The organism is Posidoniimonas corsicana (assembly GCF_007859765.1).
Classification (GTDB): domain Bacteria; phylum Planctomycetota; class Planctomycetia; order Pirellulales; family Lacipirellulaceae; genus Posidoniimonas; species Posidoniimonas corsicana.
Genome location: NZ_SIHJ01000001.1, coordinates 3,712,986 through 3,828,328, shown reverse-complemented (window position 1 = coordinate 3,828,328; position 115,343 = coordinate 3,712,986). Strand labels below are relative to the sequence as shown.

The following is a 115,343-nucleotide window of genomic DNA, read 5'->3' as shown; positions in this document are numbered from 1 at the left end:
GGTGCCCCGCACGCCGGAGGGACGCGACGCGCTCGCCTACGGCGGCCGCGGCCAGGCCTACGACGTCACGGCCGTGGTGTTCAACCGCCGCCCACTCAACGCCTACAACCCAAGCGACGGTTTCGGCGGCGTCGAGACCCTCGCCCGCGCCGAGCGCACGTGCCTGGGGTCGGTGGTGTCGGGCGGCCCCAGCGGCGGCGAGCTGCGGCTGTTCACCCGCAGACAGACGCAGATCGACCAGTTCAGCAACACCCTCGCGGACAACCTGCCGTGGAAGGACCTCAAGGCCGGGCAGTACGTGATGGTGTACGGCCCAGACCCGAACTCAACGCCCGCGCGGCCGCTGCTGTACGCCCAGTGGTACCGCGTGGTCGCGCTCAACGACGACGACGCCAAGAAGGTCAGCGGGACGGTCTACCTCGGCCCGACGCTCGCGCTACGCGGGCCGGACTGGCCCTGGGCGGCCTCGACGCGCTCGCAGGTCGAGCCCGGCTTATCCGCAGACTACGGCGGCGATCCGTCGGTTGTGCAGGACGACCTCCGCGTCTTGATCCTTGACGGCGCAGTCGGCGCCTACACGCGCACCATGCGGCTCGAGGCCGGCACGGCCTGGGCCGACTGAGCGAACACGACCCCCGCCGCCCGGCCCGGAACCCGGGCGGCGCCCAGCGAACCATCCCTCTTGCGAGCGGGCCAGACGCTCCTGAGGAGAGAACCGATATGAGTACCCGAGAAGAACGCGACCGACAGATCCTCCGCCGCCGCAACGCGACCCGGCGGGCCCGTGGCCGGCGGGGCGTGCTGCTCTTGATCGTGCTGAGCATCCTCGTGATGTTCATGCTGGTCGGCACCGCCTTCGTGCTGACCGGCAGCCGCGTCAGCGACGCGGCGCGCGCCGGCGCCAAGGCCAACGTGGCGGCGCCCCAGCAGGCCGACCTCCTGGACCGCGCGCTGCGCCAGGTGCTGCGCGACACCAACGACCGCAACTCCGCCATCCGCTACCACAGCCTGCTGCGCGACGCCTACGGGACGGACGGGTTTGTGGCGAACGTGTTTGCGGGAGTGACCCCGTACAACGCCACGCGGCTGGATCAGGGATTCAATGGCCTCAATGTGCAGTACGTGTCGCGCTTCTCCGAAGACACCGCGGGCAATGGCGGCCCGACGCTGGGGCAGCTCATCGACATCTACGTCCGCGACGACATCAACGGCACGCCGGCGGACACCCAGGCCGCAGCGCAGACGCAGGCGCTCACGCCCGACTTCGTGGTGGGGCTCGAGCCGAGCGCCGACGGCGTCCCGGTTGACCACACGCTCTCGCGGATCGACGGCTACTACAACGGCTGCCTGCTGACGATGCTGAGCGGCCCGGCCAAGGGGCAGTCGACGCGGATTATCGACTACAAGCGGCTCGACCTTGAAACCCCCAACGACCCTTCGGACGACGTCTACCGCCTCCGCGTGATGGCGTTCCCCCGCGCCGACGGCGGCCTGCTGCGTCTGCCCGCCGGCGTGCCGGCGGTCAACGGCGCGCAGCACGACCTGATCGACGCCACGAGCACCGGCCTGGTCGGCCACACGTTCATGGTCAACGGCCGCCCGTTCAACGGTTCGGGCGTGGGCCTCGACCTGCTGAGCAACCCGGCCGCCGCGCGGCTCACGACGATGGAGCGGCTGCAGCTCGTCTCCGGTCAGCACGTCGGCATGGAGACCGCCCTCGCCCCGCACTCGCGGTACTTCACGCCGGCGTTGGCGTCGCACTTCGCCTTGAATCAGGGTGGGCGGCGCGCGGGTGTCGCGTCGGCGCCGCTCACCAACGAGGACCCCTTCTTCGGCCACAACCAGAACTCGTTCACGGCGCTCAACTCGCTCTACCAGCACTTCGTCGGCCCCGGTGACGCCGACGAGTCCTACGACGCGCCCGACTTCCAGAACATGTTCCTGGCCAGCAACCCGCAGCGTCCGCGTTGGCGCGGGCGGGTGGTTACTTTGAATTCAACTGTCGGTCCCATTGAGTGCGATCGATTCTTTCGAGAATCGCGTCGTGGCGTTATTGAGCGCCTCGACCTCGAAGGCCTGCCGATCCCGTCCTACCACCGGCCGGCGCTGGTGAACTACTGGCTGCACAAGCTCTGGAACTCGCCTTGGTTGATGGCGGCGGTCTCGGACAACAACCTACGCGTAAAGGCGATTCTCCAGCCTTACGGGCCGGACCTTCTTCCTGGAACCGGCGACGAGTGGGGCAGCATCACGACCAACGTGGCCGCGCAGATTGTGGCCTTCAAGCGCAAGTACATCCTCCGTCCGCTGCCGGAGGACCACCCCGGCTTCACCGGGGGCAACGTGTTCGCCACGTACACGGCAAGCAATGTCGATCTCAACTCGACCAACTCGATGGTCTATGGCGACTCGATCACCTTCCCGTCGTTCGAGGTCGCCGGGCCGTGGGACGTGGACAACAACGGCGACGGCATCCCCGACAGCATCTGGGTCGACCTCGGCATGCCGGTCCAGCGGACCGAGGACGGGCGGCTCTACCGGCCGCTGTTCGCCATCCTGGTGCAGGACCTCGACGGGCGGCTGAACCTCAACGCGCACGGCTCGACCGACCACATGGCCAGCGAGACGCTGGACAACTCACGCAACCGGGACAACGGCCGCCGGCTGCAACGCACGCCAACCGGCCGCGCGGGCGGCAACCTGGCCGGCGACGCCACCCCCGACCCCAACGGTGTTGTCTCCGCGATTCTCAGCTCCGACATCCTGCCGCACGGCAGCGGCTGGGGCCCGGGCGACATCACGCTCCGCCCGGTGCTCTCGCCCGAGCTGCCCCGCAGCTACCCAGGCCGGGTGGGCAACTACGGCTACGACGACCTTGCGCGGCTGTTCGCCGGCCGCCCCGGCCTGAACACGGGCGCCAGCTCGGCCGCCACCAGCAGCCCGGTGGTGTGGGGCCGCTACGGCTCGCAGGCGTCTGTGTTGATGAACAACCAGATGACCGTGGCGCCCGGAACGCCGTACAACCCGGCGCTGACGCCGGCGACCCTCGACGTGCTGGCGGCGCTCGAGAAGCACGACTACCCCGAGTACACGCCCGCCCACCCGCGGGCCACGCGCAGCGGCTTCGCGAGCATGCCGGACCTGCGGTCCAAGTTCGCCGTGGGGATCGACTACACCGGCCAGCCGATCTTCGAGCCGCAGTACGAGGTGTACGCCGGCGGCTCGACCCAGCTCAAGACCGACTCGCCGTACGAGCTGGACCTGATGAACCACTCGCGGCGTGACCACGTGGCGGACCTGCTGGACGTGACCAACGCGTACGGCGGCGTCGGCACGATCGACGACGACGCGCCCTTCTCGCCGGGCGAGCTGGAGCGGATCCTCCGCTCGTTCGACGCCGACGCCGCGCGGCTGCCCGACCGGCTCTGGAACCTGGTCGACGCGTTCGACCCCCAGAAGCTGACCGTGCAGGGCTACCAGCTCACCGCCGCCAACCCGGACGCCACCAGCGGCGTGCAGCCCTCGCCCGCGCAGCTGCTGCAGGCCCAGATCGAGGCCGCCACCAACAGCCGCTCGGTCACGACCGAGAGCTTCGACATCCCCTCGACTAATGAGGACTGGACCGCGCGGCTGGTCGCCGGCGCCGACGGCCTGCCCGGCATCCCAACCAACGACTCCGACCTGCCGTACGTGGACCCCACCGTCGACCGCCAGGCTGCGTGGGACGCCGACGTGGACGATTACGCGGTGGTCATGGGCGAGCCGGTCCCCGCCGGCGCGCGGCTGGTGGACTACCTGCGGTACCGCATCGTGCTCGAGCTGAAGCGGCAGGGCGTCGTAAACGTTCTCGCCCTGGCGTCCGACCCCGAGGTCGCCGAGGCCGTCAGCCGCATTATCGACGGCGGCGCCCGCACCACCGACGAGATCCTCAGCATGCGTCTTGGCGGGGTACAGAACTACGAGCGGCGGGCGTCGTTCGGCGGCCTGTTAGCCCCGGAAGTGATGGCCGGCCTGAAGATGGACCTCAACCGCCCCTTCGGCGACGGCCGCGACAACAACAACAATGGCGTCGTGGACGAGCCGCTGGAAGCCGGCGAGCCCTGGATCGCGGACGACAACGGCAATTTCTCGAGGCACCTCGAACAGAACGGCGCCAACGCTTTCCAAGGCAGCATGGACCGTCTGCCCCACCAGTCGTTGGACCCGACGCTCTCGTACCCCTTCGACTACACCTTCGGCAAGGACGCCAACGGCCGTGGCGCCACCCTGCCGGGAGGCGAAGTCATCCACGACGACGCCAACATGGCCCGCCAGCTCTACGCCCGCCACCTGTACTGCATGGCGCTATTGCTGATGGAAGAGCAGTACCTGGCGCCGTTCGACAAGCGCGACGCGCAGGTGCTGGAGTACCTCGACCCGGACGCCGGGCTGAACGCGAACTCGCAGCGCGAGCCGAGCATGGCCTGGAAGATCGCCCAGTCGCTCGCCGGCGACGCCGAACTGGACGGCACGCCCACCGCGTCGGCCGCCCAGAAGCAGGAGGGCCGCCGGCTTGCGTGGCGGAAGCTCACCTGCCGGCGGATCGCGCAGTGGGCCATCAACTGCGCCGACATGCGCGACGCGGACGCCGTCTGCACCCCGTTCGAGTACGACGAGAACCCGTGGGACGGCTGGAACGTAGTCGGCTCGGTGGGGCGACGCGGCGGCACGACCAACCCCCAGATCCACCCCATCGACGGCGACCCCAGCACCAACGAGAACCTCGGCCAGTACCGCGTGGTCTCCGCCGGCGGCTGGGGCAACCAGAGTGGTAATTCCGCCCTGGCCCACAACGCCACCCGCGGCCTGGTGTGGGGCATGGAGCGGCCCGAGTTGCTCCTGACCGAGACCTTCGCCACCCACGACCGCCGCACCGAGGACCTGGAGGGCTTCACCCCCAACGACGGCCCCAACCCGGGCCAGGAGAACGAGCTCATCGCTCCGACCGGCGGGAACGCCAACCCCAACACCAACCCCGACCCCAACATGGACCAGCGGCTCCGCCCGCTCGGCACGCTGTTTGTTGAGGTCTACAACCCCAACAGCCCCGACTCGCCGCAGCCGGCCGAGCTGTCGCGCACCGTGACCATGAACACGGCGACCGGCCAGACCGGCATCGCGCTGGACCGGATGAGCGACGCCGCCGACGCCGACGGCAAGTTCTCGCCGGTCTGGCGGATGATCGTCGTTGAGGAGGACCCGCGGCTCCGCAACGACCAGCTCACCTTCGACAACGGCAGCTACGGCGACTACGAGGCCTTCGGCAATATCCCCTCGCTGAACGGGCTGGCCAGCGCCGTCGCGCAGGGCGAGGTGCGGCCGCTGGCGTCCGACCCCGACTTCCCGTCGTTCGACCCGCTGAAGGTCCCCTCCTACCGGGCCGACGCCAACGGCTCGCTGCGGGCCGACAAGCAGAAGCAGGGCGCGTACATCGATCGGGCGATCTACTTCAGCGCCGGCAACAACGAGGACCGACCCGCCGAAGAACGCGACCCCGAGGACCTGCGGGTGCGGATCCCGCTGCGGTGGTACGACGTGCCGCTCACCGGCCGCATGCTGCCCCGCCGCAACGCGGGCCTGCCCGCCGGCACGCTCCGCAACAATGTGAACGAGTGGCTGCTGTGGCCCGAGGGCAACAAGATTGTCACCGAGAACGGCCAGACCGTGCTGCGGGTGTTCGACCACCACTTCCCGCCCGCCGACATCGACGGCGACGGCGACTACGACGACTACGAGCCGTTTGCGCCGATCCTGCCGGGCCGGTACGCGGTGATCGGCACCGCCGGCTACCAGTACAACGCGCGTTGGAACCCGCCGACCAAGCAGCAGGAGTTCCCGGGCCGGTACATCACGCCGTTCGGGCGGGCGTTCGCCTCGACCCAGAACACCGGCGCGGTTCAGAACCAGTCGCCCGGCCAGCGGCGCGACGAGATGCACCACGACAGCCTGCTGCGGCTGACCCGCCGGTTCGACATGATGCCGCACCCCAACCCGGAGATCCACCAGTTCGCGGTGCTGAACAACGGCGGCCCGGAGAGCCGGATGATCGACGCCAACGGCGACGGCACGTTCGACCGCAACCTGACGAACCCGCCGATCGACGACGGTTCCGACCCAACGACACTCGCTGAAACGGTAGGGGACCTTGGATTCGATCCCACTCCGCTCAATCGGACTCCGCTCTCGCCGAACAACGCCAACCGCCAGATCCAGCCGGTGGTGTCGATCCCGATCGAGGGGCTGGCGGTCTCGACGCCGCTGGACGGCTACCTGCTGAAGATGCTGAACCTCGACAACGAGGCGCCCGCCCGCTGGTGGCCCAACGCCGCCTACGGCGAGGGCGCGCTGGTGGGCAACGTGCAGGTCGGACCGCTCGACACGCCGCTGGACGACCCGGACACCGAGCCGCACCTGACGCAGAGCGTCACCACGCCCAACTTCCGCTCGGTGCACCTGCAGCGGCTGGCCGACCCGACCCTTCCCTGGAACCCGGTCGACACCAACCACGCGCAGCACGACACCGATCTGCCGGTCAACCCGTACGTGACTGTGGACACCGAGTCGGTCGACCTGACCGCGTTCAACGGCGTCGACCCGGCGGCCGACCCGGACGACCCCAACAACCCCGCCACCCTCCGCAGCGGCGTGCCGCAGGCGCAGGGCGGCGCCCGCACCGGCCTGGTGTTCATGAACATGGCCAGCCTACAGCGGGGCGGCTACGAGGCGGCGGTCGCCGACCCCACGGCCATCCCCGCCGCGGCCGACCCATCGGCGGTGGCGGTCCCCCCGGCCCGCTCGCCCTGGAGCCGCGAGCCCACCCATATCAGCAAGGACATCGCGGTCGGGAACCAGGGCGTGTCATCCCTGGCCGAGGCGCCGGGCCAGTTCGCCTACCAGTGGTACGACCCGGTCGGCCAGACGCCGCAGCGAAGCAACGGTTTTGCCGGCTTCATGAACCTGACGACCGAGCTAGAACCGGAGCGGCCGATGGTGTTCAACTCGCCCATCCGGCACTCGCTGGGCTACGCCAACAGCTTCTACCCGGCCGTGAACGGCGCGCGTAACATCGCCGAGCCGCACACGCCGTTCTACACGAGCAACGCGTTTATCGACTCCGACAACGACGGAAGCCCCGACCTCGACACGTCCGCCTACCACGAGGTCGACACCAACGCCGACGGCGTGCCGGGCGACCTCATCGGCGCGCCGATGACCCGCCCCCACAGCGGCAGCGGCCCGCAGGATGACCACACCTACCCGTGGGTCACGTGGAACAACCGCCCGTTCGCCAGCGCGCTGGAGCTGCTGCAGGTTCCCGCCACCACGGCGGCCGGCCTGGGGAACGAGTTCTCGGTGTTCTCGGCGGACCGGAGCGTCGTGCCGAACGACTACAACGGCGCGGTGGTCGACCTGAGCGACGACGCCGCCAACAACGACGCCCGCCAGGCGTTCCAGCACGGCTCGTTCGGCCACCTGCTGAATATGCTCAGCACCTCGAGCATCCCGGCCCTGGCCTACAGCGACGACGGCAACAACGGCGTGGCGCTGCGTCCCCAGGGCGCGCCCAACCTGCACCGGCTGACCAGCTACGTGCGTGTCCCGTCACGGTTTGTGGCATCGCAAACCACGCTCAACCCCGAAGGCTTCAACCTGACTTCGACCCTCGGGGCCCCGCTCGACCCGCGGGCCGGCCTGCTGGCGCCGTTCAACCGGGTCGACCAGTACCGCGAGCCGGGACGCGTCAACCTGAACACGATCACCGGCGTGCGGCCGGACCCGCTGTCGCCGCTGGTGACCTGGTCGCCCACGTACGACGGCATGATGCACCGCTACCGGGACGGCAACCTGGTCGACACCGGCGGCGTGCTGCAGCGGCTCGGCCACCGCGGCCCCGCGTGGCGTGACGTGGTGCTGAGCCGCCGGGGCTACGTCGACACGGCGTTTAGCTCCGAACGCCAGGACACCTCGGAGATGTCGCTCAACCCGCTGGTGCCGACCTTCTTCGGCAACCCCTTCCGCGAGCCGGACGAGGGGCAGCTCGTGCCGATCGCCGACCTGGTCCACGCCGGCGCCGAGGCGTCGGTGCTCCGCTCGCACCCGTTCAGCCCGATAACTGCGGCTGGGTCGGCCGACGCCCATTGGGGCGTGATCAAACAGGACGACAACAACGACGGCGTCACCGACGACGCCGGCGAGGCCGGGCTGGCGGGCGACACGGCGTTGTTCGACACCAACACCGGCCTGGCCCAGGGGTACGCCTTGGAGCCTGACCAGTACCAGGGCGCCGCCCGCGTGCCGCTGTTCTCGGCCGGTGTGACCGAAGCCGGCCTGAACGGCCAGCGCAACTCCGCGCTGCGGTACATGCCGCTGACGCGGGTGTCGAGCATGGCCACCACCCGCAGCGGCGTGTTCGCCATCTGGGTGACGGTCGGGTTCTTCGAGGTCACGCCGGCCGCCCCGTGGACCCTGCCCGATGGGTCGGCGAATGTGCCGGTGCAGGCGCGGTTCAACAACAACCGCGACCTGTACGACCGCGTCTACCCCGACGGCTACCAGCTCGGCAAGGAGATGGGCAGCGACACCGGCGACACCCGCCGCCACCGCGGCTTCTGGATTGTCGACCGCACGCTGCCGGTCGCCTTCCGCCCGGGCGAGGACGTCAACCTGGAAAAGATGATCCTGCTTCGGCGGGAGATTGAGTAGTTGGCGGCTGGCTAGCGGCTACTAGCCGTCGGCCGCGGGAGCGGTCGCCCTCCCAACGCGGCCCGCCGGGTGTGTGCGTTGGCGTACGCGTGGCCTGGTTTTTCTTGTTGAAGATCACCGCCCTCGTGATCTAATGGACAGACGCCCCCGCTGCGGCCGGCGCTCGCTGCAGCGTCGGCTTAGTGAGGGGCGAGTTTTGTCCCCTTTTTGTCCGAAGTGCGCGCCGAAATGGACAAAACTCGGACCCCGCCGACGCTGTGCTAAGGACGCAAGTCGTTCCTCAGTAGCGGCTTGGGGCGATTCTCTTCGGCGGCCGGAGGGGACTTTTGACCATAAGGATGCGTTTCGCGGCAACTAGGGACAATAGTCCTGCCGGGCCGCCGGGCGCCAAACGCGGGCGGAGAGCATGGACCCGGAACCCAAGGCCCCACAGCCGTCGTCGTCGAATCTGGTTCCCATCCTGCTGATCGGCGGGCTGCTGGTCGCCGGCGTGCTGCTGCGGCCCGGCCGGTTTGGCGGCGCTAGCGAGCCGCACACGCCGCAGCCGTTGCCGCCGCTGGACGCGGCCGGCTGGCTGAACGCCGACGCCGCCCCCGCGACCGAGGGCAAGATTGTCGTGCTGGACGCCTGGTTTACCACCTGCGGGCCGTGTCTGGCGTCGCTGCCGAAGCTGGCCAGGCTGCACGAGCGGTACGGCGCCAACGGGCGCGTGCAGTTCGTCGGGCTGACCTTTGAGGAAGAGGACCTGCGTCCTCAGGTGGAGGCCGTGATCAACCGCGTCGACGGGTTCAACTGGCCGGTCGGCTACGGGGCGGGGCTGCCGCTCGAGATGCTCGACATCCACATGTTCCCGACGCTCATGGTGTTCGACGCCAGCGGCACGTCCGTCTGGCGGGGGCACGACATCGGCGCCCTGGAGCGGCAGCTCGAAAAGATGCTGTAAAGCCCAGCCGCCGGCCGCAAGAAACCAAGCCGCCGGCGGCAATAACTACGGCGCGGCGCGCGAATCCAACCGACGAACCGGTCCGCCTGTGCGGCGGGCCACCACCTCTACCACCAATCGGGGGACACGTCATGGCGACGCGGGCATGGGGCAGCGGGGCACTACTGACGACGGCGCTGCTAGTAGCGGGCGGGGTGATGGCCACCGCCGACGAGAGCGCCGACCCATTCGGCGGCAGCGCCGGGCAGGACCCGTTCGCAGGAAATGGAGAAGACCCGTTTGCCAGCGAAGGGCAGGACCCATTCGGCAGCGGCGCCGGCGACCCCTTCGGACCGGGCGAGCTCCAAGACCAACGCCAGCAGGAATTCCGAGACCGTCAGCGTGAAATGCAGCGAGAGCAACAGCACCTGCAAGAGCAAGAACGCCGGCGGGAGGTCGTGCCCCGGCAGCGCGACGCGCAGCCGGACGCCGACCCGCACCGGCAGCAGGTCTACTGGGCGGAGCCCCACAGCGATTCGAGCAACCGAATCCGCCGGGCGCTCGACCGGAGGCTGAGCTCGTCCGGCCTGGACTTCCTCGACACGCCGCTGGAAGAGGTGGTCGACTTCCTGCGGAACGAGTATGAGATTGGAATCCAACTCGATGAGACTGCGTTGGACGATCTCGGGATCGGAACCGATGAGCATGTGACCGTCAACCTACGCAACATCTCGTTGAAGTCTGCGCTGCGGCTCATGCTCAAGCAGCTCGAGCTGACCTACGTGGTTGCTGACGAGGTGCTGCTGATCACCACCGAGGACGAAGCCGAGACGCGTCTCACCGTGGGCATCTACCCAGTGTCCGACGTGGCGTCCGACAAGAACAGTTTGTCCGAGTTGGCGGAGGTGATCACCTCCGCCATCGTTCCGGAGACTTGGGCCATCAATAAAGGCGGCGACGCGGAACTCAAGCCGCTTGCCGCCGGCTTCTTGGTGATCAGCCAAACTCGCGCGGTGCACGAGGAGCTCATCGAGTTCCTGTCCGCGCTGCGACGGGCCAAAGCGGCAGCGAATTCATCGCAAGATCCTGGTCCAGTGGGCTTCTAGGCTGCTGAGTCCCCAGCCACTACCGGTGGAAGCCGGCTGCCGCAGTGGTTCGCCGATCGCATTTGCCGCGCCACGTAGCCGCTTGTGCGCCGGATTGCGGCCCGCGATGATGGGGCGATGAAGATCGGCCCCACGGAGATCGTCGACACCTTCGCCGAAGCGTTCCGCATGCGGTACACGCGGCTGCTGGTGACGGCGCTCGACGCGCACTGGCTCGACGCGGCCACGCGCGAGCTGTGCGGGTACGGGTCGAGCGTGATCGCCTGCGACGCGGAGATCGCGGTCGAACGGCCGCTTCCTCCCGACCAGACCCCCGACCAGCGGCCCGGCGCGCTGGTCATGGCGTTCGGCTTCTCGACTGACGCGCTCGCCAAGGCGTTGCCGAAGCGGGTGGGCCAGTGCGTGATGACCTGCCCCACGACCGCCGTGTACAACGCGCTGCCGGACGCCGAGGAGCAGATCCCGCTCGGCAGCCAGCTGCGGTACTTCGGCGACGGCTACCAGAAGAGCAAGGTGCTCGACGGCTGCCGGTACTGGCGCATCCCGGTGATGGACGGCGAGTTCGTGTGCGAGGAGCAGCTGGGCGCCGCCAAGGGGGTGGCCGGCGGCAACATCATCCTGCAGGGCGAGTCCCAGCGGGCCGCGCTGGACGCCGCCCGGCGGGTGAGCGAGGCGCTCGCGCCGCTGCCGGGAGTCATCACGCCGTTCCCCGGCGGCGTGGTCCGCAGCGGCAGCAAGGTGGGCGCCAAGTACAAGGGGATGGTCGCCTCGACGAACGACGCCTTCTGCCCCACGCTCCGCGGCCGGGTGGAGAGCCAGATTGTCGACGGCGCCGAGTGCGCCTACGAGATCGTGTTCAACGGCGAGAGCGAGGAGGCGGTTGGCGAGGCTACCCGCGTTGCGCTGGCGGCCGCGGCGGGCGAGGGGATCCCCGCCGTCAGCGCCGGAAACTACGGCGGCAAGCTCGGCAAGTTCCACTTCCGCCTGCGGGACTACTGCTGAGCGGGCTTCGTTGACAACCCGCGGCCCGCACTGGAAGATGGGCCGTTTCCGCAGGATCCACGCAGGAAACCCGTAAGATGGCCAACGCCGACAAGCCCCTGGTGGGCGTGATCATGGGCTCGCACAGCGATTGGGAGACCATGCGCCCGGCGGTCGACATGCTGGAGGACTTCGGCGTGGCCTGCGAGCGGCGGATCGTCTCGGCGCACCGCACGCCGGAGTTGATGGTCGAGTACGCCCAACAGGCCGAGGGCCGCGGGCTGGAGGTGATCATCGCCGGGGCAGGGGGGGCCGCCCACCTGCCGGGCATGGTCGCCTCGCTCACGGTGCTGCCGGTGCTCGGCGTGCCGGTGAAGAGCCGGGCGCTGAGCGGCGTCGACTCGCTGCTCTCCATCGCCCAGATGCCGGGCGGTGTGCCGGTGGGGACGCTCGCCATCGGCGACGCCGGCGCCAAGAACGCCGGGCTGCTGGCGGTGCGGATCCTGGCCAACTCGCGGCCGGAGCTGCGTGAGAAGCTGGCCGAGTACCGAAAGAACCAGGCCCAATCGGCGCTGGAAAAGGAGCTGGAATGAGTCGGCAGGAGCCGTTGGACGAGGGCGCCACGCTAGGGGTTTTCGGCGGTGGGCAGCTCGGCAGGATGTTCTGTGAGGCGGCCCGCGGGCTGGGCTTCCGCACGCACGTGTTCTCGCCCGACTCGGGCGGCCCGGCGGCGCAGGTCGCCGACGAGCACACCTCGGCCGACTACCACGACTTCGCGGAGGTCGACCGGTTTGCGCGCTCGGTCGACGCGGTAACGCTGGAGTTCGAGAACGTGCCGGTGGCCGCGGTCGAGGCCGCCGGGCGGCACACGCGGGTCCGCCCCTCCGGCGAGGTGCTGTTCACCGTGCAGGACCGGCTGCGCGAGAAGCGGTTCCTGTCCGGCGCCGGCGTGCCGGTGGCGCCGTACGCCCCGGTGCGGACCGACGGGCAGTGCCACGTGGCAGCCGACAAGGTCGGCACGCCCGCGGTGCTCAAGACCACCAAGTTCGGCTACGACGGCAAGGGCCAGTCGATCATCCAATCGCCCGACGAGGCGATCGGCGCGTGGACCTACCTCGGCCGTCACGCGTGCGTGATGGAGGGCTTCGTCGACTTCGTCCGCGAGGTGTCGGTGATCGTCGCCCGCGGCGCCGACGGCCAGACGTCGCTCTGCGGCCCGATCGAGAACGACCACCAGAACCACATCCTCGACCTGTCGGTGCTGCCTGCGGCGTGCTCGGCCGCAACCGCCGACAAGGCCCGCGAGATCGCCGGACGCGTGGCCACCGAGCTCGACCTGGTGGGCGTGATGTGCGTGGAGTTTTTCGAGACCGCCGACGGCGAGGTGCTGGTCAACGAGATCGCGCCCCGGCCCCACAACTCCGGCCACCTGACGATCGAGGGCTGCGAGGCGTCGCAGTTCGAGCAGCAGGCCCGGGCGATGGCGGGCCTTCCGCTGGCGTCGATGGACAACCCGCGGCCCGTAGCGATGGCCAACCTGCTGGGCGACCTGTGGGCCGATGGCGAGCCCAACTGGCGGGCCGCCGAGGCCGTGCCCGGTGTCCGGCTGCACTTGTACGGCAAGGGCGAGGCCCGGCCGGGCCGCAAAATGGGACACCTGACCGCCGTGGCCGATACGGTCGATGCCGCCCGCGACGCGGTGCTCACCGCTCGGCGGGCGCTGACGAGCGGCTAGACGCAGGTTGCTGCCGAGCCAACGGCGTGCTCTTCGGAGGCCAGCTGTTACCTGTGGTACAACATCATCATGATGCGGTAGCCATGGCCATCGGACTCTTCTGGGGGTGCTCCGTTGAAGTTGCACGTCGCGGCGGCGGTTCTGTGTGCGTACTCGGTCTTGGGAAGCACGAACAGTGCTTCGCAGCCGGCACGGCGTATTCCTGGGGTAGACGCGATTGCTGTCGGCGAAGACGTTGGCCGGTCGACCTTCGTTTCGCCGCCAACGGACTACCTGATTGACGCGACTCCGTACGTCGCGGAGGCGCGGCGGGACCAGGCGGGCAGGACTATCTCGCTGAGCAACGGGCTGATCCGCCGTTCGTGGCGGGTGGCGCCCAACGGCGCGTGCGTGGCGTTCGACAACCTGATGACCGGGCAGTCGATGCTTCGCGCTGTGCGTCCCGAAGCGAGGGTGACGATCAATGGGGTGGCGACCCCGGTTGGTGGGCTGGTGGGGCAACCCAACCAGGCGTTCCTCAGCAACGAGTGGCTCGACTCTCTAACGTCCGACCCGGCAGCCCTGCGGTTGGTGGTGGTCCGCGTCGGCGAGCCCGACGAGCGGGTTGACTGGGGCCGGCGGAGGAGTCACGCCCCAGACGCTGTTTGGCCCCCCCGAGGCGTGAGCCTCACGATGGACTACCGACCGGCCAAGGATACTGGGGCCGACTACCTGGTGACCGTCCACTACGAGATGTACGACGGCCTGCCGGCGATGTGCAAGCGGATCTCGGTAACCAACGAGTCCGCATCCGACCTGACGGTCGATCGGTTCCGGGGCGAGGAACTGGCGGTCGTCGAGCACGCGAACTGGGTCGAGACGCGCGGCGACCTACGCATTCCGACTCCCGACTGCCTGCACGCGGAAACGGACTTCGCGTTCGGAGGGTTCACCCACGCCAACGCCAACCGGCACGCGATCCACTGGAGGCCCGACCCGGACTTCAAGACGCAGGTCAACTACAACCTGCAGACTCCTTGCCTGCTGGTGGCTGAGCCGACGCTTGGCCCGGCCCAGGTGGTCAAGCCGGGGGAGACCTTTACCGGCTTCCACACCTTTGAGCTCGTCTACGATGACGGGAACCGTGAGCGCCGCGGGATGGCGCTCCGGAAGATGTACCGCGTGCTGGCGCCCTGGGTCACGGAGAACCCAATCACGCACCACCTGCTCAGCTCGGACCTGGGCCAGGTGCGTCGAGCGATCGATCAGGCGAAGGAGGTCGGTTTCGAGGCGGTCATCATGTCGTTCGGCAGCGGCTTCAACATGGAGAACATGGCGCCCGAGCACCTGGAGAAGTGGAAGGCCGTGGCGGACTACGCCGAGTCCCAGGGGATCGAACTCGGCTCCTATTCGCTGTTCTCGTCGCGAAGCGTCGGCGGCGGGAACGACGTGGTGAGCCCCGAGGGCCAGCGGCCCGCTTTCGGTCGGGCGCCTGCCGCGACCTCTGACTGGGGCGTCAACTACTTCAAGAACCTGCAGAGCTTCTTCGAGGCAACCGGCTTCGACCAGTTCGAGAATGACGGGCCGTACCCGGGCGACGTCGATGTGACGCCCCGCCCGCCGTACCAGCAGGGCGAGCAGGACTCCCGCTGGGCCCAGTGGCGAATCGTGGCCGACCTGTACCGGGCCCTCAGGGCCAGTGGGATCTATATCAATCAGCCCGACTACTACTTCTTGGTGGGCGGCAACAAGACCGGGATGGGATACCGCGAGACCAACTGGTCGCTGCCGCGGTCGCAGCAGGTCATCCACACCCGGCAGAACATCTACGACGGCACGTGGACGAAGTCGCCGAGCATGGGGTGGATGCACGTGCCGCTGGCTCAGTACCACGGCGGCGGAGCCGAGGCGACCATCGAGCCCCTCGAAGAGCACCTGGACCACTACGAGCGGATCATGCTGTCCAACCTGGGCCTGGGGGTGCAGGCCCACTACCGGGGACCTCGGCTGTTTGACACGGACCGCACCAAGCAGAAGGTGAAGGAGACGGTCGCCTGGTTCAAGCGATACCGCGACATCTTGGAATCGGACCTGATTCACTGCCGCCGCGCCGACGGGCGGGGCCTGGACTGGATGCTGCACGTGAACCCGGAGCTCGAGCACAAGGGGATGCTCTGCGTCTACAACCCCTTGGACAAAGCTGTCAGCCGGCAGACCTTGGTCGACCTGTACTACACCGGGCTGACCGATTCCGCGCACGTGCGCGACGCCAGCGGGAATGTGTCCGATGTTGAGCTCGATCGACGTTCCCGAGCCCGCATGGTGGTGGCAGCGCCGGCCCAGGGCATGGCCTGGTACCTGTTCTGGTGATACGAACTCCACCTTGAGGAGACGGAAGTCGTCGTCAGATCTACTCCTGGTTCACCTAGAATCCGCCCGGATTTCGCTCGAAAACATGCCACGCGTGCTCTCTAATGAAGGGGCGTTGGGAGGCCGCTTAGTGGAACGTCGGAACGGGTTCGGATACACCCTCGCGCCCCGTGGCGTCAGACGCGGTCCACGCTCGCCGGGTCGGTCGGCGCAAGCCATTAAGCCCCCAGTGCTTACGGTGGGCGATGCCGGGCGGGCCGCGCACAGGGTGTCGTGGCCGTTGTTGTTGGCCGAAACAGGCAGAATTGACAATTCGCCGTCAGCCCTCGGGCCGCCTAGAATACGGGACCTCACCCAACTCACCCCACACACGCTCGGAGCCTTGTGATGATCATCCGCTCGCTTGCCGCGTTGCTCGCCCTGTCCCTGTTTATCCCCGCCGTTGTGGCCGCCGCTGAGTCGGGTGACAAGAAGGCCGAAGCGGGTGAGAAGAAGCTGCCCGAGGCGCTCGACTTCGAGATGTCCAAGCTCGGCAAGAAAGAGAAGATCAATCTGGCCAAGGAGTACGACGGCCGCGTCGTGCTGCTGGTGAACGTGGCCAGCCGGTGCGGACTGACCCCGCAGTACGAGGCGCTGCAGGCATTGCACGAGAAGTACGCCGACAAGGGGCTGGCGATCGTCGGCGTGCCGTGCAACCAGTTCGGCGGCCAGGAGCCGGGCACGGCGCTCGAGATCGCGACCTTCTGCAAGACCAACTACAACGTCGGTTTCGACCTGCTCGAAAAGAGCAACGTCAAGATCAAGGGCAAGGACCAGGTGCCGCTCTACAAGTACCTGACCTCCGAGAAGACCAACCCCAAGTTCGCCGGCGAGATCGGCTGGAACTTCACCAAGTTCCTGTTCAACCGTGACGGCGAGGTGGTCGCCCGGTTCGACTCGCGCGTGAAGCCGGAATCGCCCGAGGTGGTTGAGGCGATCGAGAAGGCCTTGAACGCGAAGGGCTGACGGCGGCGGCCCGCCCCACCCCCGGCTGGGTCAGTCCCAGCGGGAGTAGCGGACGATGCACCACAGGGCGCGGAGGCCGTCGCGGACGCCGATCTTCTTGCCCTCGTCGTAGCCCCGGCTGTTGTAGCCGATGGGCGCCTCGACGACGCGGCACTTGCGGCGTGCCAGCTTGGCGGTGATCTCCGGCTCGAAGCCGAATCGGTCCTCGCGGAGCATCATGCCCCGCAGCGTGTCGCGGCGGAAGACCTTGTAGCAGGTCTCCATGTCGGTGAGTCGCAAACCGGTCGTGACGTTGCTAGCCCAGGTCAGCGCCCGGTTGCCAAACCGGTGCATGAACGACGGGTCCTGGTGCGCGTTCTCCAGGAAACGCGAGCCGTAGACCACGTCGGCCTCGCCGCGCTCGATCGGCTCCAGCAGCCGCTGGTAGTCGGTCGGGTTGTACTCGAGGTCGGCGTCCTGGATCAGCAGCACGTCGCCCTTGGCCTGGGCCATGGCGGTGCGCAGCGCGGCGCCCTTGCCGCGGTTGTACCCGTGCATCACGACGCGGATATCGTCCTGGCGGTCGAGCTCGATCAGGATGTCGCGTGTGCCGTCGGTGCTGCAGTCGTCGACGATCACGATCTCCTGGTGGACGCCGACCCGCTGGACCTGCGCCACAATCTCGCGGATGGTGTCGCGCTCGTTGAACACCGGCATCAGGATCGACACCGCCAGCGCCACGCGCTGCGGGGCCTCGGGCTCATCGAGCCGCGCAGCGTCCGCCAGGCTGGCCTCGGCCTGCTCGAGCGTCGACATCGCCCGGTCGAGGTAGCTGTTGTCCGATGTCGGCGCGGAGGTTGCGCCGGCCGTCGGCTGCGCGGTTTGCTGGTCTTCGAGGAGTTCGTGAGAAGTAGCCACGGGGTCTTAGGCTCCTGGGCTCGGAGGGATTGTACGCTCGTCGGCGCGACGGGTCATCTGCAGTTTTTCCGGCTGCGGCCGGCTCGCCACTCCGCCGCGGCGTTGCGGGAAGGCGGGCCACTGCACCAGCCTGGTTGACTCTTGGTCGCCGATCGAACGGCTGTCGGGCGCCACGTAGTCGGGGCTCGTGGGCTGGTCGTACCGGTTGGCCAGGCCCCACAGCTGCGAGATGGCGTCCTGGTACAGCAGGGACCATCGCCCCCCCTGATCGGCGGACTGCTGCCGCATCACCTCCACCGCGTGGGGGTAGGTGCGGTCGACCAGCACCAGATTGGGGTCGCCATAGCTGAGCACCCGGGCGCCGTCGATCGGCCCCGAGTTGGGGCTGCGGTGCCGTGCGCCGCCGTGCTCGCCGAGCAGGAAGTCGAAATTCATGTCGACGACCTCCTGTGGGTAGCACGTGCGGAACCGCCCGTCGAACGAGACCGTGGTGTCCGGCGCCAGGGCGGCCAGCGCGTACTGGGCCCAATTGAAGGACACAACCAACCGACCGGACAGTTCGTGGTCCTCGATGTATTGGAGCGCGTCGACCGGGTACTGGTTCGAGGCGACCGGCAGCACGAGCAGCCGGCTTGCTAGGCTGCGTGTCTGCACGTAGGTGGTGAACAGGATCGCCGCGACCGCGGCCCACTTCATCAGCGGCGCGGGCCGGACAATCTCCAGGCCGTTGGCCGCCTTGCTGCGCATCGCCGAGAGCACGCTCTGCACGTGAGGCGGCGTCCAGAATCCCGAGAGCAACGCGAAGAACGCGATGTGCCGCAGGTGGCTGACCGCCTGCCAGGCGACAAGCATCAGGATCACGATCTTCACCCAGTCACGCTGCTTTTTGGTGAAGCCCCAGGCGATGGCGTTGGCGACCCCCAACGCGACCAGCTGCCAGAAGATCGGGTCCGAGGGCTTCGGCCCGGCCCACTCGGTGATCTCGGGCCGTGGGCTCCCGAGCGACTCCGCCATCCACGCGACCAGGCCGGTTCCGTAGGGGTTGGCGAACACCGCCAGCACACAGGCCGCCGCGACGGCCGCCAGGCCGGCGATCTTCGGCAGGTCGCCGGGGCGGCGGTCGATCAACATCTCGACGCCGCGCCCGAACAGGTAGGCGCAAGCGATGCAGACGCCGGCCGCGAACCCGCCGTGCGAGTTGACCCAGACCACCAGCACCACCGGCACGAAGGCTAGCGGACGCCAATCGATGGCGGGGCGGGCCGGCAGCTGGGCCGGCTCGTGGGTCCGGAAGGGCCGCCGCCAGTGCAGGAAGGCGGCCTCCAACAGGGTCAGCATCGCCGCGCAGCACAGGAAGCTGAGCAGCTGCGGGCGCATCGGGAAGAAGGCTTTCAGGTTCACCGCCACCAGCAGGAGGAACGCGCACGCGGTGAGCGGGCGGACGCCCCGCCAGCCGGCGACCATCAGCATCAGGCCGATGATCAGCATCCCGGCAAGGCACTTAGCGATCAGCATCCCCCCCACGCCCAGGTGGTCGAATCCCCAGGCGAACGCCAGCTCGGCGAGGTTCTCGTGGTTGACCCAGCGGTAGCCCTCGGCCGTGAACGTGTGGGTAGCGGTGCGGTGCATCTGGCCCGCCTCGATCCACTCCTGCCCGTAGCGGACGTGCCCCCACAGGTCGGGGTCGACCATGTTAAAGGCGAAGCAGCCGGCGCAGCCCAGCATCAGCGAGGCGATCATCAGCCGCCTTAGCAGGCGGTACTCGGCCCGGGCGGCGTCGGCGTATGCGGCGCTGGGCGGGGCGTCGGCGTGGGTATCGGCGGGCATGCGGCTGGAAGGGGGCTCCGTGGTGCGCGACCTGGGCGCGCGGTGGGTCACGGAAGCCTACCTCGCACAACCACCCCAGGCGGGAGCCCTTGCGGGAAAGCTGGCGTCGCCGCAACGGTCGCCCGCCGCACATCCGGTAGGGTCGTCAATACCGCGTCGCACCAAGATACGGGAGCTGCTAGCAGGGCCCTGTTGGGGGCGGCTATTCTGACTTGGCATCCCCTTATCCTTCTGATACTTTGCCCCCCACGCCGATCAACAACTACTGACTCCCGGACGCAATGCACGCTGCTCGGGGGGCGGCCGACACGGAGGAAGGCCAGGTATGAAAGTGCAAGGTAACCCGCAGCTCCGCGTTCACATCCGCTGGATGATCCGCCGAGATATGCCCGAGGTGCTCGAGATCGAGCGCCGCAGCTTCGAGTTCCCCTGGTTCGAAGAAGACTTTGTCCGCTGCCTGCGTCAGCGCAACTGCATCGGCATGGTGGCCGAGCAGGGCGAGCGGGTCGTGGCCTTCATGATCTACGAGCTGCACAAGACGCGGCTGCACATCCTCAACTTCGCCGTGGCGCCGGACGTTCGCCGCCACGGGGTGGGGCGGCAGATGGTGGAGAAGCTGATCAGCAAGCTCTCCAGCCAGCGTCGGACACGGATCTCGCTCGAGGTCCGCGAGACCAACCTCGAGGCGCAGCTCTTCTTCAAGCAGAGCAACTTCCGCGCGACCTCCGTGCTGCGTGACTTCTACGACGACTCGACCGAGGACGCGTACCTGATGCAGTACTACTTCGAGGAAGCCGAGGTGGGCCAGGCGGCCACCAACCGCGTTCGCCGATTGGCCGGTTAGCCGTCCGCCGCGCTGCCGCTACAGCGGGACGATGGTCGCCGACAGTGGGCTCAGCTCCACCACCGCCACCGAGGGCCTGCTAGCGCGGTACACCGCGCCCGGGTTGAGCACCATCACGGGCCCGGTTTCGTCGATGGCCGCCACGTGGGTGTGGCCGTAGCACACCAATTCGTGCTCGCCCGCCTGGATGGTCTGCTTGAACCGCTTGCGGTCGTGGCTGTGGAGCAGCGCGACCCGCACGCCGTCGAATGCCAAATCGGCGAACTGGCCGTGCCAGTGCTGGCCCTCGGCATCAACCGCCGCGCCGAGCGAGTCGAGGTCGTAGTCGCAATTGCCAGCCACAAAGTGGGTGGGCCACTGATGGAATTGGCGGACCACATCCGCGCCGCCGACGTCGCCACAGTGCAGCACGGCCTCGACCTCCAGGCTCTCCAGCATCCTCACCGCGTCCTGCGTCAGGTCGACGTGGCCGTGGGTGTCGCTGATCACGCCAATTCTCACGCCGCCGCTCCTCTATTCTGGTGTAGGGGTTGCCCCGTACAGCCGCGACTCGGTCTCGGCGACGAAGCGAGCAAATGCACTGGATTCCGCCAGGCCGCCGCGCGCGATTACCGTCAGGATGGGATCACCCGGTTCGAACCGCTGACCGCCCGCAGGCAGGTCCGCAAGCCAGGCGGCGTTCTCCCCCATTCCGGGCGACGCGGCCCCTAACTGTACGGAGTCCGGGACATACAGGGCCCTGCGGGCGTAGAGAATCTGCTTTTTTGCGGGCGCCCGAGCCGGCTGGGATGCAGGCAGAGCGTTGGCCGGGGCCTCGTTTGCGAACGCCAAGCTGTGCAGCCCCAGCACCGGCGTCGCGCCGGACAGCTCCAACACCTCAACCGAGGCGGTGTAGCGTGGGTTTACCTCGAGAACCCAGAACTCATCGTCAGACAGCCACAGATCAACGCCCACAACGCCCCGCAGCTCAAAGTCGTGCCGAAGTGTCTCGCGGAGCCTCTTGAGCTGACGCTCCACCGCGCGGCCAACCTCTAGCGGACCAACCGAACCGGCGTACTGGAACGGCGCCGCCCCGTGACGGGGGCCGATGAGCTGCTCGGTGACGCCGACGGTGCGGGCCCAGGTGTCCCCGAGTACAAACACCACCGACGCGGGCCGGCCCTGCTGCTCAGTAAGCCGCCGCTGGTAGACGGCGCCCCGCTCCAGACCGGCAGCTGCTGCGTTTGGTCTATCGAGCTCCCACACGCGGTCCGCCTTGCAGAGCCAACTCCCGTCCAGCGGTAGGCTGGCAGACGAGGGTCGTGTCTCGGGGAATCCAATGCCGGCCTCGGCCAACGCCGCATGTAGTATCTGGAGGTCTCGTGCGGAGCGCAGCGGTGCTCCACACACGCCCCAGAGCGGCTTGAGACGCGCCATCCGGTCGATCAGCGCCGGCCACCGCTCCAGCCCGCCGGTGTACATCCAGGCGTCCGCTTCGACGCCCTCGAGCCAACTGCAGAACCCGCTCGGGTAGTCTTCAATCTGGGTCGCCGGGCCTACTTCTCGGAGATCGGCGTCCGCAAAGAGATCCGCCGCGACCACGTCCAGGCCCGCCCGCGAGGCCGACTGCGCCGCGGCCCGAACGCTGGCGCCAACGATCGCCAGACGCGGGCGGCTACCCAACAGGTTTGCCATCCTGCCCGAGCTCGTGCCGCCCCTGGAACTGCTCGGCAGGGTACTTTTGGGCGTTCTTGACCATTTTGGCGCGGATAGTCTGGCTGAGGTCGATGCCCAGCTCGTTGGCGATTGCGAACGAGTACCCAACCACGTCCGCGATCTCCTCGGCGACGGCCGCCAGCTTCTCGGCGTCCGCGTCGATGTGCCGGGACTCCTCGGAGTCCATCCACTGGAAATGCTCGAGCAGCTCGGCGGCCTCAACCGCCAACGCCATCGAGATGTTCTTGGGCGAGTGGAAGTGGCGCCACTGCCGCTCCTCCACGAACGCCGCCATGTTGCGCCGCAGCTCGGCGACCGTGGTATCTGCGTCTCCAGGAAAGGCTTCGGGCATAGCTCTTCAGGCGGGGGCGTGCGGGGGAAAACCCGATGATAGCCCGCCGGAGGCGGCACGGCACGGGGCGCCCAGCCACGTGGCGCTGAGCCTGCGGACACGCCGCAGTTAGGCGGGGTGCTCGAACGCTGGTGGTTCGCTACGCGGGCCGATCCACTCGAACCCAGGCAGCATAAGCTGCTCGGGCGGGGCTTCAACGTCGCGGTACCGGCGGCGGTACCCGTCGGCCAGGTGGATCATCAGCTCGAGGATCAGCAGATCGGCCCGGTTCATCACGTGACGGGTGCTGCGGGCCCCCAACCCGCGGACCAGCTGTTCGAGCACGTCCAGGTGAAGCTGAACAGCCCGGTGCGCGGCTACGCCCGCGGCGGCGAGCAGCTCGGCCAGCTTGGACATCTCGACTGTCAGGTTCCCGACGCCCATGATCACGTACGCCCGGAGCACGTCGCGGTAGTTGGCGACCAACGCTTCCGGCAGGTCGCTGGTCCGCCCTTGCCGGCCGTCGGTTGGGGCGGCGGGCTCAGAGAACCCGCCTTGAGCGTCGTCGGCCGAACGCATGGCGTTCAGCTCGACGAGGAGGCCGCGCTGCTCGGCCAGCAGGCGTTCTGCCTCCTGGTGCTCGATGGTCAGCCGCTGCTGCTCGGCCTCGTACAGGCGGCGGTTCTGGCGTTCCAGCTCGCACCGCCGGATCGCGCTGCGGAGTTCGCACAGGAGCACGCGCGGCGTCGTCTGGCGGATGCAGCAGTACGCGTCGGCGCCGGCCGAGTAGCAGTCGGCCGTGCAGGCCGCCGGCTCGCCCTCGCCCAGCACGACAACGGGCTCGTCGTGCCCGCCGCCACGCATCGCCTCAACAAACCCGGGCGCGTCGAGCATGCCGGGCTCGTGAAGCACCATCACCGCGTCGAAGACCTCCTCGCGCAACCGCGCGAGCGCGGAAGTCGCGCCGATGGCTTCCTCCAGGTTGGCCCGCGTCGCGCCCTCGCTGGCGAGCGCCTGCGTGATCCAGCCCGCGGCGTTGTGCAGAGTGGTCACGCACAGCAGCTTCAGCCGGGCCGGGAGCGCAACGGCGGCCACGGTCTTGTCGGCGCTAGGATCGAGGACTGCCGAGGGCATTGCAAGGCGGCTGCGGGCAAGCGGAATGAAGCGGCCGGATCGTATCCGCCCGCTCGATCCGAGGCAACACCGCAGCTGCCCGCCGTGCTAGCGCTGACGGCGCCGGCGAGCGGCTGGCATCGCCGAAGCAGCTACTTCGGCGCGAACGTCACAACGATCCGGCGCCCCTGCATGGAGGGCGCCTGCTCGACCTTCGAGACCTCTTCCAGCTCTTTAATCAGACGCTCCACGAGCTTGAAGCCCTCGTCGACGTGGGCGTTCTCGCGGCCGCGGAAGATGACGCTGAAGACGACCTTGTCCTTCTTCTCAAGAAACCCCTTCGCGCGGTTCACCTTGGTCATGAAGTCGTGCTCGCCGATCTTCGGCCGCAGTCGCACTTCTTTGTTCTGGCTGTGGTGAACGTGACCCTTGTGCTGACGCTTCTTCTGCTGGTACTTGAACTTGCCGTAGTCCATGATCCGGCAGACCGGCGGCTTTGCCCCGGGCGCGACCTCAACGAGGTCCAGGCCCGCCTCGCGGGCTTTCGTCAGCGCTTCCTCGGTTTCCATTACCCCGAGCTTCTCACCATCGGAGGTGACAACCATGACGGGGGTGATTCGTATCTGCTCGTTGATACGTTGTTGATTGCGATCGGGGGCCCGTTCAACGGGACGGTTTCGAGACAAGCTAACTCCAATAGATGGGGGATACGTTCGGCCCGGCGACGGGCGAAGGGGTTGGCGTCGCGGGGCTGCTGTTGCGACCGTCCTGGGCCGATCCGGCGGCCACCGGAACGCTCAACCCAGGCCGAAAAGTCGCTACGTCACCAGAAGTATTGGCCATAATGCGGCAGCGCGTCAACAGATGGCCGGCGCGACCCTCCGCTCCGGAGGAGCCGCTCAACCGGCCTCAGCCGTCCAGCCAGCGCAGCCGGCTCAGACCGCCTCGTCGTCGGCTGGACGCTGACGGACCACCTTGCGGGCGATCTCATCCTGCAGCTTCGCGATGGCCTCATCGAGCGGCATGGCACCGATATCGCCATCCTGGCGGTCCCGGACGGTGACGGTGCCGTTGTCGCGGTCCTTCTCGCCCACGACCAGCATGTAGGGGATGAGCTCCAGCTGAGCCTCCCGGATCTTCGCGCCGAGCTTGGCGCCCCGGTAGTCACCCTCGGCCCTCAACCCGGCAGCTAGCAGCTTCTGCTGCACCTCACGCCCGTATTCCTCGGACTTTTCGCTGACGGTCAGCACCCGGCACTGCTCGGGCGCCAGCCACAGGGGGAACGCGCCCGAGAAGTGCTCGATCAGCACCCCGATGAACCGCTCCATCGAGCCCAGCGGGGCTCGGTGGATCATCACGGGCCGGTGGGGCTTGTTGTCCGGGCCGATGTATTCGAGCGCGAACCGGCCCTCGCTCGGTAGGTTGTAGTCCAGCTGCACGGTCCCAAGCTGCCACTCGCGACCGATGCAGTCGGTCACAACAAAATCGATCTTGGGCCCGTAGAAGGCCGCCTCGCCCGGCTCGGGCTCGCAGCCTGGCAGGTTCATCTCCTTGGCCACCCGCTCGATGGCCGCCTCGGCGCGGTCCCAGACCTCCGAGTCGCCTACGTACTTGGTGCTGTCGGGATCGCGGAAACCGAGGCGGACCCGGTAGTTGTCCATCCCCAGCGACTGCAGCACGCCCTGGGTCATCTCCAGGCAGCCGCGCACCTCCTCAGCAACCTGATCCTCCGTGCAGAACAGGTGAGCGTCGTCCTGGGTGAATCCCCGCACGCGGGTCATGCCGCTCAGCTCGCCCGACTGCTCGTACCGGTAGACCGAGCCAAACTCGGCTAGCCGGATCGGCAGGTCGCGGTAGCTGCGCGGCTTGGACTTGTAGATCATGATGTGGTGCGGGCAGTTCATCGGCTTGAGCAGGTACCGCTCGTGCTCGTGGGCCCACGCGTCCAACGCGGCGGCTTTTTCCTCGTTTGTGCCGTCAGCAGGGTAGTCGCCCTCGTAGCCCAACACTCGTGCTGCCTGCAGCAGCTTCTGCTCGTCGGCCGAGTCGAGCCCACCCTTCTTCAGGCGTTCGACGAACACATCGACCAGCTGCCCCGCCTCATGCTCGCAGAGCGGGGGGAACTGCGATTCGCGGTAATAGGGGAAATGGCCCGAGGTCTCGTAGAGCTCAACCCGCCCGATGTGCGGGGTGTAAACCGCCTGATAACCACGTCGCCGAAGCTCATCGCGGATGTATTCCTCAAGGCACTGACGCAGCGTCGCGCCCTTGGGCATCCACAGAATCAGTCCCGAGCCGACCTTGTTGTCGATGGTGAACAGGTCGAGCTGCTTGCCGAGCACCCGGTGGTCGCGTTTCTTGGCTTCCTCCAGACGATGAAGGTGCTCTTTCAGCTCCTTCTTGTCGAAGAACGCCGTGGCGTACAGACGCTGGAGCTGCTGACGGCTCGCGTCGCCCTTCCAGTAGGCGCCGGCCACGCTCAGCAGCTTGAAGGCCTTGCCCAAGTGGGCGGTGCTTGGGACGTGCACCCCGCGGCACAGGTCGACGAATTCGCCCTGCCGGTAGAACGAAACCGACTCTTCGTCGCCTAGCCCGGTTTGCAGGTGTTCTACCTTGAAGCCCTGGCCCATCTCCTCGCAGAGCTGGATGGAGTCGGCCTTGAGCTGCTCGAACCGTTCGAAGGGCAGGTCCTCTTTGATGATCTTCTTCATCTCCGCCTCGATCGCAGCGAAGTCGTCTTCGCTGAGCGCTCGCGGCAGCTGCATGTCGTAGTAGAAGCCGGTGTCGGTAACCGGGCCGAATGCTAGCTGAACGTCGGGGAATAGCCGCATCACGGCCTGGGCCATCACATGGGCGGCCGAGTGCCGCATGATGCTTAGCGCTTCGGGATCCCGCTTGGTGTACAAGCGGAGCTGAACCTCGCCGTCGGCGGGTAACTGGTGGGAGAGATCCCGCTGGACGCCGTCTACCTCGCAGGCAATGGCGGCTTTGGCCAACCCTTCGCCGATATCGAGGGCGACCTCTCGTACGTTTACTTGCTTTTCGAATCGGCGTTGACTGCCGTCCGGAAGGGAGATTGTCAACATCAGAGCCCGCTCAGTGGCGTCGAGGACAGGTCGGAAAGTGCTACCCGCCAGGATCTTACGTCGATTGCCGGAGGAGGGGAAGGGCGGAGGCGACCCCTGTCATCTAGGCGGCGTAAGCCCCTGTAAGGATAGTGGGAAGCTGGGGTGCGCCGGACCGCAGAATAGTTTCGGGGTTTTAGCGAAATTGTTATCGCTATTTCCCGCACGTGCGTTATCATGAGTCCTGAGTTAGGCACTTGGTGGCAGCCCGCATTGCGTGGAATGCCTGCTCAATCGGCCCGAAATGCACGGTCTTGCAGCACTGAACTTGTCCAGCGAGTGCTTAATTCGAGCGGCGTCATGACGACGCCGCTGATGTGAATGTCCTTCGAGGTCCGGGAAGACGAGTTTCCTGGACTGCCAGAGTAAACCTCATTTGAATCTGCAAACGTCGGAGTAGATCTCATGTCCTCGATGATTCGCTCGCTATCCTTCCAAGGGCGCACCCTTGCGCTCTTTGCTGCGTCTCTTCTCGTTGCTCCCACCGCGTTCTCCGCACCGATCAATTACGGTGACTTTAGTGACATCCCGCCGGGTGCGGTGATGTACACGGATGTCACCGAGTCTTCCGGGACCGACGCTCTGCCGCTCTACGGCGCGCCCGATATCACCGGCAACGTCTTGGATTTCGATCCGACTTTCGCCTCGAACTCGGCGGACGGATCCCCCGGCGCCGACACGACCGATGGTCAGTTGAATTTTGACTTCATGACCGCTCCCGGCGCAGGGCTCAACAGCTTCACGATCAACGAGTCCGGCAGCGTGACATTGTTCGGGGCTGGCTCCGCTGCGACTGCCGCAGGCGCAGGTATCTACGCTGAGGTTGAGATCACCCACGTGGACGGTACCGCTCTCGCATCCCCCATCAAGATCACCAGCAGCGTATTCAGTAGCTGGGATCTTGTGACTTCGCCCGGCACTAACGGCTGGACGAATCAGCTCTTTATTGACTTCGGCCCGGCTCTTGCGAACGCTGGCTTCGGTCAGAACTCGTACGCGACTAAGGGTAGCGTTGTCATCGATGACACCTTGGTTACCACGGCGGAAACGAACCCCAACACGACTGCCTTCATCGACAAGAAGGACTTCACGATCATTCCTGGCGGCGACCTGAATCCTGTTCCTGAGCCCGCCGCCGCTGCTCTGGCCGCACTAGGTCTGGCTGTTCTTGGCGCTCGTCGCCGCAGCTAGAGCCTACAAGGCCGCTTAGAGATCTATCCGACAAAGGCACGCCTCGCGGAGCGAGGCGTGCCTTATTTTGTGCGCGAAGGGGAAGGGCGTCACCAGAGTCTTGGGTGACGGAGCTTTTCATTCTCACGCGGCGACATACTGGAGGCCACGCTTCTGTAATCTCGGGCGCCTCTGACTCCAGCGTTGCCGCGGGGGCTTAAGCGGACCGTCCCGCAGAATCTGTTTGTCAGTGGCTGCCCAGAGCGCAGGGAGAGTCGCCGGGAACGCGGCTACAGCTTCGTCCTGGAAAGATGGGCTACCGCTGCTAGGCAGCTATCTCAGCTCGGCTGGTTAGCCGAGTTGGCTCGCCTACCACTTTAGGCCGAACTTCTCGCCGCCCGTGGGGGCGCCAACTCCACCCTTGAGCGTGCCGGTGTGCTTCGTTGGCGCCTTGGGCGCGTCTGTCGGGAGTGGCAGGTCTTCGTCGGCAGGTTTGGCGTCCTTCACAGGTCCAGCTGTTAGTGCTTTGAGCGACAGGCCTATCCGCTGCTTGTCGCGTTCGACGCTCAGCACCTTGACCTCCACCTGCTGACCCTCGCTCACCACGTCAGAGGCCCGCATCACGCGTCCGTGGGCGAGCTCAGAGATATGGATCAGGCCCTCCACGCCCGCCTCGAGTCGGACAAACGCGCCGAAATCCATCAGTTTGGTGACGACCCCGCTTGGCTTGGACCCGATCGGGTACTTGGCGTCGACGCCGTCCCAAGGATTCTCGGCTGACTCGCGGTAGGACAGTCCGATCTTCCCGGACTCTGGGTCGACGCTCTCGACCTTGACCTTGACGTTCTGCCCTTCGCTGAGCACTTCGCTGGGGTGGTTGACCCGTTCCCAGCTCATTTTGCTGACGTGCACAAGGCCGTCCACGCCGCCGAGGTCGACAAAGGCGCCAAAGTCGCGGAGGCTGCGGACCACCCCCTCGCGGATTTGGCCGGGAGCGAGCTCAGCAAGCAGCTTGTCGCGTTTCTCAGCTCGCTCTCGCTCCATCACGGCGCGGTGGCTGAGTACGAGATTCCCCTTGTCGCGGTTGGCCTCGGTAACGACGCAAGCCAGACGCTGACCGACGTAGTCTTCCGGGGTTTCGACACGGTAAAGGGAGATCTGGCCCATCGGCATAAAGCCTTTGATGCCAGCGACTTGGCACTCCAAGCCCCCCTTATTCACGCCCGTCACCGCGACCTCGACGACCTGACCCTCGGAGACGTCGTCCCAGTCGCCTACCTCGACGGCGGCGTTGGGCAGAGAAAGTTCGTACAAGCCATCCACCAGCCGTACCACGACCAGCTCCATCTCGGCGCCGGTTTCTGGGTGGGCGTCTTCTTCGAACTGCTGGAGCTTCACAACGCCTTCGCGGTGCCCGCCAAGATCGAAGAACACGCTGTCGCCGTGCTGCCGCGTGACCCTGCCAGTGACCCGGGTCTCGGACGGAAGCTCCTGCGAGATTTCGCTAGTTGACTCGTCGATCAGCGCGTCGAGCGACTGGCCGCCCAGGGCCGCTTCGAGCTCGGCCTCCAGTTCGGGGGTGAGCTGGGCCCGCACGTTGGGCGGTGGGTACTTTGACGGCGTCGGCTCCGCGGCCTTTTTGGTGACCGGCGTGACCGGCTTGGGCATCGCGGGCTGGCTGTTTTCCGTTCCTTCGCGCTGATTGCCGATCCTGATCCGCTCGCTCGGGCGGTCGGCCGCAGGCTCCGCAGGGGCCTCCGGCTGTGTGGGCTGCACATCGGCGCCGGTGGACTCGTTTGCTTGCGGGGTGGGGGTCTCTTCGGGCATTACGCTATCGAGAGTCGGTGAACGAGGACGGATTGCCGGGCGCAGGCGCCGCAGCTTTGATCGAGGAGTTTACCAGTCTGGGGCGGCCATCGCCAGCGATTCAGGGGAGGGCGAGAGGCTACTCAAGCACTGCCGTGCCGGAGGGATCGGGCTACAATCCAACCCTGTCGGGCCGTTCGAGGCGGCGCCGATTGGCAGACTCCTAGGAGGCGCCCCACGCCCGATGCTCGACGCCGCACGAATCGCGTTCTTGGTAGTGCACCTGCTGACCAACTCGATGGCAGGGGGGGCCCCACTGGCGGCGGCTGTGCTGCCGCTCTCGTCGGACGTGCGACGGCGTCTGGCTGGGATCGGCCTGTTAGCGTTGCTCTTGGGGCTGCTGGCGGGCGGCCTGAGCACGTTGCTCGTGCTGGCTGGGGCTTGGCCTGCGTACGAGTCCGCCGCGGCGCGACTGCCGTCGCGGGCGTACCTGATGCTTGGGGGCGAGTGGGCGTTCTCGGCCATACTGATGCTGGTGTACTGGATGTCCTGGTCGCGTCTTGCGGGGCGCCGGGTGCTGCACGGGTTGATCGGGGTCGTGGCGTCGACCAACCTTCTTTACCACTTCCCGACGATGATGGTTGTGCTGCGGCTTTTAGCGGAAGACCCGGGGCTCGCGGGGCCTGCGGTCGTGTCGCGGGACGTCTTCCTGGACGTGCTTTGGCGGCCGCTGCCGCTCGGGCTAACCGCCCACTTTTGGGGGCTCAGCGCGCTGCTGGCGGGCCTTGTCGTTCGGCGGCTGGCATTGGCGGGGGAGGGGATTCCACGCGACGCGCGGGTGGGCGCCTTGGTAGCCCTGGTCGGGGCGGTGGGATTGTTCCTGTCGGGCGTGTGGTGCCTGCTCAGCGCGGAGGGCTTGACTGCTCGATCGCTGCTGTCGATGGACTCTCTATCGGGGCTGCTTTTTGCCGGCGGCGTTGCCTGCGCCCTCTGGTTGCTGGCCCGCTTGATGGCTGAGGCATGCACCCGCCGCGTGGCGGGCGACGGCCCCCTCACTGGTGCTGTGCTTGCCGCCCTGCTGATGACCGCGGCCGCGCGCATGCTGTAGCCACGTCGCTGACCAGTTTAGATTTGTTCACACTCTGAATCACGAGATCGAGTGCTATGTCCGCCGATATCGCCACCCTCGTTCACACTTCCGGAGCCGAGGCCCGGGTTCTGGTAAGCCAAGGCTTCAACTGTTTCGCCTGGTCCGCAGTCGTCCAAGACGGCGTGCGTCCCATGCTGTACGCGCCGGAGGGGTTTGAGTCGGGCGACCAGCGAGCGTCGTCGGGCGGGACGCCGATCCTGTTTCCATTCCCGGGGCGGATCGAGCAGGGCCGCTACGAGTACGCGGGTAAGCAGTACCAGGTGCCGGCCGGCGATGCGCTTGGAAACGCAATCCACGGCTTCGTGTTCAACCGCCCCTGGCGGGTCGTGGACCAATCGAGCGACCAGGTGACCGCCGAGTTTGTCGGGTCGGTCGACGCGCCCGACACGCTCGACCTGTGGCCTTCCGACTACGCAATCCGTGCGACCTACCGCCTGGAAGGCGACCGCCTGACGCTTGACGTGACGTGCAGCAACCCCGGCGACTCGGAGTTGCCCTACGGACTCGCGACCCACGCGTACTTCCGCCTACCGCTGGGCGGCGGCGATCCGGAGCAAACCGAGGTGCAGGCGCCGGTCGACGCGCAGTGGGAACTCAAGGATATGATCCCCACCGGGGAGCACGGCCCAACCGACGCGTCCCGCGGATTCGCCGCGGGGATGCCGCTAGCGGGCCAGGCTTACGACAGCGCGTTCCGGCTCAACCAATCAGCAAGCGGCGAGGCAACCAGCAGCCTGTCCGGCGACGGTGTGCGGCTCACGCAGACCTGCGGGGACGAGTTCAAGTGCTACGTGATCTACACCCCGGGTCACCGCGAGGCGATCTGCATCGAGCCCTACACGTGCCTGCCTAGCCCGTTCGGGTCCGCGGCCCGCGGGGCGGAAACGAACCTGCTCGTGCTGCAGCCCGGCGAGTCGCGTCAGCATCGCGTGGTGCTGCAGGTTGAGGCCGCGGGCTGAGCCGCGTGAGTTCATCCGGGGGGCGGCCGGTTGGCCCTGCACAGGGTGGCTCCCCTGCCAAGGAAAACACGCAGGCGAGACCGGGGCTCGCCTGCGTGTTTTGTGGTTTCTGCCGCTGCGTAAGGCGAGCTGCTACTTGGCTGCCTTGCTCGGCTCCTTCTTGGCCTCTTCAAGCGTGCCGCCGGGCAGCTTGCCTCCGGCGATGATCTTGTCGTAGGTCGGGCTCGACTTGTCCTTGGCGTCCGAGTGCTTGGCGCCAACGTCCTTGATCGCCTTGGTGATCTTCTCGACGTCCTTCTTGTCCTTCTTGGTCAGCAGTGGGACCAGGTGGATGCCGTAGGGGTTGTGGTTGGACTTCTTCTTGCCCTGGTGGCAGATGAAGCACTTCGCTTCCTTGGCCGCCTCGACGAACTCCTTGTTCGAGCTGTCGTCGACGTAGATCTTCATCCACTCGTCTTGGAACTGTTTGATCGCGCTCGCCGGGCGAACCGAGATTCCTGTCAGCACCGCGGTAGCTACCAGAGCGCACACTAGTCGCGTCATACTAGATCCTCGTCGTGGAGTTGCCTGTGACTTGCCTTGCCTGCGGCTATCACGGGGCCGCGGGGAGCGGCGGGCCGGGCGTGGCGTCGGGTGGGACTCTCAACTCTTGGGAAGCAGTAGGGATGACAGGAGTCGAACCTGCACTCCCGAAGGAACTGGAACCTAAATCCAGCGCGTCTGCCAATTCCGCCACATCCCCACTTCCCAAGGGGGGACCGCTTCCGCGGCGTCACACTACTATATCTGACGCCCCGGCCCTCGGCCAGTTGATTCCGCCCGCCCCGTCAGCCTAGACGACCTGGGTTTTCCCGGGGACCGGCACGGGATACCGCCCCTCGTCGTCCGGCGTGACCGGCGCCGAGGCGTCCCAGCTGTTGAGGTCCCCGGCGAGGCTCATCTCCGAGGCGATGGCGTCGTCCCAGCGGATCTGCTTGCCGCTGTAGGTCACCATCCGGCCGAGGATGGCCGCCATCGTGCTGGTGGCGCCGTACTCGGTCTCGTTCTGAATGACGCCCTTGCGGAGGTTCGCGATCAGGTCGGTCTGCTCCTGCTGGTGGCCCTGCGGGTTGCGGCCCTCAAACTTCCAGGCGATCTGCCCGTTGGGCTTGAAGATCCTCCCGCCGGAGATGTCCGCGGAGCCCGCGGTGCCGTGGGCGTGCTCGCTGACATTCGTGACGCAGCCGGCCTGCTGTCGGCAGGCGCTCAGCATCGTGGCGCCGCCCGGCATGGTGAACTCGACCATGTGGTGGTCGAAGATCTGACCGAACTGCTTGCCGGTCCGCACCTCGCGTCCGCCCATGCCGTAGGCGTACTCGGGCAGCGAGCCGAACAGCCAGTTGCTGACATCGATGTTGTGGATGTGCTGCTCCACAATGTGATCGCCGCACAGCCAGTTGAAGTAGTACCAGTTGTTGACCTGGTACTCCAGCTCGTTGGGCCGACGGCCGAGCAGCTGCCCCAGCTCGTAACGCGAGCGGTTCCAGAGCGGGCTGCCGTTCCAGTAGACCCGGGTCAGGATGATGTCGCCGATCGCGCCGTCGCGCAAACGGTCGATGGTCTCGATGTACTTCGGCTCGTGCCGCCGCTGCAGGCCGACCGCCACCGCCGTGTTGTTCTTCTTGGCGGTTTCGCCCGCCGCCAGCACGCGCCGGACGCCCGGGGCGTCGACCGCCAGCGGCTTCTCGGTGAACACGTGCTTGCCGGCGTTGACCGCGGCCTCGAGCTGCACCGGGCGGAAGCCGGGCGGTGTCGCCAGCACCACCAGGTCGCAGTCGGTTTCCAGCAGGCCCTTGTAGGCGTCGAGCCCGACGAACTGGCGCTCGGCCGGGACGTCCACGATGTCCTGCACGTTGCCGCCGTCCGAGCCGAGCTTGTCCCGTGCGGCCGCGTTGGAGCTGTTGATGGCCTCTTTGATGCGGTACTCAAACGCGTCCGCCAACGCCACGACCTTGATCGGTCCGGGCGTGTTGATGATCTGCTGGACGGCGCTCTTGCCGCGTCCGCCGCACCCAACCAGGCCGACCTTGATGGTGTCGTCGCCGAAGGTGTGCGGCGCTACCGCCATCGCCCGGCTGGCCAGGCTGGCCGTCGCGACAGCGGCGCCAGAGGCAGCCAGGAACCCGCGGCGGCTGGGGGAGTTTGGCGTCGTGGTTTGTTGTTTCTCACCCATTGCGTTGAAAGCCTATAGGAGGAAAGGGGAGCAGGCGCCCGAGGCCCGGGGCCATTGGTATCCCCCTCATGATAGTGGTGCTAGCGCGTCAACACAAATTTGATTGCCTGCTGGCGCCGCGGCGGCGGCCGATCGCACTTTACCCTCTTCGGAGGTTCCGCTAACGTCCGCGCCCCGAACGCCCCCGGCACCCCCTCCAGGTCTCGCCATGCTGTGCCCGATCAAGCCTTTGTCCGCCTTATTCGCCGCGGCGTCCCTGCTGCTGGCGTCCGTGGCGGTGGCCGCCGACCTCCGCATCGAGACCCGCGTCTACGCCCCGGAAGAGGAGGCGCCGGTCTGCCGCAGCGTCACCCTATTCAGCGGCGCAGCCGTGTACGACTTCCGCGAGGACCGGCCGGTGGTCACGATCTTCCGGGCAGCCGCAGCCGGCAAGCCGGAGCGGTTCACGCTGCTCGACACCCAGCGGCAGGTCCGCACCGAAATCGAAGTCAGCAAGATCGACCACGCGATGGTGAGCCTCCGCAAGTGGGCCGCGCAGAGCGGCGACGCGTTTCTCCGCTTCGCCGGCGACCCCGTGTTCACGGAGTCCTTCGACGAGGAAACCGGCGAGCTGCAGCTCATCGGCGACCAGCTCAGCTACCGTCTGGTCACCGTGCCGATGGAGGACGAGATGACGCGCCTGGCCGTCCGCCGCTTCCTCGACAGCTTCACCAAGCTCCAGACCCTGCTCGAAACCAGCCTGCCTCCCGACCCGCGTCTGCGGGTCAACGAGGCGTTGTTCGTTCATGGCGTGATGCCGGTCGAGACCAAGCTCTTCAGCGGTAAGCAGGACAAGCCGAGCCTGCGGGCCGAGCACCTCACCGCGCCGCTGCTGTCTAAGCGTGACCGCGCCCGCATCGATGACGCGATCGACAAGATGGCCAGCTACCGCCAGGTGAGCAACGAAGAGTTCCGCAGCGCCGGCGTGCAGACCGCCGCCAAGTAGCGTCGGCCTGCTAATCGGCGTCCCGCTGGCGGCGCGCCTCGTACAGCAGCACGGCCGCCGTCACCGAGACGTTCAGGCTGTCGCCCACGCCGAGCATCGGGAGCGAGATCGGCCGCACTCCCGGTCCGGCCCACGCGTCTGTCAGGCCTTCGGCCTCGGCGCCAAGCACAATCGCGGCCGCGCCGCTGAGGTCGGCCTGCCAGCAGCTCTCCTGCGCGTCCGGCCGGGTGGCGAACGCCGGGATCCGCCGTTCGCTGAGCCAGTCGATCGCCTCGCGGCTCGTCGCAACGGCAACCTTCGGCTTGAACACCGTCGCGACGCTCGCGCGGATGACGTTCGGGTTGTACAGGTCGATCACCGGGTCCACCACGACCACCCCGTCGACCCCCGCGCCGTCTGCCGTGCGGAGCAGGGCGCCGAGGTTACCCGGCTTTTCAACGCCCTCGATCACCGCGATCAGCGGCGCCTCGGCCGGGACCCGCAGGTCGGCCAGCGGCCGCTCTGTCGTCGCGGCGACGCTCACCACTCCGTCTTGCCGGTCGCCGTAGGCGAGCCGCTCGAACACCTCGGGCGAGACGGCCACCACCTCGACCCCCGCGGCACGCAGCTCGGCCACGGCGGTCTCGCCACTCTCTCCCAATAGGTCGGCGCAGACAAACGACGTCGCCAGCTCTGCGCCGCACGCCCGGGCCCGCACGCTCTCCCGGGCGCCGTACACCAGCGTTTGGCGGAGCTGGTCCCGGTGCTTGCGGTTGCGGAGGGCGGCGGCCTCCTTGATCCGCGGGTTGTGGCGGCTGGTGATCTGGGTGGGCGTCATCGGGCTCGAATTGCGTTATGTTAGGGGGGCCGCGTGGCGCCCCCACCCTTCATCCTACCCCCGCCTCTGATGGACGTCTTTACCTACGGCACGCTGCAGGCCGACGCCATCTGGCGCCGCGTCTCTCAGCAGGAGTGCGAGTCGGTGGCCGGTGAGGCTCACGGGTTCCTCGCCCGCCGGGTCCGATCGGCCGACTACCCCGCGATGGTGGAGCAGGAGGACGGGGTTGTGCCGGGGCTGGTGTATGTGGGCGTTGGTCCGGAGGCGGTGCGGCGGCTCGACGCGTTCGAGGGCGCCGAGTACATCCGCCGCCCGATCGCCGTGCGGTGCGCCGATGGGCGGGAACGCCGCTGCCAGGCCTACCTGCTCGCGCCGAGTTGCCGGGGCCGATTGTCCGACGATCCCTGGACGCTCGACGCGTTCCTCGGCAGCGACGCGTACCACCGTTTCACCCGCACCTACGTCGGCTTCCCCACCGTCGAACAAGACCAGCCATGACGACCCCGCCGCTCGATCCACAGCAGATAATCGACCTGCTCGGCCTGCAGCCGTTGCCCCAGGAGGGCGGCTTCTACCACGAAACGTACCGCGCGCCGCTCACCATCCCCACCGACGCGCTGCCCGACGCCTACGAGGGGGACCGCCACGCGTCCACCGCGATCTACTTCCTCATCGCGCCGCAGGAGTGCTCGGCGATGCACATCCTGCCGACCGATGAGGTGTTCCATTTTTACGCCGGCGACCCGGTCGAGATGCTGCTGCTGTACCCCGACGGCGACGCCGAACAACGTACGATGGGCGTTGACCTCGCGGCGGGCCAGCGGCCGCAGGTGTTGGCCCCCGGCGGCGTGTGGCAGGGGTGCCGCCTCCGCGACGGCGGCCGCTGGGCCCTGTTGGGCTGCACGGTGGCGCCCGGCTTCGACTTCCGAGACTTCCACGTCGCCTCGCACGAAGAGATTGAATCGCTCGCCGAACACTTCCCGTCGCACGCCGACCAGGTCCGACAGCTAGCGCCCAAGCAATAGGTAGCCCCGATGCGAAACTTGCTCCTGATAGTTCTCTGCCTGAATGTGGCGGCAGTGATCGCCCCGACGCCACTGCAGGCAGAGAAGCCGACCTACGTGATCGCGCTGCACGGCGGCGCCGGCGGCTGGCGGAGCCTGACCGACGAGTCCCGCGCCGAGGTCGAAGCCGGCGTCCACCGCGCTCTGCAGGCGGGGAAAGACATCCTGGCGGGAGGAGGCACGAGCCTCGACGCAGTGGAGGCGACCATCCGCGTGCTGGAGGACGCCCCCTGCTTCAACTCCGGCCGCGGCGCCATCTGCAACATCGACGGCGAGCACTGGCTCGACGCCAGCATCATGGACGGCCGCGACCGCTCCGCCGGCGGCGTGACCAACGTCACGAACGTCAAGAACCCGATTTCCCTTGCCCGGCTGGTGATGCAGCGCTCGCCCCATGTGCTGCTCGGCGGCAAGGGCGCCGAGCGGTTCGCCGAGGTGATGGGCGTCGAGATCGTGCCGCAGAGCTACTTCCACACCGCCGGCAGCGAGGAGGACCTCGCGAGTTGGAAGCGTGACAACCCGTCGCCCGAGGCAAAGGCGCCGGCTGCGCCCAAGGCCCTCGTCGAGACCGTGGGCTGCGTCGCGCTCGACCAGCACGGCAACCTGGCGGCCGGCACCAGCACCGGCGGCCGCACCGGCAAGCTGCAGGGCCGCATCGGCGATTCGCCGATTGTGGGCGCCGGCACCTACGCCGACAACGACACCTGCGCCATCAGCGGCACCGGCGTCGGCGAGCTGTACATCCGCCACGCGATCGCCTACGACGTCTCGGCCCGCATGGCCTACAAAGGCGAGAGACTGGAGCAGGCGATGCGGCACAACCTCTTCGACCGGCTCGACGAGGGGACCGGCGGGCTCATCGGCGTTGACCACAATGGCGCCGCCGTGCTCGAATTCAACACCCGGGCGATGCCGCGTGGCGTGGCGGACTCGAGCGGCCGGTTCGAAGTCAAGATCGAGCGGTAGGCCGACTTGCCGGAATACCTCGCACAGCTGGTCGCGCACTACAGCCCCTTCCAGTGGGCGCTGATCGTGGTGGTGCTGTCGCTCGGCAGCGTTATCCAGGGCGCTGTTGGGTTCGCCTCGGGGTTGTTCTCCATCCCGCTCTTGGTGGTGTTCAACATCCCGCTCGAGCAGGCTGCGGCGATCAACTTCCTGCTGACCGCCATGCAAAACTTCTTCGGCGCCTGGAAGCTGCGTGCCGAGCTGCGCCGCGACGAGGTCATACTTCCGATGGTGCTCCGCTGGGTTGGCATCCCGCTGGGAGTCTTTGCGATGCACCGCACCTCTAGCCTGCCGCCGACGGTGGTCAAGCAGGTGATCGGGCTGCTGCTGTTGGTGACCGTCATTTTCATGTGGCTCTGGCGGGTGAAGCACCGCGAGCGGATCCCGCTGCCCGCCACGGTGGTGACCTTCTTGACCTCTGGATTCCTGCTCGGCTTCGCGGCGATCGGCGGCGCGCCGATGGTGCTGTACGTGAACACGCTGACCTGGTCGGCCGCCAAGTGCCGCGCGTTCCTGTTCCTGCTGTCGGCCACCGGCGTGCCGCCAATGGCCGTGCTGCTCGCCTGGACCTTCGGTGCGCAGCTGCTGCCCGCCGTGGCCGCAGCTGCGGTTGCGATGCCGTTCTGCTGGATGGGGGTGCTCCTGGGCATGAGGCTCGGCCGCCTGCTCGACAAGCGGCTGTTCCGCACGCTCACCTACGGCCTGCTGACGGTGATCGCCGTGAGCTCGGTGCTGTCGCCATGGCTGTCGGGCAGGTAGCCCACGATGCTGCGTTGCACTACAGCCCCAGACGCTCCTTCTTAACCCACGCGATCTGCCCGGTGTGGTGCCGGCCGTGCCATTCGTAGTAGGCCAGCGCCGAAGCAAGGCAGACGTCCTCGCCCGATTCTGGGTGGTGGAACCCACGCGAAAAGTCTCCGCGTGGCATTGATCGCAGCAGCTTCCCCCACCTTGCGTGGAGCCCGCCAAGCAGCATCAGCGATGGCTGGATGGTCCCCTCACGCGACTCGGCGAGATCGGACCAGAGCGTCTCGTCGTACGCCTTGATCGTGGGGTGATCCTCGGTCAGCGCCCACTTGAAACGCACGTACGAGTGCACATGACTGTCCGCCAGGTGGTGCACGATTTGGCGGATCGTCCAGTTGCGGTACTTGGTGTCGAGCTGGTCATCCAACAGCCCGTCAACCGTTGCGGCGAGCTGGGACGGCTGGGTCTCGATACCCGCGATGCAAGCCGAAAGGTCGACCTGGTTCTCGGCGGGCGGCGTGAAGGCGCCCACAGGGTTCTGCGGCGGGTCGGGGGGCATGCGTACGTCCTTTGTTCTTGGGCTTCGGCCTGAGGGGGCAGCGGCGACAGCGCACGCCAGACGCGTGGCGCCTAGCCGTGTAGCAATGAGTACTTCCCACAATCCTCGGACCCAAGCCGCACAGTGGCGGTTCATGGCCTATGGTTGTAGTTGGAGTCTCTTCTCTTGCCAAACCTGTCTCTTCGCGTGAGGGCTTATGCTGTCGGTCCGGCCTAGCGGAGTTGGCTACACGGCGTTGAACAACCTCTCCCGGGCAAACGACCGCCTTGGAGACACCACGCTGAAGCTGGCGACGGGCCTGAGGATCAACACGGCGGCCGACGACCCCGCCGGCCTGATCGCTGCCGAGCAACTCCGCGGCGACCTGGTCGACCTCGCCGCCCACCAGCGGTCGATCGGCGCCGAGCGTTCGCAGCTCGCCGTCCAGCAAAGCGGCCGGCAGCTTGCCGCCGGCATCCTGCACGACCTCCGCGGCCTCGTGGTCGAGGCGACCGGTGACACCGTCTCTGCAGAGCAGAAGGCGGCCATCCAGACCGAGATCGATTCTGCGCTCGACGGTCTAGATCGTGTGGCCGACACGACCGGGATCGGTGTGCATGCCGCGCTCCAGGCCCTCCGCACGGGCGGAGAAGGCAACGTGGTGGATGGCGACCCGGCGGTCGCCACCGAGACGATCGACGCCGAGCTGTCCCGCGTCACCCAGGCGGCCGCGGCCGCCGGCGCGTACGAGAAGTACACGCTGGACGTCGACCAGCGCCTGGCCGAAGATCAGGCGGCGATCACGGCCCGCTCGCTGAGCGAGATCGCCGACGCCGACTATGCCGAGGAGGCGTCCAACCTGACCCGCGACCAGATCACGCTGGGCGCCTCGCTCCGCACGGTCGGGCTGCTCAACCAGATCCGCGGCGAGGGCATCCTGACGCTGCTGGGCGTGAAGTAGCCGGGGGCAAGTTGACCGTCAACTAAATACCTACCCGTTCCAGTGCCCCGCTGTTGGTCTGCGCGCTTACGGCCGTTTCTGCGACACTCTGTCGACTTGGTAGGATCGGCGCATCGCAGCACGTAGTCAGTCTTGCGCCGCGCGGTAGTTGATGGCGTCGCCGCCCCGGTGGGATCGGAATAGACGTGGCTCGAACTGCGATTAGTAGGTCGTAGGGGCTCTTGCATGCGTCTCGACGGCGTGGCGAATCTATATTCCTGGCTTGCCAGTGAAGGACCCGCGACACTAACAGTCAGGATGGGCGGTGGCATACCGGATCGAGAACTGCGATTGGGCGTTCGAGTTCCAGTGTCCGTTAGGCTGGGAGCGACTAGTCAAGACAGACAAAAACGGCGTCCGAGTATGCGATGTTTGCTTGAAGGAGGTAATACGCTGCTCCAATGACGCTGAGATTGGGGAACACGCAGCAATGGGCCATTGCGTGGCCATCTCTGTCGGAGAGTCCGACGACGAAGAAACAGGCGAGTACTTTCTCGGTTTGATTCTGCCTGTCGACGATTAGGCTAGCCTCCGCGAACCAACCTGGTCAAGAACTGTCTGCTTGTGTGGATTCTGTCGTTCCGACTCATTAACCACCTGGAGAGTCCCCGCCTTCTTCGATTACGAAAAACTTGCCCACGCGATCGCGACCCGTGAATGGAGCTACCGCCTGCTGCTCTGGATCAGCCGATCGCTCGAGAGCGGCCTCCTCCAGCCGTCGCGGGCGGGGCGGCACTACAGCGGCGCTGAGGCCGCCGCGTTGTGGATCGAGTCAAACCTTCGGTTCATCCCTGCCGAGCTGCGCCCGCCCCCCGACGAACTCGAGGAATTCACAGCCTTCTTCAGCACTTACCTGACATCATCTTTCGATGTGGTGGTGGAGCAGCCCGATCCCTGCGGCGGAATCCGAGTCATCGGCTACTGCGACTGCCAGGTCTGCCGCCGCATCCAGAACGCCTCGCACTTGCGGGCGAAGAGGGTGTACGCCCGGGATAAACGCCGCGCTGCACTGTTGATGGCAGAGTGCCTGACGCTGATGGCCATGGCCCACAAGATCGAGACAACCGATGAGCGGATCGAGAACTTGCTCTCCCATCCGTCAACCCGACAGCAGGCCGCGTTTCTTGCGTTCGGGCACTGGCTAGTCAGGCGCCTGTCTGGCGATTCCGACGGTCCGGCTGTGCTCGCGCTGTGGCGGATGATCGCGTGGGACCCGCGCGGGGGAATGCGACGTGGATTTGTGCTCGGACTTGGACATTTCCGGTCCGCGGAGAGGGCATTGTTGGCGAGCCTACGGAAGGAGTAGGCTTCCAGGAATGACCAACACCGAGAACCCTTACGAATCTCCGGCCGGCGGCGGCACGCTATCGCCTGACGGCGGTCCTCGCAGGACGCTTTCGCTGTCAGGCTGGCATCTGACGTTATGGGTGGCGGTTGCGGCGCTGGCCGCCGCCGTCGCGGTTAGCGCTTGCCTGAGCTACAACCAGGTTGCGGGGACGGACAAGACGCCGCTGCACATCGCGACGGTCGCGATTGCGATGTCGCTGGGGCCAATGGTCGGTCCCGTAGCGAACGGCGGTCTCTCGGGCGGTTGGTTGGGAATGGTCCCGTGGACCGCCGCGTTGTTCGTTGGGGTGGCGGCGTCGCTCGCGCCGTTCGCCTTCGCAAGGCGTCCGGTTCGGCCCACGGCCTACTGGCTCGCGTGGGCCGGGTACCTGATGATGACGCTCTTATGGTTCGCCTCGGCTGTGCTCGCGCTCGCTTTTGCGCTAAGCTAGCCGGTGACTGATTTCGACCTCCTCGTGCGCTCTCAATCGCTCATGGCCAACGACATCAACCCGTTCGAGTCGCCGGGCGTTGTGGATGAACCTCTCGTCGAGGCGGGGCCGCGAAACGTTCGGGATCGGTTCTCGCTAGTTGGGTGGCCGGTGGTTTATATTCTGAATGTGATCCTGCCGCTGATGCTCGCATGGGGCCTGACGGAACAGCACGGACGCTACGGGATGTTCCTCGCGATGCTGCTGGTGCTGTCTGGCGGCTGGTACGTGGCCGTACGCTGGACGCCGCTCGCCCGCCGGGTCATCGTCGGCGCACTGCCGGTGGCGTTGTCCCAGTTCTTTCCCATCCTTCACATCTACCTGGGCATGGCGTCGATCATGCTGGTTGGGATGGCGACCGGCAACAACGTCTACTCCGGCTCCGGCGGACCGCCGATTGCCAGCGAGCCCGCCGGATTTGCCGTAACGATGCTGGTCGGCGGCGGGCTGCTGCTCTGCTCCGCCGTGATCGGTGGCCTACTGAGCGTGGTTGTGGCGCGGCGGTGGTTCTCGGCGACCGGAGGGCAGTAGACAGCGATGACACCCCTGGAGGCGATCGCTGTCGTCTGCGGCCTGGCGTGCGTGTGGTTGACGGTGCGGCAGAACATCTGGTGCTGGCCGCTTGGCCTGGCGCAGGTGTCGATCTACATCGTGATTTTCTACCAGGCGAAGCTCTACTCGGACACGCTGCTGCACATCGTGTACGTGGGCCTGCAGGTTTACGGCTGGCGCCACTGGCTGAAGGGCGGGCTTGGGGGCGGGCCGCTACGCGTTTCCAGTCTATCGGGGGCGGCGGTGTGTGGTTGGGCCGGCGCAACGCTGCTGGTCACGGCCGGTTGGGGCTGGGCAATGGCCACGTGGACCGACGCATCGCTCCCCTACTGGGACGCCTACACCACCGTAGCAAGTCTGGCTGCGCAGTGGCTGATGATCCGCAAACGCGTCGAGTCGTGGTGGTTCTGGATCTCCGTGGACGTCGTGGCCATCGGCGTCTACGCTTACAAGGCGTTGTACCTGACCTCGGGGCTGTACGCGGTGTTCCTGGTGATGGCGACCCTCGGTTTGCTCGCCTGGGGGGCTTCCGCCAGGCAGCAAGACAATGAAGACCGGACTGACACTCGGCAAGTTTGCCCCGCTCCATAAGGGGCACCAGCTGCTGATTGAGCGGGCGCTCGACGAGACCGACCGCGTAGTGGTCGTTGTGTACGACGCGCCCGGCCTCGCGACGCCGCCGCTGCCGGTCCGCGCCAACTGGGTCCGCACGCTCTACCCGTCGGTTGAAGTGCTGGAGGCCTGGGGGGGACCCGCGGAGGTAGGAGACACCCCAAAGATCCGCCGTGTCCAGGAGGAGTTCCTGCTGGGCATACTGGCGGGCCGTGAGATCACCCACTTCTACTCGAGCGAGTTCTATGGCGCGCACATCAGTCGCGCCCTCGGCGCCGTGGACCGACGCGTCGACGAGCCGCGGGCGATGCTCCCCATCTCGGGGACTTCCGCCAGGGCCGATCCGTATGCGAGCCGCAAGTTCATCGCTCCGCAGGTCTACCGCGACCTGATCACTAAGGTGGTGCTGCTTGGCGCACCGTCCACCGGCAAGACGACGCTCGCCGCCAGGCTTGCCGACGATCTACAGACCGTGTGGATGCCCGAGTACGGCCGCGAGTACTGGGAGCGTCATCAGGTCAACCGACGGCTTACCTCTGATCAGCTGCTGGAGATCGCCGAGGGGCACCTGGAACGGGAGGAGACGCTCGTTCAGCAGGCGAACCGCGTGCTCTTTGTCGACACCGACGCCACCACCACCCGTCGGTTCTCCCACTACTACCTGGGCGCCAGTGAACCGCGGCTCGACCGGTTGGCCGCCGCCGCCCGATCACGATACGACCTGTTCTTCCTGTGCGGCGACGACATCCCGTACGACGACACCTGGGACCGCTCCGGACTCGCCAACCGGTCGACCCTGCAGCGGCAGACCCGCGCCGACCTGATCGCCAGCCGAATCCCCTTCATCGACCTCACCGGCAGCCTCGGTGAGCGGGCGTCGAAGGTGCGAGCGATCCTGTCGGGTTACGACAAGTTTGACTCGTTAGCCAATCAGTTGTGGGCGGCGAAGCCCGAACTATGAGTTTGCCACTGGGGTTGCGTGCGATACCCACCCAGCCGGAGTTGAGCGTGATCGGTCCTCTCAGCGAAGTCATTGTGTATGTCGAGCAGATGGACGCCCAGGTGCGGTTCTACCGCGATATGCTCGGGCTGACGGTTACCCACCCGGACAACGCGACCGACTACTCATCCGAGGCCTGGGTCACCTTCGAGACCGGCGCCTGCACCCTTGCGCTGCACGCCGGCGGCCGGCGGCGATTGGGAGCCGACGCCCCCAAGTTTGTGTTCCGGGTTGCCGACGCCGAACGCACGGGCGTCGCGCTGGCGGCCCGCGGCGTCCAGGTGAGTGACACCCGGTCCCCGGCCCCCGGCGTGGTGGTCGTCGATTGCCGCGATCCAGAAGGCAACGCGTTCTCGATCGAGAGCTCCGGTCGCTGAGCGGGCTCCGCCGGCCCCTACGGGCGGGGTTGGCGACCGGGGCCCACGGGGATGTGGTACCATTATGCCCTCCACTTGTCTTACCGTCCGTTTGCTTGGTTCGTCTCCACCGTATGTCGGATCACTCGAACGTCAGCCACTGGATCCGCCTGGTCAAGGACGGTGATTCGGTTGCAGCGAACCGCATCTGGCAGCACTACTTTGACCGGCTCGTGCGGGCCGTGCGGGCCCGGCTGCACGGGCAGAACCGTGCGGTTTCAGACGAGGAGGACATCGTGCTCAGCGTGTTCGACAGCTTCTACGGGGCGGCTGAGGGGGGCCGTTTTCCCGACCTGGCCGATCGGGACGACCTCTGGCGGCTCCTCCTGCGGATGGCGGCCAGGAAGGTGGTCGACAAGCGGAGGCACGACCAGCGGCAGCGGCGCGGCGGCGACGTCCAGCTCCACTCCTTGGACAACGGCGGCGAGGACGAGGCGGTCATCCAGGCTATCGGCAGCGAGCCCTCGCCAGAGATGGTGCTAATGGTTCAGGAATCGATGGAGCAACTTTTTTCTCATTTGGGTGTCGGGCGGCTTGGCGATTTGGCGGTTGCCAAGTTAGAGGGGTACACCAACGCGGAAATCGCCCTGCGTTTGGGCTGCTCCGAACGGACGATCGAGCGACGTCTGCACCTAATTCGCGAGAAATGCCAGCAGGAATTGGTTGATTTTGATGAGCATCCGTCAGGAAAAACTGCCGATCGCGGCCCTGGAACGAATCGATGACCTCTGTGCCGAGTTCGAGCAGAGGTGGCAGAACGACGACCCGCCCGCCATCGAGTCGGTCCTGCCGGGTGACGTCCCGCCGATGGAACGCGACGTGCTGCTGGCGGAACTGATCGCCCTCGACGTGGACTACCGCCGCCGCCGCGGCGAGAGGCCGTCCATACAGGACTACCTCGGGCGGTTTCCGGAGAGCGCAGGCGTCATCAGCGACGCCCTCGACGACGCGCCCCAACGGTCCGGCGCGTTCGAGCCGCCGGCCGTCGACCGGCTGGCCGAGTTGTTCCCCTCGCTGGAGGTCATCGAGTTGATCGGCGCCGGCGGAATGGGCGCCGTGTACAAGGCCCGTCAGCCGGGGCTCGACCGCCTGGTCGCGCTGAAGGTCTTGCCCGGAGAGTTCGACCACGACGTCAAATTCGCCCTGCGGTTTACGCGGGAAGCGCGGACGCTGGCGAAACTGAGCCACGCCAACATTGTGTCCGTGTTCGAGTTCGGCAAGGCCGAGGACACCTACTACTTCCTCATGGAGTATGTCGACGGATCTACGCTCCGCGATGTGGTGCGGGCGGGGCAGCTGTCTCCCGAGCACGCGTTGACCATCGTGCCGCACCTGTGCGATGCGCTGCAGTACGCCCACGACAAGGGCGTCATCCACCGTGACATCAAGCCGGAAAACATCCTCATCTCGGCCGACGGGGTGGTAAAGATCGCCGACTTTGGCTTGTCGCGGATCCTGGGCGCCGAGAGCCACGTCGAGTCGCTCACCGGCACGCACCAGGTGATGGGCACGCCGCGGTACATGGCGCCCGAGCAGTTTGAGGGCTCGCGGGGAGTTGACCACCGTGCGGACATCTACTCGCTGGGCGTGGTCTTCTACGAGATGCTGACCGGGGAGCTGCCGATGGGCCGTTTTTCGGCCCCGTCTACAAAGGTGCAGATCGACGCGCGGCTCGACGAGGTGGTGCTGCGGACGCTCGAGAAGGAGCCGCAACGCCGCTACCAGCACGCCAGCGAGGTGAAGTCCGACGTGCAGACCATCACGTCGTCCACCGCTCCGTCGCCGGAGCGCACCGTCGCCTACCACGCCCCGTCTGCGGACTCCCCGCCGCCGTCCACCCTGGCGGAGCAGGAACTGGCGGGCCGGATGCTGCTGACGCGGCGCCAGCTGCTGGCGCGGGTGGAGAACTCGCTGCGGCCGCTCTTCCGCGGACAAGTGCTGCAGGTGCTGGTCGGCGTCGCGCTGATCGTGCTGGGGGCCCAGTGCTGGGCCCGCAATACGCAGACGCCGCACCGCCTAGCCAGTGGGTTAATGCTGCACGTGTATGGGGTAGTCGTCATCGCCCAGTCGATGCTGGTGTGCACTCGAATCCGACGGATCGATTACTCCAAGCCGGTCGCCGACATCCGCGGCAGGCTCGACAGCCTGCGGTCCGGCTACCTGCGTGCCGCCGTGATCATTGGGTTCGTGTGGTGGTTGATGTGGATCCCGGTGGCGGTCGCCCTGGGCTTCGACGTGGTGCTCCACCCGAACTCGCTCTACCCCTCGTTGGCCATCGGCGTGGTGGGGTTGGGCGCCTCAGTCTGGTTGTTTAGGCGGGCCCTGAAGCCTGGCGGAGAGACTGGGGAAGCCTCCAGGCGGCAGCTCGCGGGCAAGAGCATCGCCAACGCCTACTTGGCGCTCGACGAGATCGAAAGCGCCCAGATCAGCTGACGGGGGCGTCTCAATACGTCGCAGCCCGTGCCTGCGCTCCTGTAACTCGTTGGACATGAGCGGACGCTGGCGTCCGTACGCCTTGCCGGTTGCTAGAGCGTAGCGACCGCATGAACCCGCCTCGGGCCTCGGCGAGACGCCGCTATGCTGGCGAGGGCGAGCAGGGGCAGCCCTGCGGGTTCGGGAACGGCGACCTCGGTCACCACGGGCTCGCCGTCGGTGCAGTCGCCGCCAAATGCTCCGGCGTTGGCTTCGATCGTGGCCAGGTTGCTGAAGCCGCCCCCTTGCTGGTAGACGATCTCAACGCGGCCACCGCCGCCGCAACCGCCAAGGTTGACGCCGCCGCCGCCATCGCCGCCGTTGGCTTGGATCAGCGTACTGGCGTCGAAGTGGATGTCCCGAGCATGCAGCAGGATCCCACCGCCGCTTCCGGCGCCGCCGTCGGCAAACCCCTCGGCGCCATCGCCGCCGTTCGCCAGGATCGAGGCGCCCGCAAACGTGAGCGACATTGTGGCGCCGATCTCCAACGCCCCGCCGCCGGCGCCTCCCCCGCCGCCTAGCCGCGAAACCCCTTGCCCGCCGCCGCCCCCGCCACCGCTGCCCGCGTGCAGCAGGTCGCGGAGGGGCTCTCCGTAGGCCGGGCCCCCCGGTCGAAACGTCACGGCGACGCCGCCCCGCCCGCCCATCGTGCCAAACCCGCCGCCCGATCCGGAGCCCACGCCACTAACTGACGCGCTGTTCGAACCGACCACACCGTGGCCCGGTCCCACCCCGTCCTGGTTGGCGCTGAATGGGCCGCCGTTGCCGCCGCGTCCGCCCCCCGCCACGCCGGCGCCGCCGATACCGGTCACGACGTTCTGCACCGCGTCGACGCCATCGGCGCCGCTGACGTCGATTGTCCCCGCCAGCGTGGCCGATCCGCGGAACAGCAACGCCAACGCGTTCCCGCCGGTGACCGTGACGGCCTCACCGGACGCGAGCGAGCCGCCGCCGTCGAACACGAACACCGCCACGTCCGGCGCGCCGCCGCCTTGGGCGTGGAGCACCCCGCCGGGCGAGCCGGCGAATGTCAATGCGTCTGTGTCGATAACAAACCCGCCCGAAGGCATCCCGCCCAGTGACACGAAGTCGTTGGGGTTCAGCGGCGCCGACCGCACCTTTTCGATCGTGAGGCAGACTCCCAGCAGCATGGTGGCCGTGGCGGCAATGCGTGTCATGGTCCGAGTCTCCGTGATAGGGGGCTGGCGTCGAGGAGAAGGCAACTCCGGGTGGAAGTTGAGGCAGATCCGGAGGCGCGCAACCGGATGCGGGAACGGAGTGTGTCCCGGAAGGCTAGGCGGCGCGACACGAGGGTAGAAGCGATTGAAGAGCAACCGCGTTGTATCGCCTGACGCGTCTCGCGTCGAGTAGTTGCGGCGGCTTGCGCCGGAATATCGTCGCGGGCCGCACCAATCGGAATAGACGCAACCACCTGTAGCTAGGGTGGTTACGGGACGCAGCATTAGGGTGCGTCGGAGAGGCCAGGGGCCCGATGTGGGGTCCCCGACCAAGCAGCGGGGCTATTCCGCCTCACGCTCGTACGGCTGCTGGATCTCTCCGGCGGGGATCTCGTCGAGCCCGGGGAAGGCGCCGTCCGCGATCTGGGCGCCGAGCGTGGTGATCTGCTTGAAGTACTTGTTGCTCGGCCGGGCGCCGGTCAGCTTCTGACGCAGCTTCTGGCACAAGAGGTCGGCCGAGGCCCGTACGACTTCGTCCTCCTGCCGCGCCGCATACATGCTGGCGCAGAGGATGGTGATCAGGTCCTGGCAGCGGCCGCTCAGCTCGGCCATGCGGCACTGGCGGTCGGCCAGCTTGAGCTGGAACTTCTGCATGGCGCCGTCGATCTCCAGCGCCGTGGCCGTTAGCTTCCGCGACGCGTACTCGGCGTGCTCGCGGAGGTTGGTCGGCATCGCCGGCAGACGGGGCGCGGCGCCCCACATCAGCTTCCGACCGATCAACCACTTCAGGTACGGCATCGCGACCGGCGCCAGCTTCATGGCGTGCATGGGGTTCAGCGGATTAGGCCGCTGGATGCCGGCCGCGGCCAGCGCCTTGCCGACCGGCTCGAAGTAGGTCTTGCCGTGGTGCTTCACCAGCGACTTGAAGAACGCCATGCCGAGCATCTCGCCCTCGCCCTCGTAGATGCAGGGCGCGAGGAAGTCGTGCACGTTGTCGCCGAAGGCGTGGCCGTGCAGGAACGAGCGGCCGCCGTGGGTCTTCATGTACAGCTCGACGGCGGCGTGCTTGAGCGCCTCGCTGCCGAAGATCTTGGCGATGATGCACTCCATCTCGCCGCGGTAGCCACGGTCCAGCAGGTCGCTGCACCAGGCCACCAGCGCATCGCAGCCGACGATCAGGCCCGCCATCTCGCCCAGGCGGCGCTGCACCAGCTCGCGCTGAGCGATCGGCTCGCTGTAGGTGACGCGGAAGTGGGCCCAGGGGATCATGTCGGCCATCATCTGCCGCATCGTGCCCGCCGCGTTGGCGCACAGCGCCACCCGGCCCAGGTTCAGCCCGTGGTACGCGATGGTGAGGCCATCGCCCCTGGTGGGGGTCAGCAGGTTCCGCGCGGGCACGCGGAAGCTGTTGAAGATGATGCCGCGGTTGTACAGCCGCGACAGCGCGTGGATGCCGTACTTCTTGAGCTGGAAATTCTCGTTCTCCTCGGTCGGGAGCTCCACCACCAGCACCGCCGGCTTGCCGTCGATCAGGCAAACCAGCCCGATGGTCCGGCCCGGCACCACGTTCGAGATGAACAGCTTTTCGCCGTTAACGACATAGTCGTCGCCGTCGAGCACGGCCGTGGTGCGGAGCGCGGTGAGGTCGCTGCCGGCGCAGGGCTCGGTAAGCGCGAACGCGCTCAGGCGGGATCCGTCGGCCAGGCCGGGCAGGAATTCCTGCTTCTGGGCCGCGTTGCCGAAGGTCTTAACCGGGTCGACCGCGCCGATGCAGCCGTGGATCGAGGCCAGCCCAGCGATGGTGCCGTCGAGGGTCGCCATGCGGGCGAGGAACGCGGCGAAGCTGCTGAATGAGCAGTCGCTGCCGCCGTACTCCTCGCCGACCAGCAGTCCCCAGTAGCCGACCGCGGCCAGTTCTTGCAGCACCTCCTCGCGGGTCTTGCCCTCTTCGTTGTGCAGCGTGCCGGCCTGTTTGTGGCGGCGGACCACGGCGATGGAGTCGTCCATCACCTTCTGCACCTCGGGTGAGGTCTTCGGCGGGGTGCTGAGGAACTCGTCGGTCGGCACGCCCCGGTCCCACACGGCCCGGTGGGCCGGGCTGTTGATGGTCTGGTACTGGGCCGCGAAGAGCTGCTCGACCTGGTCGTCGGCCATGTCGATGGCGCCGGTGCGGCGGGCCTCGTCCTCGGACTTGCCGCCCAGCTTCAGCGCGGTCTCGGCGAAAGACTCGACGCGCTCCGCCGCGTTTGCGTTGTGGTCCGTGCCGTGGTCTTTGAGGTCCGTTGCCATGCCTGTTCCTTCCTAATTCCCCGTGGGACGCGTCTCCCGTTGGGCGCCCACCTCAGCGAACTGCCGTCTGTTAACTATACGCGTCTGCAGCCCTGCGGGGCACGGCAATCGCTGCAAGTCGTTGTGTCGTCACGGAATCGGACAACGGGCGCAGCCCGCACGACGCTCCCAATCCGACGCGGCACGGCGCACCAGCGCACGAAAAAGGGCCCACGCCGCAGCGTGGACCCAGGGGGAGAAAGCTTGTAAGTCGCGCCGCTACCGACGCCGACGCCCGGCCAGCACCGCGACGCCGAGCACGCCGAGGGCCAGCGTGGCCGGTTCGGGAACCACCGAGAACGACACCCTCAGCACCGGCGTGTCGGAGCTCAGCAGGTCGTGGTCGAAGTTGTAGCCGGCGGCGGTTTCCAGCCCGTCGAAGGCGGACAGGCCCGCGAAGTCGAAGCGGACGACGTCGTTCTCGTCGACCCTGTTGGCGTTGGTCCCAACCGCCAGGAAGGCCGCGTTCGCCGGGTCCTGGGTCTCCGAGCCGGCGTCCCAGATGGCGCTGGCGTTCTGGGTGATCTGGTCGAGGATCAGGTTGCCGTTCGTGTCGAACACCTCGTAGGCCATCGGATTGTCATTGCCCAGGAAATGGTCGTTGCTTGGCACCACCATGGTAGCGAACGTGAAGTAGCGGTTCGTCGGATCGATGTCGATTACGGTCGAAGACGACTGGCCGGGCAGGAACGGGTTGATCGCCGGGCCGAGCACGCTGCCGAGGTCGGCGTCGGGTTCGGCGGCCTCAAAGGCGGGGAACCAATTCGACCCCGAACCGCCTTCGGCGATGGTCACGATCGGCGCGTCGGCGATGTCCGACTGGCCGAGGAGGGGCGCGGTTTCCTGGTTGTTGAACGAGTCGAACAGGCCCTGTCCGAAACCGAACCGGAAGGGCGCGAGCGTGACGCTGTTTTCCGGCGAGAGGTTCTCGACCGTGACACGGACGTTCACCGCGGCGGCGTTGGACGCCGCTGCGGCGAGGGCGAGGGCGGCGAGGGTGGTGCGTAGCATGTCGTAAGCTCCTGGGGTTGAGGGCCGCGCGCACCGGCGGCGCGGCCGACATCGGGTGGGGCGGACGCCCAGCGGGACGCGCCCGGCGCGTCTTGGCGTCCGTTGATCAGGCCCGCCGCGGCCGAGTGCCGTCGGCGGATTCGACCGGTTAGTCGCCGGGCGTGCGCGGCTACTACACGAAGATCGGAGAAAAAGTTGGCGGCGGGCCCGAGTGTGGGCTGGCTCACACTATGGCGCACAGCGAAGACGCTCAGGCGTCGTCTGCAGCACCCGGTTTGGCGACCGCGGCCGCGATCCGCCGCCGCATCTCCTCGGGCATCTGCTGCGACTGGGCGACGCGCGTGCGGGCCGCCTGGTCGATCTGCTTGAGCTGGTCCGCCAGCTTGCGGCACGGGCCGCAGCCCACCTGGTGCAGGCGGACCGACCACCGCTCGACCGCGCTCAGCTCGCGGTAGCTAGCGTCCGACAGCAGCCGCGCCGACTCCTGGCAGCGGAGCGTCAGCAGCATCTTGATGGCGCGCAGGTAGCTCACGGCGGTTACTCGTCGAACCAGCGGGAATTCAGCTCGCGGCGCAGCTCCAGCCGAGCGCGGCAGAGCCGTACCGAAAGGTTAGTCGGCGTGATCTCCAGAACACTACACGCTTCTTCGGTAGTCAGGCCGTCCATGACCACCAGGATAAACGTCTGGGCCAGCGCCGGGTTGATGTTTTCCAGGCATTTGGCCAATACCTCGGCGAATTCCTGCGATTCCACCCCGCCTGCGGACGCCCGACGCCAGTCGTGCCGGCCGCCCTCGGCGAGCAGATCCTCGAGGGCGTCGTTGTCGGACCAGCCGGAAGTCATCTCGGGCCGCCGGCCCGCCCGGCGGTAGTGGTCGATGATCTTGTGCCGCAGGATGCCGACCAGCCAGGTGCCACGGGAGGACTCGCCCTTGAATGATTGGTCGGCCTTGAGGGCCGCCAGGAGGGTTTCCTGCACCAGGTCCTCGGCCGTGGCGGCGTCGCCCCCGACGCGTGGCAGCGCGTAGGAATAGAGCAGGTCGCCGTGGTCGCTGAGCCACTGGAGGGCGGCTTGTTCGGGCGGCGGGTCCATGGGGCGGGGCTGGGGCGGACAACCGGGGGCGTGATCGGTGCGGCGCCCCCTTGTCACTGCCGGCGGGCTCCTTGGATGATAACAGCTCCGCCCGGCCGGGCTCTATCCCACTACCGCACACGGAAGCGCCGCAAGTCATGCACGACCCACGAATCACCAAGCTGGCCGACCTGCTCCTGGACCACAGCTGCGAGCTGCAGAGCGGCGAGACCATCCTTATCGAGGCGATCGACCTGCCGGAGCAGAACCTCACCTGCGCCCTGATCGAGGGCGCCGCGGCGCGGGGCGCTACGCCGCTGGTCACCACCAAGGACCTCCACGTGCTCCGCTCGCTGTACCGCACCGCCACGCCCGAGAGCATGAAGCTGGCCGGCGAGCTGGAACGCACGCGGATGGAGAAGGTGCAGGCGTACATCGGCGTGCGCGGGTCGGGCAACAGCAGCCAGCACGCCGATGTGCCTTCGGAGAAGATGGACCTGTACCAGGAGCACTGGCTGCGGCGGGTGAACGACTACCGCGTGCCCAAGACCAAGTGGGTGGTGCTGCGGTACCCGACCGACTCGTTCGCGCAGGCGGCCGGGATGAGCACCGAGGCCTTCACCGACTTCTACTTCGACGTCTGCACGGCCGACTACGCCCAGATGGCCGAGAACCAGAAGCCGCTGATCAAGCGGATGGAGGACGCGGACAAGGTTCGGATCGTCGGGCCGGGGACCGACCTGGAGTTCTCCATCAAGGGCATCCCGGTGCGGCCGTGCGCCGGCCAGCGGAACATCCCGGACGGCGAGGTCTTCACCGCCCCGGTCCGCGACAGCTTGAACGGCGTGATCCAGTACAACACCCAGAGCCGCTACCAGGGCACGGTGTTCAGTGACATCCGCTTCGAGTTCAAGGACGGCAAGATCGTCGACGCCACGGCCAACAACACCGAGCGCATCAACACGCTGCTCGACTCGGACGACGGCGCCCGCTACGTCGGCGAGTTCGCCATCGGCTGCAACAACTACGTCCGCCACCCGATGCTCGACACGCTGTTCGACGAGAAGATCGGCGGCAGCCTGCACCTCACGCCTGGCCAGGCGTACGAGGACGCCGACAACGGCAACCGCAGCCGCATCCACTGGGACCTGGTGCTGATCCAGCGCGAGGACTACTGCGGCGGCGAGATCTACTTCGACGGCGAGCTGATCCGCAAGGACGGCTTCTTCGTCGTCGACGACCTCAAGGGTCTCAACGAGGGGCTGTAGCCCAGTCGAGCGGGGTCGCCGGTCGTGGTGGATCTCGCTCGTTGACACAAGTTCTATGACACGGGGAGAGTCGGTTGGTGGGAACGGTGCGCGCAGCGCTGGCGAGTGACGACTGGGCGGCTGTGGTGATCGGCGGGGGGCTGCTGGCGGCGTCGCTGACGCTGGTCGCGGTGACGCTGCCCACGGGGTTTGCCGCTGCGCACGCTGACGGGGTAGCCGACGCACCGGCCGCCTCAAACCCACTCGACGGCTGGTTCGGCAAGCCGGGCAAGTGGGATAGCAACCCGCTCCACTCGGTCTGGCGATCGGCAACGGAGAACCAGGCCGTCGGCGTGCTGGGCACGCTGACGGCGGGGCTGGTATTGTTTGGAGCGGTTGTGGCCGCCCGGGGAGAATCGGTCGCCGCGTTCGCCAAGGCCTTCGTCGGGTTGTTCGCCCTCGCGCTGTTGGCGTTGGTAGTTACGGCCCAGTCGACCATCAAGGCGTACAACCTGGAGTACGCGCTGTGGGCGCTGGTGATCGGCCTTGCCATCAGCAACACCGTGGGCCTGCCGGGGTGGCTCAAGCCGGCGACCCGCACCGAGCTGTACATCAAGACCGGCCTGGTGCTGTACGGCGCGAAGGTGCTGATCGGCACGCTCTACCAGCTCGGCGGCCCCGGCTTGGCGGTGGCGTGGGTCGTGACACCGGTCGTGCTGGTCTCGACCTACTGGTTTGGGCAGAAGGTGCTGGGCATCGAGTCGCGGACGCTCAACATGGTGATCTCGGCCGACATGTCGGTGTGCGGCGTGTCGGCGGCGATCGCCACCGCCAGCGCGTGCCGCGCCAAGCAGCGCGAGCTGACGCTGGCGATCAGCATCTCGCTGATGTTCACCGTGGTCATGATGATCCTGCTGCCGATGGCCGCCGTGGCGCTCGGCCTCAGCGAGGAGGTCGGCGGCGCCTGGATCGGCGGCACCATCGACTCGACCGGCGCGGTGGTCGCGTCTGGGCAGGCATTGGGCGAGCGGGCCGCGACGGTCGCGATCACGATCAAGCTGATCCAGAATCTGCTGATCGGGGTCACCGCGTTCGGGGTGGCGCTGTACTGGGTTCGGTACGTCGACCGCGACTCCGGCGCGAAGCCCAGCCTGTGGGAGGTCTGGACCCGGTTCCCGAAGTTCGTCATTGGGTTCTTAGGCGCGTCGGTCGTGTTCTCGGCGGTCCAGGCCTGGGCGCCCGGCGGCGAGTTGATGGTCGACGCGGCGCTGAAGCAAGGGACCGAGCCGCTCCGGTCGTGGTTCTTCTGCCTGGCGTTTGTCAGCATCGGGCTGGAGAGCAACTTCCGCGAGCTGGCCGGCGCAATCGAGGGCGGCAAACCCCTGCTGCTGTACGTGTGCGGGCAGTCGCTCAATCTGGCCCTCACGCTAGCGATGGCGAGTCTGGTTTTTTGACGCACGCCGCCCCGCGGGCGGAGGACGAGGAGGCTGTTAGTGGAGGTGCTTGATTCGCTGCCGGTGTGGGCGCTCGCGCTGGTGATCTTCCTGCTGAGGATCTTCGACGTGTCGCTCGGCACGGTGAGGACGATCGCGGTGGTGCAGGGCAGGACCGGCGTGTCGGTCGCGCTGGGGTTTATTGAGGTGCTGGTGTGGGTCACCACGGTGACGCACGTCGTGCAGAAGGCGACCGGCAATCCGCTGCTGCTGCTGGCGTACGCGGGCGGCTTCGCGGCGGGCAATGCGGCAGGCATCCTGGTGGAAAAACGCCTGGCGTTGGGCGCGGTGATCCTGCGGCTGGTGTCGCAGTCGGCGGGCCGCCGGGTGGCCGACGCGCTGAAGGCCCGCTCGCCGAAGGTGTTTCAATTCGAGGGGCGCGAGCACGACTCGCCCGTGACGCTGATCTACGTGCCGGCCCGGCGCCGCGACGCCCGCCGCCTGATCCGGCAGGCGCAGGAGGTCGACCCCGACCTGTACTACGCCGTCGACTCGGTACGCGAGTCCAACTGGGACGTCAACGGGGCGCCGCCGCTGCCGACCGGCTGGCGGAGCGTGGCGAAGAAGAAGTAGCCCGATCGACTCGGTGAGCGTTAGCCGGCTACTCGCCGGCTATCGCACCCGCTCTTTGGGCTGGCTCCATGGCGCCGCTCGGCTCGGTTGGCAGGAAGCCGACCTTGCCGGTGTGCATGTCGTACACGGCGCCGACAATCCGTACGTTCTCAGACCGGACACACCGGTGCAGTGACGGGATCCGCGTCAGCCGGCGGACGGCCAGCTCAATGTTCCTGCGGACCGCGTGCTCGATCCGCTGTTCGTTGGACAGGCCGGCGGGCAGGCCCATGGTGGCGGGCTCGATCTGGAACAGCAGCGACACTACCTCCGCCGGCTCGCCCTCGGCGTCGGTCAGGTGGTCGAGCGTCGCGGTGACGGCGCCGCAGTGGGTGTGGCCAACCACGACAACCAGCTTGGTCTTGAGGTGCGCGACCGCGTACTCAACGCTGGCCGCGACGTCGGTGTCGACCACGTTGCCGGCGACGCGGACCACGAACAGGTCGCCCAGTCCCTGGTCGAAGATCAACTCGGGCGGCACGCGGGAGTCGCTGCAGCCAATCACCACCGCGAACGGGTGCTGGCCCGCTTCGAGCGCCAGGCGGTGGTCCGCCTTCTCGTGCGGGTGCTGCGACTTGCCGGCGACAAACCGGGCGTTGCCCTGCTGGAGCAGCCGGATGGCGTCGTCCGCCGAGGGGGGAGGGTCGGCCGCGCAGGCGGGCGGCAGCAGGCAGGCCGACGCAAACAGCAGCGCGGCCGCGGCGGGGGAGGGGAGGCGGGGCATGGCTCGGGCGGGGGAGGGGAGGCGGGGCAGGACTCTCCTGCAATGTAGCTGATCGGGCGCGCGACGCGAGTGCCCCGCGTAGACGAAACCGTGCAGCGGCCCGGCTGGCCGTCGTGCGGGGCCGATCGAGACATTCGGCTCCGCAACTCCAGAATCCAGCGCCCTGGCCAGCTCCTCCCGCGGTACTGCTAGGGCAGCGTCACCTTGATGACCGAATCCACCTTGTCGGGCGCCTTGGCGGGCAAACGGAGCAGCAAGCCCTCGTCGGACGCCTGCACCTGCACGGGGTCGCCGGTGGCGAGCAGACTCGCAGTGACGGGTCCCTTCCCGAGTGCGACCACGGGCGAGGTTAACTGGCCATCCGCGGGCCAGTCGAACACGTGCAGGTACAGCACGGTCTTCCCGTCTTCCTGTCGCTGGGTGCAGCGTCCCCACTCGACGGGGAATGGGCTGGAGGTCGTCCCGTAGATCGACTCGCCGTTCTTCGCCATCCAGTGGCCGATCTCCTGGAGCCGCTCGAGGCTTGCCTTGGGGATCTCGCCGTCGGCGGTCGGCCCAACGTTCAGCAGGTAGTTGCCGCCCTTGGACGCGATGTCGACGAGGTTCCGGATCAGGGTCTCGGTCGGCTTCCAGTTGTCGTCGTCGCGGCGGAAGCCCCAGCTGTCGTTCATCGTCATGCAGGACTCCCAGTCGACGCCGGGCAGGCCGGTCGCGGGGATCTGCTGCTCGGGGGTGCCGAAGTCGCCGACGTACTCCTGATCGCCCTTGTTGAGCCCCTCCATTCCTTTGCGGCCTTTGCCGACCCGGTTGTTGATGATCAGCGTCGGCTTCAGTTCGCGGAGGTACGCGTACAGGCGGCGGCCGTCGGGCTCGGTCCACCAGTCGGGCCACTCTCCATCAAACCACAAGACCTCCGGGTCGCATGAGTCGAGCAGCTCCGCGAGTTGCTGCTCCATGTACTTGATGTACTCCTGCTTCCGGTCGGGCTTGATGGTTGACGGGTTGTAGCGGCCGCCGTCGCTCTTGCCCTGCGCGGGGTGATGCCAGTCCATGATGGAGTAGTACGTGCAGAACTTCAGCCCCTCGGCGCGGCACGCCGCCGCCAGCGGTTTCAGCAGGTCCCTGCCGTAGGGCGTGGCGTCGACCACGTCCCACTCGGTGGTCTCCGTGTCGAACAGGCAGAAGCCGTCGTGGTGCTTAGAGGTGATCACCACGTACTTCATGCCCGCCTGCTTGGCGGCCTTCGCCCAGGCGGCCGGGGCGTACTTGGCGGGGTTGAAGCGCGACGCCAGCCGCTCGTAGTCGTCCACCGGGATGTCGGCGGAGTTCATGATCCACTCGGCGATGCCGCCGTACTGCTTCCCCTCCCACTCGCCGCCGGGGATCGCGTACACTCCCCAGTGGATGAACATCCCGAACCGGGCGTCACGCCACCACTCCATGCGCGCATCGCGTTGGGCGGGCGTCTCGGGCGGGATCGGCTGCGCGCACAGCGGGGCGCAGGCGGTCAGCAGCAACAGGCAGCAGAGCGCGGCGGGGCGTTTCATGAAGAGGCTCACGGCGGGGAGGAGGGTAGGTGATCCGAACCCCACCGCGGCGCCCTGTGGGGCGGGCTGGCTAGTCGCCCGCCACGTGCTCCAGCACCGCGTAGCAGCCGGGGTTCCAGCCGTAGCATAGCACGTACAGCTTGCCGTCGACCACCACGCCGGCGGCGTTGTGGATGTGGTCGAACTCGGCGATCCCCAGGTCCTGCTTCGGACGCAGTGTCGCGACAACCTCGCCCTCCTTGACGATCTTCACCACGCCCGGCTGCTTGCCGGCGCTCCGCAGGCAGCCCACCACCATCAGCTGCTCGCCCTTCCACTCGACAAAGTCGACGTCGCACGGGTCCGCGTCGCCGACGTCGACCGAGTCGATGAACTTACCCGCGAGGTCGAACCGCTGCGTCCACTGCCGCTCGCGGTCGGCGATCACCAGGGTCCCGTCCTGCGGGTCGAGCGTGACGCCGTGGTTGGTGGAAAACTTGCCGGGCGTGCGACCCTTGCCGGGGACCGGGCCGCCGAACCAGAACGAGCCGTACGACGGCCCCTCCAGCGAAGCGGTCAGCACGTACTTGCCGGGCGAGTACCCGTCGCAGACGTACAGCGTGCCGTTGCCGGCCACCTCAACGTCGGTCGGGCGGTAGGGGTGGGACTCGTCCTCGTAGTACTCGTTGACGTCCGGGCGGCCGAGCCGGCCGGCCTCCTCGCCCTTGACGGTAAGGATGTGGATCTCGGCGTGCTCGTTGTCCGGCAGGACCAGCAGGCCGCCGTCACGGTCGACGTAGGTGGTGTTGTGCAGGCCGCCCGTCCGCACCCCTTCGGACGACGGGATGACGGTCTTGGTCCGCAGGTCGGGCGAGATCCGCACCGGCCCGACGTTCTTGAGACCAAAGTAGACCTCGCCGGCGGGGCCCTTGGCGAATCCGCCGTGCGCCTTCTCGATGTGCTCGGTGATCTCCTTCGGCAGCTTGCTCAGCTCGGCGTTGTAACGGAACCGGAAGGCGCCCGACCCGGTGATCGCGTCGGCCGGCGGCGCGGCTCCGGCCGGCGCCTTGGCGTCGGTCGAGTGTTCGGCGTGGTCGTGCCCTTCGTGGGCGGCGAGCGGTGCGCAAAAGACGAGCAGGAACAGAGCGGCGGCGCGGAACGGCATCGGCAGGACTCTCGAAGCGGTGGGTGCGGGGGCGACTCTGTAGGGAGCCGGTCGGCTGGGTCGCCCCGGGGGATCGCCCCACTTTAGCCGCCACGGTCCGCACGGGATAGGCTGACGGTTGCAGCCCCCGGCTATTCCTTGAGCTGGAACAGCCGGCTGAGCGCGTCCAGCAGCTTGCGGGGCGAGCCGTAGCGGGACTCGTCGCGCAGCGACTCCATCGGAGCGTGCAGCATCTTGTTGACCAGCCGGTCGGCGAACCGCCGGATCTCGTCCTGCGCGGCGCCGTCCAACTGCGGGAGCTTGTTGAACAGCCGCTCCAATTCGGCCTGCTTCGGCTCCTCCAGCCCGCTGCGGAGCTGCGCGATCACCGGCGCCGAGATCCGGTGGCGGGTGTCGACGAAGAACTTCTCGCGCTCCTCGTGGATGATCCGCTCGGCCAGCGGCAGCTCGCGCTCGCGGGCCTGGCGGTTGGCCTCGCACGCCTGCTGCAGGTCGTCGATGGAGTAGAGGTAGGCGCCGATCTCGTCGGCGATGCGGGGGTCGAAGTCGCGCGGCATCGCCAGGTCGAGGATGAACAGCGGCCGCTGGTGCCGCTGCGGCGCGATGCGGTCGCGGAACTGCTCGAGGGTGACGATCGCCTCGGGCGCGCCGGTGGTGCTGATGATCATGTCGGCCCGCGCGGCCTGGGGGAACAGGTCGGCGAAGGACGCCGACTCGCCGTCCCACTGGCTGGCAAGCTGCGCCGCGCGCAGCGGGTCGCGGTTGACGATGGTGATGTGCTTGGCGCCCTGGTCGGTGAGGTAGCGGAGGGTCTCGTCGGCCATCTCGCCGGCGCCGACCACCAGCACCCGCTTGTCGTCGAAACGCTCGAAGATGCTGCCGGCGAAGTCCGCGATCGCCACGCTGGGGATGCTCACGCGGCAGCGGTGCAGGGCGGTCTCGCTGGCGATGCGGCGGCCCACACGCAGGGCGGACTGGAAGCAGCCGTGGGTCATCGGGCCCGCCACGCCGAGCCGCTGCGCGAGGTCGTAGGCCTCTTTCACTTGCGCCAGGATCTGCGGCTCGCCCAGCACCATGCTGTCCAGGCTGGCGGCGACGTGGAACAGGTGGTCCACCACCTCCTCGTCACGCAGCGTGACCAGGTCGGACCGCACCTCGTCCACGGGCACGTTGTGCGCATCGGCCAGGTGCCGCGCCATCAGGCTGGGGCAGGGGGGCAGGTCGTCCTCGCCGGACGCCACGTAGAACTCCACCCGGTTGCAGGTCGAAAGCAGCACCGCCTCGTTGGTCGGCCGGTCGACGCGCCAGCCCTCCAGCGCCAGGGCCGCCTGGTCCGGCGTGAACGCCAGACGCTCGCGCACCGCCACCCCGGAGCGGTGGTGCGAACAGCCTATCATGCGGAGTTTCATAGCGTCTGCCGCGGCGGTTGGGGCGCCTCGCCCTGCGCGGCGTGCGAGCTGCCGGTCCACAGCAGCGAGGCCAGCACGATCAACAGGAACCCGAACGACGCCACGGTCAGGTAGGCGACTTTTCGACCCTGCCGCGCCGAGGGGTACAGCCAGCGGAATAGTTCTGCGGCTATTAGCCACAGCAGCATGACGGTTAGGCTGATTACGAGGGGGTCGGTCCAGATAGATCCGCCGTTGCCAGCGAGCCGCAGCCGCGCCAGCACCAGCCCCGACCCGAAGCCGCCGGCGACCAGCACCGCGCTGACCCCCAGCGCCCGCGCGTTGAGGTGCTCGAGCACCTCGAGCGACGGCAGCCGGAACGCGCCCCGGGACGGCAGGTTGTGCTTCAGCCGCCAGCTCTGGATTAGGTACATCACCCCGGCCAGGAACCCGACAATCACCGCGACGGTCGCGAGCACGAGCAGCAGCCCGTGCGCGCTCCCCCAGAAGTCGGTCGCGCGGTCGGCCGAGATGGGCCGGTCGCTCGCCACGCCGGCCACCCCGATCAGCGCCAGCACCAGCGGCAGCAGGAACAGCCCGATGCTCTGCCGCGGCGCGGTGAACGTTGCGAACAGGTACACGCACGCCAACGCCAACGCCGACACCGAGGCCCAGTCCGAGGGGCTGGAGAGCGGCGTCTCGGCGCCGCGGGACTGAACCGTCAGGTACGTGACGTGTGCGAACACGCCCGCCACGGCGAACCCCAGCAGCACCAGCCGGTGCCAGCCGAACCGTCGGGCCAGGCTAACGACCTCCAGCGACAGCGCGACCGCGTAGCTCGCGACAAAGCAGAAGGTGGTGGTCTCGGAGAGGTTCATGGCGGAAACGCCCGCAGCAGGCGGCCGTCGGAGGAACGGGCTAGGCGGTCTTGTTGCCCGCGGCCGGCTGCTCCAGGCCGTAGTCCTTGATCTTCTTGTGCAGCGTGTTGCGGTTGATCCCCAACCGCTGCGCCGCCTTGATCTGCACGCCCTCGCACTGCCCCAGCACCTGGGAGATCACCTCCCGCTCGACGCGGTCGACAATGCGGCTGTGCAGGTCCTCGCTCTTCTCGTCGGCCTGGCTCAGGCCCTCGACCACGAGCTGCTCGGCCAGCGAGTCGAAGTCGAAGCGGCGGATGGCCATGCTGTGCGGCTCGCTCTCGCCGCGCACGACCGCCGGCAGCAGCTCGAGCGTCAGCTCGTCGCCCGCGGCCATTACCACGGCCCGCTCGACGTAGTTCTGCAGCTCCCGCACGTTGCCGGGCCAGTGGTAGTCCTGCAGCGCCTCGAGCGCCTGCGGCGAGATGTGCGCGACGTAGGTGTCGTTTTCCTCATTGTAGTAGTTGAGGAAGTGTCCGACGAGCGCGGGGATGTCCTCCCGCCGTTCGCGCAGCGACGGCAGGTACACCGGCACCACGTTCAGGCGGTAGTACAGGTCCTCGCGGAACCGGCCCTCGGTGCTCTCCTCCAGCAGGTCGCGGTTGCTGGCGGCGATCACCCGCGTGTCGACGCGGATGGTCTGGGTGTCGCCGACGCGCTCGAACTCCCGCTCCTGCAACACCCGCAGCAGCTTCACCTGCAGGTGCAGCGTGGTGCTGTTGATCTCGTCGAGGAAGATGGTGCCGGTGTGGGCGGCCTCAAAGCGGCCGGTGCGGTTCTCGATGGCGCCGGTGAACGCGCCTCGCACGTGGCCGAACAGCTCGCTCTCCAGCAGGCTCTCGCTCAGGGCGCCGCAGTTCACCCGCACGAAGGGCTTCTTCTTGCGGTCGCTCAGCTCGTGGATGGCGCGGGCGATCAGCTCCTTGCCGGTGCCGGTCTCGCCGAGTAGCAGCACCGACGCCTTGCGCGAGGCCACCTGCCGGGTGATGCGGTACACCTCCTGCATGGCGGCGCTGGCGCCGATGATGCTCGGCAGCGGCGGTTCGGCGATACGCTGTGGGTTCGGGGGGGTCATGACCCTTGTTGCACGGGGTCGTCGCGGAGGGATTCGATCGTGTCCAGCACGGCGCCCAGCACCCGCTGGGTCTGCGCGTCCGACTGCTCGCTGGCGTTGTAGCGGTCGTACTGGTCGACGATTTCCTGACTGGTCAGCAGCAGCCCGTGCTGCTGGACGCTCTTGTCGAAGGCGGCGGCCGCGGCGTCGCGGGTGGCGATCGGCAGCACGTCCTGGCTGGCCAGGTTGGCCAGCGTGCGCTGGCTGTCCGGCGTGCCGACCAGCGCCAGCGAAGGAAGCGTCGACGCGATGTCCGACGAGCGGTTCACGGCCGCGAGCAGCTCGTCCGAGCGGCCCCGCAGGTTGTAGAACGACGGGCCCTCCGACAGGAGGTCCTCGATCCAGCCCGCGGCCACGGCGGCCTGCTCGGCGCGCTCGTCGGCGGACGGCATCCCCCGTGGGGCCGCCGCGCGGGCGGCGGCGGCGATCGACACGGTGTCCTCACTGCTGTGGGGGCGGGGGAACGTGAGCACGCGGTCGTGCTCCCGCGCGACCTGCTTGGCGTGGTCCAACTGGCCGTCGGCCGCCAGCAGCACGACCGGCAGCATCGCGGTGGAGGTCTGCCGCCGTACGCGGAAAAGCGTTTCGCGGAGGACCGGCCGCAGGATGCCCATGTCGAGCACCACGAATTCGATGTCCGGGTGGTCGACCGCCTGGCAGACCACCTGGGCTCCGACGTTGGTGGCGAGGCCCTGGATGCCGGCGCCGGCGAGCCGGCCGCTGAAGGTGGCGGCGTCGACCGTCTTGGGCATCGCAATCACGGCGGCGGACTCGCCGTCGCTGCTGGCGAAGTACATCAGCGCGGCGGCCACGCGGCTGCTCCCGGGGAACGGGCTGGATGGGTTGATCGCCATCACGGCCCGCAGCGCGGCGAAGCGGACCGCCGGGTGGTCGGCCGTCAGGGCGGCGGCGAGCGGGGTCGGTTGGGCGTAAACCGACATCAGCACCGCGGGGTCGCGGCGCTCGCCCATCGCGTCGGACGCCAAGATCGCGGCGCCGGTCAGGCCTTCGCTGAGCGCCAGGTCGAGCGCTGCGATGAGGGTAGTGGCGTCGGCGTCATCGACCGCCGGGCCGGGCAGTGTGACGCGGCCGCCGTCGGACTGCAGCCACTCGGCCTGCAGCCGGTAGGCGAGCGCCCGGGCGTTGCTGGCGGCGTCGCCCTGGTTGAGCCGCCACAGGTCGCTGGTCAGCCGCGCGGTGCGGACCTGGCCGGCCAGCTCGCGGGGCAGGAGGGTTTTGGCCGGGGCGTTGGCCTCGGCGTCCCAGCCCCAGACCGCGATGGCGTCCTGGTTGTCGGCCCGGCGGGCGGGCACGCCGCCGGTGGACTGGTCGATGGCCGCCTCAAGCAGCGGCGCGGCGGCCGCGGGGGAGAAATCGGCGCCGGCGAGCTTCTCGAGCGACCAGCGGGCCGCCTTGCCGAGCGGCTGGTCGTAGTCGGGGCCGCCGGCGATGGCCGCCAGCCGCGGCAGCGAGGGCCGGTCGTCCATCTGGCCGAGCGCCCAGGCGGCCTGCCGGCGGGTGTCGTCGCTCGGTGCGTCGAGCGCGGCGGCCACAATCGGGTTGGCCAGCGGCGTCATCCGCACCAGCGCCTCGCGGAGGCGGTTCTGCCGCGTGGCGTCGTCGCTGGCGGCCAGCGCCCCTAGAGCCGCAACCACGCCCTGCTCGCCGGCGGCGCGCAGGCCGACCAGCCCGGCGCGGCGTGTCGCCGCGTCGTTCGAGCCGAGCTGCTCGATCACGGCGGCAAGCTTCTCGGGAGAGGTAGACGCGGCGCCGGCGGCCGTGACGCACGCCACGACGAACTCGCGGGCCTCGGGGCCCAGCTCGGGCGAGCGGGCCAGCTTGTGGATCTTGGCCGTGCCGACGCGGGCCACCAGCCCGGCACGCTGCTCGTCGGTAAGCTGCAGCCCGGCCAGCTCGTCCATCAGCGGCCTGGCGAACTGCCCCTCGCCCAGGTTGAGCAGCACCAGGATGTCGCGCACGTAGTCCGCAGGCGCCTGGCGGTCGTTCGCCAACACAATCGACGCGACGCGTCCCGGCGCGGCGGGCTCCAGTTCGGCGCCGGCGGGATCGTTGTCGGTAGCGGGAGGAGCGGGCGCGTCTTGGTCGACCTGCGCCCGGGCGGGGACGCACAGGGACGCTGCGAGCAGCGCGGACGCGAGGATAGGAAGCCGGACGTTCATGCGTTGTGACTCGGGATGCGTGCTAATCTCTCAGGCGATCCTTCCAAACGGCAATCTGCTCCTCAACCTTCGCTGGGTTGGTGCTTCCAGTGCTGCAAAACGCTTTCACGGCGTTCTCGACGCCCAGGACGTCGTAGACCGATTCGTCGAGCGACTCGTGCGCAGACGTGAAGAAGTCGACCGGCAGGTCCGACAGCCGCTCGCCGCGCTTCATCGCGGCGCCGACCAGCTTGCCGATCAGCTCGTGGGCGGTCCGCTGCGGAACGCCCTTGTGGATCAGGTGCTCCATCAGCGTGGTGGCGTCGAGGTAGCCGTCCTCGAGGCGGGCCTCGATCGACTCCCGCTTGAGCTCCGCGTCCGCCACCAGCGGCGCCGCCAGCTCCAGGCACGCCCGCACGGTGTCGGCCGAGTCGAACACCCGCTCCTTGTCTTCCTGCAGGTCGCGGTTGTAGGCCAGCGGCAGCGACTTCACCAGCACCAGCAGCGACGTCAGGTTGCCGTCGACGCGGGCGGTCTTGCCGCGGATCAGCTCCAGCACGTCGGGGTTGATCTTCTGCGGCATGATCGAGCTGCCGGTGCAGAACTGCTGGGGCAGCTTGATGAAGTTGAACTCCGTGGTTGCCCACAGGATCCACTCCTCCGCCCAGCCGCTCAGGTGGGTGGCGATCATCGACAGGCAGAACGCGAACTCAATGGCGAAGTCGCGGTCGCTGGACGAGTCGAGGCTGTTGGCCACCAGCCCCTCGAACGCCAGCTCCTTGGCCACCAGCTCGCGGTTGATCGGCACGGTGGTGCCGGCCATCGCGGCGGTGCCCAGCGGCAGCTGGTTGACCCGCTTGCGGCAGTCGGCCAGCCGCTGGCGGTCGCGGTCGAACTTCTCGCAGTAGGCCAGCCAGTAGTGATTGGCCAGCACGGGCTGGGCCCGCTGCAGGTGGGTGTAGCCCGGCAGGATGACGCCGCTGTCCTTTTCCGTGCGGGTGAGGAACGCGTGCTGCAGGCCCTTCAGGCGGCGGTCGATGGCGTCGATCTCGTCGCGGACCCACAGCCGGAAGTCGGTGCTGACCTGGTCGTTGCGGCTGCGGCCGGTGTGGAGCTTGCGGCCGATGTCGCCGATCCGCTCGACCAGCGCCCGCTCGATGTTCATGTGGACATCTTCCAGCTCCCGCTTGAAGGGGAACTTGCCGGCGGCGATCGCGTCGCCGATGGCGGTCAGTCCCGACACGATCTGCTTCCGCTCGTCCGCCGTCAGGACGCCTACCTCCGCCAGCATCCGTGCGTGGGCGATGGAGCCGCGGATGTCGTGCTCGTAGAGCCGGCGGTCGAAGCTCACGCTCTCGGTGAACTCCTCAACGCGTTCGTCGGTGGCGGACTCGAAAACTCCGCCCCAGGGCTTATCGGACACGGCAGGCAGTGGGCAGCGAGGGTGGCGGGCGGGCGGCAATCTGGTGGGCAGCGTCGCGTGACGCGTCAACTCGTTTACGGTAAACGGCTTACGTGAGTAAGTCAACGAGCGGCGGGCAGCCGAAGCCTAATTAACAGGCACATTCCGCATAAGCGTTCGTGCCCCACCGCACTCGCCGCGAAGCGATTGCGCTATTTCTTCCACTGGCCGGCAAAGATCTGCCCACCGCGTGCGAATTCCTGGACAATACGCCGGTCGACGCTTTTCCCGGCCCCAACCTCCCAGCCAGCCGCAAGGCGACCGCAATGCTACTCCTACTGGCTCAAGACGCCTCGTACCCGTCGATGAACATCAACTCGGACCAGTTCTTCGTGCTGGTCATTATCGCGATCGGCTGCCTGACAGCGCTGCTGATCACGGTGTTCAGCATCTGCGCCGGCATGGCGTCGTCGCTGCACCGCAGCCGGATGGAGAACGACCTTAAGCGCGAGATGCTGGACCGCGGCATGACGGCCGACGAGATTGAGACCGTCATCAAGGCCAGCAAGCCGACCGACTTCCTCGAGCGGATGGCGGACCGCCGGCGGCGCTAGCGGGCGCGGCGGGGAGTTTTTCTTCACTTTTCGGGGTTCGCCCAGGGCATAATCGGCCTCAATACAGGTAGCGGCAGCAAGCCGACTTGCTTCGACGCCCCTGGAGTGCCCGATGCCGACCACCGCCAAACGCCTGCTGAGCTCGGCCCGCGCCCACCGCGGCGGCGAGGCCATCGCCCCGACCGACGGAGAGCTGCTGATGCGGTTCCGCCGGTCCGGCGACCGGGAAGCCCTGGCCCAGATCCTCGACCGACACGCGTCGATGGTGTGGGGCGTCTGCCGCAACGTGCTGCACCGCGAGCAGGACGCGCAGGACGCCTTCCAGGCGACCTTCCTGATCCTGCTGCGTCGCGCCGACAGCATCCGCGCCAACGACTCGGCCGCCGGTTGGCTGTACCGCGTGGCGCTCCGCGCGGCGTGCGACGTCCGCCGCACGAGGCTGCGTCGCCGCGAGGAGCCGCTCGACGCCGAGCCCCCGCAGCCCGAGCCCGCGTTCCCCGACATCGAGCGGCGGCAGCTCGCCGCGGCCCTGATGGAAGAGCTGCGGGCGTTGCCGGACAAGTACCAAGTGCCGCTGGTGCTGCGGTACCTGGAGGGCCTGAGCCGCAGCCAGATCGCCGACCAGCTCGACACCACCGTGGCCGGCGTGCAGGGCTGCCTGGTGCGGGGCAAGCGTCAGCTCCGCTCCCGGTTGGTGCGGCGGGGCGTGTCGCTGTCGGTCGCGATGGGCGTGGTGGCCGGCGGCCGGCCGACTGAGGCCGCGCCGGTAGCCCCCGTGATCAACTCGGGCGGCGCCGCCGCGGCGTTCTCTCCGGTCGTTCAACAACTCACCGCCAGCGGAGTCCACACGATGCTCATCGCCGCCTACGCCAAGCCGGCCATTGTCGCCGTTGTCCTAACCATGGCCGCCGTGCTCGCCACGACAAGTGCGTCGCCCCGCGCCGCATCGACGCTCGCGTCTGGTCCTCCGCTGACGCTCGACTCCACTCCGGCGCAGTCCGAGGAAGCAGGCGCTATCGCCATCTCGATCGCCGCCGACCGTGGCGTGCCCAACAGCCAACCCGAGGTCGCCAATCCCCTCAATCAGGCGATGCTTGTCGAGGGGCTGATGAAGGACCCGCACGGACCCAGGCTCACCCGCGAGGAGGCGGATTGGCTGGTCGCAACCGGGTTCGGCGACCCGGCCGATCCTCGCCGGAGGTTGATTGACAAGCTGGAGGCCGCCTCGCCTGGCCAAGACTTCCTCAGCCTGTTTGCGTCGAAGAAGCACCGGGCTGAAGGGACGCTCGACAAGCGGTTTGATCTGGTCGCGGCCGAACTCAGCGAACGGTCGACGGATGCCGACAAACAGAAAGCTACAGACAATGCGATCGAGTTGCCCGTGGAAGTAGAGGTCGAACACGTGCAGCTCGATCTGGTCGACGCGAAGCCGGACCCGGCAAGAGCCGAACCGCAGCAAGAGCTAGTCGACGCGTATCGACGTTTGGTTCAAATGATCCGGATGCGGCACGAGCAGGGGACGATCAACGCCACGCCGCTGGCCGCCGCCGAGAGCCGGTACGCGTCGGCGCTGGCCGAGCTGCACCTGCTCCGCGGCGAGCGGGACGAGGCGGTGCGTCAGTTGCAGGCCGCCGTCGACGGAGCACTGAAACGCACGCGGTTCTTGCACTTGCAGATGGCGATGGAGGAAGGCACGCCGGCGTCCGTCGACGAGATGTTCGACGCCGCCGAGCAGCTCGCCCGGGCGAAGCAGGCGCTCGTTGCGGCGCAGCAGGAGGCCGGCGTCCAGTTACGCCGCGCGGAAGGTGGAGGGGAGGAATCGGCAGCGCGTCGCAACGAGCGCTCTCGAGCTCCGGTGATGCAGGCCGAGGCAATGCAGGCCCAGGCCAGGGCGTTAGAGCTGCAGCGAGAGATGGCGATGCTGCAGAAGCACGCCGAGCAGTTGCAGCGTTCCGCAGCCAATGGCGGCGCCCCAACCCCACCGCCATCGCCGTCGCTCAACATCACTGCGCCGTTCCCTCCGACTGCTCCTGTGCCCCCAGACGCGGCGTTGCCGCCAGGGCCCCCGACGCCTCCGGTGGCGGCTATGTCGCCCTCGGCTGAGTCGAGCCGTGACACCGTCGAGCCGGGCGATCGGATCGTGATCAGCCGCTCACACACGGTGTTCGAAGAACGCATGTCGCCCGAGGGTGAACGCCAGAGGGTTCCCCGTGAAGTGCATGAGCAACAAGTGGCGGTCACCGACGCGGAAGGCAATCTGAATCTGCCGGGCATCGACAAGGCCATCCCACTCACGGGCCGCACCGTCGCTGAGGCGACGCAGTTGCTGCAGGAGCACGACCCACGCTTCGAATCGGTGAAGAAGTTCTCCGATAGCGATTCAGCGAGCGGACTCGCCAGCCCGCTCGTATCGGCTTCGCCGGGCGTCAACGATCAGCTCGACGCCATGCGGCGGCGGCTCGAGGTGCAGGGCAGGGTGATTGAGGAGCTGCAGCAGAGATTGCAGACGTCAGGCGGTTCACAGTATGGCCCCGAGTCGACGATGAAGCAGGGGAGCTGGAATGCAGAGCACGAGCCGTCAGCGATCGACCCGATGGGGTGGGCCGTTATCGCGGATCTCAGCGTTGGTGCGCACATGCCGGTGTTGTTTCCGGGCGACCCGCGGCCGCGACCGCACCTAAGGCTCGTCCGTGCTGCGAAGAAAGATGGCTTGGCAGGCGAAGCGACAGGCCTCATGGCGGTGGTGGATCCCGGACGAGAATCTGACGCCCTTGCCGCAACCCTGCGTGGCTCGGGGGGCCCCGCGAGTCAGGTCGAAGTGCGCGGCCAGTTGTTCGAACTCCGCGAGCTCGGTCCGGGCCGGGCGCCAGGTTCCACACTGATCCTGCTTCGCTGCGTACAAGGACGCACTGACGAAGAGCTCGACGCGGCCGTGCCGAGTGTCGAGGAAGCGATGCAAGTTCTCTATAAACCGCGGGACAACCGCCAGCAGCTCTCGCAACTCCGGGAGCAGGCCACCCAGCTCACCGAGCAACGCGATCAGCTCCGCGAGCAGGTCGAGGCCGCCAAGCAGCAGGTCCAGCAAGCGCGGGAAGAGGCCGCGAAGCAGCGCGCCATAGCGATGCAGCAGGCCCAACAGGCGATGCAGGAGGTCGCGCGGGTGCGGGAGCAACTCGACCAACAACGGAAGGAGCTCCAGCGGCAGGCCGAGATGCTGAAAGAGCAGCGGAAAAACGAGCAGGGGCGTGGGGCCGGGGCGGAGAATCCCGCACCGGCCGCGGGCGACGAATCGGACAACTCCTGACCGCGGGATTCAGCCGGTTGTCGGGCCGGCTACCGGCGTGCTACCTTGGAGCGATTTTACCCGCTCCGGCAGGACAAGGTCGGGCTGCGTCGCCCCGCCTCCCCCCGCCGCACGACCGCCTTCCCCCCGCCCCGACGTGCCTCGACGCGACGATATCCACAAGATTCTGCTCCTCGGCAGCGGCCCGATTGTGATCGGCCAGGCCTGCGAGTTTGACTACTCCGGCACCCAGGCGTGCAAGGCCCTCCGCGAAGAGGGCTACGAGGTGGTGCTGGTCAACTCGAACCCGGCCACCATCATGACCGACCCGGCCACGGCAGACCGGACGTACATCGAGCCGCTGACCTGGCAGGTGGTGGAGAAGGTGATCGCCAAGGAGCGTCCCGACGCGCTGCTGCCCACGCTCGGCGGCCAGACCGCGCTCAACCTGGCGATGGACCTCGACAAGCACGGGGTGCTGGAGAAGTACGGCGTCGAGATGATCGCCGCCAACGCGGACGTGATCGACAAGGCGGAGAACCGTGAGCGGTTCAAGGCCGCGATGGACAAACTCGGCCTGGGCGTCTGCAAGGGCAAGACGGTCCAGACGCTCGAAGCGGCCCGCGAGTGGATTGAGCACATCAGCCTGCCGGCGATTATCCGGCCCAGCTTTACCATGGGCGGCTCCGGCGGCGGCATCGCCTACAACCGCCAAGAGTTCGACCAGATGGTGCGGCACGGCCTGGACCTGTCGCCGACCACCGAGGTGCTGATCGAGGAGTCGATCCTCGGCTGGAAAGAGTACGAGATGGAGGTGATGCGCGACGCGGACGACAACGTCGTGATCATCTGCTCGATCGAGAATTTTGACGCGATGGGGATCCATACCGGCGACTCGATCACCGTCGCCCCGGCCCAGACGCTCACCGACAAGGAGTACCAGCGGATGCGCGACGCGTCGCTGGCGGTGATCCGCGAGATCGGAGTCGAGACCGGCGGCTCCAACATCCAGTTCGCGATCAACCCGGCCGACGGGCGGATGATCGTCATCGAGATGAACCCCCGCGTCAGCCGCTCCAGCGCGCTGGCCAGCAAGGCGACCGGCTTCCCGATCGCCAAGATCGCCGCCAAGCTGGCCGTGGGCTACCGCCTGCACGAGCTGCCCAACGACATCACGCGCGAGACCACCGCGTGCTTCGAGCCGTCGATCGACTACGTGGTGACTAAGATCCCGCGGTTTGCGTTCGAGAAGTTCCCCGACGCCGACGACAAGCTCACCACGCAGATGAAGAGCGTCGGCGAGACCATGGCCATCGGCAGCACGTTTAAGGAGAGCTTCCAGAAGGCGCTCCGCGGGCTGGAGGTCGGCGCGTTCGGCTTCGGCTGCGACAAGAACGACCTGTGGTACGGACCCAACGGCGAGCCGGGCGACCAGCGGCCCGACGAGGAAGAGATCCGCGCGCAGCTCGCCTCGGCCGGCCCCGACCGCATCTGGCACGTCCGCTACGCGTTCAAGCTGGGCCTGTCGGCGGCCGAGGTGTTCGAGATCACCGGCATCGACCCCTGGTTCCTCGACAACCTGCACGAGATCGTCGAGACCGAGGACGAGCTGCGGGCCCTGGCCGAGGACGGGTTCACATGGGAATCGATCACCGACGCCCAGCTCCGCACCGCGAAGCGGTTTGGGTTCTCCGACCGTCAGCTCTCGGCCATCTTCGGCCGCGGCGAGCTGGAGGTGCGGGCCGAGCGTATCAAGCGGGGCATCCAGACCGCGTTCAAGTCGGTCGACACCTGCGCCGCCGAGTTCGAGGCCTACACCCCCTACTTCTACTCGACCTACGAGGACGAGGACGAGACCCCGCCCAAGCCCGACGGCGACAAGAAGCGGATCATGATCCTGGGCGGCGGGCCCAACCGCATTGGCCAGGGCATCGAGTTCGACTACTGCTGCTGCCACGCCAGCTTCGCGCTGCGTGAGCTCGGCATCGAGTCGATCATGGTTAACTCCAACCCGGAGACCGTCAGCACCGACTACGACACGTCTGACCTGCTGTTCTTTGAGCCGCTGACGGTCGAGGACGTGCTGAACATCTGCGACCGCGTGCAGCCGGACGGGGTGATCGTGCAGTTCGGCGGCCAGACCCCGCTCAACCTGGCCCGCGCGCTGCAGGAGGCGGGCGTGCCGATCATCGGCACCAGCGTCGACGCGATCGAGGACGCCGAGGACCGCGAGAAGTTCGCCGCGCTGCTCGAGCGGCTCGGCCTGCGGCAGCCGCCCAACGGCATCGCCCGTACGATGGACGAGGCCCGCCGCATCGCCGGCGAGATCGGCTTCCCGGTGCTGGTCCGCCCGAGCTTTGTGCTGGGCGGCCGCGCGATGGAGATCTGCTACGACAACGCGCAGCTCGAGCGGTTTGTGGCCGCGGCGTTCATCGCCGCCCAGGGGCAGCCGGTGCTGATCGACAAGTTCCTGGAGGGCGCCACCGAGGTGGACGTCGACGCCATCGGCGACGGCCAGACCGTTGTCGTGCCGGGCATCATGGAGCACATCGAGGAGGCGGGCGTGCACTCGGGCGACTCGGCCTGCTCGATCCCCGCCTACAGCCTGCCCGGCCCCGTTCTGCAGGAGATCCGCGAGGCGACCGTGGCCCTGGCCAAGGAGCTGGACGTCAAGGGCCTGATGAACGTGCAGTACGCGGTGCGTTGGGAGGGCGAGCAGGGCGGCGAGTCGCGTCCGGTGCTGTACGTGATCGAGGTGAACCCCCGCGCCAGCCGCACCGTGCCGTTCGTGTCAAAGGCGACCGGCCTGCCGGCGGCAAAGGTCGCCGCGAAGGTGATGGCGGGCGTGTCGCTCGTGGAGCAGGGCGTCACCAAGGACCCGATCCCGGCGCACGTGTCGGTGAAGGAGGCCGTCTTCCCGTTCAACAAGTTCAAGGGCGTGGACATCGTGCTGGGCCCCGAGATGCGCAGCACCGGCGAGGTGATGGGCATCAGCCCGCGGTTCAGCCTGGCGTTCGCCAAGAGCCAGCTGGCGGCCGGCACCGTGCTGCCGGAGTCGGGGAACATCTTCCTGAGCGTGGCGCCGCGGGACAAGCCGGCGGCGGTCGGGCTCGCCCGGCGGCTGGCCGCACTGGGCTTCTCGATCCTTTGCACGCCGGGCACCGGCAAGGTGCTGCGGGAGGCGGGCGTCGAGTGCGGCGAGGTGAAGAAGATCCAGCAGGGCCACCCCAACCTGTTGGACTACCTGGCCGACGAGAACGTGGCGCTGGTGATGAACACCCCGGTCGGCAAGGGCGCCCGCACCGACGAGGGCCGCATCCGCGCCGCCGCGGTGGCGGCCGGCGTGCCGTGCCTGACCACGCTCGAGGCGTGCGAGGCCGCGACCCGGGCCATGGAGGCGCTCCGCGTAGAAGAGATCCAGGTCGAGAGCCTGCAGGAGCGGTTCGGGCTGTAGGCTCGGTCCGCAAACCGCGATCCTGCCCACCTACCAGCCGGGGTCACGCATGGCGGAAGACGCGGGACACCACCAGCCCATCGACGAACCACCGCCGTTCGACGCCAGGGTGCCGCTCGGGAATGGCGGGGGCGACTCGCTGCCGCCGCTACGCGTGCACCACCTGCTGCTGTGGATGGCGGTCGCCTCGGCGTTGTTCGCGGTGGTGTTCTCCGCGATCCGCAACTCGCCGGCTCTGGACGACTCGGGCGGGGTGCTGAACCTGCTCTGGTTCTTGCCCGCGTCTGCCGAGATGTCGGCGCTTTGTGTAGTGCTGTCGGCCCGCCGCTCCGGCGTCGCCGTGTGGCAGCCGGGGCACGGGCTGCTGCTGTTGTCCTCGCTGTCTGTCGCGCTGCACATCGCGTTGTGGGCGGGAGTGGCGTTCGACGGCTGGCGGATGGCGACCGCATTTGAACTCTACGTGCTGCTGCGCGGCGTCGCGTTGTTCGCCGTCAGCCTGGGCCTGGCCCGCACATCGAAGTTCGCGGCGTGGCGTGTCACGTTCCTCTGGATGGCGGCCGAGCCGATTGTGGGATACATGCTGCGGTCGTACTTTTACAGCCGCGTGGGCGCTGCCTACCAAGACGCCGTGGTCGCCGCCTACCTGGCGGCGATCGTGCCCCAGCTGATCGCGATCGCGTTCGTGACGCTGGGAGTGTGGAGCGACCGCCGGAGGGGCGCCCAGCGTCACTGGACGCACTGGGTCGGCGTGGCGAACGTGTACATCTACCTGGCGGTGCTGGCCGTGGCATTTGCGGTTCTCTACTACGGGCCGGAGCCGACCGCGGCGGCGAACTGACCACCGCGCTACGGCGATCGCGTGGGGATAGCCCGGCTGGGGGGATTAGTCCGGTTGCGCTGCGGGCCGCGCGACGTCGGTTGGCCCGGGCCGGGGGCAAATGCTATCCTGAAAGAACCGACGCGGCCGAGGCCCCGACGGTGACCATCGCCGTTCTCAACCAGCTTATTACGAGGCCGTCGCTAGCAATGACGATGCTGTCGCTTCCCCCCTCTGCCCCGACCCGCCGGACCAAGGCGCCGGCCGTGGCGGCGGCGCTCGGCCTGCTCGGCTGCGTCCCGCTGCTGGTGATTGGCTGCGAGCCAGAAACCCCCGCGCCCCCCACGCCCGCGACCTCGCCACGCCCCGAGGCGGAGGTGAAGTTTGAGCACATCTTCGAGGACGTGAACCGCCTCGTGGGCACCGCAGGCGCAGGCACGGCCCGCGACCCCGGCCCCACCGGCGGCGCCAACACCGAGTCGACGCAGACCGTCGAGCACCAGCTGCACCCGCCGGTCAACGAGGGTGACAGCTACCGCGGCACGATCACCATCACGCGGCGGTACACGGTCACCATGTTCACCTTCAACCGTGACAACGAGTCGTCCAGCAGCAATGATCAGCAGCGGACTGACGAGCCCGTTGACGACGCCGCCGCGATGGAGGGTGGCGACCCGATGCAGTCCGGCGAGGCGTCGACCGGCGGGCTCTCGTCACCGCTCACCAGCGGCTCGCCCATGAAGACCCGCGAAGGCGAGTCGGTCCGGGACTTTGAGCTGGAGTACATCGACGGCTCGTGGCGTCTGCTCACCGACCCCGACCCGGACACCGAGATGTCCATCAAGTCCGCCTTCGACTACGCCCTGCGGCGCCAGTAGCATAGCGGTCTAGGACGAGCCGTTCTGGGAGGTTTCGAGCGTGCCCTTGCGGAACGCCTCGGCCATGGCCATCGGCACCTCGGCCTGGGCCAGCAGCACGCCGGCCCGGTTGGCGGCCACGTCCGCCTTCATCTCCTGCTCGCGCGCGATGGCGTCCGCGCGGCGCTTCTCGGCGTAGGCCTGGGCCTTGCGTGTGTCGGCCTCCGCCTGGTCCGCCTGCAGCCGGGCGCCGATGTTCTCTCCGATGTCGATGTCGGCGATGTCGATCGACACGATCTCGAACGCGGTGTGCGCGTCGAGCCCGCGCTCCAGCACCGCCTTGGAGATGCGGTCCGGGTTCTCCATCACCGCCTGGTGGTCTTCGGCCGAGCCGATGGCGGTGATGATTCCCTCGCCGACGCGGGCGACGATTGTTTCTTCGGTGGCGCCGCCGATCAGCTGCTTCAGGTTGGTGCGGACGGTCACCCGGGCCCGGATCTTAAGCTCGACGCCGCTCTTCGCGACCGCGCTGAGCGTGGTCTTGGGCGACTTCTCCGGGTCGGGGCAGTCGATCACCTTCGGGTAGACGCTCGTCTTCACGGCGTCCAGCACGTCGCGGCCGGCCAAGTCGATCGCCGCGGCGCGGTCGAAGTCGAGGTCGATGTCGGCGCGGTGTGCGGCGATCAACGCGTTAATCACCCGCGGCACGTTGCCGCCCGCCAGGTAGTGCGCCTCGAGGCGGCGGGTGGTGATGCCGGTGTTGGGGTCGTTGCCCACGCCGGCCTGCGTGGCCATGATCCGGCCGTCGACAATAGTCCGCGCGTGCACCTGGCGGAGGCTCATGAACACCAGGTCGAACGGGTTCATCCACACGTTTGACGACCACGCCTGCAGCCACAGCTTTCCGTAGCTGAAGATGAAGATGGCGCCGCCGATCAAGAGCACGATCACCATGAAGGTGACGATGATCGGCATCAGGCCGCTCAGGCCGTCGAGCTGCAGGAGGATGGGAGAGGTCATCTGGTCGTCCTGGGGAGTAGGCAATCCGCTCGCATTCTGATAATAGTCGATTAGGCCCGTTGGGAATAGATTCGACGAGCGCCCCACGTTCTTGCCGCACCAACGGGGATTCGTCGGGCGTAACCGCAGGGCCGCCGCCCCCCAACCGCAAGCGATCCCCCACCAGGAGCACCGCTATGCCCCGCCCGTTTCCGCTGCTTGTCGCCCTCGCGCTGTTGGCCTCCAACCAGGCGCAGGCCGCGCCCGCCCAGTACGTGGTGGACGGCGCGCACACCTCGGTGGTGTTCAGCGTCGGTCACCTGGGGTACAGCTTCACCTACGGCATGTTCAAGGAGGCGTCCGGCAGGGTCACGCTTGACCCGGCCAACCCCGAGGGCAGCCGGTTCGAGTTGGCGGTGAAGGTCGCCAGCATCAGCACCGGCAACGAGGCGCGTGACAAGCACCTCATGAACGCCGACTTCTTCGACGCAGCGAAGTTCCCGGAGATCACCTTCGCGGGCCAGACGCAGGGCGTGACGCGCGACGACAAGGGCCGCGACGTCTACCAGGTGAAGGGCAAGCTGACGATGCACGGCGTCTCGAAAGAGGTGACGCTGCCGGTCCGCCTGCTGCACGCGGGGGAAGACCAGCAAGGCAAGGCCCGCGTCGGCTTCCACTGCGACCTGCCGATCAAGCGGAGCGACTACGGCATGAACAACTCGATCCCCGCGATCAGCGACAGCGTCGGCGTCACGTTCAGCTTCGAGGCGGCCTCGCCGTAGCCGCCCGCTACCGCTCGCAGACCACGATCCAGCCGTTGGCGCGCAGCGCCGGCAGCAGCCACCCCGCCCGAAGCGCGTGGCGCCGGCGGACGTCCAGCGGGATCCATCGACGAACCCGCAGGCCCGCCGACCGCAGGTCGGCGCGCAGCTCGCGGTTGCGGAACACGTGCAGGTAGAAGTTCGGCACGCCGCGGTACGGGTAGTACTTGTCGCCGAGGTCCCAATCTTCGCGGCGGCGGGCGGACGGCGCCGACGCGGCGAGCAGGCTCCTGACGACCCACCACGGCCCGCCCGGGTCCCACACGTTGAACCAGAAGTTGTGCACGTGCAGCACCAGCCGCCCGCCCGGGCGGAGGACCCGCCGCATGTGCCCCAGCGCCCGCCGCCGCACGGCCCGGCCGCGGATCATCCCCAGCGTGCTGAACAGGCACATCGCGTTGTCGACGCTCTCGTCCGCCACGGCGTCGAGCTCCGCCAGGTTGGCCTGCAGGCACTCGATGTCGAGATTCTCCAGCGCGGCCTTCTCGCGGACCACGCCCAGCATCTTCTCCGACAGGTCCACGGCCAGGCCGCGGTGGCCCGCGCGGACCAGCGGCACGAGCGCGCGTCCGGTCCCGCAGCCGAGGTCCGCCACCCGTCCGGGCCGCGCGAACTCCTCACGCAGCACCGACTCCTCGAAGTCGAACAGCGGGTTGAGCGCGTGGTAGTCGTCGTAGTCCTCGGCGACCGAGGTCGACTGGGCGTAGTCCCACGTGCCCCGCGAGACGCCGGGCGGGAGTTTCCATTCAGGCACCGTCATGCGGCCAGCATAGCCGCAGCCCGTGGCCGGACGTCAGGGGTACGCGGGGCGCCTACCTGCTAGAGTTCCGCAGGTCGTACAGGTCCTCGCGGATCTGCAGCGTGTCGAGGTAGTGCACGATCTCGAACGACCGCAGCGTGTTGTACCGCGGGTCGTAAGCCGGCCCGCTGAACGGCCGCTGCACCGCGAGCGGCTGCACGTAGTTGTACCCACCACTCGACGGGACGCGCGGCGAGACCGGCGCTGGGGTGCGCTGCGAGGCGGCGTTCTCCACCACCTGGCGGCGGGCGGCGGCGAAGCGGCGGTTCTCCTGGGCGATCTGCCGGTGCTGCATCGACATCTGCTGCAGCCACGCCCGCATCTCGTCGGCCGACAACCGTGACAGCCGGTCCAGGTAGGCCCGCTCTACCGCCGGTGGCGATTGGCGCGAAGTGCGGAAATACTCTTCGAGCCACGCGCGGGCGAACCGCATCTCGGGGCTTTCCCACACGGCGCGGCGCTCGGCGTCGACCGGGTCGACCGCGGGCGGCGCGTCGCCAGCGGCGGGGTCTGCCGCCGCTGCCGGCTGGTCGGGAGCGACGGCGCCGGTCTCCGGGGCCTCGTCGGCCTGCGGAGCGCCCAGGGCCGCTGCGCCCAGGACCAGCGCCCAGACCAGGGCGGCCAGCGCGAATTCCAGCGGCGAGACGCTCAGCATGGCGGTTCGCATGACAGGGCGATGGGAGGGGGGGGCGGGTGTCCATGTCCAGTGTACCACGCTGCGGGAGGACGCGGCCAACCAATGGCGGCGGGATTCCTCTTCTCCTACGCCGCCTAAGCCCGGCCGTTACGGCGCCGGGCCGGGCACGCTACGCTTTAGCGTCATGAAACAGGAGTGCGACGTGGCGGTGATCGGCGCGGGCGCGGCGGGCATGTTCGCCGCGGCGCGGGCGGCTGCGCGCGGCCGGAGCGTGGTCCTGCTGGAGAAAAACCGCAAGGCGGGCGTCAAGATCCTGATGTCCGGCGGGACCCGCTGCAACCTGACGCACGCCGCCGACCGCCGCGCCATCGCCGCCGCTTTCGGCCGGCAGGGCGAGCGGTTCCTGCACGCGCCGCTGGCCGCGTTGGGGCCGGAAGAGCTGATCGAGTTGTTCCACGCGCGTGGCGTCCGCACCAAGGTCGAAGCGACCGGCAAAGTCTTCCCGGTCAGCAACCGTGCGCTCGACGTAGCACGGGCGTGCATCGCAATGGTGCAGGAGTCGGGCGCCGAGCTCGCGCTCGGCGAGCCGGTCGTTAGCGTCGAACGCTCGGAGCAGGGCTACTCCGTGCTGACCGACCGCCGCCGCGTCGACTGCCAGCGGCTGGTGCTGGCCACCGGCGGCCGTTCGTACCCCGGCTGCGGCACCACCGGCGATGGCTACGCGTGGGCCAAGCAGCTGGGGCACAAGATCGTCCCCCCGCGGCCGGCGCTCGCGCCGCTTACCAGCACGGCTGATTGGGTCCACCGCCTGCAGGGCGTCACCTTGCCCGACGTGCGACTGAGCGTCGTGGAGGAGGGGAGGAAACCGGCCGACACCCGCCGCGGATCGCTGCTGTTCACCCACTTCGGTCTGTCCGGCCCGGTGGCGATGGACATCAGCCGCGCGATCACCGACCGGCCCTCAGCCGACTGGCAGGCGGTCTTCGACTTCACGCCCGACACCGACGAGCAGACGCTGCGGTCCCGGTTCCGCGGCCCCAACCGGGCGGTGCTGAGCGTGCTGACCGAGCTGGTCCCCAAAAGCCTGGCGGAAGAGCTGCTTGTCGTGGCCGGCGCGCCCCCCGAACGCCGCACGGCCGAGTTCAGCAAGGCCGAGCTGTCCCGCCTGGTCGACGCGCTGAAACGGCGGCGGGCGCCGCTGTCGGGTACGCTCGGGTTCAAGAAGGCGGAGGTGACCGCCGGCGGCGTGGCGCTGAAGGAGGTCTCATCGCAGGACATGCAGAGCCGCGTCTCGCCGGGCCTGTTCCTGGCGGGCGAGGTGCTGGACCTCGACGGGCCGATCGGCGGTTACAACTTTCAGGCCGCCTTCAGCACGGGGTGGCTGGCGGGCGAGAGCGTCTGAGCGGCCCGAGTTGGCGTCCGGCCCCGGCGGGTGGGTATACTTGTGGCGAACCCCGAACCCCCTCTTCCGGAGAGTCGCCCCGCATGCCCGCCCGTCTGATCGTTGTCGTTGGATTGTTCTTGGTCGCGCAGGCCGCCGCCGCCGAGGAGTGGAAGCCGCTGTTCAACGGCAAGGACCTGAAGGGGTGGACCCCCAAGATCCGCGGCCACGAGGCGGGCGAGAACTTTGCCGACACCTTCCGGGTCGAGGACGGGCTGCTGAAGGTGCGGTTCGACAAGTACGAGGGGCCGTACCGCGGCCGGTACGGACACCTGTTCTACAACGAGCCGTTCTCCCACTACCGGATCCGCGTCGAGTGCCGCTCCATCGGCGATCAGGTGCAGGGAGGCCCGGGCTGGGCGCGGCGCAACAACGGCCTGATGCTGCACGCCCAGAGCCCGCAGACGATGGTGCTGGACCAGGAGTTCCCGGTTTCGCTTGAGCTTCAGATCCTCACCCAGCTGGAGGATGGCAAGCCCCGCAGCACCGCCAACCTCTGCACGCCCGGAACCAACGTGTTCCTGGACGGCAAGCTGCACACGCCGCACTGCACCAGCTCAACCAGCAAGACCATCCCCGACGGCGAGTGGGCCACCATCGAGGCCGAGGTGCTCGGCGGCGAGACCGTCAAGCACTTCGTCAACGGCGAGCAGGTGATGGAGTACAGCCGCCCTCAACTCGACCCGGCGGACAAGAACGCCCAGCGTCTGCTCGACGGCGGCTCGCCCAAGGAGCTGACCAAGGGCCTGATCTCGATTCAGGCGGAGAGCGCACCGTACGACTTCCGGAAGATCGAGGTGATGGTCCTCTCGCCGTAGTGGGCGCTGCCGCTGAGGACACACCGATCGCCTCAGGGGCTCCCCAGCTCGTCAACGAGGACGCCGACCTGCCGGGATGTAGAGTCCCTCAGGTTGGGCAGCGGGAGTCGCAGTGGCTCCGGAGTGAAGCCGCGGGCGACCAGCGAGGTGAAGTCGATGCGCGCCGGCAGCAGCTCGTCGGTCGGAAGCGGGCTTAGGATCGCCATTGCCTGGGCGCCGCCCAGCGGGCCTTGGTCGCTGCTCGGCGTGAGGCGTTCAACGCGCATTGCGGCGGTCGGGATCGAGCCGCGGATCTGCGTGTAGTAGTCGCCGCTGACGCACTGGCTGGCCAGCAGCCAGGGCCGCGCTCCGCGGGTCTCGAGCTCCGGCAGGTCGACGCCGAGCGCCGGATCGGCCGCGCGGTCGCTGGCCGCCGACGCGCCGCGGCTGTCGGGTGATGCTGTCTGGGCTTGATCGTTGGCCGCCGAAGCAGGCGGGACGCACAGGGTCAGGCAGACCCAAGCGACGCCGGTCGGGCGTCGCACCAGGGGGGCGATCATGGCTAGCGCGGGTGGGAAACGCGAGGTGGGGCAAAAATGCCAGTTCGCCTGTGAACTATCCGGCATCCTACTGCGTACTGCCCCCAGTTCAATCGCCGACGACCAACGCTGGGCGAGATTTACGGTCATCCCTGCTACGATTTGCCGTACGCTTTCGCACGTCTTAGAGTAGTGGCAGCCACAGACTCCCCGCCTTACCCACCTCAACACACAAAGGCAGCTATGAACCGCATCATCAACGCTTGCATCCTTACGTTCGCTTTCGCGACGCCGCAGATCGCCGCGGCCCACTGCCAGGTGCCGTGCGGCATCTACGGCGACCAGCGCCGCTTCGAGGAGATGCTCGAGGACACCGAGACCATCGCCAAGGCGATCACCCAGATCGGCGACCTGGCCGCCACCCACGACGCCACCGGCCACAACCAGCTGGTCCGCTGGGTCACGACCAAAGAGGCGCACGCGTCGAACATCCAGTCGATCATCGGCGAGTACTTCTTGGCGCAGCGCATCAAGAGCGACAACCCGAAGTACGTCGAGCAGCTGAAGGCCGCCCACACGGTGATTGTCGCCGCGATGAAGACCAAGCAGGCCGCCGACCCGAAGACTGCCGACGACCTGAAGAAGGCGGTCGAGGACCTGTACCGCGCCTACGAGGGCAAGGAGCCGATCGCCGAGCTCCGGACGCTCACGCCCGCCAAGACGCCAGCCGCGACGGTGTCGCTGCACAGCCACGAGGGCGGCGTCGAGCACAGCCACTAGCCCGCTCCGCAATTGACTGGCAGATTCCAACGCCCCGCCCGGGAGGCCTCCCGGGCGGGGCGTTTATTTTTGTCGGTGGCTGCGTTGCGCATCTCCTGATTCGGAGAACCAGTGGTGCTTCTCGGGGCTTCTTGGCTGAAACCGGCCACCTCGTGTGGTCAAATAGTGGGTGTTCGTATGTATACACGTTGGGTCAGCGTCCGCGCGACGGCCGTCGCGTAGGGCTCTTTGTGCTGCGCAGTGGTGGGGCGGAAGAAGGGCCCGGCGGGTTATGTCCCCTGCGCGCACAAAAACGGACAAAACCCAGTCGGCCCATCCGCCCTGAGAGCCGGAAACACTGCTATACCAGCCTCGGACGGGTTCGGCGGAGGAGGTGCGGCGGGGGTTTTGTCCCCTTCGCTCGTGTTCTTGGACAAAACGATTCGGTCAATTCTCCGCCGCCGGGCCCAGTTTCAGCTCATCCCGGCGGGGCTCGGGCCCCGAGGGAATGGGTTCCGGGGGAGGCTGGACGGCGGCTGGCCGGGTCGCGCGTGCCGCGTGGCTTTACCGGCGCCGTGAACGGCCGCTGGGCCTTGCCACGCCGGGCAAAATCGCCCACAATCCCGGATTCCAGTTTTCTCTGGCAAACAAAACAACCTGCCCGCCCCTGAACGACTATTGAGCGGCGGCCAATCAACACCCCCCGGGAGTCCCGCGTGTCCGTACGTATCCGCATGAAGAAGATGGGCCGGACCCATCGACCGTTTTTCCGCATCTGCGCCACCGACAAGCGGGCCCCCCGCGACGGCAAGGTGCTCGAGGAACTCGGCACGTACGACCCGATGGTCTCCGAGACCGACGCCCGCGCCCGGTTCAAGAACGAGCGCGTGGAGTACTGGCTGAGCGTTGGCGCCCAGCCGTCGGAGAAGGTGGCGGTGTTGATCAAGAAATACGGCCCCAACGGCACCCACCTGGATGCCCAGAAGGAGGCCCTCGACCGCCTGGCCATGGGGCGTGAAGTGCCCGATCCGGGCGAGCCCGCGTCGCTGCCCAAGGCGCCGGAGCCCGAGCAGCCGGCAGAGGCCGCCGCGCCAGCCGAGGCGGAGGCCCCGGCCGACGACGCCGCTGCCGCTGAGGCGCCCGCCGAAGAGGCCAAGGCTGAGGAGGCCCCGGCCGAAGAGGCGAAGGCCGAAGAGCCCGCCGCGGCCGAGGAGTCGAGCGAGGAAAAGCCGGCCGAGTAGCCTCGGTTGGGTGAGTCGTTTTGAGCGAAGTGGCGGTGGAGTGAGGCATGCGGTTCGACGTGCTGACTCTGTTCCCGGAGATCTTCTCCGGCTACCTGAGTCAGAGCCTGCTCAAGCTGGCGATCGACCGTGGCCTGGTCAGGGTCGACCTGCACAACATCCGCGACTGGGCCAAAGGCAAGCACCGGCCCGTGGACGACCGCCCCTTCGGGGGCGGCCCCGGCATGGTGCTCAAGCCCGAGCCCGTGGTTGAGTGCGTCGAGGCGGTGCAGGCGATGGGCGCCGGTGGCGAGCCCGGGCCCGCGTCGCCAGGGCGGCTGATCCTGCTGACCCCGCAGGGCAGACGCTTCGACCAACGCGTGGCGGAGGAGCTGGCGGTAAGCGACCGGCTGCTCCTGCTGTGCGGGCGGTACGAGGGGTTCGACCAGCGGATCTACGATCTGCTGTCGCCCGAGGAGCTATCCGTCGGCGACTTTGTCCTCAACGGGGGCGAGGTGGCCGCGATGACAATAATTGATGCGGTGGTGCGGCTGTTGCCCGGCGTGCTGGGCGACGAGAACAGCAGCATCGAGGACTCGTTCTCCCGCGGCAACCGGCTGCTGGAGCACGCCCAATACACCAGGCCACGAGAGTACCGGGGGTTGGCCGTCCCGGAGGTGCTGCTCGGCGGCAACCACCCCGACATCGCAGATTGGCGTCAGCGGGACAGCCTGGATCGCACCAGGGCCCGCCGCCAGGACCTGCTGGAGTTGGGCGACGACGACCGCCGGCCCGACCCGCCGCAAGACTAGATAACCAGAGTAGCGTGGATGACGCAGGGCCCGGTTGCCCGCTGACCCTAGCGGATCAAACAAGGAAACGAAGCAGATGAGCCAGCAGATCATTGACCTCGTCGAGAAGGCGAGCCTGAAGGAAGACAAGCCGCAGTTCGAGGTCGGCGACACCGTCGACGTGCACAACAAGATCCTGGAAGGCAACAAGGAACGCATCCAGGTCTTTACCGGCGTGGTGATCGCGATGAGCGGCAAGGGCGTGAACGAGATGTTCACCGTCCGCCGGATCGTGAACAACGAGGGTGTGGAGCGGAAGTTCCCCGTGCACTCGCCCCGCATCGCCAAAATTGACGTGAAGCGTTCCGCCCGCGTGCGTCGCGCCAAGCTGTACTACCTGCGTGACCGCACCGGCAAGGCGACCCGCCTCCGCGAGCGTCGCACCGACGGCAAGTAGTTCAGCAAACACACACGGCTATTCGAACAACGAAAGCCGCGCACGGGCCCGCCGTGCGCGGCTTTTTTCGTAACAGGGAGCTGCTGCGATGCCCATGCCCTCCTGGCTCCGCCGGCTAGTCCCCGCTCGCCGCCCGCGGACCCTCGGCCACCGCGGCGAGGCGTTTGCCGCCCAGCTGCTCCGCCGCCAGGGCTACATCGTGGTCGCAGGCGGGCGTCGGAACCGGTTCGGCGAGATCGACCTGATCGCCGTCCAGGACCGCCGCACCGTGGTGTTTGTCGAGGTAAAGGCCCGCCCCTCGCAACGGGCCGGCAGCCCGGCCGAGGCGGTCGATCGTGAGAAGCAGCGGCGGATCGCCAACTCGGCCCTGGGGTTCCTCAAGTCCCACGGGCTGCTCGAGCAGCCCGCCCGGTTCGACGTGATCGCCCTGGTGTGGCCCAAGGGAGCGGCCAGGCCCGAGTCGGTGCAGCACATCGAGAACGCGTTCGAGCCGCCCGGCAGCGGCCGCTTCTTTGGGTAGGCCTGCGTTGCCTGCCGTTGGCGGGCGATGGCGGCGTTGCTGGCATGGATTTTTCTCCATTCGGGTGCTTGCTCTGTCGGTATGTGCTGGTAAAATCCTCCGCTGTGGGCGGCAAACCCACGAGAGGGGTTTTAAGAAGTCAGTATTGGGCAGATTTCCCACGGCAGCGGATGCCACGGCAGTTTGGGTGAGCATTCGTGCTACTTGGTGAGTCGATCCGGAGCCTGGACGATCGTTACCGTCTGACGCTGCCGCCCGAGATGTGCGAGGAGCTGGCGGCCGAGGACGGCGAGTGCCTGCTGGCCAAAGAGCAGCCCGGCTGCCTGGGGCTGTGGCGCCCGGCTCAGATGAAGGAACGGCTCGAGCAGGGCCGGAAGATACTCGAATCAAAGATCGCCGCGGGGAGGCTCGAGGGGAGGCTGGCCGAGGTGCAATCGCTCGGCCGCCTGCTGTCGACCCGCCACCGGGGCGTGCAGCTAGCCGGCCGCGGCCGGCTGGTCATACCAGAGGGCTTTCGCGAGTTCCTCGGCGTCGAGCCGGGGGGCACGGTCGTTGTGGTCGGCGCCGCGGTGTGCGTCGAGCTGTGGCGACCAGAGGCTTGGTCCCAGACCATCGGCCAGCAGATGCCCGAGTTTGGAAAGCTGTTTGAGGAGCTCACCGCCTAGGCCGCCGAGCACGCGACCTCAGGCCAGGAAACGGAAACCACGCCCAGCGAGGCATCCGCCCGATATTCCCGACCGTTGTCACCCGGCGCGGGATGCAAGTCACCATGGATCGGGTCGTTTAGGCATGGGACGCCTAACGGGCCATCGCTGGGCGTGGTTTTTTCTTCTGCCGACAGCGGGGCGATCGCCCTCTCGGTCAGCTCGGAGCGGAGTGGACGAACGCCATCCGCAGCTGGTGCAGCAGGCCCTCAACGGCCTCGGCCTCTTCGGGCGCCAGGTTGCCCTTGGTCTTATCCTGCAGCACGCCGATGGTGTCGATCAGGTACTTGGCCTGATTGCGTCGGGGCTTCGCCTCGCCGGTGACGGGGTGCGGGATCTGCCCGAGGGCCATCATCGCCTCGGTGGCGAGCCCGGTGATCAACATCTCGAATGACGCGGGCGGCATCTCCGGGTCGTCCGGGAACGGCTGATCGGCGGCGGCGTCGACCGGCTCGGCCGCAGGAGTGTCGGCCGGGGCGTCGCCATCGGGGCTGCCAGACTTGGCGGCTTCCTTTTCGGCCTGGACTTGGGTCTTCCAGTCCTCGTCGATGATGATCTTGGGCTTTTCGCCCTGCGGCTGGTCTTCCATCGGATCTGGCAGTTGGAGGAGGAGAACCTTGGAGGGGAGCGCCCGCCGCGCTAGCCCTGGGCGGGCTGTCCCGGGGCGGTTTCGGCCTGCTGCGAGTCGGCGGCGGCGTTGGCCCGCTTCTTCATGCGGTGCTGCACGGCCGCCCCGACGAATCCGGCGAACAGCGGCTGGGCGGCGATCGGCTTGCTCTTGAATTCAGGGTGGTACTGCACCGCTAGGAACCACGGGTGGTCGGGGACTTCCACCACCTCGACCAGCGTGCCGTCCGGGCTGGTGCCGGTGATCCGCATGCCGTTGGCGTCGAAGCGGCTGCGGTAACAGTTGTTGAACTCGTAGCGGTGCCGGTGGCGTTCGTTCACGTCGGCGATCCCGTAGCACTGGGCCGCCTTGCTGCCGGGCTCCAGGCTGGTGGGCTGCGAGCCGAGCCGCATCGTGCCGCCCTTGTCCGTGACGTTGCGTTGCTCGTCCAGCAGGCAGATCACGGGGTCGGGGGTGTCTTTGTCGAACTCGGTCGAGTGGGCGTCCTCCAGGCCCATCACGTGCCGGGCGAACTCAACCACGGCGCACTGCATCCCCAGGCAGATCCCGAAGAACGGCACGCCCTTTTCGCGGGCGAAGCGGATGGCCTGCACCTTGCCCTCGATGCCCCGCTCGCCGAACCCGCCGGGGATTAGGATGCCGTCGTAGCCTGAGAGGAGCCGCTCGGGGCCTTCGGCTTCCACGTCCTCGCTGCGGATGCGGCTGACGCGGATCTGTGCCCGGTTGGCGATGCCGGCGTGGTCGATCGCCTCGTAGATCGACTTGTAGGCGTCGCGGTGCTCGGCGTACTTGCCGACAACCGCAATCGAAACCTCGTGATTCGGATTCCGCAGCCGCTGGAGTAGCTCATGCCAGTCCTCCAGGTTGGGGTCCGGCGTTTTCAGGCCGAGGCGGTCGCAGATCAGGGCGTCCAGGCGGTTGTCCAGCAGGCTCAGCGGGACCTCGTAGATGGAGAAGTCCTTGTCGCGTTCTTCGATGACCGCGTCGAGCGAGACGTTGCAAAACAGGGCGATCTTCTCGCGGTCCTCGCGGCTGATTGGCTGCTCGGTCCGGCAGACCAGCACGTCGGGTTGGATGCCAATCTGCCGCAAGAGCCCCACGGAGTGCTGGGTTGGCTTGGTCTTGAGCTCGCGGGCGGCCTTCAGGTACGGCACCAACGTAAGGTGGATAAACAAGCACTCCTGCTTGCCCTTCTCAATGGCGAACTGGCGGATCGCCTCCATGAAGGGCAGGCTCTCAATATCGCCGACCGTGCCGCCGATCTCGGTGATGACGACGTCTACCGGGGGCTCGGTCGGGTCGTTGGTGGCCTTGGTTTCGGCAACCCGCTCGATGACGCCTTTGATCTCGTTGGTGATGTGGGGGATTACCTGGACCGTCTTGCCCAGGAACTCTCCCCGCCGCTCCTTATTGATGACCGACTGGTAGATCTGTCCCGTGGTGTAGTTCGAGTCCCGGGTCAGCGGGCTGTTGGTGAACCGCTCGTAGTGGCCGAGGTCGAGGTCGGTCTCGCTGCCGTCGTCCAGGACGTAGACTTCGCCGTGCTGGTAGGGGCTCATCGTGCCCGGGTCGACGTTGATGTACGGGTCCAGCTTCTGCATCCGCACCGACAGGCCACGCTTTTCCAGCAGCATGCCGATCGATGCGCTGGTGAGTCCCTTGCCGAGCGAGCTGACCACGCCGCCGGTGACGAAAATATGCTTAGCCATAGAGGTGCCCTGGTGCCGTCCGTGCCTGAGTGCGCCGGGGACCCTTGCCCGGCGATCGAAACGCCCCGCCGGAGGCCATGATACCGACTCGCCCCGCGCTTGAGCAGGGCGCCGGAAACGCTGAGCCAGCGCGACTAGCCGGGGCAGGCGTGGTCGGTGGCGGGGATGGCAAAGCGGGCGCCCTCGTCGAGCTTCGTGCGGCAGAACGCCTCGAATTCGTGGGGCGGGAGCGGACGCGAGATGTAGTACCCCTGCCCGTAGTCACAGCCCAGCTCGCGTATCTTGGCGAGCTGATCGTGGGTTTCGATGCCCTCGGCCACCACCTCCAGGCGGCCGGCCTGGGCGATCATCACCACCGCCCAGATGGTGGTGGCGCTCTCCACCTCCTCCACCAGGTTGTTGATAAAGCTGCGGTCGAGCTTGATGGTGCTGAACGGCAGCGAGTGCAGGATGCTCAGCGACGAGTACCCGGTGCCAAAGTCGTCCAGGTGCACCGAGACGCCCAGCTCCGCAAACCCGTCCATGATTTCTTGGACCAGGCCGACGTTGTCCATCGAGGCCGACTCGGTGATCTCCAGGGCGAGCGCCTCGGGGGGCAGCTGGTGCTTGTGAAGCGTGCGGGCTACCTGGTCGACGATTCCCTCGCTCGTGAGCTGGCGGGGCGACAGGTTGACGCTGATCTTTAGCTCGGAAAGGGTCCGATCATTCCGCCGCCAGTGGGCCGCCTGCCGCACGGCTTCGTCCAGAACCTGGGCGCCCACTTCCTCGATGGCGCCGGTTTCTTCGGCGACCGGTATGAACAAGGTGGGGGGCAGGATGCCGCGGGTGGGATGGTTCCACCGGACCAGGGCCTCGGCTTTCGCGACCCGGTTGTCCGACAGCGACATGATCGGCTGGTAGAAGACCTCGAATTCGCCCTCCTCGACGGCCCTCCGCAGGTCGAACTCCAGGTCGAGTCGCTCGGTTACCCGGTCCCGCATTGCCTGGTCGAACGTTGCGCCACAACCCTTGCCCGAGTCTTTAGCGTGGTAAAGGGCGGTGTCGGCGTCTCGCAGGATTTCCGCCGGGTCGTCGTACTCCCCACAGCTCACCGCGATGCCGATGCTGACGCCGAGGGCGAGCTGGCTGTGCTCGATTGTCATCACGCGAGACACCGCCTCGCGGATGCGTTGTGCAATGACCCCGGCGTGATCGGCGTCGGGGATGTCGTCCAGCAGGATGACGAACTCATCGCCCCCGAGGCGGGCTACCGTGTCGTAACCGGCCTGAGGGCAATCGTCGGCGCCCCGCAGAGTGCCGGTCAGACGGCGGGCGGTCTGGATCAGGCACTGGTCGCCGACCCGGTGGCCGAGGCTGTCGTTGATCAGCTTAAAGTTGTCCAGGTCGCAGTACAGGACGGCGAATCGGTGATCGGGGTTCCGCTTGCTGCGCTCAATGCAGCCCTCAATGCGCTCAATAAGCAGCAGCCGATTGGGGAGGTCCGTCAACGCGTCGTGGAACGCGAGGTGGCGGATCTGCTGATCGGCCATATGCCGGGCAGCGACCTCGCGGGCGAGTCGCGCGTTTGCCTCGGCTAGCGACTCCACCTGATCCTGCAGACGCTCGTTGGCATGCTGGAGCTTGATTGAGCGGTCGCGGATGTCCTGCTCAAGCACATTCGTCTTGTCGGCCGCGATCCTTGCTAGGTTCCACTTCTCGGTGAGTGAGCAGGCGAGCTGCTGCACCTCGATAACGTCGAACGGCTTCTTAAGGATCAGCAGCCAGTCGCCGGCGCCGACCTCACTCTGGATGTTCTGCCAGGAGTAGTCTGAGTATGCGGTGCAGATTACCACCTGCAGGTGGGGGTCGGACTTGCGGCACTCGACGACTGTGCGTAGGCCGTCCCAGCCGGGCGGCATCCGCATGTCGACGAAGGCGAGGGCGAACGGGGCGCCGCGGTCCTTGGCCTGCTGGACCAGTCTGAGCCCGTCTTCCCCTTGGTAGGCGGACTCGATCTCGTACTTTTGGTCGACGCTGAGCTGCGCTTCGGGCGCGTCCAGTACGGCGGCAGCCAGGCTCTGCAGTTCGGGGTCAGCACTCCTCGCTTGGAGGATGCTGAGGATGTCGTCGTGGATTGCCTGATTGTCGTCGACAACCAAGATCCGTCGGTTCTTGTGTTCGCTCTGCATTGGGTGGAAGCACGCGAGGGTTGCCGGCGGACTCTAGTTCAAGGTGCGTACCGACGCCTGGGACAACACGGTTGGCCCTTTCCGAAATCTAGGCCGGCTGCGGCGTCCCACCCCCGGTGAACCGAAAGGAAATGCCGCAACCCAGTTGGGGGGGCACGGTCGCACCGGTTGATGGCATTGGAGAGCCTCCAGTGGTCACTCCGGGCGGTGCGGCATGCGGAGTGAAACCCGAACCTGTTCCAGAGATCAGTGCGTTGAGCCAGCAAACCGTGGTGGACGATGTAGTCCTACGGCCTGAGTTGCAGGGGCGCCCTCCGTCCTGCCTCGCCATCCGCGGGACAGGCCGCGTCAACCACGCACACCGATTCGAGGCGAACTTCTATGCACGCGCAGGCAAAGGCGAAGGCCGCAGGATCGGATCCCAGCGGACCGGAGGAGTGCAACCGCCGGGTGCTGCTGATCGATGACAACCACGCTATCCACGACGACTACAACAAGATCCTCTCGCCGCCGAGCGACAGCAGCGAGCTGGACGCGTTGGGATCGCTACTGTTCGACGCGGCCACGCCCGACCGCGGACCGTCGGTCGTGTTCCAAACCAGCTCGGCCTATCAGGGCCAGGAAGCGTTGGGGCTGGTCGAACAGTCGCTCCGCGCCGGATGTCCATTCGCGATGGCGTTCGTCGACATGCGGATGCCGCCCGGCTGGGACGGTCTGGAAACGATCAAGCGGTTGTGGGAGGTTGACCCCCATCTCCAGATGGTAATCTGCTCGGCCTACTCTGATCGCAGTTGGGATGAACTTGTCGAGGAACTCGCCAACGAGGACCAGTGGCTGCTCTTGCGTAAGCCGTTTGACGGCGCCGAGGTGTCGCAGCTTGCGCTCGCGCTCACAATGAAGTGGTCCTTAGGCCGCGCGGCGGAGCGTTCGCTGGCCGACCTCAGGATGGCGTTGGACAGTATTGCGCCTGTGTTCGGTCAGCTGAGCGATGCCCTCGACTTGGCAAACGATCTCGCCAGCCTTGTTCAGCCGGGACGAGTTGAAACGGATACCCCTGTAGCTCCGTCGGAAGACGCAGTTTCGATCATCGCTGCCGCGAGGCGGTCGCTCGAGGTGCTGCGACAAGAGCTTGACGCCGTATCGGGTTTGCGGGTCAGTCCAGACGTGCGGGCCTAGCGCGGAGTGATTGCCGCAGAGCGCACTCGTGGCGGCAAGCTGTTGGGGCGCCAGTTCGTCCGCCGGACGATCACCCCGAGGGGTGAACCGCCGTTGGTTGCGCCCCACGACGCCCGTCGAGTCAACCTCGACGCAGATGCGTCGCTCGCGGGCCGGGTGAGTCGCCCGGTCTGCCATCCAGGCAGGGATGACGGTAAGGGCGTGGCCCGAAGCATGGGTAAGACCAGTCGCAACCCGACGCTAGCCTCCGCTCTGGCGGGCGCCGACTCTCGATCGGGTCGTCTCTGCCACAGCCGGGCGCCGATCCGTCGCAGGATCCGGCCCCAGGGAACTATGGTCCTCGCGTTGGTCCTGCTTACGTGCCTGACACACGCTGCAAAGGCGCAGTCGCCCCCATCGGTGGTGGTGAATCGCGAGTACACCATCAAGGCGGCGTTCCTCTACCACTTTCTCACCTACACCGAGTGGCCCGATTCTCGCGCAGGTGTTGAGGCGCCGCTGATTGTTGCGGTCTACGGGCCGGACCCGTTCGGCGCGGTGCTGGATAAGATCGCCGCGACCAAGACAGTGAACAACCGCCCAATCGAAGTCCGGCGGATCGCCGACCCGGCTGACGCCAACCCGTGTCACCTGCTGTTTGTGCCGGGCGCCGTCGCGCACGAAGAGCTCGGGGCCGTATTCGCCGCGGTGCGAGGCCTGCCTGTGCTCTTGGTGGGCGAGGCCGATGGGTTTGTCGACCGGGGCGGCGCCGCGGAGTTCTACGTCGAGGGGAACCGCGTCCGGTTCGCGTTCAACACCGATGTCGTTGACGAGAGGGAGCTGAAGGTCAGCTCCAAGCTGCTCTCGCTGGCGAAGATTGTCACCTCCAAACAGGCCAGCAAGTAGGGAGGCGGGATCCTGATGCGACCTCTATCCGATATGTCGATCAAGACCAAGCTGATGCTGCTGGCGATGCTGGCGGTGACGACCGCAATGTCGGTTGCGTGCACTGCGTTTGTCGCGAACGACGCAAGATTGATCCGGCAGGACATGGCTCAGCAGGTTTCGGCGCTGGCGAACGTCCTCGGCGCCAACACGACTGCGGCGCTGAAGTTCATGGACACCGATGCGGCAGAGCAGCTGCTGGCGTCTTTGCGGATGCAGCCGTTGGTCACCAGCGCGGTGCTGTACGACAGCGATGGGAATGTGTTCGCGACCTACCCCCCAGGCAGGCAGGAGGAATCGCTGCCCGCCGAAATGAAGGTCCTGCGGAGCCAGAATTCCAAGATGATCGCCTGCTCGCCGATCGTCGAGGACGGCGAGACGGTGGGGACCATTGTCGTCCGCGGCGATCTGCGTCTGCTGCACGAGCAGCTGCTGAACTACTCCTACATCGTGGCGGTGGTGCTGGTGGTCTCGTTCGCCGCGGCCTACCTGCTCGCCTCGCGGCTCCAGCGGGTGATTTCCGGGCCGATTAGCGGCCTGACCGCGGCCGCTCAGCGGGTGTCGGAGAACAGCGATTACTCGGTCCGCGTCTCTCGGCCCGGCAATGATGAACTGGGCGACCTGTGCGCCGCGTTCAATCACATGCTCGACCAGGTTGAGGAGAGCAGCGAGGCCCTCGTGCTGGCGCACAGCGACCTCGAGGCGCGCGTGATGCAGCGCACCCAGCAGCTCTCCAAGACCAACGCGGAGCTGAACAACGAGATCGCAGAACGCCAGAAGACCGAGGAGAAGCTCGAACAAATGCACCGTGAGTTGGTCGAGTCGGCGCGCCGCGCCGGCATGGCCGAGGTTGCCACCGGCGTGCTGCACAACGTCGGGAACGTGCTGAACAGCGTCAACATCTCGGCGACCATGATCAGCAACCAGCTTGGCGCGTCCAAGGTCGACCAGCTTGCTAAGGTGATCGACCTGATCGACGAGCACCAGGACGACCTGGGCGAGTTCGTCACGCAGGACGAGAGGGGCCGGCAGGTGCCACGGTTCCTCCGTGTGCTGAGCAACCACCTGGCGTCGGACGAGCAGGCGCTGCTGGACGAGGCGCGGTCGCTGATCTCGAACATCGAGCACATCAAAACCATCGTCTCCACGCAGCAGTCCTACGCCAACTCGGGTGGCCACGTCGAGACGACCGACCTCGCGGCGATCGTCGAAGACGCTGTGCGCTTGAACTCCGCATCGTTCGGACGGCACGGCATCGATGTAGTTCGGGAGTTGGAGCCGCTGCCCGAGGTCCTGCTGGATCGGCAGCGCGTGCTCCAGATCGTGATCAACCTCGTCAAGAACGCCAAGGAGTCGCTTGTCGAGCGGGAGGGGCAGAGCAAGCAGCTCACATTGAGGACCCTGAAGCGGGACGACCGGCTGATTCTGCAGGTGGAGGACAACGGCACGGGGGTGTCGCCTGAGAACCTCACACGGATCTTCTCCCACGGCTTCACCACGAAGAAGTCGGGCCACGGGTTCGGGCTGCACAGCTGTGCGAACTCCGCGACCGAGATGGACGGTTCGCTCACGGTCGCCAGCGATGGGCCGGGCAGGGGCGCCCGGTTTACGCTGGACCTTCCTTTCCGGCCCGCGGGCGTGGCGGTGTAGGCAGACGCACTGCCTGGGCGGGCTATTAGCGCCGCCCGTCTCACCGCCTAAATTAGGGGCTTTGAAGGCCCCATCCGCATTCCTGGTTCCTGGTCCAAGATGCCTCTTCCTGCTACCCGCCCCGCGGCGGAGTGCCGCTACGATATTGTCTCCCTCGGCGAGGTGATGCTCCGCCTGGACCCTGGCGAGGGACGGGTCCGCACGGCGCGGCAGTTTAACGTGTGGGAGGGCGGGGGCGAGTACAACGTCGCCCGCGGGCTGCGCCGCTGCTTCGGTCTGAGGGCGGGGCTTGTGTCGGCGTTTGTGCGAGACGAAGTGGGTCTGCTGCTGGAAGACCTGATTCTGCAGGGCGGCGTCGACACATCGATGTTGGTGTGGCGTGAGTCCGACGGCATCGGCCGCACGGTCCGCAACGGGTTGAACTTCACCGAACGCGGCTTCGGCGTGCGGGGCGCGGTTGGCTGCTCCGACCGGGGCAACACCGCGGCGTCGCAGTTAAAAGCGGGCGAAGTTGACTGGGACGACCTGTTCGGACGCCAGGGGGTTCGATGGCTGCACACCGGCGGCATCTACGCCGCGCTCTCGGAAACCACCCCCGAGGTGGTGATCGAAGCCACCAAGGCGGCCCAGCGGCACGGGACAGTCGTGTCGTACGATCTCAACTACCGCCCGTCGTTGTGGAAGGCGATCGGCGGGCAGGCCAAGGCCCAGGAGGTCAACCGCGAGATCGCCAACCATGTCGATGTGATGCTGGGCAACGAGGAAGACTTCTCGGCGTGCCTTGGGTTGGAGATCGCCGGCGTGGACGACAACCTCGAGGTGCTGCCGGTAGAGTCGTTCCAGCGGATGATCGATACGGCCGTCGAGCAGTTCCCCAACCTCAAAGCGACCGGCACTACGCTCCGTTCGGTCCGCACCGCCACCCGCAACGACTGGGGCGCCCTGGCGTGGGTCGACGGCAAGTTCTACGAGGCGACCAACCGGGTCGACCTGGAGATATTGGACCGCGTCGGCGGCGGCGACAGCTTCGCTTCCGGTTTCATCTACGGCCTGATGGAGCTGGGCGACCCTCAGCTGGCGGTCGAGTACGGCGCCGCCCACGGCGCGCTCGCTATGACCACCCCCGGCGACACGTCGACCGCCCGGCTCGCCGAGGTCGACAAGCTGGCCCGCGGCGGCGGCGCCCGCGTCGACCGGTAACCCTCAACTCATACCAAGGTGCTCCCCCATGAGTGACGCCCCCCTCAAGCTCCCCCCCGTGATCCCAGTGGCTGTGGTCGAGAACGCCGCGGACGCCGTGCCGCTGGCCAAAGCGCTCATCGCCGGCGGGCTGCCGGTGGTCGAGGTCACCTTCCGCACCCCGGCCGCGGCCGACGCCATCCGCGCCATCCGCGCCGAGGCGCCCGACGCGTTGGTGCTGGCCGGCACGGTGCTAACTACCGACCAGGCGGTGCAGGCGATCGAGGCCGGCGCCCAGGGCGCCGTTTCGCCCGGCACGAACCCGGAAGTCGTCACCGTGTTCCAGGAGCGGAGCGTCCCGTTCATGCCCGGTGTCGCGACCCCGACCGAGATCGAACGCGCCATCGGCCTGGGCTGCAAGCGATTGAAGTTTTTCCCCGCCGGCGTGCTCGGCGGCCCGGCGGCGCTCAAGGGCATCAGCGCGCCATTCGCCCACCTCGGCATCGAGTACTGCCCCACCGGCGGCGTCGCCGAGTCCGACCTGGCGGCGTACCACGCGGTGCCGGGCGTTGTAGCCGTGGGCGGTTCGTGGATCGCTACGCGGGACGACATCACGTCCCACCGCTGGGACGACATCACCCGCAAGGCGGCCTCGGCTGTCAGCGCCGCAACGGGTCGCTGATCGCGGCAGCGATCGGCACAAAGATCAGCAGCGGCGCCCAGGCCGCCAATGCCGGACGGATCCAGCCGCTCGACCCGAGTGACTGGGCGCCGAGCGTCGCGACGTAGAACGCCGAGGTTACCGCCAGGCACATGCCGATCGCGATGAACGGGTTGCGGTTAACTCCCGACACAACCAGCGGCAGCCCCAGGAACAGGAGCGTCGCGTCTTTGAACGGGTTGAGCAGCCGCTGGTGCAGGGCGACCCGCACGCCGGCGCCGAGTTCCACGCTCGGGTTCGATAGCTCCTCAACCAACTCGGGCGTCGAGGCGTAGTCTTTCCAAGCGGCGCCGCCGGCCAGCAGTTCAAACGACACGCCGCTCACCACAAACACCTCGTCGGCGCCCAGCCACGGCGCGTCGGCGGGCGTCACGACGACCGGTTCCTCGTTGGCGAGCCGCAGCGACGACTGCGTCAGCAGCGACGCCGGCGCCGTCACCCCCTTCAGCAGGTAGCCGCCCGGCCGCTCGCCCTCGGGCGGCAGGTAGGCGGCCTCCGCGGCGGTAAGCTGCTTGCCGTACCGGTCCAGCGGCTGCGGAAGCAGGAAGTTCACATTGCGGATGGTCGACGTGCTCATCACCACCGCTTCGCCGCCGAGCCTGATGTCGGTCAGGTTGTCGTAGCGTGGCTGCAGGGGCAGCTCCCGATCGCCTGAGAGGTTGCGCGTGTCGGTCGCCAGCTCGTTGCGGACGCGTGGGATCACCGTTTCGCGGAACACCACCGCGACAACGCTGATCGCCAGCGCCGCCACGATGATCGGCCGCAGCACCCGCAGTCGCGGGATGCCGGCGGCCAGGAGGGCGGTCATCTCGTTGTGACGCTGGATCCAGGTGATCGTGAACATCGCCGACGTCAGCGCCAGCATCCCGCACAGCATGTCGAAGATCATCAACGAGCGGTACGAGTAGTAGTTCAGCAGCGTGCTGAACAGCCCCTCGCCGGACTCGGCCGAGTAGTCCACGAAGTGGTCGAGGTGCCCAAACGCGTCGATCACGATGAACAGCCCCGTGAAGCTTACAAAGCAAATCACAAGGACCTGCAGGTACTGCTTCAGCAGGTAGCGGTCGATGGTGCGTAGCATGGCCGGGCGAGGCGTGGGGGGCGGGGATAGTCGCCCGGACTGTACGCGTGGGCGCGGATTCGGGTCAACGCCTGTTGCGTCTGCTAGCATAGGAGGGGTGTCCCCCCCCGCCGGAACTCTCCGCATTGTGAACCGCCCCGCGCTGAAGCCGTTCTTCCGATCGCTGCGTCGCGGCTGCGCGGGGGTGCTGTTCCCGCCCTGCTGCTGCGGCTGCGGCGCGGCCCTGCCTGACTCGCCCGCAGGCGGGCCGCCGGAAGAGTTCTGCCACGGGTGCGCGGCCGAGCTGGCGTTGATCACCGGCGCCGCGTGCGCGAAGTGCGGCGCGCCGTCGGCTCTGCCGCGACCCGACGGTCGCTGCGTGCACTGCCAGGGCCACCCCATGCGATTCGACCACGCCCTGGCGGTGGGCGTGTACGACGGCCTGTGGCGGCGGCTCGTGCTCGCGGCGAAGCAGCCGACCGGCGAGGGGGTCGCGGCCGCGCTCGGCCGGCTGGCCGCGCGAAGCGTGGCAGGCAGCGAGCACGAGGTGGCCGACCTGGTCACTTGTGTGCCCATGCACTGGCGGCGCCGACTGGCCCGCCGGCACAACCCGCCGGAGGTGATGGGCGAGGTTCTGAGCCGCAAACTCGGTTTGCCGTTCGAACCGCGTCTGCTGGCCTGGCGGAGGGGTGTCCGCAAGCAGGCGGACCTTTCGCAGACCGATCGCCGCCGCAACGTGCGCCAGGCATTGCGGCTGCGGCCCGGCTTCCGCATCGCCGGCGCCCGCGTTATGGTTGTCGACGACATCCTGACGACCGGCGCCACGTGCAGCGAGGCGGCCAGGGCCCTGCGGCAGGCGGGGGCGGTGAGGGTCGTGGCGGTTGTCGCGGCCAGGAGCCTCTAGAAGCCGCGGTTTTACGGGTCCGGCGGGCCAGGCGGGGTTTGCTGCTGGCGGTTGCCGACGGTCGCCGATTGGGAACAATACCCACAGGCGGCGCCGGTCCACGCGCCCGGCGAAGCCGCCCCCCGCCGACACGGCACGCCCGCCACGGGCCCACCACGAGAGCCGATGAGCCACCCGCACGCCACTCCTGCGCCGCCCAAGAAACGCCCGATGGACCCGTTCCGTCGCGCGGTGCTGCGTGGCTTCGGCATCCTGCTGCCGCCGCTGCTGACGATCGTCATCTTTCTGTGGGTCGGCGCGACCGTCAACAAGTACATCCTCACCCCCCTCGAAGACGCCACGCGGTGGGTGCTTCTGGAGTACGGGTCCGACATCCGCACGGCGGGCAGCTTCCCGGAGTCTGCCTTTCCCCGCGACAGCGAGGATCCAACGAAGTTCGACAGGTCCACCGCTTCGGGCGTCGACAAGAACTACCGCCGCACGGCCGATGGGAAGTACGTCCCGGACAACGTCTACGCGCACGTCGAGGAGCTCCGCGACGGCAGGGCCATGCCGCCCTCCGCACGCGAGGTCTACGCCCTCTACCATGACTCGAAAACGCTGCGGCCGGAGTACGTGATCACGTTCTTCGGCGCGCTGTTCATCCTGGTGGTGTACCTGCTCGGCAAGTTCCTGGCGGCGGGCATCGGCCGCTTCTTCTGGATCCAGTTCGAGACCCTCATCCACCGCCTGCCGGTGGTGCGCAACGTCTACTCGTCGGTCAAGCAGGTCACCGACTTCTTGTTCACCGACCCCGACCTCGAGTTCACCCGTGTGGTGGCGGTCGAGTACCCACGCAAGGGCATCTGGACCGTGGCGTTCGTCACCGGCGACAGCATGCTCGACATCGAGAGCGCGGCGAACGAGCCGGTGATGTCGGTGCTGATACCGACCTCGCCGATGCCGTTCACCGGCTTCACGATCACGGTCAAAAAGAGCGAGACGGTCGATCTGAACCTCTCCATCGATCAGGCGTTCCAGTTTGTCATCAGCTGCGGCGTGGTGGTCTCCCCCCAGCAGGTCACGGCCGCCGCGAAGCGGCTGAACGGCGCGGCGGGACCCGGCGCCGCTCAACCAACCCTCCCCTCCACGCCCCGTCAGGGCGGCAACTCCTAGACGACCTATGACGGAGCACGCCGGCCGCCCCCTCCGACTGGGCACGCGCGCCAGCCAGCTCGCCCGCTGGCAGGCCGAGCACATCGCGGCCCGCCTCCGCACGCTGGGCCACGAGGTCGAGCTCGTGCTGCTCCGCACCCAGGGCGACGCCCGCCAGTCCGGCCCGATCGCCGCGATCGGAACGCAGGGCGTGTTCACCAAGGAGCTGCAGCGGGCGCTGCTCGACTGCCAGATCGACCTGGCTGTGCACAGCATGAAGGACCTGCCGACCGAACCGGTCGACGGCCTTACGGTCGCCGCCGTTCCCGACCGCGAGGACCACCACGACGCGCTGGTCTCCCCCGCGGCCGCCACCGTCGCCGAGCTGCCGCACGCCGCCCGCGTCGGCACCGGCAGCGCCCGCCGGCGCGCGCAGCTGCTGGCCGCCCGGCCCGACCTCGACGTGCGTGACATCCGGGGCAACGTGGACACGCGGCTCGCCAAGCTCGACGCCGGCGACTACGACGCCATCATCCTGGCCGCCGCGGGGCTCCGCCGGCTGGAACTCGGAGACCGCATCACGCAACTCCTCCCCACCGACCTCATGACCCCGGCCCCGGCCCAGGGCGCGTTGGCGATTGAGTGCCGCACGTCCGACGCGCCCACGCTCGCCGCGCTGGCGCCGCTCGAGCACCCGGCCACCCGTGCGTCGGTCACCGCCGAGCGGACCGCGCTCCGCAAGCTGGAGGGGGGCTGCCTGGCCGCCATGGGCGCATACGCCCAGCCGGTGGGCAGCGAGCTCCAGCTCCGCACCATCGTGCTCAGCGAGGACGGCGCCAGCCGCGTGGTGGTCGAAGAGCAGGGGCCCCTCGACGCCGCGGCCGAGGTAGGGCGCGCCGCCGCCGCCCGCCTGCTCGATCAGGGCGCCGGCGAATTGCTCCGCACTCGCTGACGTCGGCCCTGCTGGGGCTCTTCTCGATGCTCTCTAGCCAGGGTATTGTCCGTTTTGGGCCGCATCGATCCCAAGCGGCACGTCCCAGGCTGCCCGAGCGATCCCCCTAAGTCGTTTGCGGCAAGTGGTTTGCGGGTTCGGTGAGTCAGGTGGCCAACAGGGGTTTTGTCCGATTTCACGCGCGGAGGGGACAAAACTCTCGTCGACGGATTGCCCCTAGCTGCGCACAGCTAGAACGGTGCGCTGCCCCTATTGGAACCGACCGAGTGGCCTGGTTTCTACTCAAATCCAAAGAGGTATTCGACTTAGTGGTGAACTGTTCAACCGGACCGGATGCGCCGCCCGGCGATTACGTACCGCGAGACGCTTCTAATCAACGTTCATCCGAAGACGCTCTTGAGCAGGTCGACCAGGGCACGCCTCGTGCTCGATGAACCACAACGGATAGTGCAGTCTGATTCCGCTACCAAAGGCTAGAGCGGCGGTAGTCTTTCGGGCGTAGCGCCGCACGTGTTGCGAAGTGCAAGATGTCTTAAGGCCAGGCGCTCGAACCGGTCCGCCGCGACTCATCGTTAATTGCTGTGGCAGCTGCATACCGTTACCTTAAGTAACCGTTACCGCTGACCGACTTCAGGATCGACGCCGTTGCAAGGAGTTCTTCTATGGCAAGCGAGACCCAAGTCCCTTCTTCTCAAGCCGCTGGCGGCGGCGCCTCGAACAGCGACTGGTGGCCCAACCGGTTGAAGCTCGAGTTGCTGAGCCAACACTCGTCCAAGTCCAACCCCATGGGCGAGGAGTTCAACTACGCGGAAGAGTTTGAGAGCCTCGACCTGGCCGCGGTGAAGCAGGACCTGGCCGCCGTGATGACCGACTCGCAGGACTGGTGGCCCGCCGACTTTGGCCATTACGGGCCCCTGTTCATACGCATGGCGTGGCACAGCGCCGGCACCTACCGGATCGCCGACGGCCGCGGGGGCGGGGGGCGGGGGCAGCAACGGTTCGCGCCGCTGAACAGCTGGCCCGACAACGTCAGCCTGGACAAGGCGCGCAGGCTGCTGTGGCCGGTCAAGCAGAAGTACGGGCGGAAGATCTCCTGGGCCGACCTGATGATCCTGGCCGGCAACGTCGCGCTTGAGACGATGGGATTCAAGACCTTCGGCTTCGCCGGCGGCCGAGAGGACGTTTGGGAGCCTGATCAGGACGTCTACTGGGGCGCCGAGACGACCTGGCTCGGCGGGGACAAGCGGTACGCCCACGGCTCCGAGGGCGTCGACAAGGCGCACTCGGCGCTGGTCTCCGATGACGACGCGGACGGCAAGACCCACTCAGAGAGCCTCGAAAACCCGCTCGCCGCTGTGCAGATGGGGCTGATCTACGTCAACCCGGAGGGGCCCGACGGCAACCCCGACCCGCTCGCCGCGGCCCACGACATCCGCGTGACCTTCCGGCGGATGGCCATGAACGACGAGGAGACCGTGGCGCTGATCGTCGGCGGTCATTCCTTCGGCAAGACCCACGGCGCCGGCCCAGCCGACAACGTGGGCCCCGATCCGGAGGCCGCCGACCTGGACGAGATGGGGTTCGGCTGGAAGAACAGCTTCGGCTCCGGCAAGGGCGGCGACACTATCACCAGTGGCCTGGAAGTGACCTGGACCAAGACTCCCACCAGGTGGAGCAACAACTTCCTCGAAAACCTGTTCGGTTACGAGTGGGAGCTTGAGAAGAGCCCGGCCGGCGCGCAGCAATGGGTCGCCAAGGGGGCCGAGATGTCGATCCCCGATGCGCACGACCCGTCGAAGAAGCGCCTCCCCACGATGCTGACTACCGACCTCTCCATGCGGTTCGACCCGGCCTACGAGGTGATATCGCGGCGTTTCCTGGAGAACCCCGACCAGCTGGCCGACGCGTTCTCTCGGGCGTGGTTCAAGCTGACGCACCGCGACATGGGCCCCCGCGCCCGCTACCTCGGACCTGAAGTACCCGCGGAAGAGCTCATCTGGCAGGACCCGATCCCAGCGGTGGATCACCCGACAATCGATGAAGCGGACGTCGCCGCGCTCAAGGAAAAGATCCTAGCGGCGGGGATCCCCATCTCCGACTTGGTTTCAACCGCCTGGGCGTCGGCGTCAACGTTCCGCGGGTCCGACAAACGGGGCGGCGCAAACGGGGCCCGCATCCGCCTGGCGCCGCAGAAAGACTGGGAGGTCAACGAGCCCGCCAAGCTGTCCAAGGTGCTGGCGACCCTCGAGGGCGTCCAGAGCGAGTTCAACAGCGCCGCGTCCGGCGGCAAGAAGGTGTCCCTGGCCGACCTGATCGTCCTGGCCGGATGCGCGGCGGTTGAGCAAGCGATCAAGAACGCCGGCCACGACGCAACCGTCCCGTTCACCCCTGGACGCATGGACGCCTCGCAAGAGCAGACCGATGTGGAGTCCTTCGAGCCGCTCGAGCCGATCGCCGATGGGTTCCGCAACTACCTGATGGGCCGGTACGCCGTGCCGGCCGAGGCGCTGCTGATCGATCGGGCGCAGCTGCTGACGCTCACCGCGCCCGAGATGACCGCGCTGGTAGGCGGCATGCGCGTCCTGAACACGAACGCCGGGCGCAGTGGCCTCGGCGTCCTGACGGATCGGCCGGAGGCGTTGACCAACGACTTTTTCGTTAACCTTCTCGACATGGGGACCGAGTGGAGAGCCCGCTCGTCCGAAGAGGACGAGTTCGAGGGTCGCGACTGCGCCAGCGGCGACGTCCGGTGGTCTGCCTCACGGGTCGACCTGCTGTTCGGTTCCAACTCGCAGCTCCGCGCCCTGGCGGAAGTCTACGGGAGCTCGGACGGCGAGGAGAAACTCGTTCACGACTTTGTTGCGGCTTGGGACAAGGTGATGAACCTTGATCGCTTCGACCTCTGTCGCGAGTGAGGCGTGGACCTCGTCCGCTTGCGTACAACCCAAACGGCGGCGGTCAAATGCTCAGGATCGGAGACCCGGCGCCACAGTGCGACGCGACGGCTGTTGTTGAGGGAGAGATTGTGCAGCTCGGCTGGCGGCGGCTGCACGAGGGTCAGACCCTGATGTTGCTGTTCGAGTCAATCGACGTGCGCAACTGCCGCTGCAGTTTTCTTAGGGCCTTGCGGGACGCCGGGAGCGAGGGGCGGCGGTTCAAGCTAGCGGTGGTCTGCACCAACGATGCGATTGAAGTCTCGCGCTGGATGCGAGGCCTGATCGCCGAACGCGGGCCCGGCCAGGTGGGCGTCCCGGTCGTCATCGATGCCGATAACCAGATTGCGTCCAGGTACGGCCTGCTAACCGACAACGGCCCTCTGCAGGGGCACGTGATTGTGGACGCGGACGGCAGAGTCCGGTCGATAGCCGCCAACGCTTTTCGCGTCGGCGTGAGCGTCCACGAACTGGCGCGGAGCATAGCCTCGATCGCCGACCGCGGCGACTGATCGTTCTCGCTTGCTACGTGAAGCAGGCTGGCGGAGCGGCGCCTGCTGGACGATCCCATGCTGGCGTCGCGCCTAGCCCGCGCAGAATCTGCCGGTCCGCCGGCGCCAGCGGCAGGATCTGCGCGGCGGTTGGCGCCGGCTCGGGTCGCGATGGCCAGATTCCTCGGGGAATCGTCGCCCGCCGGTTCTGGCACGCCGGTTGCCTTAGGGGATGCCGTTGGCAGGGGGGCACACCTGCTAGCAACCATCCACCATGCCTTACGGGCTGTACATCTCCGCTGAGGGCGCCAAGGCCCAGAGCAAGCGCCTCGAGGTGCTGGCCAACAACCTGGCCAACGTCAACACGGTCGGCTTCAAGCCCGACGTGGCGACCTTCCAGTCGCGCTTCGCCGAGGCGATTCAAGAGGGCACGGCCATGCCGGGCTCGCGGGAGCTGACCGACATCGGCGGCGGCGTGAAGGTGAACGAGACCATCACCAGCTTCGCCCCCGGCCGCCTGCAGCACACGGGCGCCGAGACCGACATGGCGATCATCGGCAACGGCTTCTTCCAGGTCGCCGGCGGCAACGGCGAGGCGCTGCTCACGCGGGCCGGCAACTTCCAGGTGAACCGCGACGGCCTGCTGGTGACCGCCAACGGCCAGCAGCCCGTGCTCGACGCGGGCGGCGCGCCGATCGAGCTCGACCTGCAGACGCCCTGGCGGCTAACCAACGCGGGCGAGATCGAGCAGGACGGCTCGCTCATCCCGCTGGCGATCGTGCAGCCGACCTCGCTCGACCAGCTCACCAAGGTGGGCGCCAACCTGTTCCGCTCCCGTGGCGGGGCGACGCCGATCGAGCCCGCCAACCGCGAGGTGCGGTCGGGCTACCTCGAGATGTCCGGCGCCAACTCGACCACCGAGATGATGTCGCTGATCGAAACCTCACGCGCGTTCGAGGCGAACGCCAAGATGATCCAGACGCAGGACGGCATGATGAGCTCGCTCATCGGCCGCGTGCTGCGGACCTAGCGCTCCGCCCGTCTGACACCGGCACCCCACAACTCCCGACAAGAACATGAGCGTCCAAACCCTCTACACCGCCGCGACGGGCATGGAAGCCCTCGAGACGAAGCTCGACGTGATCGCCAACAACATGGCGAACATCAACACCACGGGCTTCAAGAAGGACCGGGCCAACTTCGAGGACCTGTTCTACCGGCAGGAGAAGCTGCCGGGCGCCACCGACTCGGACGGCAACATCACGTCCACCGGCATCGACGTCGGCCTCGGCGTGCGGGTCAGCAGCATGCAGGCCGACTTCGACCAGGGCGCCTTCCAGCAGACCGGCAACCAGCTCGACTTCGCGATCGAGGGCAACGGCTTCTTCGGCGTGCAGGGCCCCAACGGCGAGATCCTGTACAGCCGCGCCGGCAACTTCGGCATCAACGCCAACGGCGACCTGGTGCTCGGCTCGGCCAACAACGGCTACCTGCTCGACCCCACGATCAACATCCCCGAGGAGGCGGTTGACGTGGTGGTCTCGAACGACGGCACCGTGCAGTACAGCACCGCCGGCTCCACCACGCTCACCACCGCCGGCAACATCACGCTCACCACCTTCATCAACCCCGACGGCCTGCTGAAGCTGGGCGACAACCTCTTCAAGGAGACCGAGGCCTCCGGCGCCGCCAACACGGGCCTCACGCCCGGGCAGCAGGGCGTCGGCCAGCTGCGGCAGGGCGCCCTCGAGGCGTCGAACGTCGAGCCGGTCACCGAGCTGATCGACCTGATCACCACCCAGCGGGCGTTCGAGCTGAACTCGCAGGTCGTGCAGGCCGGCGACCAGATCATGCAGATCGTCGCCAACCTGCGTCGGGGCTAGCCACCAACTCAGCGACCGTTTCCGTAAGCTCCTTCTACTGACCGATTCATGATCCTCCGCACCTGCAACCCGATCGGCGCCTGCCTGGCTCTGCTGCTGGCCCTCCCGGCCGGCGCGGCCGACCTGCTGATGCTGGACCGCGTCGACTGCCGGTCGGGCGTGGTGCGGCTGGCGGACGTGGCGGCCATCCTGAACGCGGGTCCGCAAGAGATCGACGCCCTCGGCAAGATCCCGCTGATGCCCAGCCCAGCGCCGGGGCAGCAGCAGACCGTCAGGGCGCAGAGCATCCGCGAGCTGCTGGCGGCCCACGGCGTCGACCTGGGCGGCCTGCGATTCCGCGGGGCCCGCGAGACCGTGGTGCTGACGCCGGTGGCGGCGACCACCCGCGAGGCCGCAGCGGCGCCAACCGCATCTGAGCCGGACGCCGCCGAGCCCGCGGCTGAGCCGCGTGAGCAGACCGGTTTCCGGGGCTACACAGCGCCCCCCGCCGAGCCCGCCGCGGCGTACCCCCGGGCGCCCCGCCGCGTGCAGCTCTCCGCCCAGCGGCGTGAGCGGCTGGAGGAACAGCTCGCCGCGGACCTGACCGACTACGTCCAGATGCAGACCGCCGACGGGATGCTGGAGGTGGTCGGCGTGGAGCTGAAGCCGCACAACGCCGCAACGCTGGCCGCCAACCGCGGGGAACTGTCGATCTCGTCCACCACCGCGTTACGGGTCGGGCGTCAGCGGTTTGTGGTTTCGTTCAGCACCACCGCCGGCCCGGTGAAGTTCCCGGTGATGGCGGACATCGTCGAGGCGCGTCCCGCCGTGATCGCACGGCGTCAGACCCCGCGCGGCGCGATCATCACCGCCGCCGACGTGTACGTCGCGCCGCTGCCGTCCGACTACCGCCCGCGTGGCGAGGAGAGCATCGCCACGAGCCTGGAGGACGTCATCGGCAAGGAGGCGGTCTCCGGCCTGCGGCCCGGCGAGGTGGTGACCGACGCCAACTGCCTGCCGCCGGTGATGGTCAAGCGGAACAGCGTGGCGTGGGCGACCGCCGGCCGCGGCGGCATCCGTGTGCGGACGCAGGTCAAGGTCCGACGCGACGGACGCCTGGGCGACATCGTCGAGGTGGAGAACGTAGACAGCCGCGAGCTGTTCGAGGCCCGCGTGGTGGGACGCAACCAGCTGGCGGTGCTGACCCTCGGCGGCGCCGCGGCGCACGCGCTGGCCCAAGACATCGAAACCCTGAGGCTGCGATGACCGGCACGACCAAGCCCACCCTGCTGACGCTCTTTCTGGCCGCCCTGCTGTTCGGCGCCGCCGGCGGCGACTGCGCCGCGCAGGAGGGCACGCTGCTGTACAAGAGCTCGCTGGTCCGCGAGGGGCAGGCGCCCCTGACGCTCGAGAACAGCTCGTTCATGTACCAGCCCCTCTCCCCCGAGGCCCGCGCCCGCGAGCTGAAGATCGAGGACATCATCACGGTGCTGGTCGACTACCGCGTGAATATGAACAGCGAGGGCGAGGCCGAGAGCCGCAAGACCGCCAGCATGAACGCGGTGCTGGCCGAGTGGATCGGGTTCGACGGCAAGAGCATCTTCCGCGGGCCGCAGACCCGCGGCGACCCCGCCATCCAGGGCTCGCTCAACAGCATCTACCGCGCCGAGGGCGACCTCACCCAGCGGGACTCGATGACCTTCCGCATCGCCGCCAAGGTGGTCGACATCCGCCCCAACGGCAACCTGGTGATCGAGGCGCACCGCCAGATCAGCAGCAACGACGAGGTCTGGATGACGTCGCTGACCGGCGAGGTGAGCCGGCAGTCGATCGGCCCCGACCGCGTCGTCCGCAGCGACGCCATCACCGACCTGCGGATCGACAAGAAGGAACGCGGCCAGGTCCGCAACTCCTACGCGCCCGGCTGGCTGGGCTGGTGGTGGAGCAAGGGGCGGGCGATCTAGCCCCCCGAGCCTGTCCGAAGATCACATACCCCTCGCCCCTGTTTAAACCTATGAATCACAAGACCTTTCAGATCCTGCCGCTGCTCGTCCTGCTCGCCGCCCCGCAGGTTCTGTGGGGGCAGGGCCGCACCGAGCTCCGCAACATCTGCCACGTGAAGGGGCAGGAGGAGAACACGCTGCGGGGTCTTGGCCTGGTGGTCGGCCTCAACGGCACCGGCGCCGCGGGCGACCTGCAGACCATGCGGGCGCTGTCCAGCGCGATGGAGATCATGGGCAGCCCGGTGTCGACCACCGGGCGGGCGGACGCGGAGTCGCTGGAAGAACTGAAGAAGATCAAGAACGCGGCGATGGTGTACGTCACGGCCACCGTGCCGGCGACCGGCGCCCGCCGCGGCGACAAGCTCGACTGCTTTGTCAGCGCCATCAACGGCAAGAGCCTCAAGGGGGGCCGGCTGGCGTTCGCCACGCTGCAGGGCCCCAACACCCAGGACCACCAGGTGTACGCCCTGGCCCAGGGGCAGCTGGTCGTCGACGACGACGACCAGCCAATGGTCGCCCGCATCCACGGCGGCTGCCAGATGCAGCAGGACGTGCAGACCGAGTTCGAGAAGGACGGCTTCGTCACCGTGGTGCTCGACCAGAACCACGCCGACTTCGTGGTGGCGATGGCCGTTGGCGACCAGATCAAAGAGATGTACCGCAACCAGTTCTTCCAGCCGCAGGCCGAGCAGGAGGACGAGTGGCTGGCGAGCATGGTGCAGGTGAAGAACGCCAGCAACATCCGCATCAAGATCCCGCAGCTCTACCAGAACGACCCGGTCGGCTTCGTGTCGCAGCTGATGGAGGTCCAGGTCTACAACGTCGAGCCCGAGGCCCGCGTGGTGGTGAACCCCCGCGCGGAGTCGATCGTGATCAGCGGCGACGTCGGCGTCGGCGACGTCATCGTCACGCACCGCAACCTGACCATCGAGGCCAACCAGGGCCTGACCGCCGAGTTCCGCAAGATCGACCCCAACTCGTACGCCGAGGGCGGCTCGCCCTCGGCCAAGCTGGACTCGCTGGTCCAGGCGCTGGGCGACCTCAAGGTGCCGGCGGCCGACATCATCGAGATCATCCAGGGCATCGAACGCAACGGCAAGCTGCACGGCAAGCTGATCATCGAGTAACGCCGCCAGCCGCCTATCAACGCCAGGGCTACTGAAGACATGAGCACCCCCATCGCAACGCCGACCTCGATCCACGCCACGCAGGGCAGGGCGCCGCTGCAGGCCGCGACGCAGGCGCCCCCCACGGCCGAGCAGGTCGCCGACGCCAAGCAGGTCCGCGAGGGCTTCGGCGAGTTCGTTGGCAAGACCTTCTACGGGCAGCTGCTAAAGTCGATGCGTCAGACCGTCGGCAAGCCGGCCTACTTCGACGGCGGCCGCGCCGAGGAGGTGTTCCGCAGCCAGCTCGACCAGACCATCGCCGACCGCCTGGCCGAGAACGAGGGAAGCGGCCTGGCCGAGGGCATGTTCCAGCAGCAGTTCCCACGTGAGGCCGACGTGCTGCGTCGGCACGAGCAGGCCGCCAGCGGCCTCGACCAGCTTGCAACGCTCCGCAGACGCTAGCCAACTCCACCACGACCCCACTCCTCGAGGCCCACAGGCCGACAGACCGACATGGACTCCACCACCGAAGCCACACTGCACGACGACCCCGCCCAGCAGCCGCCCGAGTGGGGCGACCGCATCGCCGAGCTGCTGCAGGAGCTGATGCAGACGCAGCGCGAGCTGCTCTCGCTGCTGGCGAAGAAGCGCGAGCTGGTGGTCAACCGCGACAGCGCCGCGCTCAACCTGCTGCACCTGGACGAGGAGAAGCTGGTCGCCCGCTTGCAGGCCTGCTGCCAGCAGCGCCAGCAGCTGCTCGACGAGGCGGACGGCGTGGGCATGCCCGCGCGCACGCTCGAGTCGCTGGCCGGTTCGCTGCCCGGCGAGAGCCGCCAGCGTCTGCGGCCCGGCCTCCGCGACGCGCGGCGGCAGTCTCGGCTCCTGCAGCACCAGAGCCTGGCGAACTGGGTGCTGGTGCAGCGGTCGTTGCTGCACCTGTCCCAGATGATGGAGATTATTGCCACCGGCGGCCGCATGCGGCCGACATATGGAAAGGAATCGCCGACCGCCCGGGGCGGCGCCCTGGTCGACCAGGCGGTCTAGGCGCCGCAGCGAAACGCTCTTCCACTTACCCCAACCGCCCGCGTCGCCATGTCCCTGTTCGGGTCACTACAGATCGCCAGCAACGCCCTCCAGGCGACGCAGATCGGCCTGCACGTCGTTGGCAACAACATCGCCAACGCGAACACGCCGGGCTACATCCGCGAGGAGGTGCTGTACTCGCCTGCCCCGGTGCAGGAGTACGGCCGCCTGACGCTGGGGCTGGGCGTCGAGATCGACGCGATCGTCCAGAAGGTCGACCGCTTCCTGGCGGAGCGGACCCGCGGCGCCGCCTCCGACCGGGCGGGCGCCGAGGTGCAGAGCAAGGCCTACGCCGACCTGGAGAGCCTGCTCAACGAGCTGACCGACACCGACCTGAGCACCGGGCTGACCGGGTTCTTCAACTCCATCGACGGCGTGGCCGACGCGCCGGCGGACATCTCGGCCCGCAACCTGGTGATCGGCAAGGGGCAGACCCTGGCCGCGGACATCCGGCGGCTGGCGACCCGCGCGGTGGACGTCAGCAACGAGCTGGACACCCGACTGGGGGACGCGGTCGAGGAGATCAACCAGCTGACCGAGCGGGTGCGGGTGCTCAACCTGAGGATTGCCACCAGCGAGGGCGGATCGGCGTCCGCCAGCGAGGCGGGCGGCCTGCGGTCGGAGCGGAACAAGGCCGTGAACCGACTGGCCGAGCTGGTCGACATAACCACCAACGAACAACCCAACGGCGCGCTGAACATCTCGGTCGGCGGCGAGTTCCTGGTGTTCGACGGGCTCCGGCGTGACATCGCCACCGAGACGCAAACCACCGACGGCCTGTCGACCACCACAGTCCGGTTCGCGGACAACGGCAAGGAGCTCAACCTGTCCGGCGGCGAGGTCTTCGGGCTGACGGCCGCCCGCGACGACATTGCCGGCACGTTCATCCAGACGCTGGACGACTTCTCCGGCACGCTGATCAACGAGTTCAACAAGGTCTACTCGCAGGGCCAGGGGGCGACAGGGTTCAGCTCGCTCACCTCCGTCAACGGCGTCGCCGACCCGGACGCGGTGCTCGACGAGGCCGGTCTGGACTTCGCGCCCGACAAGGGCGCGTTCGAGCTGCTGGTGTTCACCGAGGGGCCCGACGGCTCGCGGTCGACCGACGTCACCGACATCAACATCGACCTCAACGGCATCGACGGGGACACCACCCTCAACACCCTGGCCGCGGCCATCAACGCGGTGTCGGGCGTGACCGCCAGTGTGGACACGCTGGGCCGGCTGTCGATCTCGGCCGACTCGAAGGACGTCACCTTCGCGTTCAACGGCGACGACAGCGGCGCGCTGGCGGCGCTGGGGCTCAACACGTTCTTCACCGGCGCCGACGCCCGCACCATCGGCGTGAACAGCGAGCTGTTGGGCGTCTCGAACGCGGCCAAGTTCGCCGCCGCCCGGACCAGCCAGACCGAGACCGAGGCCAACGCCAACGCCAACGCGCTCGAGCTGTCCGTGTTCTTCGACCGCAAGCTGGAGGCGTTGGGCGGCGCCTCGCTGGCCGACCAGTACGACCAGATGATCAACGAGGTGGTGACCGGCGCCACGATCGCCTCGAGCGTTACCGAGGGTTTCAAGATCTTCGAGGCCACGCTGCAGGGCGAGGAGCAGGCGATCTCCGGCGTCAACATCGACGAAGAAGCGATCAACATGATCCAGCTCCAACGCACCTACCAGGCCAACGCCCGGCTGGTCCAGGCCATCAGCGAGATGCTGGACATCCTGGTGAACCTTTAACCCCCGCCGGGTCCGACCTGCCGCAGGCAGCGTCGAACGGCCGACCAACAACCGACACCGCCCGCGCCGCACATGGCCGCCATCTTCCCCATCCCGACCACCCGCACCAGCGACTACCTGGCCCGCACGCGGCTGGTTCAGCAGATCCAGTCCGACCAGGTGGACCTGATCCGGCTGCAGACGCAGCTCAGCACCGGGCGGCGCATCTTCCTGCCCAGCGACGACCCGGGCGCCGCGGTCCGCGCGATCACGCTGCAGCGGACGCTGGAACGCAAGGGCCAGCTGCAGACCAACATCAGCAGCGCCGCCAACAAGCTGACGGTCGCCGAGGGCTCGCTGACCCAGGTGTCGGACGTGATCAACAACGTCCGCGGGAGCACGCTCGCCGTGGTCGACACGATCTCGACCGACGAGCAGCGGCAGGCGGTGCTGAAGGAGGTGAACGAGGCGCTCGATTCGCTCGCGCACTTCGCGAACTCGCAGTACCAGGACACCTACCTGTTCGGGGGCTCGCTCGCTCTGCAGCCGCCGTTTGTTAACGCCGGCAACTACATCGAGTACCGCGGCAACGAGGCGAACCTGCAGTCGCACGTCGAGATCGGCCGGCTGTTCGACACCAACATCTCCGGCGACGAGATCTTCGGCGGCCTGTCCGAGGCGGTCCGCGGGTCGGTCGACCTGGACCTGCAGGCCTCCGAGGGGACCTACCTGAGCCAGCTCAACGGCGGGCAGGGCGTGTCGCCGAACGGCGCGGTGGAGCTCGTGATCGGGCTCAACCGGTACGTTGTGGACCTGAGCGCCGCCCACACGCTGGGCGACGCCGCGCGACTGATCGAGGAGGGCGCGCCGGCGGGCTCGGGCATCACGGTCGACGTCCAGGGCGACGGGCTGAGGGTGAACCCCGGACCGGGCGGGCTGGCCATCAGGGAGGTTTCCGGCGGACGCACCGCCAGCGAGCTGGGCATCCGCCAGGACACACAAACGCTCACCTCGTTCGGCGACGACGTCAACCCGAGCCTCCGCAAGACGTCCCGCCTGAGCGACCTGGGCGGTACGAAGGCGACGGCGCGCATCTCGCTCGGCGCGGCCAACACGTCGATCAAACTCCGCGCGACCGCCAACGGCGCCGACTTCAACGGGCTGGACCTGAACGTGGTGGACGGCGCTACGCCGGGCGCCGAGTCCGCGGCGTACACGGCCGGCCCGCCGCCGTCGCTCACCATCACCGTCGCGGAAGACTCGACCACCACCCAGGACGTGATCGACCTGATCAACGCGGACGCGGCCGTGCCGTTCGAGGCGTCGATCGACTTCTTCGGCGCCGACCCGCCCGACCAGGCGGGGCAGGGGCTCGTGGCGTTGCAGAGCCAGACCTCGATCACCAGCGGCGGCGCCGGCTCGGCGCTCGACCTCAGCGCCGGCCTGCGGATTACCAACGGCGAGGGGGAGGTCACGGTCGACACCTCCGGCGCCCAGACGATTGAGGACCTGGTGGACATCCTCAATCAACCCGAGTTCGGCTTGTCCGCTCAGATCAACGACACCGCCGACGGCATCGACGTCCGGTCGCGGCGGTCCGGGGCCGACTTCGCCATCGGTGAAAACGGCGGCACCCTGGCCGAGGACCTTGGCATCCGGACCTACACCTACACGTCGCGGCTGGACGGCTTCAACGGCGGCCGCGGGGTGATCCAGAAGGGCGTCAACGACACCGAAACCCGCTCCCTCAACGACTTCACCATCACGGTCCGCGACCAGGGCGTCACGACCACCTACGAGATCGACCCGATCGGGCTCTCCACGGTGCAGGACCTGATCGACCGCATCGCGGCGCCGGTCTCGCAGGGGGGGACCGGCGGCGCGGTCGTCGCGACGTTGGCCGCCACCGGGAACGGCCTGGTGCTCAGCCGCGCCGACGCCGTGGACGCCGCCACGCCGGCCACGGTCGATGTCGCCTACGCGGGCGACACGCTCACCTTCACCGCGGACTCCGCCGGGCCCCTGGGCAACGACGACTTCACCCTCCAGGTGATCGACAGCGGTTCGGGCGGTCTGAGCTCCACCTACGACCCGAACGCCGATCCCAAAACCATTGTGGTAGACCTAGGCGGGTCGGCGAGCGAAACCACCGCGACCATCGCGGCGGAGGTCTCCGCCGCGGTCGGCGGCTACAGCGTCACGGCGGCCGACGGCACGCAGCCGGCCGCCACGGTGGCCCCGACCGCCGTCGCGGTCGCCGGCGGGTTCGACGCCGACGAGTTCACTGTCAGCGGCTCGCTCGCCGGCCGGCTCGGCTTCCTGCCGGAGGGGCAGGGCACGGTCACTTCGACCGGGGCTTCAGTGACGGCAGAGGACCGCAACCCGCAGGCGGTGGAGAGCGTCTTCAACACGCTGATCCGGCTTCGCGACGCGCTCAAGGACAACGACACCATCTCGATCGGCGAGGCGTTCGCCGACCTCGACGAGGACCTCAACCGCGCGACGTTCGCCCGGTCGGAGGTGGGCGCCAGGTTGCAGAACCTGGACGTGCTGGAGGTGCGGCTGGAGGACGAGGAGGTGCAGCTCCGGTCGTCGCTCTCCGACGCTATTGACGCCGACATCGCCGAGGTGATCTCGGACTTCACCGCCCGGCAGTTCTCGCTTCAGGCCTCGCTGCAGACCACGGCCAACCTGCTGCAGCTGAGCGTGCTGAACTTCCTGTAGCCGCGCCGCCCGCCCGCAGGGTCGCCCTGACCGGACGCGTTGCGCGTCGGGGCGGGGGGATTGCCGCCCCGCGGGCCCGACGCGCCGAGATTTCCGTCATCCCTTTCCACCGCGACAGCCGATGCAACCGAAAAGGGAAGACAGATACGCACATCCCCGTCAGCCGCCCCGCGGAGCTAGCAATGGTCATAGACACCAGCCGTTTTGGCCCTGTTGAATGTCAGGCGAGCGACCTGCTCACCTTCCCCCACGGATTGATTGGCATGGAGGGCTGCCGCGAGTGGGTGCTGCTCGCGGACTCCGAGAACGACGCCCTCGGCTGGCTGCAGTCCGCCGAACGCCGCGACCTCGCGTTGGCGGTGGTCAGCCCGCGGAGGTTCGTGCCGGACTACCAGGTGCGGGTCTCGGCCCGCGATATCGCGGACCTGGCCGCGGCCGACGGCGAGCAGCCGCAGGTGCTGGTGATCCTGAGCCGCTCGGAGGACGGGCTGGTGGTGAACCTCAAGGCGCCGGTGGTGGTCTGTCTGGAGTCGCGGCGGGGCCGGCAGGTGGTCGCCAAGGACGACCACTCCGTGCACTACGTGCTGGGCGCGACGGTCCCATTCCGACAATCGGCATAGGCTGCAACACGGGGACGGTTGCGGCCAATCGCTGCCAACGCGGCCGACGGAATAAACCGGCCACCGGGGCTCTGGGCTCCAGTCCCACGAACCCCGCCGCCGATGCTAGCAACGTGACGGAGCACAGCCGCGCAGACCCGCGGACGCTCAGAAAGCCCAACCGCCGACTGGCGCAACACAGGAAGTCCCCATGCTGGTCCTATCAAGACAGCGCGACGAGAGCATCATCATCGGCGACAACGTCGTCATCACGGTTGTCGACGTGAGGGGCGACAAGGTCCGGCTCGGCATCGAGGCCCCCGTCGAGATCCCCGTGCACCGCCGCGAGGTGTACGAGGCGATCCAGCGCGAGAACCGCCGCGCCGCGGAGACCTCCACCGAGGACGCCCGCCAGCTCGGCGGCAAGGACGAAGCGGCCAAGTAGCCGCGTCCCGGCGTCGGCTCGCCGCCTCCCTCTTATCTACCACCTCCCCGCCTGCGCGCCCCGACGGCTTCCCCGCTGGGCTCGGCGACGACGGCCGCTGCTGCGCGGCTGGTTCGCCGAACTGATCGGTCGGATTTCAAGCGCCTTCTAGGGCGTGCGACTAGCGAAAGCACGTAAAGATGGCCGGTGGCGCCGGCTGTCCGGGTTGTTACGGCGGGGGCGGGCCACAACTGGAGTAAATCGGGCGACAACCTAACGCCCCCATCTTGACCAGACGATACGTTGGCTTAGACGCGTTCGTATCCAGCGGGCGGGTCAGGATCGGAATACCTCGACAGCCG

Annotated in this window: 99 protein-coding genes and 1 tRNA gene (1 of these 100 only partly in view); 65 read left to right on the top strand and 35 right to left on the bottom strand. The window is 67.8% G+C overall.

What is annotated here, in order from left to right; all coding sequences use genetic code 11:
- The 9 genes from KOR34_RS14710 to KOR34_RS14670 form a co-directional block, all read left to right on the top strand.
- Window positions 1-622: the 3' portion of a hypothetical protein gene (locus tag KOR34_RS14710; RefSeq protein WP_146565311.1), read on the top strand. Its footprint begins 884 nt before the window's first position; only the last 622 of its 1,506 coding nucleotides appear in the window; its start codon lies off the left edge, out of view; it ends in the stop codon at window positions 620-622.
- Between the two features lie 98 nt (window positions 623-720).
- Window positions 721-8,742, top strand: a complete 8,022-nt coding sequence (locus tag KOR34_RS14705) for a hypothetical protein (RefSeq protein ID WP_146565310.1) — start codon at window positions 721-723, stop codon at window positions 8,740-8,742.
- A gap of 406 nt (window positions 8,743-9,148) precedes the next feature.
- A complete protein-coding gene (locus KOR34_RS14700) occupies window positions 9,149-9,685 on the top strand; it encodes a TlpA family protein disulfide reductase (RefSeq protein ID WP_146565309.1) in 537 nt (178 codons plus the stop codon).
- A gap of 131 nt (window positions 9,686-9,816) precedes the next feature.
- Window positions 9,817-10,770, top strand: coding sequence for an STN domain-containing protein (locus tag KOR34_RS14695; protein WP_146565308.1), 954 nt, complete (start codon window positions 9,817-9,819; stop codon window positions 10,768-10,770).
- A 117-nt stretch (window positions 10,771-10,887) separates the two neighbouring features.
- On the top strand, window positions 10,888-11,772 hold the full coding sequence (gene fhcD, locus KOR34_RS14690; RefSeq protein ID WP_146565307.1) for a formylmethanofuran--tetrahydromethanopterin N-formyltransferase: 885 nt from the start codon (window positions 10,888-10,890) through the stop codon (window positions 11,770-11,772).
- A 77-nt stretch (window positions 11,773-11,849) separates the two neighbouring features.
- Window positions 11,850-12,344 carry a 5-(carboxyamino)imidazole ribonucleotide mutase gene (gene purE / locus KOR34_RS14685; protein ID WP_146565306.1) on the top strand — a complete coding sequence of 165 codons (495 nt, stop codon included), beginning with the start codon at window positions 11,850-11,852 and terminating at the stop codon, window positions 12,342-12,344.
- Window positions 12,341-13,486 carry a 5-(carboxyamino)imidazole ribonucleotide synthase gene (locus tag KOR34_RS14680; RefSeq protein ID WP_146565305.1) on the top strand — a complete coding sequence of 382 codons (1,146 nt, stop codon included), beginning with the start codon at window positions 12,341-12,343 and terminating at the stop codon, window positions 13,484-13,486. The genes purE and KOR34_RS14680 overlap by 4 nt, the downstream gene beginning before the upstream one ends.
- Window positions 13,487-13,600: 114 nt before the next feature.
- Complete coding sequence (locus KOR34_RS14675; protein WP_146565304.1) at window positions 13,601-15,835, top strand: alpha-galactosidase; 2,235 nt, start codon at window positions 13,601-13,603, stop codon at window positions 15,833-15,835.
- 387 nt (window positions 15,836-16,222) lie between these two features.
- On the top strand, window positions 16,223-16,840 hold the full coding sequence (locus tag KOR34_RS14670; protein WP_146565303.1) for a glutathione peroxidase: 618 nt from the start codon (window positions 16,223-16,225) through the stop codon (window positions 16,838-16,840).
- Between the two features lie 30 nt (window positions 16,841-16,870).
- Here KOR34_RS14670 and KOR34_RS14665 read toward each other — a convergent pair whose 3' ends face one another.
- Window positions 16,871-17,737: a glycosyltransferase family 2 protein gene (locus tag KOR34_RS14665; RefSeq protein WP_228714616.1), complete on the bottom strand. Its 867-nt coding sequence runs from the start codon at window positions 17,735-17,737 to the stop codon at window positions 16,871-16,873.
- Between the two features lie 6 nt (window positions 17,738-17,743).
- Window positions 17,744-19,564, bottom strand: coding sequence for a hypothetical protein (locus KOR34_RS14660; RefSeq protein ID WP_146565302.1), 1,821 nt, complete (start codon window positions 19,562-19,564; stop codon window positions 17,744-17,746).
- 325 nt (window positions 19,565-19,889) lie between these two features.
- On the opposite strand from KOR34_RS14660, the gene rimI reads away from it, so the two are divergent.
- The gene (gene rimI / locus KOR34_RS14655; RefSeq protein WP_228714615.1) at window positions 19,890-20,408 is read left to right on the top strand and encodes a ribosomal protein S18-alanine N-acetyltransferase; all 519 of its coding nucleotides are present in this window, start codon (window positions 19,890-19,892) and stop codon (window positions 20,406-20,408) included.
- Between the two features lie 18 nt (window positions 20,409-20,426).
- Here rimI and KOR34_RS14650 read toward each other — a convergent pair whose 3' ends face one another.
- From KOR34_RS14650 to thrS, 6 genes are all read right to left on the bottom strand, one after another.
- A complete protein-coding gene (locus KOR34_RS14650) occupies window positions 20,427-20,909 on the bottom strand; it encodes a YfcE family phosphodiesterase (RefSeq protein WP_146565301.1) in 483 nt (160 codons plus the stop codon).
- Window positions 20,910-20,921: 12 nt separating this feature from the next.
- Window positions 20,922-22,082 carry an ATP-grasp domain-containing protein gene (locus KOR34_RS14645; RefSeq protein WP_146565300.1) on the bottom strand — a complete coding sequence of 387 codons (1,161 nt, stop codon included), beginning with the start codon at window positions 22,080-22,082 and terminating at the stop codon, window positions 20,922-20,924.
- Complete coding sequence (locus tag KOR34_RS14640; RefSeq protein WP_146565299.1) at window positions 22,063-22,455, bottom strand: nucleotide pyrophosphohydrolase; 393 nt, start codon at window positions 22,453-22,455, stop codon at window positions 22,063-22,065. Before KOR34_RS14640 ends, KOR34_RS14645 begins: the two co-directional genes overlap by 20 nt.
- 108 nt (window positions 22,456-22,563) lie before the next feature.
- The gene (locus KOR34_RS14635; protein WP_146565298.1) at window positions 22,564-23,568 is read right to left on the bottom strand and encodes a hypothetical protein; all 1,005 of its coding nucleotides are present in this window, start codon (window positions 23,566-23,568) and stop codon (window positions 22,564-22,566) included.
- Between the two features lie 131 nt (window positions 23,569-23,699).
- A complete protein-coding gene (gene infC, locus KOR34_RS14630) occupies window positions 23,700-24,233 on the bottom strand; it encodes a translation initiation factor IF-3 (RefSeq protein ID WP_228714614.1) in 534 nt (177 codons plus the stop codon).
- A 249-nt stretch (window positions 24,234-24,482) separates the two neighbouring features.
- Window positions 24,483-26,633: a threonine--tRNA ligase gene (thrS, locus tag KOR34_RS14625; protein ID WP_146565296.1), complete on the bottom strand. Its 2,151-nt coding sequence runs from the start codon at window positions 26,631-26,633 to the stop codon at window positions 24,483-24,485.
- 444 nt (window positions 26,634-27,077) lie between these two features.
- Between thrS and KOR34_RS14620 the strand changes: the two genes are divergently transcribed.
- Window positions 27,078-27,863, top strand: a complete 786-nt coding sequence (locus KOR34_RS14620; RefSeq protein WP_146565295.1) for a PEP-CTERM sorting domain-containing protein — start codon at window positions 27,078-27,080, stop codon at window positions 27,861-27,863.
- A gap of 348 nt (window positions 27,864-28,211) precedes the next feature.
- Here KOR34_RS14620 and KOR34_RS14615 read toward each other — a convergent pair whose 3' ends face one another.
- Window positions 28,212-29,669, bottom strand: a complete 1,458-nt coding sequence (locus KOR34_RS14615) for a 30S ribosomal protein S1 (protein WP_146565294.1) — start codon at window positions 29,667-29,669, stop codon at window positions 28,212-28,214.
- A 223-nt stretch (window positions 29,670-29,892) separates the two neighbouring features.
- Here KOR34_RS14615 and KOR34_RS14610 point away from each other — a divergent pair, with 223 nt between their 5' ends.
- On the top strand, window positions 29,893-30,756 hold the full coding sequence (locus KOR34_RS14610) for a hypothetical protein (RefSeq protein ID WP_146565293.1): 864 nt from the start codon (window positions 29,893-29,895) through the stop codon (window positions 30,754-30,756).
- A 56-nt stretch (window positions 30,757-30,812) separates the two neighbouring features.
- Entirely contained in the window at window positions 30,813-31,757 is a 945-nt protein-coding gene (locus KOR34_RS14605) for an aldose 1-epimerase (RefSeq protein WP_146565292.1), read from the top strand.
- Between the two features lie 132 nt (window positions 31,758-31,889).
- Here the strand turns inward: KOR34_RS14605 and KOR34_RS14600 are convergent, their stop codons facing one another.
- The 3 genes from KOR34_RS14600 to KOR34_RS14590 all read right to left on the bottom strand — a co-directional run bounded on the left by KOR34_RS14600 (window position 31,890) and on the right by KOR34_RS14590 (window position 33,969).
- Complete coding sequence (locus tag KOR34_RS14600) at window positions 31,890-32,300, bottom strand: hypothetical protein (protein ID WP_146565291.1); 411 nt, start codon at window positions 32,298-32,300, stop codon at window positions 31,890-31,892.
- A 117-nt stretch (window positions 32,301-32,417) separates the two neighbouring features.
- Window positions 32,418-32,499: transfer RNA gene (locus KOR34_RS14595), tRNA-Leu, on the bottom strand.
- A 90-nt stretch (window positions 32,500-32,589) separates the two neighbouring features.
- Entirely contained in the window at window positions 32,590-33,969 is a 1,380-nt protein-coding gene (locus tag KOR34_RS14590; RefSeq protein ID WP_146565290.1) for a Gfo/Idh/MocA family protein, read from the bottom strand.
- A 208-nt stretch (window positions 33,970-34,177) separates the two neighbouring features.
- Here KOR34_RS14590 and KOR34_RS14585 point away from each other — a divergent pair, with 208 nt between their 5' ends.
- Window positions 34,178-34,954 (top strand): hypothetical protein, encoded by a 777-nt coding sequence (locus tag KOR34_RS14585; RefSeq protein ID WP_146565289.1) that lies wholly within the window; start codon window positions 34,178-34,180, stop codon window positions 34,952-34,954.
- A 10-nt stretch (window positions 34,955-34,964) separates the two neighbouring features.
- Here KOR34_RS14585 and KOR34_RS14580 read toward each other — a convergent pair whose 3' ends face one another.
- Window positions 34,965-35,771, bottom strand: a complete 807-nt coding sequence (locus tag KOR34_RS14580; RefSeq protein ID WP_146565288.1) for a TrmH family RNA methyltransferase — start codon at window positions 35,769-35,771, stop codon at window positions 34,965-34,967.
- Window positions 35,772-35,840: 69 nt separating this feature from the next.
- Here KOR34_RS14580 and KOR34_RS14575 point away from each other — a divergent pair, with 69 nt between their 5' ends.
- Genes KOR34_RS14575 through KOR34_RS14560 form a run of 4 tightly spaced genes read left to right on the top strand, consistent with a single transcriptional unit; the run spans window position 35,841 to window position 38,599 of the window.
- Window positions 35,841-36,269, top strand: a complete 429-nt coding sequence (locus KOR34_RS14575; protein WP_146565287.1) for a gamma-glutamylcyclotransferase family protein — start codon at window positions 35,841-35,843, stop codon at window positions 36,267-36,269.
- Entirely contained in the window at window positions 36,266-36,796 is a 531-nt protein-coding gene (locus KOR34_RS14570; RefSeq protein WP_146565286.1) for a cupin domain-containing protein, read from the top strand. The genes KOR34_RS14575 and KOR34_RS14570 overlap by 4 nt, the downstream gene beginning before the upstream one ends.
- 9 nt (window positions 36,797-36,805) lie before the next feature.
- On the top strand, window positions 36,806-37,801 hold the full coding sequence (locus KOR34_RS14565; RefSeq protein ID WP_146565285.1) for an isoaspartyl peptidase/L-asparaginase family protein: 996 nt from the start codon (window positions 36,806-36,808) through the stop codon (window positions 37,799-37,801).
- Window positions 37,802-37,807: 6 nt separating this feature from the next.
- On the top strand, window positions 37,808-38,599 hold the full coding sequence (locus KOR34_RS14560; RefSeq protein ID WP_146565284.1) for a sulfite exporter TauE/SafE family protein: 792 nt from the start codon (window positions 37,808-37,810) through the stop codon (window positions 38,597-38,599).
- 19 nt (window positions 38,600-38,618) lie between these two features.
- Here KOR34_RS14560 and KOR34_RS14555 read toward each other — a convergent pair whose 3' ends face one another.
- Window positions 38,619-39,146 carry a YfiT family bacillithiol transferase gene (locus KOR34_RS14555; protein WP_146565283.1) on the bottom strand — a complete coding sequence of 176 codons (528 nt, stop codon included), beginning with the start codon at window positions 39,144-39,146 and terminating at the stop codon, window positions 38,619-38,621.
- Window positions 39,147-39,381: 235 nt separating this feature from the next.
- On the opposite strand from KOR34_RS14555, the gene KOR34_RS14550 reads away from it, so the two are divergent.
- The 9 genes from KOR34_RS14550 (at window position 39,382) to KOR34_RS14510 (ending at window position 46,955) form a co-directional block, all read left to right on the top strand.
- Window positions 39,382-40,086 carry a flagellin gene (locus KOR34_RS14550; RefSeq protein ID WP_197531421.1) on the top strand — a complete coding sequence of 235 codons (705 nt, stop codon included), beginning with the start codon at window positions 39,382-39,384 and terminating at the stop codon, window positions 40,084-40,086.
- A 601-nt stretch (window positions 40,087-40,687) separates the two neighbouring features.
- Window positions 40,688-41,431 (top strand): hypothetical protein, encoded by a 744-nt coding sequence (locus tag KOR34_RS14545; RefSeq protein WP_146565281.1) that lies wholly within the window; start codon window positions 40,688-40,690, stop codon window positions 41,429-41,431.
- Between the two features lie 10 nt (window positions 41,432-41,441).
- Window positions 41,442-41,903, top strand: a complete 462-nt coding sequence (locus KOR34_RS14540) for a hypothetical protein (RefSeq protein ID WP_146565280.1) — start codon at window positions 41,442-41,444, stop codon at window positions 41,901-41,903.
- Between the two features lie 3 nt (window positions 41,904-41,906).
- Window positions 41,907-42,473 carry a hypothetical protein gene (locus KOR34_RS14535; RefSeq protein ID WP_146565279.1) on the top strand — a complete coding sequence of 189 codons (567 nt, stop codon included), beginning with the start codon at window positions 41,907-41,909 and terminating at the stop codon, window positions 42,471-42,473.
- Window positions 42,474-42,479: 6 nt separating this feature from the next.
- Window positions 42,480-43,085, top strand: coding sequence for a nicotinamide riboside transporter PnuC (gene pnuC / locus KOR34_RS14530; protein WP_146565278.1), 606 nt, complete (start codon window positions 42,480-42,482; stop codon window positions 43,083-43,085).
- Window positions 43,042-44,067, top strand: a complete 1,026-nt coding sequence (locus KOR34_RS14525) for an AAA family ATPase (RefSeq protein ID WP_146565277.1) — start codon at window positions 43,042-43,044, stop codon at window positions 44,065-44,067. Before pnuC ends, KOR34_RS14525 begins: the two co-directional genes overlap by 44 nt.
- Before the next feature lie 47 nt (window positions 44,068-44,114).
- A complete protein-coding gene (locus KOR34_RS14520; protein ID WP_197531420.1) occupies window positions 44,115-44,483 on the top strand; it encodes a VOC family protein in 369 nt (122 codons plus the stop codon).
- 113 nt (window positions 44,484-44,596) lie between these two features.
- Window positions 44,597-45,247, top strand: a complete 651-nt coding sequence (locus tag KOR34_RS14515; protein WP_228714613.1) for an ECF-type sigma factor — start codon at window positions 44,597-44,599, stop codon at window positions 45,245-45,247.
- On the top strand, window positions 45,195-46,955 hold the full coding sequence (locus KOR34_RS14510; RefSeq protein WP_228714612.1) for a serine/threonine-protein kinase: 1,761 nt from the start codon (window positions 45,195-45,197) through the stop codon (window positions 46,953-46,955). The genes KOR34_RS14515 and KOR34_RS14510 overlap by 53 nt, the downstream gene beginning before the upstream one ends.
- Before the next feature lie 92 nt (window positions 46,956-47,047).
- Here KOR34_RS14510 and KOR34_RS26735 read toward each other — a convergent pair whose 3' ends face one another.
- The 5 genes from KOR34_RS26735 to KOR34_RS14485 form a co-directional block, all read right to left on the bottom strand.
- Window positions 47,048-48,172: a hypothetical protein gene (locus tag KOR34_RS26735; protein WP_197531419.1), complete on the bottom strand. Its 1,125-nt coding sequence runs from the start codon at window positions 48,170-48,172 to the stop codon at window positions 47,048-47,050.
- A 342-nt stretch (window positions 48,173-48,514) separates the two neighbouring features.
- Complete coding sequence (locus KOR34_RS14500) at window positions 48,515-50,461, bottom strand: acyl-CoA dehydrogenase family protein (protein WP_146565274.1); 1,947 nt, start codon at window positions 50,459-50,461, stop codon at window positions 48,515-48,517.
- A gap of 258 nt (window positions 50,462-50,719) precedes the next feature.
- A complete protein-coding gene (locus KOR34_RS14495; RefSeq protein WP_146565273.1) occupies window positions 50,720-51,511 on the bottom strand; it encodes a spondin domain-containing protein in 792 nt (263 codons plus the stop codon).
- A 250-nt stretch (window positions 51,512-51,761) separates the two neighbouring features.
- The gene (locus KOR34_RS14490; RefSeq protein WP_146565272.1) at window positions 51,762-52,043 is read right to left on the bottom strand and encodes a hypothetical protein; all 282 of its coding nucleotides are present in this window, start codon (window positions 52,041-52,043) and stop codon (window positions 51,762-51,764) included.
- A 5-nt stretch (window positions 52,044-52,048) separates the two neighbouring features.
- The gene (locus KOR34_RS14485; protein ID WP_146565271.1) at window positions 52,049-52,603 is read right to left on the bottom strand and encodes a sigma-70 family RNA polymerase sigma factor; all 555 of its coding nucleotides are present in this window, start codon (window positions 52,601-52,603) and stop codon (window positions 52,049-52,051) included.
- A 137-nt stretch (window positions 52,604-52,740) separates the two neighbouring features.
- Here KOR34_RS14485 and KOR34_RS14480 point away from each other — a divergent pair, with 137 nt between their 5' ends.
- From KOR34_RS14480 to KOR34_RS14470, 3 genes are all read left to right on the top strand, one after another.
- Complete coding sequence (locus KOR34_RS14480; protein WP_146565270.1) at window positions 52,741-53,850, top strand: aminopeptidase; 1,110 nt, start codon at window positions 52,741-52,743, stop codon at window positions 53,848-53,850.
- Window positions 53,851-53,936: 86 nt separating this feature from the next.
- Window positions 53,937-55,283, top strand: coding sequence for a YeiH family protein (locus KOR34_RS14475; protein ID WP_228714611.1), 1,347 nt, complete (start codon window positions 53,937-53,939; stop codon window positions 55,281-55,283).
- A 39-nt stretch (window positions 55,284-55,322) separates the two neighbouring features.
- Window positions 55,323-55,895: a DUF5698 domain-containing protein gene (locus tag KOR34_RS14470; RefSeq protein WP_146565268.1), complete on the top strand. Its 573-nt coding sequence runs from the start codon at window positions 55,323-55,325 to the stop codon at window positions 55,893-55,895.
- Window positions 55,896-55,923: 28 nt separating this feature from the next.
- Here the strand turns inward: KOR34_RS14470 and KOR34_RS14465 are convergent, their stop codons facing one another.
- From KOR34_RS14465 to argH, 8 genes are all read right to left on the bottom strand, one after another.
- Window positions 55,924-56,658 carry a carbonic anhydrase gene (locus KOR34_RS14465; protein ID WP_146565267.1) on the bottom strand — a complete coding sequence of 245 codons (735 nt, stop codon included), beginning with the start codon at window positions 56,656-56,658 and terminating at the stop codon, window positions 55,924-55,926.
- A 188-nt stretch (window positions 56,659-56,846) separates the two neighbouring features.
- Window positions 56,847-58,205: an alpha-L-fucosidase gene (locus tag KOR34_RS14460; RefSeq protein WP_146565266.1), complete on the bottom strand. Its 1,359-nt coding sequence runs from the start codon at window positions 58,203-58,205 to the stop codon at window positions 56,847-56,849.
- 70 nt (window positions 58,206-58,275) lie between these two features.
- Entirely contained in the window at window positions 58,276-59,349 is a 1,074-nt protein-coding gene (locus KOR34_RS14455) for a hypothetical protein (protein WP_146565265.1), read from the bottom strand.
- Between the two features lie 131 nt (window positions 59,350-59,480).
- Complete coding sequence (hemA, locus tag KOR34_RS14450) at window positions 59,481-60,758, bottom strand: glutamyl-tRNA reductase (protein ID WP_146565264.1); 1,278 nt, start codon at window positions 60,756-60,758, stop codon at window positions 59,481-59,483.
- The gene (locus KOR34_RS14445; RefSeq protein ID WP_146565263.1) at window positions 60,755-61,615 is read right to left on the bottom strand and encodes a hypothetical protein; all 861 of its coding nucleotides are present in this window, start codon (window positions 61,613-61,615) and stop codon (window positions 60,755-60,757) included. The genes hemA and KOR34_RS14445 overlap by 4 nt, the downstream gene beginning before the upstream one ends.
- Before the next feature lie 40 nt (window positions 61,616-61,655).
- The gene (locus tag KOR34_RS14440) at window positions 61,656-62,660 is read right to left on the bottom strand and encodes a sigma-54 interaction domain-containing protein (RefSeq protein WP_390620788.1); all 1,005 of its coding nucleotides are present in this window, start codon (window positions 62,658-62,660) and stop codon (window positions 61,656-61,658) included.
- Between the two features lie 65 nt (window positions 62,661-62,725).
- Window positions 62,726-64,948 carry a HEAT repeat domain-containing protein gene (locus tag KOR34_RS14435; RefSeq protein WP_146565261.1) on the bottom strand — a complete coding sequence of 741 codons (2,223 nt, stop codon included), beginning with the start codon at window positions 64,946-64,948 and terminating at the stop codon, window positions 62,726-62,728.
- A gap of 22 nt (window positions 64,949-64,970) precedes the next feature.
- Complete coding sequence (argH, locus tag KOR34_RS14430; protein ID WP_146565260.1) at window positions 64,971-66,350, bottom strand: argininosuccinate lyase; 1,380 nt, start codon at window positions 66,348-66,350, stop codon at window positions 64,971-64,973.
- 305 nt (window positions 66,351-66,655) lie between these two features.
- Here argH and KOR34_RS14425 point away from each other — a divergent pair, with 305 nt between their 5' ends.
- The 5 genes from KOR34_RS14425 (at window position 66,656) to KOR34_RS14405 (ending at window position 75,375) form a co-directional block, all read left to right on the top strand.
- Entirely contained in the window at window positions 66,656-66,943 is a 288-nt protein-coding gene (locus KOR34_RS14425; RefSeq protein ID WP_146565259.1) for a hypothetical protein, read from the top strand.
- A 112-nt stretch (window positions 66,944-67,055) separates the two neighbouring features.
- Entirely contained in the window at window positions 67,056-70,247 is a 3,192-nt protein-coding gene (locus KOR34_RS14420) for a sigma-70 family RNA polymerase sigma factor (RefSeq protein WP_146565258.1), read from the top strand.
- Window positions 70,248-70,383: 136 nt separating this feature from the next.
- Window positions 70,384-73,680, top strand: coding sequence for a carbamoyl-phosphate synthase large subunit (gene carB / locus KOR34_RS14415; RefSeq protein WP_146565257.1), 3,297 nt, complete (start codon window positions 70,384-70,386; stop codon window positions 73,678-73,680).
- A 49-nt stretch (window positions 73,681-73,729) separates the two neighbouring features.
- Window positions 73,730-74,518, top strand: a complete 789-nt coding sequence (locus KOR34_RS14410) for a hypothetical protein (protein ID WP_146565256.1) — start codon at window positions 73,730-73,732, stop codon at window positions 74,516-74,518.
- Between the two features lie 140 nt (window positions 74,519-74,658).
- Window positions 74,659-75,375 (top strand): hypothetical protein, encoded by a 717-nt coding sequence (locus KOR34_RS14405; RefSeq protein WP_146565255.1) that lies wholly within the window; start codon window positions 74,659-74,661, stop codon window positions 75,373-75,375.
- A 9-nt stretch (window positions 75,376-75,384) separates the two neighbouring features.
- Here the strand turns inward: KOR34_RS14405 and floA are convergent, their stop codons facing one another.
- Window positions 75,385-76,374, bottom strand: coding sequence for a flotillin-like protein FloA (gene floA, locus KOR34_RS14400; protein ID WP_146565254.1), 990 nt, complete (start codon window positions 76,372-76,374; stop codon window positions 75,385-75,387).
- Between the two features lie 176 nt (window positions 76,375-76,550).
- Here floA and KOR34_RS14395 point away from each other — a divergent pair, with 176 nt between their 5' ends.
- Window positions 76,551-77,135 (top strand): YceI family protein, encoded by a 585-nt coding sequence (locus KOR34_RS14395; protein ID WP_146565253.1) that lies wholly within the window; start codon window positions 76,551-76,553, stop codon window positions 77,133-77,135.
- Between the two features lie 7 nt (window positions 77,136-77,142).
- Here the strand turns inward: KOR34_RS14395 and KOR34_RS14390 are convergent, their stop codons facing one another.
- Window positions 77,143-77,934 (bottom strand): class I SAM-dependent methyltransferase, encoded by a 792-nt coding sequence (locus KOR34_RS14390; RefSeq protein ID WP_146565252.1) that lies wholly within the window; start codon window positions 77,932-77,934, stop codon window positions 77,143-77,145.
- 52 nt (window positions 77,935-77,986) lie between these two features.
- The gene (locus tag KOR34_RS14385; RefSeq protein WP_146565251.1) at window positions 77,987-78,640 is read right to left on the bottom strand and encodes a hypothetical protein; all 654 of its coding nucleotides are present in this window, start codon (window positions 78,638-78,640) and stop codon (window positions 77,987-77,989) included.
- 154 nt (window positions 78,641-78,794) lie between these two features.
- Between KOR34_RS14385 and KOR34_RS14380 the strand changes: the two genes are divergently transcribed.
- Entirely contained in the window at window positions 78,795-80,012 is a 1,218-nt protein-coding gene (locus KOR34_RS14380) for a BaiN/RdsA family NAD(P)/FAD-dependent oxidoreductase (protein WP_146565250.1), read from the top strand.
- An 83-nt stretch (window positions 80,013-80,095) separates the two neighbouring features.
- Entirely contained in the window at window positions 80,096-80,869 is a 774-nt protein-coding gene (locus KOR34_RS14375) for a 3-keto-disaccharide hydrolase (RefSeq protein WP_146565249.1), read from the top strand.
- A 32-nt stretch (window positions 80,870-80,901) separates the two neighbouring features.
- Here the strand turns inward: KOR34_RS14375 and KOR34_RS14370 are convergent, their stop codons facing one another.
- On the bottom strand, window positions 80,902-81,408 hold the full coding sequence (locus KOR34_RS14370; RefSeq protein ID WP_146565248.1) for a hypothetical protein: 507 nt from the start codon (window positions 81,406-81,408) through the stop codon (window positions 80,902-80,904).
- 222 nt (window positions 81,409-81,630) lie between these two features.
- Here KOR34_RS14370 and KOR34_RS14365 point away from each other — a divergent pair, with 222 nt between their 5' ends.
- From KOR34_RS14365 to KOR34_RS14340, 6 genes are all read left to right on the top strand, one after another.
- Window positions 81,631-82,167, top strand: coding sequence for a superoxide dismutase [Ni] (locus KOR34_RS14365; RefSeq protein WP_146565247.1), 537 nt, complete (start codon window positions 81,631-81,633; stop codon window positions 82,165-82,167).
- Window positions 82,168-82,862: 695 nt separating this feature from the next.
- Window positions 82,863-83,387, top strand: a complete 525-nt coding sequence (gene rpsP / locus KOR34_RS14360) for a 30S ribosomal protein S16 (RefSeq protein ID WP_228714610.1) — start codon at window positions 82,863-82,865, stop codon at window positions 83,385-83,387.
- 47 nt (window positions 83,388-83,434) lie between these two features.
- Entirely contained in the window at window positions 83,435-84,178 is a 744-nt protein-coding gene (gene trmD, locus KOR34_RS14355; protein WP_146565246.1) for a tRNA (guanosine(37)-N1)-methyltransferase TrmD, read from the top strand.
- 76 nt (window positions 84,179-84,254) lie between these two features.
- Entirely contained in the window at window positions 84,255-84,614 is a 360-nt protein-coding gene (rplS, locus tag KOR34_RS14350) for a 50S ribosomal protein L19 (protein ID WP_146565245.1), read from the top strand.
- 88 nt (window positions 84,615-84,702) lie between these two features.
- Complete coding sequence (locus KOR34_RS14345) at window positions 84,703-85,134, top strand: YraN family protein (protein ID WP_228714609.1); 432 nt, start codon at window positions 84,703-84,705, stop codon at window positions 85,132-85,134.
- 197 nt (window positions 85,135-85,331) lie between these two features.
- Window positions 85,332-85,799 (top strand): MraZ N-terminal domain-containing protein, encoded by a 468-nt coding sequence (locus tag KOR34_RS14340; protein ID WP_228714608.1) that lies wholly within the window; start codon window positions 85,332-85,334, stop codon window positions 85,797-85,799.
- A 196-nt stretch (window positions 85,800-85,995) separates the two neighbouring features.
- Here KOR34_RS14340 and KOR34_RS14335 read toward each other — a convergent pair whose 3' ends face one another.
- The 3 genes from KOR34_RS14335 to KOR34_RS14325 form a co-directional block, all read right to left on the bottom strand.
- Complete coding sequence (locus KOR34_RS14335) at window positions 85,996-86,427, bottom strand: DUF1844 domain-containing protein (protein WP_146565244.1); 432 nt, start codon at window positions 86,425-86,427, stop codon at window positions 85,996-85,998.
- Window positions 86,428-86,477: 50 nt separating this feature from the next.
- Window positions 86,478-88,175, bottom strand: a complete 1,698-nt coding sequence (locus tag KOR34_RS14330; RefSeq protein WP_146565243.1) for a CTP synthase — start codon at window positions 88,173-88,175, stop codon at window positions 86,478-86,480.
- Window positions 88,176-88,309: 134 nt separating this feature from the next.
- Window positions 88,310-90,343, bottom strand: a complete 2,034-nt coding sequence (locus KOR34_RS14325; RefSeq protein WP_146565242.1) for a GGDEF/EAL domain-containing response regulator — start codon at window positions 90,341-90,343, stop codon at window positions 88,310-88,312.
- Window positions 90,344-90,724: 381 nt separating this feature from the next.
- Here KOR34_RS14325 and KOR34_RS14320 point away from each other — a divergent pair, with 381 nt between their 5' ends.
- From KOR34_RS14320 to eda, 5 genes are all read left to right on the top strand, one after another.
- A complete protein-coding gene (locus KOR34_RS14320) occupies window positions 90,725-91,519 on the top strand; it encodes a response regulator (RefSeq protein ID WP_146565241.1) in 795 nt (264 codons plus the stop codon).
- Window positions 91,520-91,852: 333 nt separating this feature from the next.
- A complete protein-coding gene (locus KOR34_RS14315) occupies window positions 91,853-92,404 on the top strand; it encodes a YfiR family protein (RefSeq protein ID WP_197531417.1) in 552 nt (183 codons plus the stop codon).
- A 15-nt stretch (window positions 92,405-92,419) separates the two neighbouring features.
- Window positions 92,420-94,093, top strand: a complete 1,674-nt coding sequence (locus tag KOR34_RS14310) for an ATP-binding protein (RefSeq protein WP_146565239.1) — start codon at window positions 92,420-92,422, stop codon at window positions 94,091-94,093.
- 99 nt (window positions 94,094-94,192) lie between these two features.
- Window positions 94,193-95,293 (top strand): sugar kinase, encoded by a 1,101-nt coding sequence (locus tag KOR34_RS14305; RefSeq protein ID WP_146565238.1) that lies wholly within the window; start codon window positions 94,193-94,195, stop codon window positions 95,291-95,293.
- 28 nt (window positions 95,294-95,321) lie between these two features.
- Window positions 95,322-95,954 (top strand): bifunctional 4-hydroxy-2-oxoglutarate aldolase/2-dehydro-3-deoxy-phosphogluconate aldolase, encoded by a 633-nt coding sequence (eda, locus tag KOR34_RS14300; RefSeq protein WP_146565237.1) that lies wholly within the window; start codon window positions 95,322-95,324, stop codon window positions 95,952-95,954.
- On the opposite strand, the gene KOR34_RS14295 is transcribed toward eda, so the two are convergent.
- A complete protein-coding gene (locus tag KOR34_RS14295; RefSeq protein WP_197531416.1) occupies window positions 95,932-97,074 on the bottom strand; it encodes an LptF/LptG family permease in 1,143 nt (380 codons plus the stop codon). The genes eda and KOR34_RS14295 overlap by 23 nt on opposite strands.
- Before the next feature lie 97 nt (window positions 97,075-97,171).
- On the opposite strand from KOR34_RS14295, the gene KOR34_RS14290 reads away from it, so the two are divergent.
- From KOR34_RS14290 to csrA, 16 genes are all read left to right on the top strand, one after another.
- Complete coding sequence (locus tag KOR34_RS14290) at window positions 97,172-97,957, top strand: ComF family protein (RefSeq protein WP_197531415.1); 786 nt, start codon at window positions 97,172-97,174, stop codon at window positions 97,955-97,957.
- Window positions 97,958-98,122: 165 nt separating this feature from the next.
- Entirely contained in the window at window positions 98,123-99,112 is a 990-nt protein-coding gene (locus KOR34_RS14285) for a DUF502 domain-containing protein (RefSeq protein WP_146565235.1), read from the top strand.
- A gap of 7 nt (window positions 99,113-99,119) precedes the next feature.
- Entirely contained in the window at window positions 99,120-100,043 is a 924-nt protein-coding gene (gene hemC / locus KOR34_RS14280) for a hydroxymethylbilane synthase (RefSeq protein ID WP_146565234.1), read from the top strand.
- Between the two features lie 662 nt (window positions 100,044-100,705).
- Window positions 100,706-102,958, top strand: coding sequence for a catalase/peroxidase HPI (katG, locus tag KOR34_RS14275; protein WP_146565233.1), 2,253 nt, complete (start codon window positions 100,706-100,708; stop codon window positions 102,956-102,958).
- Between the two features lie 47 nt (window positions 102,959-103,005).
- Window positions 103,006-103,488, top strand: coding sequence for a redoxin domain-containing protein (locus KOR34_RS14270; protein WP_146565232.1), 483 nt, complete (start codon window positions 103,006-103,008; stop codon window positions 103,486-103,488).
- A gap of 253 nt (window positions 103,489-103,741) precedes the next feature.
- Window positions 103,742-104,497, top strand: a complete 756-nt coding sequence (locus KOR34_RS14265) for a flagellar hook-basal body protein (protein WP_146565231.1) — start codon at window positions 103,742-103,744, stop codon at window positions 104,495-104,497.
- Between the two features lie 46 nt (window positions 104,498-104,543).
- Window positions 104,544-105,350 carry a flagellar basal-body rod protein FlgG gene (gene flgG, locus KOR34_RS14260; protein ID WP_146565230.1) on the top strand — a complete coding sequence of 269 codons (807 nt, stop codon included), beginning with the start codon at window positions 104,544-104,546 and terminating at the stop codon, window positions 105,348-105,350.
- A gap of 48 nt (window positions 105,351-105,398) precedes the next feature.
- Entirely contained in the window at window positions 105,399-106,595 is a 1,197-nt protein-coding gene (flgA, locus tag KOR34_RS14255; protein ID WP_146565229.1) for a flagellar basal body P-ring formation chaperone FlgA, read from the top strand.
- Window positions 106,592-107,293 (top strand): flagellar basal body L-ring protein FlgH, encoded by a 702-nt coding sequence (locus KOR34_RS14250; RefSeq protein WP_146565228.1) that lies wholly within the window; start codon window positions 106,592-106,594, stop codon window positions 107,291-107,293. Before flgA ends, KOR34_RS14250 begins: the two co-directional genes overlap by 4 nt.
- Window positions 107,294-107,343: 50 nt before the next feature.
- Complete coding sequence (locus KOR34_RS14245) at window positions 107,344-108,459, top strand: flagellar basal body P-ring protein FlgI (RefSeq protein WP_146565227.1); 1,116 nt, start codon at window positions 107,344-107,346, stop codon at window positions 108,457-108,459.
- A 39-nt stretch (window positions 108,460-108,498) separates the two neighbouring features.
- On the top strand, window positions 108,499-108,900 hold the full coding sequence (locus KOR34_RS14240) for a rod-binding protein (RefSeq protein ID WP_146565226.1): 402 nt from the start codon (window positions 108,499-108,501) through the stop codon (window positions 108,898-108,900).
- Window positions 108,901-108,951: 51 nt separating this feature from the next.
- On the top strand, window positions 108,952-109,482 hold the full coding sequence (gene flgN / locus KOR34_RS14235; RefSeq protein WP_146565225.1) for a flagellar export chaperone FlgN: 531 nt from the start codon (window positions 108,952-108,954) through the stop codon (window positions 109,480-109,482).
- 48 nt (window positions 109,483-109,530) lie between these two features.
- Window positions 109,531-111,255, top strand: a complete 1,725-nt coding sequence (gene flgK, locus KOR34_RS14230; RefSeq protein ID WP_146565224.1) for a flagellar hook-associated protein FlgK — start codon at window positions 109,531-109,533, stop codon at window positions 111,253-111,255.
- Window positions 111,256-111,327: 72 nt separating this feature from the next.
- Entirely contained in the window at window positions 111,328-113,958 is a 2,631-nt protein-coding gene (flgL, locus tag KOR34_RS14225; protein WP_146565223.1) for a flagellar hook-associated protein FlgL, read from the top strand.
- Between the two features lie 182 nt (window positions 113,959-114,140).
- On the top strand, window positions 114,141-114,578 hold the full coding sequence (fliW, locus tag KOR34_RS14220; protein ID WP_146565222.1) for a flagellar assembly protein FliW: 438 nt from the start codon (window positions 114,141-114,143) through the stop codon (window positions 114,576-114,578).
- A gap of 190 nt (window positions 114,579-114,768) precedes the next feature.
- Window positions 114,769-115,002, top strand: coding sequence for a carbon storage regulator CsrA (gene csrA, locus KOR34_RS14215; protein WP_146565221.1), 234 nt, complete (start codon window positions 114,769-114,771; stop codon window positions 115,000-115,002).
- Window positions 115,003-115,343 lie beyond the last annotated feature (341 nt).

What these genes read in the sequence shown, in the direction of transcription:
- fliW (WP_146565222.1), top strand. Translation starts at nt 114,141, where the DNA reads ATGGTCATAGACACCAGCCGTTTTGGCCCTGTTGAATGTCAGGCGAGC.
- KOR34_RS14575 (WP_146565287.1), top strand. Translation starts at nt 35,841, where the DNA reads ATGGACGTCTTTACCTACGGCACGCTGCAGGCCGACGCCATCTGGCGC.
- KOR34_RS14645 (WP_146565300.1), bottom strand. Translation starts at nt 22,082, where the DNA reads ATGGCAAACCTGTTGGGTAGCCGCCCGCGTCTGGCGATCGTTGGCGCC.
- flgA (WP_146565229.1), top strand. Translation starts at nt 105,399, where the DNA reads ATGATCCTCCGCACCTGCAACCCGATCGGCGCCTGCCTGGCTCTGCTG.
- floA (WP_146565254.1), bottom strand. Translation starts at nt 76,374, where the DNA reads ATGACCTCTCCCATCCTCCTGCAGCTCGACGGCCTGAGCGGCCTGATG.
- rplS (WP_146565245.1), top strand. Translation starts at nt 84,255, where the DNA reads ATGAGCCAGCAGATCATTGACCTCGTCGAGAAGGCGAGCCTGAAGGAA.
- KOR34_RS14455 (WP_146565265.1), bottom strand. Translation starts at nt 59,349, where the DNA reads ATGCCGTTCCGCGCCGCCGCTCTGTTCCTGCTCGTCTTTTGCGCACCG.
- KOR34_RS14345 (WP_228714609.1), top strand. Translation starts at nt 84,703, where the DNA reads ATGCCCATGCCCTCCTGGCTCCGCCGGCTAGTCCCCGCTCGCCGCCCG.
- KOR34_RS14670 (WP_146565303.1), top strand. Translation starts at nt 16,223, where the DNA reads ATGATCATCCGCTCGCTTGCCGCGTTGCTCGCCCTGTCCCTGTTTATC.
- KOR34_RS14440 (WP_390620788.1), bottom strand. Translation starts at nt 62,660, where the DNA reads ATGCAGGAGGTGTACCGCATCACCCGGCAGGTGGCCTCGCGCAAGGCG.
- KOR34_RS14605 (WP_146565292.1), top strand. Translation starts at nt 30,813, where the DNA reads ATGTCCGCCGATATCGCCACCCTCGTTCACACTTCCGGAGCCGAGGCC.
- KOR34_RS14305 (WP_146565238.1), top strand. Translation starts at nt 94,193, where the DNA reads ATGCCTCTTCCTGCTACCCGCCCCGCGGCGGAGTGCCGCTACGATATT.
- KOR34_RS14640 (WP_146565299.1), bottom strand. Translation starts at nt 22,455, where the DNA reads ATGCCCGAAGCCTTTCCTGGAGACGCAGATACCACGGTCGCCGAGCTG.
- KOR34_RS14250 (WP_146565228.1), top strand. Translation starts at nt 106,592, where the DNA reads ATGACCGGCACGACCAAGCCCACCCTGCTGACGCTCTTTCTGGCCGCC.
- KOR34_RS14695 (WP_146565308.1), top strand. Translation starts at nt 9,817, where the DNA reads ATGGCGACGCGGGCATGGGGCAGCGGGGCACTACTGACGACGGCGCTG.
- KOR34_RS14310 (WP_146565239.1), top strand. Translation starts at nt 92,420, where the DNA reads ATGCGACCTCTATCCGATATGTCGATCAAGACCAAGCTGATGCTGCTG.
- KOR34_RS14285 (WP_146565235.1), top strand. Translation starts at nt 98,123, where the DNA reads ATGAGCCACCCGCACGCCACTCCTGCGCCGCCCAAGAAACGCCCGATG.
- KOR34_RS14540 (WP_146565280.1), top strand. Translation starts at nt 41,442, where the DNA reads ATGACCAACACCGAGAACCCTTACGAATCTCCGGCCGGCGGCGGCACG.
- KOR34_RS14610 (WP_146565293.1), top strand. Translation starts at nt 29,893, where the DNA reads ATGCTCGACGCCGCACGAATCGCGTTCTTGGTAGTGCACCTGCTGACC.
- KOR34_RS14330 (WP_146565243.1), bottom strand. Translation starts at nt 88,175, where the DNA reads ATGGCTAAGCATATTTTCGTCACCGGCGGCGTGGTCAGCTCGCTCGGC.
- KOR34_RS14410 (WP_146565256.1), top strand. Translation starts at nt 73,730, where the DNA reads ATGGCGGAAGACGCGGGACACCACCAGCCCATCGACGAACCACCGCCG.
- KOR34_RS14335 (WP_146565244.1), bottom strand. Translation starts at nt 86,427, where the DNA reads ATGGAAGACCAGCCGCAGGGCGAAAAGCCCAAGATCATCATCGACGAG.
- KOR34_RS14500 (WP_146565274.1), bottom strand. Translation starts at nt 50,461, where the DNA reads ATGGCAACGGACCTCAAAGACCACGGCACGGACCACAACGCAAACGCG.
- katG (WP_146565233.1), top strand. Translation starts at nt 100,706, where the DNA reads ATGGCAAGCGAGACCCAAGTCCCTTCTTCTCAAGCCGCTGGCGGCGGC.
- KOR34_RS14480 (WP_146565270.1), top strand. Translation starts at nt 52,741, where the DNA reads ATGCACGACCCACGAATCACCAAGCTGGCCGACCTGCTCCTGGACCAC.
- KOR34_RS14590 (WP_146565290.1), bottom strand. Translation starts at nt 33,969, where the DNA reads ATGGGTGAGAAACAACAAACCACGACGCCAAACTCCCCCAGCCGCCGC.
- KOR34_RS14240 (WP_146565226.1), top strand. Translation starts at nt 108,499, where the DNA reads ATGAGCACCCCCATCGCAACGCCGACCTCGATCCACGCCACGCAGGGC.
- KOR34_RS14660 (WP_146565302.1), bottom strand. Translation starts at nt 19,564, where the DNA reads ATGCCCGCCGATACCCACGCCGACGCCCCGCCCAGCGCCGCATACGCC.
- KOR34_RS14615 (WP_146565294.1), bottom strand. Translation starts at nt 29,669, where the DNA reads ATGCCCGAAGAGACCCCCACCCCGCAAGCAAACGAGTCCACCGGCGCC.
- pnuC (WP_146565278.1), top strand. Translation starts at nt 42,480, where the DNA reads ATGACACCCCTGGAGGCGATCGCTGTCGTCTGCGGCCTGGCGTGCGTG.
- KOR34_RS14445 (WP_146565263.1), bottom strand. Translation starts at nt 61,615, where the DNA reads ATGAACCTCTCCGAGACCACCACCTTCTGCTTTGTCGCGAGCTACGCG.
- KOR34_RS14245 (WP_146565227.1), top strand. Translation starts at nt 107,344, where the DNA reads ATGAATCACAAGACCTTTCAGATCCTGCCGCTGCTCGTCCTGCTCGCC.
- trmD (WP_146565246.1), top strand. Translation starts at nt 83,435, where the DNA reads ATGCGGTTCGACGTGCTGACTCTGTTCCCGGAGATCTTCTCCGGCTAC.
- KOR34_RS14570 (WP_146565286.1), top strand. Translation starts at nt 36,266, where the DNA reads ATGACGACCCCGCCGCTCGATCCACAGCAGATAATCGACCTGCTCGGC.
- KOR34_RS14315 (WP_197531417.1), top strand. Translation starts at nt 91,853, where the DNA reads ATGGTCCTCGCGTTGGTCCTGCTTACGTGCCTGACACACGCTGCAAAG.
- KOR34_RS14370 (WP_146565248.1), bottom strand. Translation starts at nt 81,408, where the DNA reads ATGATCGCCCCCCTGGTGCGACGCCCGACCGGCGTCGCTTGGGTCTGC.
- KOR34_RS14425 (WP_146565259.1), top strand. Translation starts at nt 66,656, where the DNA reads ATGCTACTCCTACTGGCTCAAGACGCCTCGTACCCGTCGATGAACATC.
- KOR34_RS14435 (WP_146565261.1), bottom strand. Translation starts at nt 64,948, where the DNA reads ATGAACGTCCGGCTTCCTATCCTCGCGTCCGCGCTGCTCGCAGCGTCC.
- KOR34_RS14580 (WP_146565288.1), bottom strand. Translation starts at nt 35,771, where the DNA reads ATGACGCCCACCCAGATCACCAGCCGCCACAACCCGCGGATCAAGGAG.
- KOR34_RS14465 (WP_146565267.1), bottom strand. Translation starts at nt 56,658, where the DNA reads ATGCCCCGCCTCCCCTCCCCCGCCGCGGCCGCGCTGCTGTTTGCGTCG.
- KOR34_RS14555 (WP_146565283.1), bottom strand. Translation starts at nt 39,146, where the DNA reads ATGCCCCCCGACCCGCCGCAGAACCCTGTGGGCGCCTTCACGCCGCCC.
- KOR34_RS14620 (WP_146565295.1), top strand. Translation starts at nt 27,078, where the DNA reads ATGTCCTCGATGATTCGCTCGCTATCCTTCCAAGGGCGCACCCTTGCG.
- fhcD (WP_146565307.1), top strand. Translation starts at nt 10,888, where the DNA reads ATGAAGATCGGCCCCACGGAGATCGTCGACACCTTCGCCGAAGCGTTC.
- hemC (WP_146565234.1), top strand. Translation starts at nt 99,120, where the DNA reads ATGACGGAGCACGCCGGCCGCCCCCTCCGACTGGGCACGCGCGCCAGC.
- KOR34_RS14565 (WP_146565285.1), top strand. Translation starts at nt 36,806, where the DNA reads ATGCGAAACTTGCTCCTGATAGTTCTCTGCCTGAATGTGGCGGCAGTG.
- KOR34_RS14495 (WP_146565273.1), bottom strand. Translation starts at nt 51,511, where the DNA reads ATGCTACGCACCACCCTCGCCGCCCTCGCCCTCGCCGCAGCGGCGTCC.
- KOR34_RS14380 (WP_146565250.1), top strand. Translation starts at nt 78,795, where the DNA reads ATGAAACAGGAGTGCGACGTGGCGGTGATCGGCGCGGGCGCGGCGGGC.
- KOR34_RS14635 (WP_146565298.1), bottom strand. Translation starts at nt 23,568, where the DNA reads ATGCCCTCGGCAGTCCTCGATCCTAGCGCCGACAAGACCGTGGCCGCC.
- KOR34_RS14420 (WP_146565258.1), top strand. Translation starts at nt 67,056, where the DNA reads ATGCCGACCACCGCCAAACGCCTGCTGAGCTCGGCCCGCGCCCACCGC.
- KOR34_RS14525 (WP_146565277.1), top strand. Translation starts at nt 43,042, where the DNA reads ATGAAGACCGGACTGACACTCGGCAAGTTTGCCCCGCTCCATAAGGGG.
- KOR34_RS14680 (WP_146565305.1), top strand. Translation starts at nt 12,341, where the DNA reads ATGAGTCGGCAGGAGCCGTTGGACGAGGGCGCCACGCTAGGGGTTTTC.
- KOR34_RS14585 (WP_146565289.1), top strand. Translation starts at nt 34,178, where the DNA reads ATGCTGTGCCCGATCAAGCCTTTGTCCGCCTTATTCGCCGCGGCGTCC.
- KOR34_RS14320 (WP_146565241.1), top strand. Translation starts at nt 90,725, where the DNA reads ATGCACGCGCAGGCAAAGGCGAAGGCCGCAGGATCGGATCCCAGCGGA.
- KOR34_RS14270 (WP_146565232.1), top strand. Translation starts at nt 103,006, where the DNA reads ATGCTCAGGATCGGAGACCCGGCGCCACAGTGCGACGCGACGGCTGTT.
- KOR34_RS14460 (WP_146565266.1), bottom strand. Translation starts at nt 58,205, where the DNA reads ATGAAACGCCCCGCCGCGCTCTGCTGCCTGTTGCTGCTGACCGCCTGC.
- KOR34_RS14295 (WP_197531416.1), bottom strand. Translation starts at nt 97,074, where the DNA reads ATGCTACGCACCATCGACCGCTACCTGCTGAAGCAGTACCTGCAGGTC.
- KOR34_RS14600 (WP_146565291.1), bottom strand. Translation starts at nt 32,300, where the DNA reads ATGACGCGACTAGTGTGCGCTCTGGTAGCTACCGCGGTGCTGACAGGA.
- flgK (WP_146565224.1), top strand. Translation starts at nt 109,531, where the DNA reads ATGTCCCTGTTCGGGTCACTACAGATCGCCAGCAACGCCCTCCAGGCG.
- KOR34_RS14375 (WP_146565249.1), top strand. Translation starts at nt 80,096, where the DNA reads ATGCCCGCCCGTCTGATCGTTGTCGTTGGATTGTTCTTGGTCGCGCAG.
- KOR34_RS14325 (WP_146565242.1), bottom strand. Translation starts at nt 90,343, where the DNA reads ATGCAGAGCGAACACAAGAACCGACGGATCTTGGTTGTCGACGACAAT.
- flgN (WP_146565225.1), top strand. Translation starts at nt 108,952, where the DNA reads ATGGACTCCACCACCGAAGCCACACTGCACGACGACCCCGCCCAGCAG.
- thrS (WP_146565296.1), bottom strand. Translation starts at nt 26,633, where the DNA reads ATGTTGACAATCTCCCTTCCGGACGGCAGTCAACGCCGATTCGAAAAG.
- rimI (WP_228714615.1), top strand. Translation starts at nt 19,890, where the DNA reads ATGAAAGTGCAAGGTAACCCGCAGCTCCGCGTTCACATCCGCTGGATG.
- KOR34_RS14700 (WP_146565309.1), top strand. Translation starts at nt 9,149, where the DNA reads ATGGACCCGGAACCCAAGGCCCCACAGCCGTCGTCGTCGAATCTGGTT.
- eda (WP_146565237.1), top strand. Translation starts at nt 95,322, where the DNA reads ATGAGTGACGCCCCCCTCAAGCTCCCCCCCGTGATCCCAGTGGCTGTG.
- KOR34_RS14485 (WP_146565271.1), bottom strand. Translation starts at nt 52,603, where the DNA reads ATGGACCCGCCGCCCGAACAAGCCGCCCTCCAGTGGCTCAGCGACCAC.
- KOR34_RS14705 (WP_146565310.1), top strand. Translation starts at nt 721, where the DNA reads ATGAGTACCCGAGAAGAACGCGACCGACAGATCCTCCGCCGCCGCAAC.
- csrA (WP_146565221.1), top strand. Translation starts at nt 114,769, where the DNA reads ATGCTGGTCCTATCAAGACAGCGCGACGAGAGCATCATCATCGGCGAC.
- KOR34_RS14395 (WP_146565253.1), top strand. Translation starts at nt 76,551, where the DNA reads ATGCCCCGCCCGTTTCCGCTGCTTGTCGCCCTCGCGCTGTTGGCCTCC.
- KOR34_RS14515 (WP_228714613.1), top strand. Translation starts at nt 44,597, where the DNA reads ATGTCGGATCACTCGAACGTCAGCCACTGGATCCGCCTGGTCAAGGAC.
- KOR34_RS14390 (WP_146565252.1), bottom strand. Translation starts at nt 77,934, where the DNA reads ATGACGGTGCCTGAATGGAAACTCCCGCCCGGCGTCTCGCGGGGCACG.
- KOR34_RS14510 (WP_228714612.1), top strand. Translation starts at nt 45,195, where the DNA reads ATGAGCATCCGTCAGGAAAAACTGCCGATCGCGGCCCTGGAACGAATC.
- flgG (WP_146565230.1), top strand. Translation starts at nt 104,544, where the DNA reads ATGAGCGTCCAAACCCTCTACACCGCCGCGACGGGCATGGAAGCCCTC.
- KOR34_RS14265 (WP_146565231.1), top strand. Translation starts at nt 103,742, where the DNA reads ATGCCTTACGGGCTGTACATCTCCGCTGAGGGCGCCAAGGCCCAGAGC.
- KOR34_RS14385 (WP_146565251.1), bottom strand. Translation starts at nt 78,640, where the DNA reads ATGCGAACCGCCATGCTGAGCGTCTCGCCGCTGGAATTCGCGCTGGCC.
- flgL (WP_146565223.1), top strand. Translation starts at nt 111,328, where the DNA reads ATGGCCGCCATCTTCCCCATCCCGACCACCCGCACCAGCGACTACCTG.
- purE (WP_146565306.1), top strand. Translation starts at nt 11,850, where the DNA reads ATGGCCAACGCCGACAAGCCCCTGGTGGGCGTGATCATGGGCTCGCAC.
- KOR34_RS14365 (WP_146565247.1), top strand. Translation starts at nt 81,631, where the DNA reads ATGAACCGCATCATCAACGCTTGCATCCTTACGTTCGCTTTCGCGACG.
- KOR34_RS26735 (WP_197531419.1), bottom strand. Translation starts at nt 48,172, where the DNA reads ATGACACGCATTGCCGCCACGGCCACCATGCTGCTGGGAGTCTGCCTC.
- hemA (WP_146565264.1), bottom strand. Translation starts at nt 60,758, where the DNA reads ATGAAACTCCGCATGATAGGCTGTTCGCACCACCGCTCCGGGGTGGCG.